Annotated in this window: 120 protein-coding genes, 4 pseudogenes and 1 riboswitch (1 of these 125 cut by a window edge); of the genes and pseudogenes, 11 read left to right on the forward strand and 113 right to left on the reverse strand. The window is 37.9% G+C overall.

Going from position 1 to position 115,343, the window contains the following annotated elements; genetic code table 11:
- The 10 genes from KQI83_RS01190 to KQI83_RS01235 form a co-directional block, all read right to left on the reverse strand.
- A protein-coding gene (locus KQI83_RS01190; RefSeq protein ID WP_216554026.1) for an MFS transporter crosses the window boundary here: on the reverse strand, positions 1–35 show its beginning. The gene continues 1,147 nt to the left of window position 1, outside the view; the window shows 35 of its 1,182 coding nt (coding positions 1–35); it begins with the start codon at positions 33–35; the stop codon falls past the left edge of the window.
- Positions 25–672, reverse strand: a complete 648-nt coding sequence (locus KQI83_RS01195) for a hypothetical protein (RefSeq protein ID WP_216554027.1) — start codon at positions 670–672, stop codon at positions 25–27. The genes KQI83_RS01190 and KQI83_RS01195 overlap by 11 nt, the downstream gene beginning before the upstream one ends.
- Before the next feature lie 61 nt (positions 673–733).
- The gene (locus KQI83_RS01200) at positions 734–2,617 is read right to left on the reverse strand and encodes a heavy metal translocating P-type ATPase (RefSeq protein WP_216554028.1); all 1,884 of its coding nucleotides are present in this window, start codon (positions 2,615–2,617) and stop codon (positions 734–736) included.
- 265 nt (positions 2,618–2,882) lie between these two features.
- A complete protein-coding gene (locus KQI83_RS01205; protein WP_216554029.1) occupies positions 2,883–3,722 on the reverse strand; it encodes a Cof-type HAD-IIB family hydrolase in 840 nt (279 codons plus the stop codon).
- A gap of 25 nt (positions 3,723–3,747) precedes the next feature.
- Positions 3,748–4,950 carry a cation:proton antiporter gene (locus KQI83_RS01210; RefSeq protein ID WP_216554030.1) on the reverse strand — a complete coding sequence of 401 codons (1,203 nt, stop codon included), beginning with the start codon at positions 4,948–4,950 and terminating at the stop codon, positions 3,748–3,750.
- A gap of 47 nt (positions 4,951–4,997) precedes the next feature.
- Positions 4,998–5,069: riboswitch (Fluoride riboswitch) on the reverse strand.
- Positions 5,070–5,097: 28 nt separating this feature from the next.
- A complete protein-coding gene (locus KQI83_RS01215) occupies positions 5,098–5,469 on the reverse strand; it encodes a VOC family protein (RefSeq protein ID WP_216554031.1) in 372 nt (123 codons plus the stop codon).
- Between the two features lie 6 nt (positions 5,470–5,475).
- The gene (locus KQI83_RS01220; protein ID WP_216554032.1) at positions 5,476–5,748 is read right to left on the reverse strand and encodes a hypothetical protein; all 273 of its coding nucleotides are present in this window, start codon (positions 5,746–5,748) and stop codon (positions 5,476–5,478) included.
- Between the two features lie 79 nt (positions 5,749–5,827).
- Positions 5,828–6,553 carry a YczE/YyaS/YitT family protein gene (locus tag KQI83_RS01225; RefSeq protein ID WP_253295449.1) on the reverse strand — a complete coding sequence of 242 codons (726 nt, stop codon included), beginning with the start codon at positions 6,551–6,553 and terminating at the stop codon, positions 5,828–5,830.
- Positions 6,554–6,583: 30 nt separating this feature from the next.
- Positions 6,584–7,072, reverse strand: coding sequence for a prolyl-tRNA synthetase associated domain-containing protein (locus tag KQI83_RS01230; RefSeq protein WP_216554034.1), 489 nt, complete (start codon positions 7,070–7,072; stop codon positions 6,584–6,586).
- 120 nt (positions 7,073–7,192) lie between these two features.
- The gene (locus KQI83_RS01235) at positions 7,193–8,089 is read right to left on the reverse strand and encodes a LysR family transcriptional regulator (RefSeq protein WP_216554035.1); all 897 of its coding nucleotides are present in this window, start codon (positions 8,087–8,089) and stop codon (positions 7,193–7,195) included.
- A gap of 122 nt (positions 8,090–8,211) precedes the next feature.
- Between KQI83_RS01235 and KQI83_RS01240 the strand changes: the two genes are divergently transcribed.
- Genes KQI83_RS01240 through KQI83_RS01265 form a run of 6 tightly spaced genes read left to right on the forward strand, consistent with a single transcriptional unit; the run spans position 8,212 to position 13,794 of the window.
- Positions 8,212–9,513: an adenylosuccinate synthase gene (locus tag KQI83_RS01240; protein ID WP_216554036.1), complete on the forward strand. Its 1,302-nt coding sequence runs from the start codon at positions 8,212–8,214 to the stop codon at positions 9,511–9,513.
- Positions 9,510–10,457, forward strand: a complete 948-nt coding sequence (gene pyrB, locus KQI83_RS01245; RefSeq protein ID WP_216554037.1) for an aspartate carbamoyltransferase — start codon at positions 9,510–9,512, stop codon at positions 10,455–10,457. The genes KQI83_RS01240 and pyrB overlap by 4 nt, the downstream gene beginning before the upstream one ends.
- Positions 10,451–10,876, forward strand: a complete 426-nt coding sequence (locus KQI83_RS01250; protein WP_216554038.1) for an aspartate carbamoyltransferase regulatory subunit — start codon at positions 10,451–10,453, stop codon at positions 10,874–10,876. Before pyrB ends, KQI83_RS01250 begins: the two co-directional genes overlap by 7 nt.
- Before the next feature lie 28 nt (positions 10,877–10,904).
- The gene (locus KQI83_RS01255) at positions 10,905–11,702 is read left to right on the forward strand and encodes a DUF4866 domain-containing protein (protein ID WP_216554039.1); all 798 of its coding nucleotides are present in this window, start codon (positions 10,905–10,907) and stop codon (positions 11,700–11,702) included.
- An 18-nt stretch (positions 11,703–11,720) separates the two neighbouring features.
- Entirely contained in the window at positions 11,721–13,061 is a 1,341-nt protein-coding gene (locus tag KQI83_RS01260; protein ID WP_216554040.1) for a threonine/serine ThrE exporter family protein, read from the forward strand.
- A gap of 43 nt (positions 13,062–13,104) precedes the next feature.
- Entirely contained in the window at positions 13,105–13,794 is a 690-nt protein-coding gene (locus KQI83_RS01265) for a YoaK family protein (protein WP_330622262.1), read from the forward strand.
- A gap of 109 nt (positions 13,795–13,903) precedes the next feature.
- Here KQI83_RS01265 and KQI83_RS01270 read toward each other — a convergent pair whose 3' ends face one another.
- The 48 genes and pseudogenes from KQI83_RS01270 to cbiD form a co-directional block, all read right to left on the reverse strand.
- Complete coding sequence (locus tag KQI83_RS01270; protein WP_216554041.1) at positions 13,904–14,221, reverse strand: type II toxin-antitoxin system RelE/ParE family toxin; 318 nt, start codon at positions 14,219–14,221, stop codon at positions 13,904–13,906.
- Between the two features lie 4 nt (positions 14,222–14,225).
- Positions 14,226–14,504 (reverse strand): type II toxin-antitoxin system Phd/YefM family antitoxin, encoded by a 279-nt coding sequence (locus KQI83_RS01275; RefSeq protein ID WP_216554043.1) that lies wholly within the window; start codon positions 14,502–14,504, stop codon positions 14,226–14,228.
- Positions 14,505–14,666: 162 nt separating this feature from the next.
- Positions 14,667–14,738: pseudogene (locus KQI83_RS01280) on the reverse strand (TfoX/Sxy family protein); the annotation flags it as partial.
- Positions 14,739–14,765: 27 nt separating this feature from the next.
- Positions 14,766–14,999 (reverse strand): annotated as a pseudogene (locus tag KQI83_RS01285) (GNAT family N-acetyltransferase); the annotation flags it as partial.
- Positions 15,000–15,092: 93 nt separating this feature from the next.
- Positions 15,093–15,710, reverse strand: coding sequence for a class I SAM-dependent methyltransferase (locus tag KQI83_RS01290; protein ID WP_216554047.1), 618 nt, complete (start codon positions 15,708–15,710; stop codon positions 15,093–15,095).
- A 71-nt stretch (positions 15,711–15,781) separates the two neighbouring features.
- Positions 15,782–15,943, reverse strand: coding sequence for a hypothetical protein (locus KQI83_RS01295; protein WP_216554049.1), 162 nt, complete (start codon positions 15,941–15,943; stop codon positions 15,782–15,784).
- A 130-nt stretch (positions 15,944–16,073) separates the two neighbouring features.
- Complete coding sequence (locus KQI83_RS01300) at positions 16,074–16,226, reverse strand: hypothetical protein (RefSeq protein WP_216554051.1); 153 nt, start codon at positions 16,224–16,226, stop codon at positions 16,074–16,076.
- A 56-nt stretch (positions 16,227–16,282) separates the two neighbouring features.
- Positions 16,283–16,558 carry a metal-sensing transcriptional repressor gene (locus KQI83_RS01305; RefSeq protein ID WP_216554052.1) on the reverse strand — a complete coding sequence of 92 codons (276 nt, stop codon included), beginning with the start codon at positions 16,556–16,558 and terminating at the stop codon, positions 16,283–16,285.
- A 26-nt stretch (positions 16,559–16,584) separates the two neighbouring features.
- Positions 16,585–16,908 (reverse strand): DUF6054 family protein, encoded by a 324-nt coding sequence (locus tag KQI83_RS01310; protein ID WP_216554054.1) that lies wholly within the window; start codon positions 16,906–16,908, stop codon positions 16,585–16,587.
- A gap of 14 nt (positions 16,909–16,922) precedes the next feature.
- A complete protein-coding gene (gene hemA / locus KQI83_RS01315) occupies positions 16,923–18,143 on the reverse strand; it encodes a glutamyl-tRNA reductase (RefSeq protein ID WP_253295450.1) in 1,221 nt (406 codons plus the stop codon).
- Position 18,144: 1 nt separating this feature from the next.
- A complete protein-coding gene (locus KQI83_RS01320) occupies positions 18,145–18,780 on the reverse strand; it encodes a precorrin-8X methylmutase (RefSeq protein WP_216554058.1) in 636 nt (211 codons plus the stop codon).
- A 17-nt stretch (positions 18,781–18,797) separates the two neighbouring features.
- Positions 18,798–19,331, reverse strand: a complete 534-nt coding sequence (locus KQI83_RS01325; protein WP_216554060.1) for a cob(I)yrinic acid a,c-diamide adenosyltransferase — start codon at positions 19,329–19,331, stop codon at positions 18,798–18,800.
- Entirely contained in the window at positions 19,321–19,626 is a 306-nt protein-coding gene (locus tag KQI83_RS01330) for a Dabb family protein (RefSeq protein WP_216554062.1), read from the reverse strand. The genes KQI83_RS01325 and KQI83_RS01330 overlap by 11 nt, the downstream gene beginning before the upstream one ends.
- A 181-nt stretch (positions 19,627–19,807) precedes the next feature.
- Positions 19,808–20,047 carry a hypothetical protein gene (locus KQI83_RS01335; RefSeq protein WP_216554064.1) on the reverse strand — a complete coding sequence of 80 codons (240 nt, stop codon included), beginning with the start codon at positions 20,045–20,047 and terminating at the stop codon, positions 19,808–19,810.
- 3 nt (positions 20,048–20,050) lie between these two features.
- Positions 20,051–21,550, reverse strand: coding sequence for a cobyric acid synthase (locus KQI83_RS01340; RefSeq protein WP_216554066.1), 1,500 nt, complete (start codon positions 21,548–21,550; stop codon positions 20,051–20,053).
- Positions 21,551–21,598: 48 nt separating this feature from the next.
- Complete coding sequence (locus KQI83_RS01345; protein WP_216554068.1) at positions 21,599–22,216, reverse strand: sugar O-acetyltransferase; 618 nt, start codon at positions 22,214–22,216, stop codon at positions 21,599–21,601.
- Between the two features lie 24 nt (positions 22,217–22,240).
- Complete coding sequence (locus KQI83_RS01350) at positions 22,241–23,272, reverse strand: pyridoxal phosphate-dependent aminotransferase (RefSeq protein WP_216554070.1); 1,032 nt, start codon at positions 23,270–23,272, stop codon at positions 22,241–22,243.
- A 12-nt stretch (positions 23,273–23,284) separates the two neighbouring features.
- Positions 23,285–23,485 (reverse strand): hypothetical protein, encoded by a 201-nt coding sequence (locus KQI83_RS01355; RefSeq protein WP_216554072.1) that lies wholly within the window; start codon positions 23,483–23,485, stop codon positions 23,285–23,287.
- Between the two features lie 21 nt (positions 23,486–23,506).
- A complete protein-coding gene (locus KQI83_RS01360; protein WP_216554074.1) occupies positions 23,507–23,953 on the reverse strand; it encodes a hypothetical protein in 447 nt (148 codons plus the stop codon).
- Positions 23,954–23,962: 9 nt separating this feature from the next.
- Positions 23,963–24,379: a DUF5082 family protein gene (locus tag KQI83_RS01365; protein ID WP_216554076.1), complete on the reverse strand. Its 417-nt coding sequence runs from the start codon at positions 24,377–24,379 to the stop codon at positions 23,963–23,965.
- Entirely contained in the window at positions 24,376–24,903 is a 528-nt protein-coding gene (locus KQI83_RS01370; RefSeq protein ID WP_216554078.1) for a hypothetical protein, read from the reverse strand. Before KQI83_RS01370 ends, KQI83_RS01365 begins: the two co-directional genes overlap by 4 nt.
- A 16-nt stretch (positions 24,904–24,919) precedes the next feature.
- Positions 24,920–26,320 (reverse strand): T7SS effector LXG polymorphic toxin, encoded by a 1,401-nt coding sequence (locus KQI83_RS01375; protein WP_216554080.1) that lies wholly within the window; start codon positions 26,318–26,320, stop codon positions 24,920–24,922.
- 15 nt (positions 26,321–26,335) lie between these two features.
- The gene (locus KQI83_RS01380; RefSeq protein WP_216554082.1) at positions 26,336–26,629 is read right to left on the reverse strand and encodes a TIGR04197 family type VII secretion effector; all 294 of its coding nucleotides are present in this window, start codon (positions 26,627–26,629) and stop codon (positions 26,336–26,338) included.
- Entirely contained in the window at positions 26,598–27,749 is a 1,152-nt protein-coding gene (locus KQI83_RS01385) for a hypothetical protein (RefSeq protein WP_216554084.1), read from the reverse strand. The genes KQI83_RS01380 and KQI83_RS01385 overlap by 32 nt, the downstream gene beginning before the upstream one ends.
- Before the next feature lie 46 nt (positions 27,750–27,795).
- Positions 27,796–28,782: an adenosylcobinamide-phosphate synthase CbiB gene (gene cbiB / locus KQI83_RS01390; protein ID WP_216554086.1), complete on the reverse strand. Its 987-nt coding sequence runs from the start codon at positions 28,780–28,782 to the stop codon at positions 27,796–27,798.
- Between the two features lie 27 nt (positions 28,783–28,809).
- Entirely contained in the window at positions 28,810–30,996 is a 2,187-nt protein-coding gene (locus KQI83_RS01395; protein ID WP_216554088.1) for a poly(ethylene terephthalate) hydrolase family protein, read from the reverse strand.
- 14 nt (positions 30,997–31,010) lie between these two features.
- The gene (locus KQI83_RS01400; RefSeq protein WP_216554090.1) at positions 31,011–31,391 is read right to left on the reverse strand and encodes a bifunctional adenosylcobinamide kinase/adenosylcobinamide-phosphate guanylyltransferase; all 381 of its coding nucleotides are present in this window, start codon (positions 31,389–31,391) and stop codon (positions 31,011–31,013) included.
- Positions 31,392–31,435: 44 nt separating this feature from the next.
- Positions 31,436–32,209 carry an adenosylcobinamide-GDP ribazoletransferase gene (gene cobS / locus KQI83_RS01405; protein ID WP_216554092.1) on the reverse strand — a complete coding sequence of 258 codons (774 nt, stop codon included), beginning with the start codon at positions 32,207–32,209 and terminating at the stop codon, positions 31,436–31,438.
- Positions 32,196–32,744, reverse strand: a pseudogene (locus tag KQI83_RS01410) (bifunctional adenosylcobinamide kinase/adenosylcobinamide-phosphate guanylyltransferase); the annotation flags it as partial. The gene cobS and the pseudogene KQI83_RS01410, both read right to left, overlap by 14 nt.
- Before the next feature lie 27 nt (positions 32,745–32,771).
- A complete protein-coding gene (gene cobT, locus KQI83_RS01415) occupies positions 32,772–33,824 on the reverse strand; it encodes a nicotinate-nucleotide--dimethylbenzimidazole phosphoribosyltransferase (protein ID WP_216554096.1) in 1,053 nt (350 codons plus the stop codon).
- Positions 33,821–35,224 (reverse strand): cobyrinate a,c-diamide synthase, encoded by a 1,404-nt coding sequence (locus KQI83_RS01420; protein ID WP_216554098.1) that lies wholly within the window; start codon positions 35,222–35,224, stop codon positions 33,821–33,823. Before KQI83_RS01420 ends, cobT begins: the two co-directional genes overlap by 4 nt.
- 9 nt (positions 35,225–35,233) lie before the next feature.
- Entirely contained in the window at positions 35,234–35,608 is a 375-nt protein-coding gene (locus tag KQI83_RS01425; RefSeq protein WP_216554100.1) for a DUF6483 family protein, read from the reverse strand.
- A 23-nt stretch (positions 35,609–35,631) separates the two neighbouring features.
- Positions 35,632–36,318 carry a YoaK family protein gene (locus KQI83_RS01430; RefSeq protein ID WP_253295451.1) on the reverse strand — a complete coding sequence of 229 codons (687 nt, stop codon included), beginning with the start codon at positions 36,316–36,318 and terminating at the stop codon, positions 35,632–35,634.
- 14 nt (positions 36,319–36,332) lie between these two features.
- Complete coding sequence (locus tag KQI83_RS01435; RefSeq protein WP_216554102.1) at positions 36,333–36,722, reverse strand: thioesterase family protein; 390 nt, start codon at positions 36,720–36,722, stop codon at positions 36,333–36,335.
- 144 nt (positions 36,723–36,866) lie between these two features.
- A pseudogene (locus KQI83_RS17270) lies at positions 36,867–36,944 on the reverse strand (ATP-binding cassette domain-containing protein); the annotation flags it as partial.
- Positions 36,945–36,962: 18 nt separating this feature from the next.
- The gene (locus KQI83_RS01445; protein ID WP_216554104.1) at positions 36,963–37,571 is read right to left on the reverse strand and encodes an FtsX-like permease family protein; all 609 of its coding nucleotides are present in this window, start codon (positions 37,569–37,571) and stop codon (positions 36,963–36,965) included.
- Between the two features lie 100 nt (positions 37,572–37,671).
- Entirely contained in the window at positions 37,672–38,412 is a 741-nt protein-coding gene (pflA, locus tag KQI83_RS01450; RefSeq protein WP_216554106.1) for a pyruvate formate-lyase-activating protein, read from the reverse strand.
- 27 nt (positions 38,413–38,439) lie between these two features.
- The gene (gene pflB, locus KQI83_RS01455) at positions 38,440–40,692 is read right to left on the reverse strand and encodes a formate C-acetyltransferase (protein WP_216554108.1); all 2,253 of its coding nucleotides are present in this window, start codon (positions 40,690–40,692) and stop codon (positions 38,440–38,442) included.
- A 177-nt stretch (positions 40,693–40,869) separates the two neighbouring features.
- Positions 40,870–41,232: an ArsR/SmtB family transcription factor gene (locus tag KQI83_RS01460; protein ID WP_216554110.1), complete on the reverse strand. Its 363-nt coding sequence runs from the start codon at positions 41,230–41,232 to the stop codon at positions 40,870–40,872.
- 36 nt (positions 41,233–41,268) lie between these two features.
- Complete coding sequence (locus KQI83_RS01465) at positions 41,269–43,137, reverse strand: heavy metal translocating P-type ATPase (RefSeq protein WP_216554112.1); 1,869 nt, start codon at positions 43,135–43,137, stop codon at positions 41,269–41,271.
- Positions 43,138–43,154: 17 nt separating this feature from the next.
- Positions 43,155–43,373: a cation transporter gene (locus KQI83_RS01470; protein ID WP_216554114.1), complete on the reverse strand. Its 219-nt coding sequence runs from the start codon at positions 43,371–43,373 to the stop codon at positions 43,155–43,157.
- Positions 43,374–43,491: 118 nt separating this feature from the next.
- Entirely contained in the window at positions 43,492–45,333 is a 1,842-nt protein-coding gene (gene asnB / locus KQI83_RS01475) for an asparagine synthase (glutamine-hydrolyzing) (protein ID WP_216554116.1), read from the reverse strand.
- Between the two features lie 155 nt (positions 45,334–45,488).
- A complete protein-coding gene (gene cobK / locus KQI83_RS01480; protein ID WP_216554118.1) occupies positions 45,489–47,474 on the reverse strand; it encodes a precorrin-6A reductase in 1,986 nt (661 codons plus the stop codon).
- A 9-nt stretch (positions 47,475–47,483) separates the two neighbouring features.
- Positions 47,484–48,218: a precorrin-3B C(17)-methyltransferase gene (gene cobJ / locus KQI83_RS01485; RefSeq protein ID WP_216554120.1), complete on the reverse strand. Its 735-nt coding sequence runs from the start codon at positions 48,216–48,218 to the stop codon at positions 47,484–47,486.
- Positions 48,211–49,215, reverse strand: a complete 1,005-nt coding sequence (locus tag KQI83_RS01490) for a cobalt-precorrin 5A hydrolase (protein ID WP_216554122.1) — start codon at positions 49,213–49,215, stop codon at positions 48,211–48,213. The genes cobJ and KQI83_RS01490 overlap by 8 nt, the downstream gene beginning before the upstream one ends.
- A complete protein-coding gene (gene cobM / locus KQI83_RS01495) occupies positions 49,206–49,964 on the reverse strand; it encodes a precorrin-4 C(11)-methyltransferase (protein ID WP_216554123.1) in 759 nt (252 codons plus the stop codon). The genes KQI83_RS01490 and cobM overlap by 10 nt, the downstream gene beginning before the upstream one ends.
- Positions 49,961–50,650: a precorrin-2 C(20)-methyltransferase gene (cobI, locus tag KQI83_RS01500; protein ID WP_216554125.1), complete on the reverse strand. Its 690-nt coding sequence runs from the start codon at positions 50,648–50,650 to the stop codon at positions 49,961–49,963. The genes cobM and cobI overlap by 4 nt, the downstream gene beginning before the upstream one ends.
- A 68-nt stretch (positions 50,651–50,718) precedes the next feature.
- Positions 50,719–51,861, reverse strand: a complete 1,143-nt coding sequence (gene cbiD, locus KQI83_RS01505) for a cobalt-precorrin-5B (C(1))-methyltransferase CbiD (RefSeq protein ID WP_216554127.1) — start codon at positions 51,859–51,861, stop codon at positions 50,719–50,721.
- Positions 51,862–51,970: 109 nt separating this feature from the next.
- Between cbiD and KQI83_RS01510 the strand changes: the two genes are divergently transcribed.
- Genes KQI83_RS01510 through KQI83_RS01525 form a run of 4 tightly spaced genes read left to right on the forward strand, consistent with a single transcriptional unit; the run spans position 51,971 to position 56,066 of the window.
- Positions 51,971–52,879, forward strand: coding sequence for an AAA family ATPase (locus KQI83_RS01510; RefSeq protein WP_253295462.1), 909 nt, complete (start codon positions 51,971–51,973; stop codon positions 52,877–52,879).
- A 4-nt stretch (positions 52,880–52,883) separates the two neighbouring features.
- Entirely contained in the window at positions 52,884–54,623 is a 1,740-nt protein-coding gene (locus KQI83_RS01515) for a hypothetical protein (RefSeq protein WP_216554130.1), read from the forward strand.
- 17 nt (positions 54,624–54,640) lie between these two features.
- The gene (locus tag KQI83_RS01520) at positions 54,641–55,372 is read left to right on the forward strand and encodes a radical SAM protein (protein WP_216554133.1); all 732 of its coding nucleotides are present in this window, start codon (positions 54,641–54,643) and stop codon (positions 55,370–55,372) included.
- A complete protein-coding gene (locus tag KQI83_RS01525) occupies positions 55,365–56,066 on the forward strand; it encodes a queuosine precursor transporter (protein WP_216554135.1) in 702 nt (233 codons plus the stop codon). Before KQI83_RS01520 ends, KQI83_RS01525 begins: the two co-directional genes overlap by 8 nt.
- An 86-nt stretch (positions 56,067–56,152) precedes the next feature.
- Here the strand turns inward: KQI83_RS01525 and KQI83_RS01530 are convergent, their stop codons facing one another.
- The 35 genes from KQI83_RS01530 to KQI83_RS01700 all read right to left on the reverse strand — a co-directional run bounded on the left by KQI83_RS01530 (position 56,153) and on the right by KQI83_RS01700 (position 88,846).
- The gene (locus tag KQI83_RS01530) at positions 56,153–56,698 is read right to left on the reverse strand and encodes a DUF3877 family protein (protein WP_216554137.1); all 546 of its coding nucleotides are present in this window, start codon (positions 56,696–56,698) and stop codon (positions 56,153–56,155) included.
- Positions 56,670–57,809 carry a pyridoxal-phosphate-dependent aminotransferase family protein gene (locus KQI83_RS01535; RefSeq protein ID WP_216554138.1) on the reverse strand — a complete coding sequence of 380 codons (1,140 nt, stop codon included), beginning with the start codon at positions 57,807–57,809 and terminating at the stop codon, positions 56,670–56,672. The genes KQI83_RS01530 and KQI83_RS01535 overlap by 29 nt, the downstream gene beginning before the upstream one ends.
- 11 nt (positions 57,810–57,820) lie before the next feature.
- Positions 57,821–58,363 carry an ECF transporter S component gene (locus tag KQI83_RS01540; RefSeq protein ID WP_216554141.1) on the reverse strand — a complete coding sequence of 181 codons (543 nt, stop codon included), beginning with the start codon at positions 58,361–58,363 and terminating at the stop codon, positions 57,821–57,823.
- 98 nt (positions 58,364–58,461) lie between these two features.
- Positions 58,462–59,073 carry an ABC transporter ATP-binding protein gene (locus KQI83_RS01545; protein ID WP_216554143.1) on the reverse strand — a complete coding sequence of 204 codons (612 nt, stop codon included), beginning with the start codon at positions 59,071–59,073 and terminating at the stop codon, positions 58,462–58,464.
- Positions 59,063–59,992, reverse strand: coding sequence for an ABC transporter ATP-binding protein (locus tag KQI83_RS01550; protein ID WP_216554145.1), 930 nt, complete (start codon positions 59,990–59,992; stop codon positions 59,063–59,065). Before KQI83_RS01550 ends, KQI83_RS01545 begins: the two co-directional genes overlap by 11 nt.
- 11 nt (positions 59,993–60,003) lie before the next feature.
- Positions 60,004–60,846: an ABC transporter permease gene (locus KQI83_RS01555; protein WP_216554147.1), complete on the reverse strand. Its 843-nt coding sequence runs from the start codon at positions 60,844–60,846 to the stop codon at positions 60,004–60,006.
- A complete protein-coding gene (locus KQI83_RS01560) occupies positions 60,839–61,828 on the reverse strand; it encodes an ABC transporter permease (RefSeq protein ID WP_330622269.1) in 990 nt (329 codons plus the stop codon). Before KQI83_RS01560 ends, KQI83_RS01555 begins: the two co-directional genes overlap by 8 nt.
- Positions 61,825–63,423, reverse strand: coding sequence for an ABC transporter substrate-binding protein (locus KQI83_RS01565; RefSeq protein ID WP_216554149.1), 1,599 nt, complete (start codon positions 63,421–63,423; stop codon positions 61,825–61,827). The genes KQI83_RS01560 and KQI83_RS01565 overlap by 4 nt, the downstream gene beginning before the upstream one ends.
- A gap of 99 nt (positions 63,424–63,522) precedes the next feature.
- Positions 63,523–64,668 carry a carboxynorspermidine decarboxylase gene (gene nspC, locus KQI83_RS01570; RefSeq protein WP_216554151.1) on the reverse strand — a complete coding sequence of 382 codons (1,146 nt, stop codon included), beginning with the start codon at positions 64,666–64,668 and terminating at the stop codon, positions 63,523–63,525.
- Positions 64,669–64,680: 12 nt separating this feature from the next.
- Positions 64,681–65,883 (reverse strand): saccharopine dehydrogenase family protein, encoded by a 1,203-nt coding sequence (locus tag KQI83_RS01575; protein WP_216554153.1) that lies wholly within the window; start codon positions 65,881–65,883, stop codon positions 64,681–64,683.
- 52 nt (positions 65,884–65,935) lie between these two features.
- Positions 65,936–66,802 (reverse strand): agmatinase, encoded by an 867-nt coding sequence (gene speB, locus KQI83_RS01580; RefSeq protein ID WP_216554155.1) that lies wholly within the window; start codon positions 66,800–66,802, stop codon positions 65,936–65,938.
- A 2-nt stretch (positions 66,803–66,804) separates the two neighbouring features.
- Positions 66,805–67,662: a polyamine aminopropyltransferase gene (speE, locus tag KQI83_RS01585; RefSeq protein ID WP_216554157.1), complete on the reverse strand. Its 858-nt coding sequence runs from the start codon at positions 67,660–67,662 to the stop codon at positions 66,805–66,807.
- Between the two features lie 2 nt (positions 67,663–67,664).
- Complete coding sequence (locus KQI83_RS01590) at positions 67,665–69,119, reverse strand: aminotransferase class I/II-fold pyridoxal phosphate-dependent enzyme (RefSeq protein WP_216554159.1); 1,455 nt, start codon at positions 69,117–69,119, stop codon at positions 67,665–67,667.
- A 509-nt stretch (positions 69,120–69,628) separates the two neighbouring features.
- Positions 69,629–69,913 (reverse strand): DUF2325 domain-containing protein, encoded by a 285-nt coding sequence (locus KQI83_RS01595; RefSeq protein ID WP_075718302.1) that lies wholly within the window; start codon positions 69,911–69,913, stop codon positions 69,629–69,631.
- 89 nt (positions 69,914–70,002) lie between these two features.
- The gene (locus KQI83_RS01600) at positions 70,003–70,434 is read right to left on the reverse strand and encodes a flavodoxin (protein ID WP_216554161.1); all 432 of its coding nucleotides are present in this window, start codon (positions 70,432–70,434) and stop codon (positions 70,003–70,005) included.
- A 14-nt stretch (positions 70,435–70,448) separates the two neighbouring features.
- Positions 70,449–71,072: a DUF3793 family protein gene (locus tag KQI83_RS01605; protein ID WP_216554163.1), complete on the reverse strand. Its 624-nt coding sequence runs from the start codon at positions 71,070–71,072 to the stop codon at positions 70,449–70,451.
- A 319-nt stretch (positions 71,073–71,391) separates the two neighbouring features.
- On the reverse strand, positions 71,392–74,226 hold the full coding sequence (locus KQI83_RS01610; protein WP_216554166.1) for a hypothetical protein: 2,835 nt from the start codon (positions 74,224–74,226) through the stop codon (positions 71,392–71,394).
- Positions 74,227–74,541: 315 nt separating this feature from the next.
- A complete protein-coding gene (locus KQI83_RS01615; protein ID WP_216554168.1) occupies positions 74,542–75,207 on the reverse strand; it encodes a hypothetical protein in 666 nt (221 codons plus the stop codon).
- 46 nt (positions 75,208–75,253) lie between these two features.
- Positions 75,254–76,294 carry a phosphotransferase gene (locus KQI83_RS01620; protein WP_216554170.1) on the reverse strand — a complete coding sequence of 347 codons (1,041 nt, stop codon included), beginning with the start codon at positions 76,292–76,294 and terminating at the stop codon, positions 75,254–75,256.
- Positions 76,295–76,465: 171 nt separating this feature from the next.
- Positions 76,466–77,038, reverse strand: coding sequence for a hypothetical protein (locus tag KQI83_RS01625; RefSeq protein ID WP_216554172.1), 573 nt, complete (start codon positions 77,036–77,038; stop codon positions 76,466–76,468).
- A complete protein-coding gene (locus KQI83_RS01630) occupies positions 77,038–77,715 on the reverse strand; it encodes a hypothetical protein (RefSeq protein WP_216554174.1) in 678 nt (225 codons plus the stop codon). Before KQI83_RS01630 ends, KQI83_RS01625 begins: the two co-directional genes overlap by 1 nt.
- Before the next feature lie 16 nt (positions 77,716–77,731).
- Entirely contained in the window at positions 77,732–78,397 is a 666-nt protein-coding gene (locus KQI83_RS01635) for a hypothetical protein (RefSeq protein WP_216554176.1), read from the reverse strand.
- Between the two features lie 16 nt (positions 78,398–78,413).
- Entirely contained in the window at positions 78,414–79,079 is a 666-nt protein-coding gene (locus tag KQI83_RS01640) for a hypothetical protein (protein ID WP_216554178.1), read from the reverse strand.
- Positions 79,069–79,914 (reverse strand): hypothetical protein, encoded by an 846-nt coding sequence (locus KQI83_RS01645; protein WP_216554180.1) that lies wholly within the window; start codon positions 79,912–79,914, stop codon positions 79,069–79,071. The genes KQI83_RS01640 and KQI83_RS01645 overlap by 11 nt, the downstream gene beginning before the upstream one ends.
- 67 nt (positions 79,915–79,981) lie before the next feature.
- Entirely contained in the window at positions 79,982–80,374 is a 393-nt protein-coding gene (locus tag KQI83_RS01650; RefSeq protein WP_216554182.1) for a hypothetical protein, read from the reverse strand.
- Positions 80,371–80,763 (reverse strand): hypothetical protein, encoded by a 393-nt coding sequence (locus KQI83_RS01655; RefSeq protein ID WP_216554184.1) that lies wholly within the window; start codon positions 80,761–80,763, stop codon positions 80,371–80,373. The genes KQI83_RS01650 and KQI83_RS01655 overlap by 4 nt, the downstream gene beginning before the upstream one ends.
- Before the next feature lie 18 nt (positions 80,764–80,781).
- Positions 80,782–81,075 carry a TIGR04197 family type VII secretion effector gene (locus KQI83_RS01660; RefSeq protein ID WP_216554186.1) on the reverse strand — a complete coding sequence of 98 codons (294 nt, stop codon included), beginning with the start codon at positions 81,073–81,075 and terminating at the stop codon, positions 80,782–80,784.
- A 95-nt stretch (positions 81,076–81,170) separates the two neighbouring features.
- Complete coding sequence (locus KQI83_RS01665; protein WP_253295452.1) at positions 81,171–81,953, reverse strand: ZIP family metal transporter; 783 nt, start codon at positions 81,951–81,953, stop codon at positions 81,171–81,173.
- Between the two features lie 181 nt (positions 81,954–82,134).
- A complete protein-coding gene (locus KQI83_RS01670) occupies positions 82,135–83,244 on the reverse strand; it encodes a glycoside hydrolase family 53 protein (protein ID WP_216554188.1) in 1,110 nt (369 codons plus the stop codon).
- A gap of 60 nt (positions 83,245–83,304) precedes the next feature.
- On the reverse strand, positions 83,305–83,523 hold the full coding sequence (locus KQI83_RS01675; RefSeq protein WP_216554189.1) for a hypothetical protein: 219 nt from the start codon (positions 83,521–83,523) through the stop codon (positions 83,305–83,307).
- Positions 83,496–85,328, reverse strand: a complete 1,833-nt coding sequence (locus tag KQI83_RS01680; RefSeq protein ID WP_216554192.1) for a hypothetical protein — start codon at positions 85,326–85,328, stop codon at positions 83,496–83,498. Before KQI83_RS01680 ends, KQI83_RS01675 begins: the two co-directional genes overlap by 28 nt.
- Positions 85,329–85,720: 392 nt before the next feature.
- Positions 85,721–86,152, reverse strand: coding sequence for a transcriptional repressor (locus KQI83_RS01685; protein ID WP_216554194.1), 432 nt, complete (start codon positions 86,150–86,152; stop codon positions 85,721–85,723).
- 1 nt (position 86,153) lies between these two features.
- The gene (gene feoB / locus KQI83_RS01690) at positions 86,154–88,301 is read right to left on the reverse strand and encodes a ferrous iron transport protein B (RefSeq protein ID WP_216554196.1); all 2,148 of its coding nucleotides are present in this window, start codon (positions 88,299–88,301) and stop codon (positions 86,154–86,156) included.
- 98 nt (positions 88,302–88,399) lie between these two features.
- Positions 88,400–88,618 carry a FeoA family protein gene (locus KQI83_RS01695; protein WP_216554198.1) on the reverse strand — a complete coding sequence of 73 codons (219 nt, stop codon included), beginning with the start codon at positions 88,616–88,618 and terminating at the stop codon, positions 88,400–88,402.
- Between the two features lie 15 nt (positions 88,619–88,633).
- Complete coding sequence (locus tag KQI83_RS01700; protein ID WP_216554200.1) at positions 88,634–88,846, reverse strand: FeoA family protein; 213 nt, start codon at positions 88,844–88,846, stop codon at positions 88,634–88,636.
- A gap of 189 nt (positions 88,847–89,035) precedes the next feature.
- On the opposite strand from KQI83_RS01700, the gene KQI83_RS01705 reads away from it, so the two are divergent.
- Entirely contained in the window at positions 89,036–89,407 is a 372-nt protein-coding gene (locus KQI83_RS01705; RefSeq protein ID WP_216554202.1) for a metal-dependent transcriptional regulator, read from the forward strand.
- 102 nt (positions 89,408–89,509) lie between these two features.
- Here KQI83_RS01705 and KQI83_RS01710 read toward each other — a convergent pair whose 3' ends face one another.
- The 20 genes from KQI83_RS01710 to KQI83_RS01805 form a co-directional block, all read right to left on the reverse strand.
- A complete protein-coding gene (locus KQI83_RS01710; protein ID WP_216554204.1) occupies positions 89,510–91,660 on the reverse strand; it encodes a YhgE/Pip domain-containing protein in 2,151 nt (716 codons plus the stop codon).
- On the reverse strand, positions 91,644–92,039 hold the full coding sequence (locus tag KQI83_RS01715) for a hypothetical protein (protein WP_216554206.1): 396 nt from the start codon (positions 92,037–92,039) through the stop codon (positions 91,644–91,646). Before KQI83_RS01715 ends, KQI83_RS01710 begins: the two co-directional genes overlap by 17 nt.
- A 13-nt stretch (positions 92,040–92,052) precedes the next feature.
- Positions 92,053–94,278: a YhgE/Pip domain-containing protein gene (locus KQI83_RS01720; RefSeq protein WP_216554208.1), complete on the reverse strand. Its 2,226-nt coding sequence runs from the start codon at positions 94,276–94,278 to the stop codon at positions 92,053–92,055.
- A gap of 277 nt (positions 94,279–94,555) precedes the next feature.
- Positions 94,556–97,177, reverse strand: a complete 2,622-nt coding sequence (locus tag KQI83_RS01725) for a translation factor GTPase family protein (RefSeq protein ID WP_216554210.1) — start codon at positions 97,175–97,177, stop codon at positions 94,556–94,558.
- A 99-nt stretch (positions 97,178–97,276) separates the two neighbouring features.
- Positions 97,277–98,899, reverse strand: a complete 1,623-nt coding sequence (ptsP, locus tag KQI83_RS01730; RefSeq protein WP_216554212.1) for a phosphoenolpyruvate--protein phosphotransferase — start codon at positions 98,897–98,899, stop codon at positions 97,277–97,279.
- Between the two features lie 14 nt (positions 98,900–98,913).
- On the reverse strand, positions 98,914–99,171 hold the full coding sequence (locus KQI83_RS01735; RefSeq protein WP_216554214.1) for an HPr family phosphocarrier protein: 258 nt from the start codon (positions 99,169–99,171) through the stop codon (positions 98,914–98,916).
- A gap of 25 nt (positions 99,172–99,196) precedes the next feature.
- Entirely contained in the window at positions 99,197–100,033 is an 837-nt protein-coding gene (locus KQI83_RS01740; protein WP_216554216.1) for a PRD domain-containing protein, read from the reverse strand.
- A 21-nt stretch (positions 100,034–100,054) separates the two neighbouring features.
- The gene (locus tag KQI83_RS01745; protein WP_216554218.1) at positions 100,055–102,181 is read right to left on the reverse strand and encodes a PTS transporter subunit IIABC; all 2,127 of its coding nucleotides are present in this window, start codon (positions 102,179–102,181) and stop codon (positions 100,055–100,057) included.
- A gap of 255 nt (positions 102,182–102,436) precedes the next feature.
- Positions 102,437–102,694, reverse strand: a complete 258-nt coding sequence (locus KQI83_RS01750; protein ID WP_216554219.1) for an HPr family phosphocarrier protein — start codon at positions 102,692–102,694, stop codon at positions 102,437–102,439.
- A 1-nt stretch (position 102,695) separates the two neighbouring features.
- Positions 102,696–104,333, reverse strand: a complete 1,638-nt coding sequence (locus tag KQI83_RS17030) for a GGDEF domain-containing protein (RefSeq protein WP_216554221.1) — start codon at positions 104,331–104,333, stop codon at positions 102,696–102,698.
- A gap of 97 nt (positions 104,334–104,430) precedes the next feature.
- On the reverse strand, positions 104,431–106,140 hold the full coding sequence (locus KQI83_RS01760) for a S8 family peptidase (protein WP_216554222.1): 1,710 nt from the start codon (positions 106,138–106,140) through the stop codon (positions 104,431–104,433).
- Between the two features lie 78 nt (positions 106,141–106,218).
- Positions 106,219–106,965, reverse strand: a complete 747-nt coding sequence (locus KQI83_RS01765) for an urease accessory protein UreD (protein ID WP_216554224.1) — start codon at positions 106,963–106,965, stop codon at positions 106,219–106,221.
- A 15-nt stretch (positions 106,966–106,980) separates the two neighbouring features.
- A complete protein-coding gene (gene ureG / locus KQI83_RS01770) occupies positions 106,981–107,589 on the reverse strand; it encodes an urease accessory protein UreG (protein ID WP_216554226.1) in 609 nt (202 codons plus the stop codon).
- 28 nt (positions 107,590–107,617) lie between these two features.
- Positions 107,618–108,304 carry an urease accessory protein UreF gene (locus tag KQI83_RS01775; protein ID WP_216554228.1) on the reverse strand — a complete coding sequence of 229 codons (687 nt, stop codon included), beginning with the start codon at positions 108,302–108,304 and terminating at the stop codon, positions 107,618–107,620.
- Between the two features lie 6 nt (positions 108,305–108,310).
- Positions 108,311–108,799 carry an urease accessory protein UreE gene (locus KQI83_RS01780; RefSeq protein WP_216554230.1) on the reverse strand — a complete coding sequence of 163 codons (489 nt, stop codon included), beginning with the start codon at positions 108,797–108,799 and terminating at the stop codon, positions 108,311–108,313.
- Between the two features lie 21 nt (positions 108,800–108,820).
- Positions 108,821–110,533: an urease subunit alpha gene (ureC, locus tag KQI83_RS01785; RefSeq protein WP_216554232.1), complete on the reverse strand. Its 1,713-nt coding sequence runs from the start codon at positions 110,531–110,533 to the stop codon at positions 108,821–108,823.
- On the reverse strand, positions 110,526–111,218 hold the full coding sequence (ureA, locus tag KQI83_RS01790; protein WP_216554234.1) for an urease subunit gamma: 693 nt from the start codon (positions 111,216–111,218) through the stop codon (positions 110,526–110,528). The genes ureC and ureA overlap by 8 nt, the downstream gene beginning before the upstream one ends.
- A gap of 101 nt (positions 111,219–111,319) precedes the next feature.
- The gene (locus KQI83_RS01795; RefSeq protein WP_216554236.1) at positions 111,320–112,801 is read right to left on the reverse strand and encodes an aldehyde dehydrogenase family protein; all 1,482 of its coding nucleotides are present in this window, start codon (positions 112,799–112,801) and stop codon (positions 111,320–111,322) included.
- Positions 112,802–112,813: 12 nt separating this feature from the next.
- Positions 112,814–113,944 carry an iron-containing alcohol dehydrogenase gene (locus KQI83_RS01800; RefSeq protein WP_216554238.1) on the reverse strand — a complete coding sequence of 377 codons (1,131 nt, stop codon included), beginning with the start codon at positions 113,942–113,944 and terminating at the stop codon, positions 112,814–112,816.
- Positions 113,945–113,961: 17 nt separating this feature from the next.
- Positions 113,962–115,329 carry an aspartate aminotransferase family protein gene (locus tag KQI83_RS01805; protein ID WP_216554239.1) on the reverse strand — a complete coding sequence of 456 codons (1,368 nt, stop codon included), beginning with the start codon at positions 115,327–115,329 and terminating at the stop codon, positions 113,962–113,964.
- Positions 115,330–115,343: the final 14 nt, after the last annotated feature.

The raw sequence follows: 115,343 nt of genomic DNA on the forward strand, positions 1-115,343 counted from the left end.
CAGGCATATATTGTTTTTTGATATTTATTTTTCATGCATTTTTCCCCTAATCCGTGTACTTACTATTCTTTCTACCAAATGTGCTATCATTGTAAATATAATAAACTCTGTTTTTATCAAGATATATCCTGCACCAACAGAAAAGAAAAACGATGAAAAAATTTCTCTAACCGTACTTTTTTCAAACTTTATTTTAAATATTATATTTTGAATGATAATACTGCTACACCATATCATGGCATTGATAAATATGCTAAACACTATCGCATTATCTATTTTAAATTGTTTTAGTATACACCATACAAATGATTGCATCATAAGGCGTTGAGGAATTTCCATAAATATGCCATCTATGCCATACCAAAGTAATTCTTTTCCACTAGGTAATGTTTCCACTTCATTTTTTGAAACAATAAATGCTGTTATAATTGCAACACCAAGGATTTCTATCCAAGCCTTCCAGTCACTTACACTTTTTACATTAAAAAAGTAATGATTATTTAATTTTAATATTATGTAGGTGGGAATAACTGCTGCTATTACACTTTTAACTCTGGAAATGCTGTAAAGCTTGCACTTATCTGAAATCCTTTCTAATGCAATAACCAGACCGAACCATATTCCGGATAATAACATACCTAATGCAAATGAAACAATAATACCGATAACCATTTATGCAACTCCTTTTCGCCTTACAATTATACAAGACCTACTAAGGGGTTTCAACCTTAAATCATGCTTTTTTCCTCCATTTTAATAATAATGCTGAATTTACAATTACAAGGACTGAACCTGCGTTATGTACCAACGCGCCTACCACCGGATTTAAAATACCTGTGATTGCAAGAATGATGGCAAGAAAGTTTAACCCTAATGAAAACGACAGATTACACTTTATCGTTATCATCATACGTTTTGACAAAGCCAGCAAATGTGGAAGTTCTTTTACTTCATCATCCACCAGTGCAATATCTGCTGCATCTACTGCTATATCACTTCCTACACTTCCCATAGCAATTCCAACTTCCGCCTTTTTTAGCGCAGGTGCATCATTGATTCCATCCCCTATCATGCAAACAGCCTCTTTTTCCTGCTGGTATTTTGCAATCCAGTTTAACTTATCTTCCGGAAGGCATTTTGCCTTTACTTCATCAATATGAACCATTTTAGCGATTGTAATTGCTGCATTTTCATTATCACCGGTTAACAATATAGGCTGTACTTTCAGTTTTTTCAGCTCTTGAATCATATTTGCACTTTCACTTCGCAAAGCATCATTCAATACAACATATCCTGCCAATTCTTTTTCTACTGCTACAAAAATAACGGTACTTCCTTGCTGTACATAGCTTTCTATCTCGTCTTGTGTCTCTTTGTGCACTTCTATCGAACGTTCTGATAACATTTCTCTATTTCCTGCCAACACCGAACTTTTATCTACCATTGCTGATACTCCTCGTCCTGGTATCATCTGAAATTCTTCTGTTTGCAATAAGTTATCCTTATTTTTTTGCTTATAACAACGTACAATCGCCTTTCCTAACGGATGTTCGGAATATTGTTCTGCGGAAGCTGCCAACGCAAAAATCTGTTCTTCTATATATTTTTTATTTACACATTTCACTGCACTTACTTCCGGTGTTCCATAAGTCAAAGTTCCTGTCTTATCAAAGGCTACTTTCTTTACTTTCGCCAGTCTCTCTAAAGCATCCCCTTCTCGCACTAAAAATCCATGTTTCGTAGCATTTCCGATTGCCGCCATAATTGCAGTTGGGGTTGCAAGCACTAACGCACATGGACAAAATACAACTAAAATTGTTACTGCACGAATAATTTCGCCTGAAATTAACCATGTAAGAAATGCTGCTGTTAAAGCAATTACCACAATCCAGGTTGCCCATCTATCAGCAATTCCAACAATTTGGGCTTTTCCTGCATCCGCAGATTGCACCAGTTTAATCATTCTTTGAATAGAACTATCTTCTCCCACTTTCGTAACTTGCATTTCAAATGCTCCAAATTGGTTTACCGTTCCACTGGATACCTCATCCCCAATTCCTTTATCCACCGGCAATGACTCTCCTGTCATAACTGCTTGATTGATGGAAGTCTGTCCCTTGGTGATTATACCGTCTACCGGAATGGTTTCTCCCGGAAGAACTCTTAAAATATCACCGATTTTTACTTGTTCTGCTTGAACTAATTTTTCTGCTCCATCTGTGATAATTCTTGCCGTCTGCGGGGTAAGATGAACCAGTTTTTCAATTCCAGCTCTTGCTTTTGCCACAGTAAGTTCCTCTAACAGCCCACCGATTTGCATAATAAATGCAACTTCACCGGCAGCAAAATCTTCACCGATACATACGGAAGCAATCAACGCTAAGGACACCAACACATCAGCCTTGATATCAAATTCTGTAATCAAACCAATAATTGCTTCTAGAATAATTGGAATCCCACATAAAATAATTGCTATCCATGCCGCATCAAATGGTAACATATGTGGCAAAAAAATACTTACCAACAACGCTATGCCAGAAATAACAAAAAAAGCAATGTCCTTCTCAGTTCCTCCTAACTCCAGAAAATCTTCTACCCTTTTTATTACTTTAGACATAATATCTCCTTCCTATACCCATGGGGGTATAGGCTTATTATACCTATAGGGGTATATGCTGTCAAGGGTTGCTATTTTTTATTTTTCTCACTACTTGCGTAAGCAAAGGGCATCCAAGACCAATCTTATCGTGTATTACACACCGTACCTACGAATTAGTCCTGGATGCCATATATTCACTCATCCGGTGATGAATGCTGACATTTTATATCGTATTATTGCGTTTCTATTATAGAAATAGAAAAAGAAATCTTCTATGTCAACTTTACCGTTCTATATCCTTTGCAAAAATATATTTTTCAATCACTTCTCTACATCCGTCATGGTCATTATCTGCAACCATAACATCTGCAAGCTCTTTTATCCGTTCATTTGCATTTCCCATTGCTACTGCCAGTCCGGCTTTTTTCATTGCACCTATATCGTTATCTGCATCACCTACTACAATCGTTTGTGACAATGAAATATTCAGATATTGGCATAACTTTTCCAGACCAATCCCCTTGTCTATCCCCTTTGCAGATATTTCCAGAGAAGTAGTTTCCGCGTTTACCATTTCCACCCCCAGTTGTAACTCCTCAATTCTCTGTCTCGTATAATTTCTTGCTTCTTCGGAAGTATGATAAATGTTTAGTTTTGCCACCGGAAATGGTTTTTCCAAATATTGACCGCAAATATCTTCCCACTTCACAGTTACTCTTTCAAACATATCACGGTAAACTTCCATACGGTACTGCTCCATTTTTTCTATTTTATCACGCTGTACGATGGATTCTCTGGTAAGAAAATCTATCATAACGTTCTTGGAAGATACTATATCTAAAATTGCCTTTACTGTATCCACATCCAATGCACTACTATAAATATCTTTATTTGACTTTCTGTCATAAACCAACGCTCCGCTTGTAGAATTAATATATTGAATATTTTTCAGCACCTCCATATATTCTTCTAATTCTGCCACACAACGTCCCGTATTAAGGATTACAATAATCCCTGCATCTATCGCCTTTTGTATTGCTTCACATGCCTTATCTGTAATTTTCTTCTGACTGTTCAACAATGTTCCATCCATATCAAATGCAATTAATTTATATTGTTCCATGCATCATAACCTCCTGTTTTTCCATTTATTTTTCCTCTTTCACCAACAGTTTTTTATAAGTATTATCTATTCCAAAAGCACCGATAGGCGCTGTGATAATAATAGCTAATACTGCTACGGATAATATCATTTTTCCGCATAGTAATCCTGCTGCAAGAGGAACTGAACCAATGGCAGCCTGAACGGTTGCTTTTGGCAAATATGCAATCACACAAAATAATCGTTCCTGCCAGGTCAGCTCTGTCTTAATGGTACAAATCATAACTCCGCAGGCTCTGAAAATTAGCGCAGTAAAAATCATAAGCACTGCTGCAATCCCTGCACTTAATGTATAACGTATATCCACTGCTGCACCAACTAAAACAAATAATATCACTTCAGCCGCAAGCCACAATTTTCCGAATTTTTCTGATAGTCTCTTGGATACAAAGGATGTACTTTTCATTTTTATTACACATGCCATACTAACTACTGCCAATAGCCCTGACACGGATACCTTTCCTTCCAGCCATCCTTCAATGGCAACTAATAAAAATGAAACACCCAGTACAATGATTACTTTCATGCTATTTCTTACACAATGCTTATGGGCATAGGATGTTTCAAAGAAAAGATATAATATATATCCTACGATTGCACCTAAGATAATGCCTAAAATAATAGAAATCGGTATATTGACAAAATCCATAATATTCGCACTGTTCCCCTGCGCCATACCTAAAAATGTGGTAAATAACACAATCACAAAAATATCATCACAGGAAGCTCCTGCCATAATCATTTGTGGAATTGCTTTTTCTGTGCCATATTTTTTCTCCATCAGACTTACTATTCTTGGTACTACTACTGCCGGCGAAACTGCTGCAAGAACGGCTCCCATAACTGCCGCTTCGATTCTTCCAATTTTCAATATTAGCGGTGCAAACAGCACATATCCAATGATTTCACAGGTCGCCGGGACAAATGATAAAAGAATTGCTGAACGTCCCACTTTCTTTAAATCCTTAAGGTCTAGCGATAATCCTGCCTTCAATAAAATAATGATAAGTGCCATTTTACGAAGTTCCGCAGAAATCGAGAGAATAGATGGGTCTAAGAAATCCAGCGCATATGGTCCTAAAACGATTCCGGTAACCAGCATTCCGATAATTCGTGGAAGCCTTAGACGTTGACAAATGGCTCCCATAGCCAATCCCACAAGAAAAATGAGTGATAATGATGTTAACATATAATTTCCTCCTTTGGACGCAAAAAACTGATGCTTTCTGCGACATAATAATCGTAGAAGTCATCAGCTATAAAAGCAGTTTAGGTTTCCCAAGGGAGAACTTCATTCCCTATTTGTTTTTCATTCTACTCTTTATGCCTTCATATGTCAACCTTGCATTATCGGTGTTCCAACTTCAATAAGATTTCCATCCAAATCATAAAAACGAACTACCTTTTGTCCCCAAGAATGTGTCATTAATGGATTCACATATTGTATATTGGGATAATTTCGTTCTAACTTTTCTACAAACTTCTCAATATCTGCTTCTTCAAAATATAATTCACAAGAATTACTTTGAGAAATAATATCTTTTTCTATAAAATTTTCCCAGATAGACTTATCCTGAAGCACTAAACCTTCTGTCAAAATCACATTTCCATCATTATCCAGAATCGTTTCAAGACCAAATAAATCCTTATAGAATTTTTTTGACCTTTCAATATCGTTTACAACAATCAGTATATTTTTCAGTTTCATCTTTTCCTACAACCCTTCCCTATAAATTTGATTGATGGTTGCCTGGGCATGTTCTAATTCTTTCTTTTGAATGATTGCATTTCGATCGCTTAGAATTGCTAACATTTCATCCACCACATCTTCCATACGAGGATTCGTATAACGATATAGATACCCCAACATTCTTGTAGTAGTATATTCCGTATTTAACTGTCTATAAGCAATTTCTTTGCAAAATTCTTCCGGGTATCCCTTTTTTAGTAATTCTTTGTACAATTCATCGCTCTTTGTACTTGACATACGTTTCTCCTTTTCTTTTCGCTTAATGTTCCAAATTTAATTGCATCACTTTCTGCTTCATACAATTACCTCGTTCTTTCTACTCCACTCCTGCTGCTGCAATCATCTTGTCCATAAACATGTGATTGAATAATGCAATTACTCGTCCAACACCAAGCACTGCAATGACGGTTCCTATACCCACACCAATCAACCTGTGTGCAAATATAAGTCCAACACCTATTGTTATACATATATTAAACAAATCAAAACAATTCTTGGTAAATCCAACCGGTTTACCGATACAATCTGCAATTGCCTGCACGATTCCATCACCAGGATTAGGGATAATTCGCATATTCAATGACATTGCCGCGCCTATGCCTGTAAAAATAATTCCGCCTAACAGACATGCAAATTGTGCTATTACATTTTCAGAAGGTGCCGGAATCCATGCGGAAAACAGATTCATAAACCTTGTAAACACAAGACTTAACGGAAGTTGGAGTATATCCATGAGAATCACTAAATATATCGATTTATGTATCGCGGGCTCCAGTGCTTCATTGTCCTGCTTAGACATTTTCTTAGGCATTCGCACATATTTTATGATATGCAAAATTACTTCCAGCACAACAAATATTCCATAGAGTACAAATGTCATATTTCCGAAATTAATATTTAAAATCGTAGAAATACTATAAGATACCGATATGATTGGTGATACTCCAAGCCCAGACTTAGTATTAAGAATTATTCCAAGTGCCAGAACAAGTAAACCTGCCACATAGAAAATCACTCGCATAATTGTTTTATTTTTTGTCATTCTCATTCACCTTTGCCTTCATCTATATCATTAAATTTCCACAATATTAATTTCATTTCCATGTTCTTTTATAATATTAATTAAATCCTCCACCTTAAGCCATACTGTTGCGGTATTATCATTTGGGTGTACTCCAATAATATGTGAATTCTTCATAAACTCCTTATCCAAATAAAACTGTACTTTTAACTCTTTATCATTCAATAATCCAAATGGCGTTACCGCACCTGGTATTAAATCCATAATATCTCGCAATTCACTTTCAGAAGCAAAACTTAACGGACGGGTATTATGCTTTGCCCTAAATTTTTTTAAATCAACTCGCCTATTTCCTTTTACTGTTATCAAATAATAATTTTTCTTTTTATCATCACGAATAAACAGATTCTTTCCATCACCTTCTGGATATGGTATATCGATTTCTGATATCTCTTCCATATTATAAACAGCTTTGTGTTCTGTAATCTCATACCATATATTTCTTTCTTTTAAATAGTCATATATTTCTTGTTTGTTCATCGTGTATTTGCCTTCCTACTTTTTCATTATCTTCACCATTCTAAAAACAACACAGGTATTATTTAAAAAGTATAACACATTCTAAACTAACTGTGTGAACCAATGAACTTGTTAATGAAATCACATAGCTACCTGTTCTAATAATATTTTTTTCAACTTCTGTGCTGCTACACTCATTGGTCGCTTTGAATCATACACCATACATACATAACGCTTAGGAATTTCTTCTTTTAACATCATCTTAGTAATTTCATGTTTCCTAATTGCTTCTTTTGCCATTGCTTCCGGTAAAAATGCCAACCCAAGTTCACTCTTTACCAATGGCAGCACCTGATCTGTCGTAGCTGCTTCTGTATCAGGTACAAGTTCAACTCCATGGGCTAGAAACAGTTGATAATAAAAATGATATGTCGCTGTTTCTGTTCCCAGAGAAATAAAAGGATATTCTTTTAAATCCTTAAAAGACAACTCCTGACTGGCAAGTGCAGTGAAAGTTTTTCCTCCTACCAGGATTTCCTGAAATGGCTTAAGTCTTATCTCCTTCAATGGTGCATCTAATTTCGTGGGTGTTGTAACTACTGCAAAATCAATTTCCCCACTTCGTACAGAGCGAATGGCTTGCGGTGTGGAATGATTACAGATTTTTAACCGTACGCCCGGATAAGTCATATGAAATTTTTTTAGCCTGTCCAGCAAGTAAATATTCAAAGCTGTTTCACTGGCACCAATAGAAATACTACCATGTTCCAATCCCACACTATCCGATAATTCTTCTTCCGCAAGCTGAAGCTGTATCATAGCTGCCGAAATTCTTGTATAAAGTCTTTCACCTTCCGGTGTCAAATGAACACCACGATTTGTCCGAATAAACAGTGTACAATTAGCCTCATGTTCTAAACAATTCATTGCGCGTGTGATATTCGGCTGGCTATTATTTAACACTCGAGCTGCTTTGGTAAAATTACTATATTTTGCTACATAATAAAAAATTCTATAATATTCAAAATTTACATTCATTCCTTTTCCCCCTGACATATCAGATAATTATTATTACCATATCAATGATACCTTTTACTTATTTCTAACATTAAATTATAATCACTTTAGTACAAAAAAACAACCTATATGGAGGATAAAATATGTTAACTGCTGTTACTGGAATTAATTGGGGAGATGAGGGAAAAGGACGTGTGATTGATTTTCTGGCTGAGAAAGCAGATATTGTTGTTCGATACCAGGGAGGAAATAATGCAGGACACACGGTTGTCACAAAAAAAGGAAAATATGTTCTAAATTTGCTACCTTCCGGAATCCTACATCCGAATGTAGTTTGTATTCTTGGTGATGGCATGGTTGTGGATTTGGAACACCTTTCCAAGGAAATTACCCAGCTCCAAAATAACGGTATTTCTATATCACCGGACAATCTAAAATTGTCTTCACATGCTACTATTTCCATGCCTTGGCATCATGTACAAGACGAACTTGAAGAAGATCGTCTTGCAAAATCAAACTCAGCATTTGGTTCTACCAGACGTGGAATTGCTTATGCATACAGTGACAAATACCGCAAGAAAACAATTCGTCTCGGAGACCTTCTACATCTCGAAGAAACAAGTATACAGGCACGTTTAAAAATTATGTTAGAATCCAAAAATTTGGAACTTGCCGGTTGCTATCATCAGGAACCCATGTCTTATCCTGCTCTACTTTCCTGGTGTCAAAAACAGGCAACACTCTACGCACCATACATCTGTGATACAGGCAGTTATTTGGAAAGTGCACTTAAGGATGGAAAAAATGTAGTCCTAGAGGCACAGCTTGGTGCAATGAGAGATATTGATTATGGTATTTTCCCATACACCTCCAGTTCTTCTACTATTTCCGCCTACGGTCCCATTGGAGCCGGAATTCCGGGCGAACGTATGGACCATATCGTTGGTGTCTTAAAGGCATACTCTACATGTGTCGGTGCCGGTCCCTTTGTGGCTGAAACTGCAATGCCAGAATCATGGATGGAGTCACTTAGAAAGTCTGGAGGAGAATATGGAGCAGCTACCGGTCGTCCACGACGAGTAGGTCCGTTTGATGCCGTTGCCAGTCGATATGGACTAAAATGTCAAAATGCAGATAAAATTGCTCTGACCAAACTGGATGTACTAAGTAATATGGATAAAATACCAATAATTATCGGCTATCGCAAAGATGGCGTAATAATGGAACAATTTAATCCATTAGAAAATTTAGATTCTTATGAACCGGTTGTAGAATATCTGCCCGGATGGCAAAAAGATATTTCCAACTGCCGAGACTGGAAACAGCTTCCAGATAATGCAAAATCTTATATAACCCATATAGAAAAACTACTAAACCATGAAATTCAGTTTATTTCTGTAGGAGCAGAACGTAATCAATATTTATTAAAAGGAGAATGGCTATGAGACATTTAATTGACCCACTAAACTTTACGATGGAAGAAACCCTTCGGGTTTTAAATCTGGCTGACCGCATCTCAGCAAAACCATCGGATTACTCCCATGTGGCTGAAGGTAAAAAACTTGCTACACTTTTTTATGAACCAAGTACCAGAACACGTCTTTCTTTTGAATCAGCCATGCTAAGCCTTGGTGGGCAAACTTTGGGATTCTCTGGTGCGGAGCAATCCAGTGCCACCAAAGGTGAAACTGTTGCTGATACTGCCCGTGTAGTCAGCTGTTATGCAGATATTATCGCTATGCGACATCCAAAAGAAGGAGCACCGCTTCGTGCTTCCATGTATTCCAAAGTACCCGTTATAAATGCAGGTGACGGCGGTCATAACCATCCAACACAAACTTTAATCGATATGATGACTATTCGTCAAAGAAAGGGACGATTAGATCATCTTACGGTAGGTTTTTGCGGAGACTTAAAATTTGGTCGTACTGTTCATTCACTTGTAAATAGCCTTGTTCGATATCCAGATAATCAGTTTTATTTTATCTCTCCGGAGGAATTGCGTGTACCAGACTATATGATTGAAGATACACTAAAACCTGCAAATGTAACATACCATGAAGTAACCAGTTTGGAGGATACATTACCAAAACTAGATGTCTTATATATGACCCGTGTACAAAAAGAACGCTTTTTTAATGAAGAAGAATATATACGATTGAAGGGAATCTATATGTTGACCAAAAACAAGCTTCAACTTGCTCCACCAGATATGCCGGTTCTCCATCCACTCCCAAGAGTAGACGAAATATCCCTTGATGTAGATGAAGATAAACGAGCTGCTTACTTCGACCAAGTTCAAAATGGGGTCTATATCCGAATGGCTCTCATTATGGCTCTGCTTGGTATTCCTGACCCAAAAACCGGAGAGGAGGTGCTATCATGCTAAATGTAGAATCTATCCAAAATGGAATTGTAATCGATCATATCACTGCCGGAAGAGGTATGGAAATATACCAACTTCTTCATCTGGAAAACATTAAACAATCTATCGCTCTCCTACAATATGTAAAAAGTCAGAAATATGGAAAAAAAGACTTAATTAAAATTGAAGGAACAGCTACGCTACCTCAGTTGGATATTCTAGGATATCTGGATGATAAAATTACACTCATCTATATCAAAGACGGTAAGGTCGTGCAAAAAGTTCAGCCTATTCCACCAAATGAACTTAAAAATGTAATCCGATGTCAAAATCCACGTTGTATTACTAATATAGAAGAAAACTGTGACCACATATTTAAAATGTCAGCTTCAAAAAAGTACAGATGTATTTATTGTAATCAGGAAATACGCGTGAAAGAATAATACAAAAAATATACAAGGAGATGATTTTATGTCATTAGTACTACCAAGAGAAGAAGAAGTTGAAAATATATTTTCAAGAATTCTTTCTTCTGATAAATCCTGTGAAAGACTCATTGAAACATTTTATGACCATCTTTGTGATGATAATAGATATATGGATCCTGATCCCCATCATTTTGCCGAAGTTCTGCTGAATGCATATAAAAACGGCGATGTAAGTGCTTTTTTACTTGAAATATGCAACCGTAGCATGTTTGACCTTCTTAAAGAAGCCTATCTGATTCCAAAGCGCTTCCATGGAAAATCCGGCGAAAACCCTGTTCTTCTAACAGATGCAGACGGAAATCTGCTAGAAGATAAAAAGGAACTGGTTACAAAACACGAATATAAAAAATTTTGTGAAATCTATAAATCACACCATGCTGCCCCACGTTCCAAACTATATCTGGCAGATGGATATGATCTTGTCAGATATTATACATCCGACATGAATATTTGTGAAAAACAAGAGAACCGAGAACGGGGAATTCTTATATTATATGCTCTTCCGGACACCAAAAAACTGAATTTAACAGAAGCACAAGCATATGATGTTATCTGGTCTACTTTTCACGAAATACAAAAAGAAGCATTTTCTGCTATCGTATACTATGGTCAGGAAACCGGAAACAAATCCGGAAAATCCTTTGATGAACTTGGTGTTCTTTTGCCTATTCATCAATTTGAATCTAAAATGCTTCAACATCTTGGTGTAATAGACGGACTGGTTCTTTCATGCCGTGAAAAAATGATAAAATCAGCCGGAAGTAACAGTCTTGATCTATAGGCAAACGAGGTAGTCGATATGAAAACTGCAAATACTCTGAGAAATATTAAAAAAAATCATATGGATGTTCTTTGGCACGAATATGCTGATAAAACAGATTCAACCCCAATTACACAAGCAAGTCTACCCGCAAAGGCATCTGTAGTAGGAAGAGTAGGAATCATGATGCTTTCCTGTGGCACAGGAGCCTGGCGTGTTCGCAGCTCTATGAATGAATTATCTGAGCTTATGAATATGACTTGTACTGTTGATATCGGACTCATGTCTATCAATTATACCTGCTTCGATGGAAATGACAGCTTTAGCCAATCTCTATGCCTGACTAATACCGGAGTCAATACTTCACAACTTAATCGTCTTGAAAAACTTGTATCTAATTTTTCAACAAATGAACTTACACAAAGTTGTGAAAAAATTCATTCTATATTGGACCAAATCGAAAAAATTCACGGATTGTATTCTCCTGCTACATTAGCTATCGCTGCGGCATTAGCATGTGGTGCTTTTACATTTCTTCTGGGAGGCGGTATTGTTGAGATGCTATGTGCCTTTGCCGGTGCAGGAATAGGAAACTACATAAGATGCAAACTTTCAAAACATCACTTTACTTTATTCTTGTGTATTATTTCCTCTGTATCTGCCGCTTGTCTCACCTATACCGTCTTATTAAAACTACTAGAAATTATATTTGCAGTAAATTTACAACATGAAGCCGGATACATTTGTTCAATGCTATTCATTATCCCCGGATTTCCATTTATCACCAGCGGAATTGACCTTGCCAAGTTGGATATGCGTTCGGGAATAGAAAGATTTATGTATTCTATGATTATCATAACCGTTGCAACTATGACTGCCTGGATACTTGCTATGTTGCTTGGACTTAAACCAATTCCATTTCTTCCTTTAAACCTTGTATTGTGGCAGTGGATTTTGCTACGTTTACTAACCAGCTTTTGCGGAGTCTTTGGATTTTCTATTATGTTTAACAGTCCCATCCGACTTGCCACTGCTGCCGGTATCATAGGCGCTGCATCCAATACAATCCGATTAGAACTGATAGAACTTTTTACTTTACCTCCGGCTGCTGCCGCCTTTATCGGTGCATTTATTGCAGGAATTCTTGCTTCTACACTTAAAGGAGTAGCCGGATATCCTAGAATATCAATCACAGTTCCATCCATTGTAATCATGGTTCCCGGATTATATTTGTATAAGGGATTTTATAATCTTGGAATTATGAATCTCACTGCTGCTGCCTCATGGCTTGCATCTGCACTGCTTATCATCCTGGCATTACCTTTGGGACTTATATTTGCACGAATTATTACGGACAAAACCTTCCGATACTGTACCTAATTATTTACTGTTATAAAAATCAACAATCATTTTTGGAGGCAACATGAAATTTTCAATTTTCCATTATCACCCAACCAAACAAATGTCCGAATCACTTTTTACTGCTACTCTTTTGTCAATGTCAGGTGGTTTGCAAGACATTTATACTTACATTTCAAGAGGACATGTTTTTGCAAATGCACAAACGGGAAATATTGTCCTTCTTAGTCAAAACATATTTGATCGCAATTGGAAGAATGCTATCCACTACTTTGTACCTATTTTGTTCTTTTCACTTGGAGTTGCTGCTGCAACACGAATCCGACAATCATTTCAAAATCTTCAGCGTCTCCATTGGCGGCAAATTGTTCTGATAATTGAAATGCTATTGCTTTTTATTGTTGGGTTTATCCCAGAAAAACTAAATCTTATTGCAAACGCACTAGTTTCATTTTCCTGTGCTATGCAAGTTCAATCATTCCGAAAGGTTGACAGTTACGCATTTGCCAGTACAATGTGTATAGGAAATATCCGAAGCGGAATGGAAGCTTTGTGTTCTTATCAGCAATCTCATAACAAACAGACTCTTTACAAATCCTTTCATTACTTCGGAATTATCTTTCTGTTTGCATTAGGAGCCGGCTTAGGAAGTGCCTTTATTTCGCCTCTCGGAATGCACACAATATGGATTTCCTGTCTACTTTTATTTATTAGTTTCTCTGTAATGTTTATACAGGAAGAAAGTCAGACTTAATACCTTCCATTTTCCCCCTCCCTTAGGGGAAACAACTATTCATAAGTAAGTATAAGGAAAGCTAAACTTCACCATGTAATCATATATTTCTTGTAGATATAGTTATATTCTATAAGCCTCTAATAATATCCAAATAATCCTGTCTTTTGTCTACAACAGCATAAACTACAACTTCTTTATTTTCCTCATTAATCTTGTAAAACACCAAATTTTTCTCAAGTATCAATACTTTATATCCTTGCCTTTTCAGCACCAGATAGCGAGGTTCTACTCCCTTTGATGGATGAATGCCTGAATCCAGAATACTTTGTTCTAAACCCTTTAACTTCTCCAATGCAACTTCACTGCCAAAATTTTCAGCTATATGTAAAATAATTTTTCTAATCTGAACATCTGCTGTTTCAGTACGAATGACCTTATATTTCAAAATCCTATCCCTCCTGTAGCATTTGTCTCAAATCATCAAATGTTTCATTTATTGGTGCAACTCTTCCACTTTTTACATCATCTTCTGCTTCCGTAAGAATTTCCAAAAGTTCAATTCTGGACTTCATTCTCTTATATTCCTCATATGAAAGAGATACCGTATCACCACGTCCGTTAACTGTAATAATAACTGCTTCATTTTCTTCTCTGCATTGTTTAGAAATCTCACTATAATGATTTCTCAAATCTGCCGATGGTCGAATTGATTCTTGTAATGTATACATAAAAAATACCTCCATTTTTATTATAGTCAAATTATATCTTAATTTGTCTATATTATCAAGAATTCTGCCAAAATTTCACCACGAGAAGTGCATCATAACAGTAGACCAAAATTGAAAACGGTCTCTGAGATGTCTCAAAGACCGTTTTCGTTAGCATTCTATCTATTTCTTCTTTTTTGGTTTTGGTGCCGGTAATTCATCATACATGACATTAAATAAGCCAGTCAAAAACTCTTATATGCAACATACTCATGCTCAAATTCATACCCAAGCTTTTCTGCCAGATGAACAGCTTTCAGATTCAATGGCAGCCCATTGTCCATTCTGAGGTACCAAAATTACAAATCCCTCTGGTTTATTGATTACTAACTCCACATTAGGTTCTCCGGCATAGAATCCAAAACAACCAACAAACGCAAATGCCGATTTCGGTTGTTCTAAATCTGTAACATATATCTTTCCCATAACGTTTTGCAAACACGAAAATATTAATGTTTCCTGCCACCCTCAAACAATTCTTTTACTTTTGAAGTATCTTTTATTTCATATAACACTATATCACCTCTTAATAAAAAATATCTTTCCAATTTACCGCTTTATCACCAGTACCCCTGCACAATACGATACCTGCGTAAATTCCATTTTAGGAAATGCCTTCTTTAACTCGTCAATCACAAAATAAATTTCATCCTCATCCCATTCATCCATGACTTCCCGCTGACATTTCTCTAAGTCTGCTCTTGTTTGAAATGCTACATCCCCAATAAAAATACTACCATTTTCTTTTAACAGTTTTTTCAATAATTGAATAAATTGAATTTTCGCATCATCTGATAGATGGTGTAAGGAATACGTTGCAATGATAAAATCATATGTATGTTGTAAAAGTGGTTTTACAAGTCCCTTGGAAAAATCTCCCTGATATAAATGGGCATTTGGCATTTTCTTCTGAGCCAGCTCTATCATTCTTTCAGAAAAATCCTGTCCATATATTTCACACCCTTTTTCATATAATTTTGTGGTGAGTGTTCCTGTCCCAAATCCTATGTCAAGAATCGTCGGTTTTTCTCTTTCAAGAACTTTCTTATAAATCATTCCAAGTATTTCTTTATAACCTGCAAATGGATAACTATTTTCTTCATCAGAAATTCCAACAGTTTTATCATATCCATCTGCCCACAAATCAAATCCTTTATTGTCTAACATATACTTTTTCTCCTGTTCATCCATCTAATACACTTATAAAGTGGAAGTTGTAAAATCACTCTAATAATTTTCTACTTTGTTGAACGTCCATTTTCATCTATTTCGCCTTCAAGCCAAGCTAATATTCCGAATCCACAAAAAGGACAAATAATAGAGTCTCTAATAACCTCCTTTTCACAACGAGGACATACAACCTCTTCCGTTTCTTCCTTTTTTAATAATTCCTTTTTCATAGCTAATTACCTCCGTAAATTCCGATTCATGGTACTAATTATATCACGACATAATATAAATACCACCTTTTTCATAAATTTGCTTATATATACGCTACTTCCTCTAAAATAATCTGAGCAAGCTCTTCCATCATAATTTGTAACTTTTACATTGTGTTGCATAAGTTCCGGTCCCCATTCCAAGAATCAGAACCTCCATACTTCTGTTATTTTCTTGCGGAACCATAAGTGGTGCTGCCATAGCATAGTCATAATACATTCCTGTTAATCCGTCTTCTTTCATATAAACAGACTGAACACCAAACAATACCTGCTTTTCAAATTATTTCCACAAAATATTTAACCCATATTGGAAAATCGTTCTACTGCTTTTGTAAAATTCTCAATTGTTTTATCTGCGTCACCATGCTCGATACCGTCTTTCACACAATGCTTAATGTGTCCTTCCAACACAACCTGCCCGCACTTATGAAGTGCAGATTTGGCAGCATTCAGCTGTGATAAAATATCTTCACATGGAACATCCTCATCTATCATTCTGTCAATTGCCTGAACCTGTCCAATAATTTTTTTCAATCTGCGATGCAGATTTTCGGAATCCATACATTGTTTCATTTTATTATCTCCATTCTTCCGTCTATTTATAATAATTCTCGCAATTTATCTAAAAATGCCTCTTCTCCAAAGGTATTCATTTTCCAAAATACAGCCTGACTTCCACCAGAAGCAATTGCTGATACATGAATATCGTCATCGCCCTGGAAAAGCGTTACTGCCAAACTCACACGGTTTCCACCGGACCAGCTATAGCGTTCAAAAACTCTGACACTACACCTGGCACCATCACTATAAAAGTCACTGTAATCTTCTAAAGAGGCTGAAATACTTCCATTTAATATTCCATCTTCAATTCTTTTTAATATTTCATCAAAATCCCCATATACACTGGTTTCTAATTTTGCCATAACTTATTCCTCCTCTATTTTTCCTCATACACCTGTTCCATAATCTCAATACATTGCCTTAACATATCGGTATCTACTTGATCTCGCAAAGTAAACAGTAGCTTATCCACTACCTTCCCGGTTGCCTGCCTGATTTGTCCACGCAACCTGTCTTTTTCTTCTTCCGACAGTGCAAGTTCTTTCAGTTCTTTCTCCATTCTCCAACAAGCATCCTGCCCGGAAGCAAGTCCTATTTCTTGAATTCTCGGCACCAAATCCCGACTTTCCTGCCAGTCATAAAATGCCTGAATATGTTTTTTTAAAATTTCTTCTGCCTGATGATATTGTGCTTTCATGCGTTGGGACTTTTCTTCTACATGAAAAGAATCCATATCATACATTTGAACATTGGTAAGATCTTCTATACTTTCTTCCATATCACGCGGTACTGCCAAATCCACATATATCTGCTGTTTCTCTGGTAAACAATTTTCCAAACGTTCTTTGGTTATCGTAAAATTCGGACTTGCAGTAGCTGAAAAAATAACATCACATTCCGGTATGTACTGATAACGTTCTCCGTAATTCATTCGTTTGGCTCCTTGTGGAATATTTACTACACCGCTTCGATATTGACGAACAGTTACCGTAACATCTGCTCCCTCTTCCATCAACGCCTGAGCGGTAATCTTTCCCATTTCACCGTTTCCAATTACCAATGCTTTTTTTCCTGCCAGTCCAATCCCATGTTCTTTTAGGAAATGAATTGCCTGATGTGCCGCAGAAAAATTAGCCTTATCCATGGGCACTTCCGTTTTTACCTGCTTTCCCGCCGTTACTGCCATACGAAACAACACTTCTAACACATGATCCATACATTCCTGTTCTCTGGAAAAGGCTGCTGCCTCTTTTACCTGTGTTAATATCTGGTCTTCTCCTACAATCTGTGATTTCATTCCGGCACTTAGAAAAAAGAGGTGTCGTACCGCCTCTTTTCCTTCACGAACCTTTAAATATTTGCCATATGCTGCGGAATCCATTCTCTTAATATCACAAATATACCTTAGCAAATCTATATCTGCTCCGTCTTTTAGGCTTAGCCAAATTTCCATACGGTTGCAGGTAGATAATATAACGCACCCTTTAACTTCCGGATTTTCCTTTATTTTTTCTAACGCCTCGGCAATTGCCTTTTTAGTAAAAGCAAAACATTGTCGAATATTTATTTCTGCCGCAGTATAATCAATCCCTGCCATTTTAACGTTCATAAATCATATATAACAAGGCATTTACAATGGCTGCTGCCACGTTGCTGCCTCCCTTTCTTCCTCTTGCAATAATATACGGTACCGATAACTCCATAATCATTTCTTTGGACTGTACCACATTGACAAACCCTACCGGTGTTCCAATCACCAATTCCGGCTGTAGCTTTCCTTCTTGTACCAATTCATAAATTCTTACTAACGCTGTTGGTGCATTTCCAATAACAAATATTACCGGCTTTTGTAACATTGCTGCCTTATCGATACAAGCAACTGAACGAGTGGTTCCATTTTCTTTTGCTAATCTTGCTACATCTTCGTCTGCAATAAAATTATAAATTTCCACTCCCAGCTTTGCCAATGCTTTTTTATTAATTCCTGCCTTTGCCATTTGAGTATCTGTTACAATACAAGCCCCACTTTTCAGTGCATTCAACGCTTTTTCCAATACTCCCTGTGAAAATACCAGATTATCCACATATTCAAAATCTGCTGTGGTATGAATGACACGTTTTATAATAGGCGCATATTTTTCATCTAATTTTCGGTCTCCAAGTTCTTCTGTAATAATCTCAAAACTTCGTTTTTCAATTTCTGCCGGAAGTACCTGTTCTAATTCTGTCTTCATGTTCTTTTCCTCAATATTTATAATTCAACTCCACGTCTTGCTGTAATCCCTTTGTCATAGGGATGCTTTCTTTTTTCCATAAAAGTCACATAGTCCGCCAACACTAACAATTTTTCTGACGGATTGCGTCCTGTTAAAACTACCTCCAGTCCTTCCGGCTTTTCCTTTAAAAACTGTAAAAGCATCTGGTGGTCTATCATATTGCTATTATAAGCATCTAATACTTCATCCAATACCAAAAGTCCCTGAGAAAGCTCTCCGGCTTTTTCTAGTACCTTTTTCAAATGCGCATTATAATATTCTGCTGCTTCTTTCTTCTGCTCTTCCGTCATCCGAAAGGTAAATCCAAAATTCTTCGAGCAACGTATCAGGCAAATATTTTCTATTTGTTCCAGTATCTTCAGTTCACCGGAATCATTTCTTTTCAGGAATTGCGTATAGACTACTTGCCCCCCATTTCCTGCATAACGAATACTCAATCCTACTGCCGCAGTTGTTTTTCCTTTGCCATCCCCCTCATAAATATGAATCAGTCCCTTATTAATACTCATAATCAATACATGCCCGGTTTTCTCTTACTGGCGTAATATATGCTCCAAAGTTCTTGTGTACCGGATGCACCTGATACTCATTCAGCCCCTGGATATCATTAAAATCACATACCAGCGCAAGTTCGTAATTGCTTTCCGGTGCTTCCGGGTGATTGGTTTTTGCTTCAAAATGTACTAAGGATGGAATTTCCTCTTGAAAATTCTTCAAAAGTTCCAATGCACCTGCTAAGTTCTCCTTAGCACTTTTTCCATTTGCCTCTTCTTTTAATTTAAACATTACAATATGCTTTATCATGTCTCTTCCTCCAAACGATTCTGATTTTCATTTCATATTTTTAATTTTAACACATCCCTATTCTTCCTACAATATTGTATCTGCATTCCCTCAAGGAAAAAGCTATATACATTGAAGAATCACCTCAATATATATAGCTTTTTTTGTCTATTACTTATTTTCTAACACAATGCCGCTTACGTTAATCTAATAATACAATAACTACTGCCATACCTAAGAAAATAGTTCCTGCCATTGGGGTATTATCCCCGGTCTTTGCAGTTGCTCCTGCTTGCTGTGGGGCCTCATTTTGTGTAATTGTTGCTGTCACTTCTGCATATCCATCGGTAAAATTAATCCGAATGATATGATTTCCCGCAGTAAGCGTCTTTAAGTAATCACTCTTTTCATAATTCGTCAACATGGTTGGCATTACCATCATACTTTACTGTAATATTTCATATATCTTATCCATATCCAAATACTTTCGCAAAGTATCTGCCAGCAAATCATACTGTGTTTCCTTATAGGTATGTCGGTCTATCTGCTGAGACTCTTCCATTGGAATTCCTTTTTTATCCGCAAATGCTCGCACTAACTCTGTGGCTATGCCATCTCCGTCAAAAATACCATGCACATATGTTCCATATACATTTTCTGTACATGCACCATCTTCTTTTGCTGCTTTTTTCTCTTCTGCAATTTCAGAGAACCGTACTACTTTCTGCGCATCTACGGAAGTTTTTCCCATATGAATCTCATATCCTTCCAGTTTTTTCCTTGAGATTTTCTGCAAAACACCGGTAATCTTTCCGATAGTTCCCATTACTCTGGTTCGAGTTTTTTCTGTGGTAAATGTAGTTTTAGTTGGCAATAATCCCATTCCCCGCAATATTCCCCCTTCTTCTACTCCTTCCGGGTCTTCTAACACTTCTCCTAACATCTGGTAACCACCGCAAATTCCGAAAATCACGGTTCCTCTTTGCTTTGCTTTTAGTATTGCAGCCTCTAATCCGTTTTCACGCATCCACTTCAAATCTGCCATGGTATTTTTTGTTCCCGGAAGTAAAATCATGTCCGGATTTCCCAGTTGTTCTATCTTGTTTACATAATATAGATTTACTTCTTCCATGCCTTCTAACACCGCTACGTCCGTAAAGTTAGAAATTCGAGGGAAACGTATTACTGCGATATCCACAATCCCCTGACTGTTTTTATGGGAAAATCGTTCGCTTAAACTATCTTCATCTTCAATATCCACATTCATATAAGGAGTTACTCCCACTACCGGAATCTTTGTCATTTCCTCCAACATATCAATTCCGGGGTCCAATATGGTTTTATCCCCTCGAAACTTATTGATAATAGTCCCTTTTATTCGTGCTTTTTCTTCCTCATCTAAGAGCATTATTGTTCCTACTAACTGAGCAAAAACACCTCCACGGTCAATATCTCCCACTAAAAGTACCGGTGCATTTGCCATCTTTGCCATTCCCATATTTACGATATCATCCTGCTTCAGATTGATTTCTGCCGGAGAACCTGCCCCCTCAATGACAATAATATCGTACTCCTGATTTAATTTTTCATATGCCTTTAAAATATCCGGTATTAACTGTTTTTTGTATGCAAAATACTCTCTGGCACTCATATTTTTCACTACTTCACCGTTTACAATTACCTGAGAGCCCACATCATTGGTAGGCTTTAGCAGAATGGGGTTCATATAAACCGATGGCTCTACTCCTGCTGCTTCTGCCTGTGTTACCTGTGCCCGTCCCATCTCCAGTCCTTCTTTGGTAATGTAGGAATTCAATGCCATATTTTGTGATTTAAAAGGTGCTACCTTATAACCATCTTGTTTAAATATACGACATAATCCCGCTGCAATCAGACTTTTCCCTGCATTCGACATCGTACCTTGTATCATAATTGATTTTGCCATTGCTTTTATGCTCCATTCTTATCCTATATAATATAAGGAGTAGATAACCTACTCCTCAAAAAATTCTTTTCCGATTTTCTTATCTTTAAAATAATATTCCCTATCGTGTTCGCTTACTTCCCGCAAGACTTTGCATGGATTTCCCACTGCAACCACATTGGATGGAATATCCTTTGTTACCACACTTCCTGCTCCGATAATTACGTTATCACCAATGGTAATTCCCGGAAGCACAAGCACTCCGGAACCTAACCAACAGTTCTTTCCAATATGAATCGGGGCATTGTACTGATACCCCTTTTGACGAAGTTCTGCATTAATAGGATGTCCTGCGGTTGCAAGTACCACGTTTGGCCCGAACATGGTATAATCTCCTACATAAATATGCGTATCATCTACTGTGGTAAAATTAAAATTGGCATATATATGACTGCCGAAATGCACATGTTTTCCACCAAAGTTTGCGTGAAATGGAGGCTCGATATAACAGCTTTCTCCAATCTCTGCAAACATTTCTTTTAGCAGTTCCTGTCTTTTCTTTTCCTCTGTTGGGCGCGTCATATTGAAATCATAAAGTCTGTCCAGACACTTTGTCTGCTCTTTTACTAATTCTGCATCTCCCGGATTATACAACTGGGTGCTGTGCATTTTTTCTTTAATATCCATTTTCTTCCTCCCAATACCAGTATTTTATACTTCAAATACTTTCTTTAGTGCCTGAATCAATAATTGATTGTCCTGTCTGTTTCGTACTGCGATACGATACCAGCCTTCTTCCAATCCTTGAAAATTAGAACAATTCCGAATCAGGATTCCATGCTGTTCTAACTTTTTATCCAGATTTTCTTCTCCGCGAAAACAAATGAAGTTTGCTGCATGTCCATATAATTCTACCGGCAATTTTCCTAATTCTTGTAGCAAATATTCTTTTTCTATTTCAATTGCCTGCCTTGTTTTTTCTATAAAATCTGTCTCTTTGGTAGCGACAACTCCTACTTGCTGTGCAATTACTGAGACATTCCAGGGCTGTGTCACTGTCTGCATTTTTAAAAGCAATTTTTCATCCGATAACATTCCGTAACCAAGGCGTATTCCGGGAATTGCAAACATTTTGGTAAATGCTTTTATAATGAACAGATTCGGAAACTGCACTAAATATGGCTTCATTGTAATTGTATCTTCTCGGGAAACAAAATCAAGGAAACACTCATCCACTACCAGGCGTGTTCCCGTCTTTGCGCACTTTTGCAATAACTTCTCTAATCCCTCTCTAGGGTACACCACACCGGTAGGATTGTTGGGATTGCAGAAAAACACCATGTCTATGTCTTCTGTTATTTTTCCTGCAAAAGATTCCCATGAAAAATCTTCTGCTAATAACGCTATACGTTCTATCTTACAATCCACACTCTGCAATGCCTGTTCATATTCCTGAAAAGTCGGTGCGGGAAGTAATGCCTTTTGGGGTTTTTCTGCCAAGACTAAAGAGAATATCACATCTGCCGCTCCATTTCCGCATATTATTTGTGTAGCATCTACCCCTTCCATTTGAGCAATTGCTTCACAAAGTCTTATACTTCCCGGCTGCGGATAATGTATGACCTCATTCAAGGCATCTCTTGCGGCTTCCATCAAAGTTTCCGGAACACCTAAGAAATTAATATTCGCTGAAAAATCTATCAAATTAGGATGACTGTAAATGTCTCCACCATGTTTATGCATGATTGTACCTCTCTAGAAAAAATCAAGTAAATCTACCAAATACTTTCGCAATGTTTTTGACGTTGCACAGGTTCCGATTACTCCAATTATGAATATCGGGATTCCTAACCATACCAGAATCTTCTTGTCACTATAAAAATAAATACATGCTGATATCATCATTGCTCCAATTACAGCAATTGCAAAAAATATTTTTCCTAATCTTTCCTTCACAAGATGCCTCCTAGTCCCTGTTTATCCATTTACAGCTAAAACTTCCACATCTTCCAATGTGCACTGAAAACTACTGCTCTTTATTACTGCATCTTCCTTTAAGCCTCGTACCGGAACTTGGAAATGCACCGGTAATCCTTCTGCATAATCCAGACTTCCCAAAAATTCCGGTGGAAACTCAAACTGAATCTTTGCAACTTCTGCATCATATCCCACCAATTGAGTCCGCAGCGTCCCCTTTATTCCCTGAACACTTTTTTTCATAGTAGATATCATAACTCCGGCAAAGAGCATCGTTCTCTTTATTTGCATGTAATTTCCCTGTAATGGAATAAAATATATACTTTCTTCTTCTAAATCCGGAATATGATTATCTATGTATTCTTGAATGGATGCAAGCTCCCTTTTTACTGCTTCGTTTTCCTTCTGCTGTTCATGAGCCAATGCTGTCTTTACTTTTATCTGCATATTTTTCTCCTAATTCACACAATTTTCAATCTGTGCTAATAAGCTGTTGATGGTGCTTGCCAAACGTCCGATTATTCCATAACAATCATTTGCAAGATTCTCATACCTTGTTTTTTCCAAATTCAGATTGTCCATATTGGTATCGATTTCCTGAATAACGGTATCATAAGAAGCTACAACCTTTTCACCGCTACCCTTATATTCCTGCTTCCATAAGTTGCCCTTCCAAGCATCATACTTTGTATCCTTAAAGTCCTCTACATTGCTCTTTAAGGTTCGCATACTTTTTTTCTTTTCTTTTAATTCTTCATACACCGTACCAATTTCCTGTGCCTTTGCCCGATACGCCTCTGCCTGTCTCTTTTTTGCCTCTAATTCTGCTCTTGCACTGGCAAGACTGGATTGTAATGAATCCAAAACACTCATTTTACTTCCCCCTTTATCTTCTTTTTATAATACTCGCAATGTCTCCAAAAAGCAATTCCCATACAAACATTAAAAACTGCTGTTACGATACTTAATGGAATTCCCACTGCCTGATACTGTTCCTTTGAAATAATGTGCAGCGGACTCATGCTGTAATAATATCCTCTCTTCACATTCATAAGTCCTGCCATAGCAACACCTATATCTACTATCACTTGCAATAAAATACTAAATACTGCCAAAACCTTACCACCTGTACAGATTGCTGCCACAGAACGAGAAAGATTTTTTACCTGTAAATCATGTATCTGTTCAGAACCTTTGATATTTTTTCCAACCTGATATAACTTTTCCGGATTTTGGTAATACTGTAAACGCTGGTGCATGTTAATTTGCCACATTTTCATAATAAACATTGTTATTACACTTACGATTACACCTAATAATCCAAGTAATGGATTTATAAGAGCAACTATTGCGCCCACAATTCCAAACATCCACCATAATTTTGCAAACCAGTTCATTTCTGCTCCTTTCAACCTAGTCAAATGTAAAATATGGCATGGTAACATCTGCCGTTATACCAAGTCCTAATTTTCCACCCAGCTTCACATGAACGGTATGCACGTCTATACTGTCCGTATCGATTACTTTCTTTCCTTCTACTAAGAAATCCGCACCTGTACCATAAGTTGCTTCCGGCGTAATGGATGCACCAAATAAAGACTCTTTTTTACCGGTAACAGAATCCTTTGCAGATACTCCAAGAAAACTAAGCCCCAATGCAGCTTTTGCAGATGCTCCTGTTACATTGCCACCTAAACCGACCGCAAAAGAACCATTATCTTCAAACTCGCATTTTGCATAACCGGAAGCTCCAAACAAAGTTGCATCCCCGGTAATATATCCATTAAAATTCTCTGTCCCTAATGTTACCTTTCCATTGGCATTTAACAGTGATGCCTTTCCGGATGCTGAAGCTCCTACGTATTTGTCAGAAAATCCGGCATTTACTTTTCCCTCGCCATGCACAGCACTTGCTGTTCCATTAAACTTTGCATAATCGGTAAACTGACCGCCAACATCCCCCTGGAAAAAGGAACCACTGGCATTTCCGCTATATTTTCCGTTATTGTATTTTGATGCATATTCTCCCGTCCATGCACTTACTCCTGCATACGCATATACATCCTGATAAAATCCCTGTGCCCACTGCTGTTCCCAACCGCTGCCGCCATTTGCATAGTATGAAAACGGGTCATCCTTTTTTATCTTTTCTAAGTTACTGTCATCCTCCTGATAATAGGAACCACTAACAACTAAATCGCTTACCTTTTCATAATCAATATGTTTTTCGGTGTCGATAATCTGCCCTACTCCATCTATCATGCTTTCTAACGATTTCATATGTCCCAACAGCACGTCTAACTTATCCTTGGCTGTTGTGTCTGCTGCAAGCAAATCATCATTAATCTTTGTCACTTTATCTTCCCAGGAAGAATAAGCATCTGTCACAACATCTTGCGATATTTTAGTTACCGAAATATATTTTGCCGCTTCTTGCAATACTCCATCTACTTCACTCATGAGACTGGTAAAAGCATTTTTATAATTTCCTGTAATTTCATCATCCACAGAGAAAAGTGTACCGGTATTTACAATACCATCTTCTTCTGATTCATATCCTAAGAATGTGGTTTTTACCTCGGATAATGTATCTGTCATCTCCTGTATTACATTAAGAAATCCATTGATGATATTAATTGTCACCTTGGTAATATAATTCTTACAAGCAGTGGCAGATGCACCTCTGTAGTTATTACTTAATGATAACATATAGGCGTTCTTATACTGCCCATAAATAATATCCTGTAATTCTTCTCCTACCTTGGAAATTTCTTCTACGTTTTCAATAATTGTTGCGTTTTCTAATCGCTTCATTCCACTATTACCCCCTTATTTTCCAAACAAAGTCTCTCCGAATGTTTTTTCTCCAATTTCCTCATCTAACTTCATCCATGCACTCTTAATATTTTGCATGTTTTTCACATCATCCTGCCCCAAAGAATTCATCTTTTTAACAATGCGATTAAATGTATCTACACATTCCTGAATCTTATCAAAGCTATCCAGTGCCACATTTTCCGGCTTTGCCTCAAACTTCACATTTTCCAGCTTTGCATTCTGTGTCTTATATGTATCAATTTCCTTTTGAAATTCACTTGGTTTTAATACCAGTTGTTCTGCCATTTTTAATTCCTCCCTTATTTATAATTGCTCCGTTTCCTATTTTTACATTGGCATTTTTATATGCACGATATATAACTTCAAAGTCACATATCTGTATATAACGTATCAATTGCGAAATGTCTACTCCCGAAAAAAGCAGCTCTCCTTCATATACTCCGAATTTTATAGGATCTTTTATTAAATTATCAAAACTCTGCAATAACCTTCTTCGTGCAGCCAGTACATTTTCTTCTGTCCAGATATTTTCTATTTCTACCCGATACTCTCTGATTGGTGCTCTATAGTATACAATACTTGCATCAAATGCATCCACCGATACAATTCCGTGTTCCCGGAACAACATCTCGTTGATATATAATAATAGAAATATTTTTTCCGTAGGGGTTGCATTGGCATCTGGAAATACAAAATACAATGCTCCTAAAGAATCACAGTCCATATTGCCCTTTAAATGGCAATCCAAGATACCATTCTCATCTAATGCATATCCATAGTCTATATATTCCGTTCCGCTTTTTTGAACCTTTCTTAAAACAGCACAAATACTGGTAACCTCCCATTCTTCCATTTCACCGTTTGCAATCACAACGCTATTCTTGGGATTTACCAGTTCTTCTATATATTTATGAAATTCGTCATATTGTATTGTTTCTAACGCTCTTGCCCATTCATTATAAGTATATCGTTTACCAATATCCGTAAATTCAAACATATAATACCAGCTTCGCGTCATTTCGTGTCTGAAATTCTGTTTCAGACTGTTAATTGTTTGCTGTTTTGCCGCAAGAAATTCTTCTTCTGTAATCTGTGATTCATATATTAATTGAACCATCTGTCCCAGACTTTCTTCTACCTTCCATTTCTCGGTGATTAAGGAAAAATAGATTCCGTTTCTACCGATTTTACACTTCCAGTCTGTGACTCCCTGACTTTTTCTTTTTTCATTTAATGCATGTAAAAAAATACTTCCTGCTGCCGGATTTATCTTGACTATTTCTTCTTGATTTCGATATAAGCTCTTTACGATACCGCCTTTTACTGCTATAGTAATTCCTATTTCATTATTCTTTTCACCTTGATAGCACCAAAAGTCTGTATAGAATCCATTGACTTGTTCCATATTACTTATTCAACTCCTTGTCCTCACTTATCTTTCTAATTATACTTCAAAATGAAACATTTGTAAATATCAAGTATAAATGTATTACCAATATAGTTATTACTGTCAACACAGTTGTCATATACATCAAGCGATTACTTCTTTGAATATCCCTAAGTTCTACCGGGCGTTTTGCATCTCCGATCGTAGGTTTTTCATGTTTTACACCGAAATACCAGGCATCTCCCGCCAGTTGTACACCCAATGCTCCTGCCATTACTGATTCTGTCTGGGCAGAATTGGGACTTGCATGGTTATAACGATCTCTTTTAAATATACGAAAAGCCCCTTTACCATCCATTCCACATAAAAAAGCTGATACAACCATAATGATTGCGCTGATTCTTGCGGGAATAAAATTTACAATATCGTCTAACTTGGCTGCCACAGTTCCAAAATACTGATATTTTTCATTTTTATATCCAATCATAGAATCCATGGTATTAATAGATTTGTAGAAAAAACCTCCTACTGCACCGAATATTCCCATAAAAATCAATGGCGCTATTACTCCATCTGAAGTGTTTTCCGCAACTGTCTCAACTGCCGCTTTGATAACTCCGGTTTCATCCAAACGCTGTGTATCACGTCCCACTATCATGGAAACTGCCTTTCTTCCTGCCTCTAATCCTTCCTGCTCCAGTGCATTGGCTACTTTCATACTTTCTACCTTTAGTGATTTTGCTGCTAACATGGTATAGCACATGATTGCTTCTAGGAGCATCCCTGCTACCCAGTGCAAATGATACGCAATATACAAAAGTATTGCCGGAATTGCCACCGATACCACAATTACTACAACGGCAAGTACCCCTCCACCAATCCTTTCTCCTCTTTTGGTCTTTGGAAAAATACTTCTTACGATATGTTCTGTCTTTGTAATTATTTTTCCAATTCCAATCACCGGATGCCACCATCCATGTGGATCTCCCAATATAAAATCAAGAATCACTCCAAGGAATAACGCAATCGTTGTACAACTAAATAACTCCATGTATTTTCAGCCTTTCTATTGTCTTTCTCATTGAGATAACTTTACATTATCAATGGCTATTTTCCCATTTTTCTCCGGAAAACGTAAGATAATCTCTGTAATATTTGTCGTATCTATGCCTTCAAACTTTGTTAACGGAACGGAAACTGTTTGAAACTGGTGCTTATACTCTGCTGTTCCCAATAGATATTGCAACTTATTTAATCGAACCGGAAATGCCGGATAAATGGTAGTGTCATTTGATACTTTTACACAGGCTTCCTTTCCTTCTGCATCTTTTACAACCACTTCTACCTCTAATGCCTGCGCCTTTTCTTCCTCATTTTCTTCCATATTCATAATATCAAAACGAATACTTTTACTTTCTTCCTTCCACTCGGGTAAAGAAATTTCTATTTGCGCTTCTTCCTTTGGTTTTTCCCATTTTAATATCATGGCATAATTTTCTCTTAGTTCACCGGAGGAAAATGTCAATTCTTCCTCCCTCCAGCTTGTTACATTTCTCGCTTTTATCTGAACGCCTTTCAAACTTCCTGTTTCTAATCGAACATCTTCTTCAAAATCACATAAGGTAACTGCATCGGAAGTATCATAGGACTGTACATATAATGTTTTCGGCAATATTTCCTGATATTTCTGACAGTTCGTTAAAAGTTCCGTACATCCATCGGTTTTATCTTCTAATGTTTTATCCAAAAATGTCTTTATAAATATTTTTGCAATGTTCTCCTGTTCTTGCTGGGGCAGGAAATTTTCCACATTTAACATACGATTCACCGGTTCATCCAAATCATATTTCCCCCACAAAGAATTAAACTGGCCATGATTTAATCCTGCTATGTATACTGCACTTTTGATGCATTCCTTTTCTCCTGTAAAATGAATGTTTTCGTACTGCTCCATTCCCATAAAGGTACTGACATCCTGATCGTTTGCACCGTGAAGCAACAAATAGTTCACATCTTCTAATTCTACCTCACGGTCAGCAGGTTGATATTGTCCGCAAACCGGCGCAATGGCAATTATTGATTTAATAGAAAAGTCCCATGAAAATCTATGATTTCCATTATCCGGGTCATAACTCAGGCTATTAAATAAATATGCCTCCGTTACCGCTTCGCCACCTCTGGAATGCCCTGCCAGTGCAAGATTCTCATAATCCATTTTTTCATACAATGGATTATCCTTTTGCTGATTGAACTTTTTTAACTGCCGCATATTTTCCAATAGCAAAGCTGCTCTGGCATCGTTTTCCCCTGACAATCCGTTACAGGCATTTTCATCTACCGACACAACCACATAACCATGGGATGCAAGATACGTTCCGAGATACTCATATCCCAGATATGAATCTGTCAGCCAATTGTGATTTCCATGAATAATAAAAAGTGTGGGACACTCTGTCTTTTCTTTCGGATACCAGACAATTCCTGCCATAGGTACTTCTTTTAAAGAATATCCCTGATATTTTTCTTTGAAGTATCCCTGAATGCCCTCATTCTCCGCATAATAGCTAATGTCCGTTACATTTGACATAATATCTGCCTGTTCAGACGTTCCATAAGTAATTGTCTCTACCGTATAATCTCCGTTTTTCAGTGCTTTTTGCATATCTGCACTTTCGGATTCCGATAACTGTTTCACGCTTGCCAGTTTTTGATATTCTTCTATATAATTGTCTGAAAATCCTCCTGTACAAAGCAATCCAATCACCGCTAAGGTTGGAATTCCGGTTGCTGTCAACGTAATAAAAATTGCCTTTGTTCGCACTTTTTTTGCACAAACAGCCCAAATACTTTTTAGAAACATTGCAAATATGATGCTAATTCCTACTGCAAATATTGTATTTTCTGTTTCTCCGGCAGCCTCTGAGTCTCCCGTGAAAACCATAATACACAGAAAGCATAATAACAACCAGGTCAAAAACTCTGTAATACCATTTCGTAATGCCAGTTTTACTATCTTTTTTAGGAACCACAGTATCAGCACACTAATAATAAATGTAACAACACTCATTAGTACCATGCCTACACCGATAGGTTTCATAAACTTTCCGGACATTATTCCCACTGAAACACTAAACAGCAGTAACACCACCCAATAAAGAAGCGTTCCGGTATCATCCCAGTTTCTTTCGGTAAAACTACTAAAACATTGTTTCCAATTTCTATACTTTGCTTTCCCCTTGGCAATAATTACCTTCCATTTTCTCATCTGTATACCTCATTTTATTTTAATCTTTTTGCAATTCCACAATTCACCATATAGACTGCTTCTGCCGATTCTGCTATTTTGCAACTGATTCTTCCCACTTGCTCCCGATAGTTTCGGTCAAAAGCATCCATAGGTACCACTCCGCATCCTAACTGGGTGATTTCTAAAATAACTTGAGGATTTTTTCTGCATAATTCCTCCACTTGTTTTTCCGGTTCTATTCCTTTTTCCAATAAACGCCTGATATACAAGTGAAATTGTGCAATAATATCCGCCTGTTCCAACTCTTCCAGACTCGCCTCTTTTCCCTCTGCAATCACTGGATTTTCTTTTTTGCATAGGGATTTTGCAACTGCCAGCTTACCCTGATAAGCTCCTCCGGTAACAATTATCATTTCTCGCCCTCCTCACTATGAGTAACTCTTTTTACGCACACTTTTTATAGTAGTTTTTCCACCACTACCACTGCAACCAATATCATTAATTCACACACTTGCAAAAAACATCCTGCCAAATCTCCCGTGATTCCGCCAAACTTTTCCACAGACATGTGATGATACCACCAGAATGTCAACAATGCTGCCACTACCGCCGCTATTCCCAGTGGAATACTTACCCATATCATAACTGCAATAGCCAGGATTCCCTCCCCTATCAGAACTTTTCCTGCACGTTTTTTATCTGCTCCATTTGCAAAAGTTGCCGCTAATCCACTATCTTTTGCACAAGGAAATGCAGTTACGGAAAATCCACTCAAACATCTGCTTAGAAAAAATCCTATGGCAATTACACCGATTCCTTCTATTCTTTGCATTTCAAACAGCTCGGAAGAAAAGCCGAAATACGCTATAAAATACATACAGCAGGTAATAATCGCAAATGCTCCTGTATGAGAGTCTTTTAAAATTTCCAGTCTGCGTTCCCTGGTCTGCCAGGAACTTAATGCATCTGCCGTATCTAACAATCCATCCAGATGGATTCCACCTGTAATAAAAATGGGAATAAGCGTTAATACTGCTGCATACAGTATACTTCCCACCGAAATGTTTCCTGCAAATCTGCCCCACAGGTAAACACAAGCTCCTATCACAACTCCTACCCAAGGGAAAAAGCACATGGCATACTTCATATTTTCTTTTTCCCAATCTGCCCTTGGCATTGGTATTTTTGAATACATTGCAAATGCTATGATACATGCATTAATATACTTCATGGTGCTCCCCTTTCCAAAAGACCGGTATTCCGCAAATAACTTCAATCATTTCATCCGCTTGTGTAGCTAAGAATTGATGTATCTTTGCCATTCGTTCTAAATAAGTCTTTGTCATCTCATCATACTCGATTCCATCTTCAAACACATTATTTCCCACAATGACAACATTTTTTCCATTCTTTATCAAATGTGTCAAACCCTTTTCAATGGCTGACACCATCTGCTCTTTTCGTCCATTAGAAGAAAACATTTCATTTGCGGTAAGATTGGAAAGACAATCCAGTAAAATCACCTGATTTTTATTTACCGGTAGTTCTTCTAAATGTGTGTAACACTCATAAGTAAAAAATCCTTTTCCCTCTCGCATTTTTCGATGACGCTCAATTCTTTTTTTACTCTCTGCATCCTGCGCTTCCATGGTTGCGATATAGATAAGCTCTGATGCTTTCTCTTTTTCCCTTAATGCTACTGCCCGTTGTTCTGCATATTCTGATTTTCCGCTTCCACTTCCACCAGTAATAAATACTACCATGCACTTCTCCTGTTCTTTTTCATCTTACGCTTATTCTAACGGTACATAATCTGCAATCTCAATCTGAGCAAAGGTACTCATTTTTTCATAGATATGTAAGCCCATGCTTAATAACGGAAATAATACTACTGCACCAGTTCCCTCGCCCAAACACATATCACAGGTAATGCTTGGAGATTTTCCGATTGCTTCTAAAATCATTGCTCCTGCCGGTTCTTTTGACACATGGGAAGCAAGTACATAATCCTGCACCAATGGTTCCATACGAATGGCTGTCAATGCTGCCACACTTGAAATAAATCCATCTGCTACCACCGGAATTCCATAGATAGCTCCACCAAGATATAAGCCCGCAAGACCTGCAATATCAAATCCTCCTACTTTTGCCAGTACATCCACAGGGTCTTTGGGATTTGGTTCATGCATCTTTATCGCCTTTTTAATCACTTCCATCTTACGCTTTAGTCCTGCACTATCCAGTCCTGCACCTCTTCCTGTTACACTTTCTACCGATTGGTTAAGCAAAACACCGGCTACTGCGCTACTGGTGGTAGTATTTCCGATTCCCATCTCTCCGGTGGCAATGATATCATATCCTTCTTTTTTCAATCTTTCTACTATCTGTATTCCTGTTATAATGCCACGCTCTGCTTCTTCTCTTGTCATCGCAGGCTCTTTCGCCATATTTTTAGTTCCATATGCAATCTTATGTTTTTCTACTCGCGGTGTATCCACTGCCATTCCTATATCAATAGGAAAAATATCTGTTCTGGTATCTTCACACATGATGGCTGCACAGGACTTTTCATCTAAAAAATTCTCTGCCACAATAGCAGTTACTTCCTGCCCGGTTTGGGTAACTCCCTCTTCTACTACTCCGTTATCTGCGCACATTACTACTAACGCCTTTTTCTTAAGACAAATGGCGGAAGTTCGCTGTATTCCTGCTATCTGAATAAGATTTGTCTCTATTTTTCCAAGACTTTTTAAGGGTTTGGCAATGGAATCCCATCGTTTTTCAGCTAATTCCATTGCTTTTTTATCCACCGGTTTTATCTGTTCTAAATATTCTTTCAGTTTCATGACTGCTCCGTTTCTACTGTTTCTCGATTTTGTTGCCATTTCCGACAACTTTTCAAAAATCGAAATACAAAATCAGGATTGGAATAATAATATAAATGTGGATAACCTGCTGCATAATTTTCTCCACCGTGGATACAATCCCACTTTCCACTTCCCATGGGCTTTTTTGCATGATAATCCTCTCCATTATCCGTCGTATCAAAATAATGAAATTCATGTGCCTTGATGCACTCATTTTTCCATAACAGTTGATTATCCTTTTCTGTAGATAGCGTAATATAGCCAAATCTTCCTAACTTCTCTGTGGCATATGCCTGTCCATTTTGTACACCTACCATAGGATATTTATTTCCCTTCATATCCTCCATAGTTTCTTGCAAGTACATAAAACCACCACACTCTGCAAGATATGGCATTCCCCTTTGTATTGCCTGTTTGATTTCTTCTTTTATTCCACTGTTCTTGCTCAATTCTTCTGCATACAATTCGGGATAGCCACCATATAGAATCATTCCATCTAACTTACTTGGAAGTGTTTTGTCATGAAGTGGAGAAAACTCTACTATCTCTGCTCCCATTTCCTGTAATAGTTCCAAATTATCCTGATAGCAAAAACAAAAAGCCTCATCTCTTGCCATACCGATGCGAGGTGCTTTTTGTCCTATTGAAAGTTCTATGTTAGGTACTTTTACGTCTTCCCATTCCAGGTTGGCAGCCTGATTTGCTAAGTCAAATATCCCTTCGATATCCAGTGTTTCTTCCAAAAGCTCTGCCAGCTTTTCTATTTTTTCTCGCAAATCTGCTATCTCATTTGGAGTTACTAATCCAAGATGGCGGCTTTCTATGGTAAGTTCCGGACATCTTGGAACATATCCTAAAACCTTAATTTCAAGTTCCTGCTCTATTTGCTTTTTTAATAATGAATAGGTCATCTTCGTGGTTTGGTTAAGAATAACCCCCTTGATATGACTGTCTTTTCGATAGTTTAAAAATCCCTGTATCATGGGAACAACAGAAAGACTCATTCCTTTTGCATTAACCACAAGAATCACCGGTGTATCCGTTACCTTTGCCAGTTCATAGGAAGATGACTGGTCTGTAATTCCGCCTACACCGTCAAAAAATCCCATCACGCCTTCTAATACAGAGATATCTGCCTTCTTTGCTTCCTTACCAAACAAATATCTGGTTACATTGATATCTGTAAAAAAGGTATCTAAATTCTTGGATGGGGTTCCTATCACTCTTCGGTGAAACATGGGGTCGATATAATCCGGGCCACATTTAAAGGCAGCGGGATGTTTTCCACGGTTTAAAAAAAGCTGTAATAGACCGCAGGTAATTAACGTTTTTCCACTTCCACTTGCGGGTGCCGCCAGCATAATTCTCGGTAGTTTCACAATTACCTCCTAAATCAATGTTTCTGCAAGACTATCGTAGCCATACATTTTCATAACATGTTTCATGCCTTCTGCAACCTCTATTCTGGAAAAATCACACTTTTCCAAATATTCGTTGCTCATCTTATTCAAATGTTCATAGAATAATACTGCCATTTTTAAATATTCGATATTTCCTTCTTCTAATTCTTCGTAAAGAATATTTTCTGCCTGGTTAATTTCTCCACGGTCTGCCATGGCACAAAGATTTTCAAAATTTCCCTGTACCTTTTTGTCTTCAAACTGAACATCCTCTTGTTTTTCTTCATCTATCTGAAATACCAGTTTTAAAAAAGTTCGTACCATCTCATGGATAATACGCATGATATAATCCTGTTCTACCATCTTAGTTTCCCTTTCTAATCATTTTATAATTCCTTGTGCTCTACATCCTCACGAATAAACATAATAAGAAAAGCTATCGTTAATAGTCCGCAAGAAATCCAGATTGCTTTTGCTTCTAATACTTTTGCAAGGACACCTCCAAACGCTGCCCCTATAATAAAGATTCCGATAAATCCATAATATAGCAGACTTTTGTCCAACAATCGCTTATCTTTTGTCACATGGTAACTGCAAAGCATGTCTGTTGCAGTTCTTAAATTTCCAATACACATGGTGCTGGCATATGCATTTCCGTTTACTTTACGGAAACTTTGTACCTGCATAGCGCAGACAAAGGAGACCAGCATATTTGCCACAAGATCCATCTTTTGCGGCATCCATCCTACACCGAACAAAAAAAGAATCTCCATAATTACAATAAGCTGTCTCCAATGTATTTTTCTGTAATATTTAAAATGTCTGCGTATACGCTCTGCTACATAAATGCCTGTTGCAAAGGCAAGTACCGGCAGGAGATACCGCATTCCGGTACGGTAATCTCCTGTGGCAAAGCTTGTTCCCATTAAGACCATGTTTCCCGTTTGTGCATTGGCAAATACTTCTCCCCGATAAAAAAAAGTATATGCATCCTGGAATCCGCCGGACAAACATAAAAATGCTGCCACAAACACTGATTCCGACATTTGCTGTTTCTTCATAATCCTAATCATTTCACTTTCTATTACTATTTTTGTTTCTTGCTATCTGCCTTTTTCTGAAACTTTTCTTCTTCTACGATAAAACGGTCATGTCTTCCTTCTCCGATTTTTCCGGATTCATCGTAAGCAGTAATAGAAAATACTAATTTTCTTCCATCCACTTCCTCTAAAATGGACTCACACCATACTTTCATTCCGATAGGAGTTGGTGCTAAATGCTGCATATACATTTTGATTCCAACCGTTCCCATCCCCGGTTCTAACTGTTCTGCAACACTCTTCCATGCAGTCTCTTCCATCAATGCCACCAATACCGGTGTTGCTAATACATCTAATGTTCCGCTTTTATGGACTTTGGCAGTATCTTTTTCAGATACTACAAATTCCTGATATCCTTTCATTCCAATTTCCAACATAATATATCCTCCTTGCATTTGCTTTCCTTATTATATATTCTTTTTCTGCAAAAAGGAACCTTTTTGGAAAAATTTCTGATAAGGTTTTTAGGATAATTTCCATCCCTCTGCTTTTTTGCGGATTTCTACAAAATCATGATAAGCTGTTTTTCCGCTTCCGGATGGTCCTACGATAGCCGTAGATGTTTTTTCCGGAATGGTAAAACTTACATCTTTTAATATTTATCGTTAAATATTTTATTATTCCCTGTTCTTTAACACTTCTGCCGGAACCACTTTTTTAATTTTTCTAACCAAAAGCTGATTAATAACAAAGTACAAAAGAAGTACTCCGACATACAGTCCCAGATACAATTGCCAGGTAAAATGTAAATCCATTCCGCATGAAACATCAGATATCATAGCCGGATATAATACATCCATAACTGTCTTAGATAACGGAATACATATTGCTGCTCCTACTGCTATCATATAAAAGTTCCCATTCAGATAGAGTTTTCTTACCTCCTTCATGCGATATCCAAATATTTTTATCAGTGAAATTCCAAACGTAGATCGTTCTATCATAACCTTCATCATAAGATACATTACTACGCAGAAAATTAGTGTTCCCATTCCAATTAGCATGGAAAACATTGGCATCATCATGGACTTAAATATATCAGAGCTTTTCTCTATGTTTGCTTTTGTAGTAGTAGTAGTATAAAGTCTTCCTGCCGGAACATCCAACTTCTTATCTGCAAATACCACATTATAATAATCATCACTTGCATTGAAAAGTTCCCGCATACTATCTATATCCATAAATGCATAAAATCCAGGTGAATACTGCGTAATTCCTTCTATCACAATACCAACTCTTTTCCACCTTACACTATCCAACCCAAAACATAAGACCACCAAACACTTCCATTGTTACATGGATCTTGTCTGATGGTCTCTCTTAATATTACTTTAATTTTAATATTTCTTCTGCATTGCGTACTCGTTCTGCGGTTGGCGGATCAATTCCCTTTAATGGGTAATCAATTCCCAACTGTTCCCACTTAAATACACCAAGGGTATGATATGGTAATACCTCTACCCTTTCTACATTTTTTAAAGTGTGAATAAAATCTGCTAAACGATGCAGATATTCATCTTTATCATTTCTTTCCGGAACTAAAACATGACGTATCCAAACCGGTTTTCCCATATCAGACAGCTGTCTTGCCATTTCTAATATGTTTTGGTTGGTCTGTCCGGTAAGAATCTTATGCTGTTCTTCATCAATATGTTTGATATCTAATAAAATCAAATCCGTATACTTCATCAGTTCCAACCATTTAGAATAAAATGGCTCCTCTGTAGTGAACGGATTTCCACTGGTGTCAAGTGTTGTGTGAATATTCCTCTCTTTGGCTTCCTTAAACAGCTCCAGTAAAAAATCTATCTGAAGCAGCGGTTCTCCTCCACTTACAGTAATACCGCCCTTACTTTTCCAATAAGAGCGGTATCGACAGGCTTTATCTAATAATTCACCTGCAGTATATGGAGTACCTGTTGTCATGTCCCAAGTGTCCGGGTTGTGACAGAACTGACAGCGCATTGCACAGCCAGTTAAAAATATCACATACCGAACTCCCGGTCCATCCACGGAACCAAAGCTTTCTAAGGAATGTACATATCCTTTTCTTTCTTTGCTTTCCATTGGCATTCCTTTCTTTATCGTTGCAACTTACATTGTTTCGTGGCAAGTTCTGGAGATAACATCCATCTGCTGTTCACGAGTTAAGTCGATGAACTTAACAGCATATCCGGATACACGAATTGTAAAGTTTGCATATTCCTCTTTTTCTGGATGTTCCATAGCATCGATTAATTTCTCTTTTCCAAATACGTTTACGTTTAAGTGATGTGCACCCTGATCGAAGTAACCATCTAATACGTTTACTAAGTTCTGAGTTCTTTCACCGTCATCATGTCCAAGAGCACCTGGATTGATTGTCTGTGTATTTGAAATTCCGTCTAAAGCTTCTTCATATGGTAATTTTGCAACAGAGTTCAAGGATGCAAGTAATCCGTTCTGTTCTGCACCATAAGCTGGGTTAGCTCCTGGAGATAATGGTTCTCCTGCTTTTCTTCCGTCTGGAAGAGCACCTGTTGCTTTACCATAAACTACGTTAGAAGTAATAGTAAGGATAGATGTTGTAGGTTCAGAATTACGATAAGTATGGCAGCTTCTTAAACGATCCATGAAAGTCTTTAATAACCATACAGCGATTTCATCTGCACGTTCATCATCATTTCCGTATCTTGGGAAATCTCCCTCAACTTCATAATCAACAGCCATTCCTTCTTCATCACGAACAACTTTAACCTTAGCGTATTTAATAGCACTTAAGGAGTCTACTACATGAGAGAATCCTGCGATACCAGTTGCAAATGTACGTCTTACATCTGTATCGATTAATGCCATCTGGCTTGCTTCATAGTAATATTTATCATGCATGTAATGAATCATGTTCAATGTTTCTACATAAGTCTGTGCTAACCAAGTCATCATTGTATCATATTTTTCCATTACTTCATCATAATCAAGATATTCGGAAGTAATTGGCTGGTAAGCTGGTCCTACCTGCTGTTTTGTCTTCTCGTCTTTTCCACCATTGATAGCGTATAATAAGCATTTTGCAAGGTTTGCACGAGCTCCGAAGAACTGGATTTCCTTACCTGTTTCTGTTGCAGATACACAGCAGCATACAGAGTAATCATCGCCCCATACCGGACGCATAACATCATCGTTCTCATACTGGATAGAACTTGTAGCAACAGAAATGTGTGCTGCATATTTCTTGAAGTTCTCTGGTAAATGAGAAGAATATAATACTGTTAAGTTAGGCTCTGGAGAAGGTCCCATGTTCTCTAAGGTATGTAAGAAACGATAATCAGATTTTGTTACCTGAGAACGTCCATCCATTCCAAGTCCTGCAACGTCTAATGTTGCCCATACTGGGTCACCAGAGAATAACTGATTGTAAGATTCAATTCTTGCGAACTTAACCATACGGAATTTCAATGTCATATGGTCAACTAATTCCTGAGCCTGTTTCTCAGTAAGTGCACCGCTCTTTAAGTCTCTTTCGATATAGATATCAAGGAATGTAGATACACGACCAACACTCATTGCTGCACCGTTCTGTGTCTTAATAGCTGCAAGATATGCAAAATATAACCACTGGAAAGCTTCTTTTGCATTAGATGCTGGTTCAGAAATATCAAATCCGTAAGACTGAGCCATTACTTTCATGTCTTTCAAGCATTTAATCTGCTCTGCAACTTCTTCACGCAAACGGAACTGTTCACTTCTCATACCTGGGCGAGCGATTTCATCGAAATCTTTCTGTTTCTGCTCGATTAAGTAATCAATACCGTATAATGCAACTCTTCTGTAATCGCCTACGATTCTTCCTCTTCCGTATGTATCTGGAAGTCCGGTAAGAATCTTGTTATGACGCATTTTCTTCATTTCTGGTGTGTAGATATCAAATACAGCCTGGTTATGTGTCTTATGATATTTTGTGAAAATCTCATGAAGTTTTTCACTTGGCTGATATCCGTACATAGTACAGGACTGCTCTGCCATCTTAATTCCACCGTATGGCATAAATGCACGTTTTAATGGCTTATCTGTCTGTAAACCAACTACCTGCTCTAAGTTCTTCAAGTCATCGCTAATATATCCTGGTCCGTATGCAGTAATAGAGGATACTACCTCTGTCTCCATATCAAGGACTCCACCTTTTTTACGTTCTTCTTTCTGAAGTTCCTGAACCTTGCCCCATAACTTATCGGTAGCTTCGGTTGGTCCCTCTAAGAAAGACTCATCTCCTTCATAAGGGGTATAGTTGTTCTGAATAAAGTCACGAACATCTACGCCTTCTTTCCATAATCTTCCTTCGAATCCATCCCATTGTTTAAATTCTTTCATTTTGGCATCCTTTCTTGTTTGTATAACATTATTTTTATTTATGTCGTGTTAATGTTACCTAATTCCTCTGAAAAAATCAAGCCAATTATTGAATTCCTTTTCTCAAAAGTGGCTTTGTATCTAAAGAAATACAAAAAAATGCCAAAAAGATGCCAAATTTGGCATCTTTTTGTACATTTATGCTTCTTCTATATGGTCACAACCTTGCGCAATAATCGTTCGCACATGTTCATCTGCCAGAGAATAAAAAATAGATTTTCCTTCTCTTCGACTTTTTACTAATTTATTCTGCTTCAAAATTCGTAATTGATGTGAAATAGCAGATTGTGTCATATTTAAAACCTGCGCCAAATCACATACACATACTTCTGCTTCAAACAGCACAAACAGAATACGGATTCTGGTAGAATCGCCAAATACCTTAAACAGTTCTGCTAAATCATACAGTTCCGTTTCTGCCGGCATTGTCTCATTTACAATTTTCAAAAGATTTTCATGCACTTCATAAGATTCGCAGCACTCTGTTTCTTTCTCAGCCATTCTTTCACCGCCTTTATTTTATATTTTTATCTCATTCTATAACTTCTTTACAAACAATGCACGAATTGCGTTAAGAACTGCAATTACCATTACACCTACGTCTGCAAAAATAGCAGTCCACATATTTGCAATACCAAGTGCTCCTAAAATCAGACAGATAATCTTAATTCCAATTGCAAAATAAATATTTTCATATACAATACGAATACACTTTCTTGCAATTTTAATTGCCTTTGCAATCTTTAAAGGATCATCATCCATCAGGACTACATCCGCGGCTTCAATCGCTGCATCTGAGCCAAGAGCTCCCATGGCAATTCCAATATCAGCTCTGGATAATACCGGTGCATCGTTGATTCCGTCACCCACAAAAGCGAGTTTTTCTTTTTCGCCTTTTTTCTTTAACAGTTCTTCTACCTTTTCTACCTTACCTGATGGAAGCAATTCACTGTATACATCTTCAATTCCTAATTCTTTTGCAACCTGTTCTGCTACATTCTTAGCGTCTCCGGTAAGCATAACCGTCTTGGAAATGCCCGCCTTTTTCAATGCATGTATTGCTTCTTTGGCATGTGGTTTTAAAATATCAGAAATCAAAATATGTCCTGCATAAGCACCATCTATTGCCATATGAACTACCGTTCCTACATGATGGCACTCCTTATACTCAATGCCAAGTCGCTTCATCAGTTTTGCATTACCTGCCGCAACTGCTATTCCATCTACTTTCGCAATCACACCATTTCCGCTGATTTCTTCCACATCGGTAACTCTGTTTCTGTCAATTGGTTTTCCAAATGCTTTCTGAAGACTTTTACTTATCGGATGACCGGAAGAACTTTCTGCCAGCGCTGCATACTCCAACAGTTTTTCATTTTCTATCTTACTATGGTGAATACCACTTACTTCAAACACACCTTGTGTCATGGTACCGGTTTTGTCAAAAACTACATACTTGGTTTGTGCCAATGTTTCTAAGTAGTTAGAGCCTTTTACCAAAACACCTTGATTGCTTGCTCCTCCGATTCCTGCAAAAAAACTTAACGGAATACTGATTACCAAAGCACACGGACAACTGATAACCAGGAAGGTCAGCGCACGATAAATCCATTCGCCCCATTCCGGTGCAATTCCCATTGCAAGCATTCGTACCAATGGTGGTAAAATTGCCAATGCCAGTGCTCCATAACAGACTGCCGGAGTATAATACTTTGCAAACTTTGAGATAAAGTTCTCAGACTTAGACTTTTTGGAACTGGAATTTTCCACTAAATCCAAAATCTTTGAAACCGTAGACTCACCGAATTCTTTGGTGGTCTGAATCTTAAGTACTCCTGTCATGTTAATGCATCCACTGATTACCTCGTCTCCAACTGCTGTTTGTCTTGGAAGACTTTCTCCGGTCAGTGCACTGGTATTTAATGTACTGTTTCCTTCTGTTACAATACCATCAATTGGTATTTTTTCTCCCGGCTGTACTACAATTACCGTACCGATTTCTACCTCATCCGGGTCTATTTTTTCTAACTTTCCGTCTTTTTCTATATTGGCATAGTCCGGGCGAATATCCATAAGTTCACTGATATTTTTTCTGCTCTTGCCTACTGCATAGCTTTGGAACAGCTCTCCAATCTGATAAAACAGCATTACGGCAGTGCCTTCTTTATAGTCTCCTAAAGCAATTGCACCTATGGTTGCAACTGCCATAAGGAAATTCTCATCAAATACCTGTTTATTCAGGATTCCCTTAAATGCCTTTTTCAAAATGTCATAGCCAATTACCAGATATGGAATCATAAACAATCCAAATTTCACATATCCCTCTATTGGCATTAATGATAAAACAACAATCAAGGCTGCTGCTACAATAATTCGGATAAGAACTTTCTTTTGTTTCTTATTCATAAATATCCCTCCCGTTCTTACAGGAAGATTTCACAATCATCCTCTACTTTTTTACAATTTTTAAGAACTTCCTGCATAACTGTTTTTGGTTCCTGACCATCTTCAAATTCCACAATCATCTTTAACGCCATAAAGTTTACAGTTGCATCCTTAACACCTGCTGTATTCTTAGCTGCTTCCTCCATTTTATTTGCACAGTTTGCACAATCCACATCAATCTTGTAAGTTTTTTTCATAATCTCTACTTCCTTTCTCTTTTATGTTATATGTTTTAACAAATGAACACTTATTCATATGTTTAATTGTATTATAGCATATAGGATGTGATTGTCAATACATTTTTTCTTTTATATTTTATATGTGGTACTGTTTCATCCACTCATTGACTTGAAACAAATATGCCAGCATCTGCGGACCTGCCATCAACTGCCCATACCAAGGTTTTCCATAATCAGAGGATTGCTCCATAAAAGACTGAAGTTTTTGTTTATCTAAGAATCGCAATACCGGTGCCTGTGCATCAGAAAGCATTTCTTGAAACATATTTTTCAAAAGTGTTTCGTATTTCGGGTCATAAGTTTTGGGATAAGGTGACTTTCTGCGAAATAACACTTCGTTCGGAAGTTTTCCTCTTCCTGCCTGCCTTAAAAGATTTTTCACTACATCGTCTTTTGCTTTCATTTCCCAAGGTACATTCCACACATATTGTACAATTTTTACATCTGCAAAGGGAACTCTCGCCTCCAGTCCCCAGTACATACCGGTTCTGTCCATACGATTTAAAAGTGTCTGCATAAACCACTTCATATTCAGGTAGGAAATCTCTCTTCGTCTTGCTTCTTCCGCGGTATCTTCCGGGCATTTCGGCACTTCTGCTATAGATTTGTGATATGCCGCCTTTACATATTCATCCATATTTAAGAAATCTAAAAACTCCTCTGACAACAACTGTTTTCGTGGCGTAAGGTCCATGGTCCATGGGAAGGTTTCAGACTCTAACATTTCTTTTTTATGAAACCATGGATATCCGCCAAATATCTCATCTGCACATTCTCCTGTTAGAGTTACTTTATGATTCTTTGCTACCTTAGAACAAAAATAGAGCATAGAAGAATCCACATCTGCCATTGCCGGTAAATCATGCGCCTTTACAGAATCTGTCAGCATAGCAATCTGCTGTTCGTTATTACATTCTAAGAAATGATGTTCACTTCCAAGATATTCCACCATTTTTTCTACATACGGTCTGTCTTGGGAAGGTTGAAAATCATTCTTTTTAAAATTTTTTGCGTTATCTACAAAATCAAAGGAATAAGTAGTAAGCTGTTTTCCCTGTTTTTTCAACTCTGACGCACAAACAGATGACACCAGACTGCTATCTACGCCTCCTGACAAAAAAGTACAGATTGGCACATCGGATATCATCTGTCTTGCCACTGCTTCATATACCAGTTGTGACACTGTTTCCACTGTTTTCTCATAGCTGTCTGTATGTGGATGACTTTGAAGCTCCCAGTATTTTCCGCTGCGACATCCTTCTCTGGTGCATAAGAGATATTCTCCCGGCAGTACTTCATGTACCCCTTTAAAAATGCCACAGCCGCCACTTCTTGCCGGACCGATTCCGAATATCTCATTCCATCCCTCCCGGTCTACTTCCGGCTTTGGCAAAGGATGTGCAAAAATCCCCTTAAGTTCTGATGCAAAAATCAACTCTTCTCCGCACCAAGTATAAAACAATGGCTTTACTCCCATAGGGTCACGAAACAGATAGAGTTTTTGTTCCTTGGTATCCCATAGGGCAAAGGCAAAGATTCCATTCATTTTTTTCACAAACTCTATGCCTAACTCCATGACTCCTGTAAGAATTACCTCTGTATCACTGGTGGTTGTAAACTGACATCCCATTTTCTGCAACATCTCACGCAGTTCTCTGGTATTATACAGTTCTCCATTATAGACAATGGCACAAGTTCTTCCATTCCTGTTTCGTATCATGGGCTGATGTCCCCCTGCAATGTCAATAATGGACAATCTGCTATGTGCCAGCCCGCAATGCTTGGATAAGTATATTCCCTCGTCATCCGGTCCACGGTGCCACAATGCCTCATGCATGGCAGTCAAAAGGGAACGGTAGTATTCTGACCGTTCCCTGTAATCTTTTTCCTTATGATAAAATCCTGCAATTCCACACATATATATTTCCTCTCTGTTTCTATATTTGTATTATTAGTATATAGAAACAATGGGAAAATTATAACAGCTTTGCAATTTCCTTTATATTTGTGTTTCCTTTTTCTAAAACCTCTTCTTCTATTCCTTCTAATTGTTTACATATACTAAACCGGTTTCTAACGCTGCAATGTTACCACATATACCGGATTCTGTCCCATCATCATCTGGTAACTTCCGATTTCTTTTGCCTTTGCAATATTTACCTGTACAATCTCTTTCTGTGAAAAGTTGTATTTTTTAATAAGGTGTGTTACTTCCGCTATGGTTTCTAAGGAAATGGCATTGATTACAATGCGTACCTCAGGATTCTTTTCCCACAGGCACAATAAGATTTCTTCTAGTTTTCCACTGCTGCCACCGATAAATGCATGGGTAGGAGTTGGTAAATTCTCTAACATCTCCGGTGCCTGTCCTACTATAACCTGAAGGTTTTTCGCTGCCAGTTTCTCACTGTTTCTTTGAATCAGTGCACCTGCTTCCGGTTTCTTCTCGATGGCATACACCATTCCGTCTACTGCCATTCTGGCGCACTCCACCGATATACTTCCGGTTCCTGCTCCGATGTCATAAATGACCGACTCCTTGCTTAATTGTAACTTTGAGATAGAAATACTTCGTACTTCTTCCTTTGTCATGGGTACTTTTTCCCGTAAAAATTCTTCGTCCGGAATGCCATGTGTTACTACGGCTTTCTTTGCTGATTCATTTACCAGTACCAGCACACAAAGCCCCTCTTTTTCATAATTTTGAAACTCCTTAGGACTTCCCTTTTCAATGGTCTGCTCTTCGCCTCCTAATTGTCTTCCGATATATATTTGGGTATCTTCTAATCCATATATTATCAGTTCTCTGCAAAGCTCCCGAATCCCTGCTGCACCTCCGGTTAGGGTAAATACCTTTTCCTGCTGGCTGAGAGCCCCTATAACATTTTGATTTCTTCCATGAAGGCTCATTAACTTCATATCTTCCCAGCTCATACCGATGCAAGAAGCAAAATACACAACGGATGAAATGCCGCATAGTAACTCCATTTGGCATGATGTGTTGTTCTGTATTTTCCACTGTTCCAAGCGTTCCCATAGTTTCTGTGCTCCACTGTAAAATCCTACATCTCCGGAAAAAAGTATTGCTATTTTAGAACACTTTGCATGTTCTGTAATACACTGAAAAATCTCCTCTGTCTGGTAAGAGATAAATTGTTCTTTTCCCTGTCTTAGCGCCTCGGGAATAGAGGCTATCATACGTTTGGCACCAATTAACAATTCTGCCTCTTTTATGCACCGGTATCCTTCTAACGTCAATGTACCTGCATTTCCCATTCCAATTCCTATCAGCGATACTTTCTTTTTTTCTTCCTTATGGATTCCAAGCTTTTCCAAGATTTCTTCCATGGAATATCCCGTTTCCTTCGGTCTTCTTATCACAACTGCTTTAGCTCCTGCCCGCCTTGCTGCCTGAATTTTTTCCGGATATCCGCCTGCTCCTGCTGTTTCTTTTGTTACCAACCAGGCTGCCTGTATTTCCCGCATCATAGCAAGATTCAATTCTTCACTAAAGGGGCCCTGCATACAGATAATCTGTTTTCCCTTCAATCCTAATTGATGACATTTCGCCAGTTCTGCTGTTCCCGGAAGAATCCGTGCATAGATTCTTGAAGTATCTTCGATTCGTTCCATGTAACCGGCAATTTCCTTACTTCCTGTAGTAAGAAAAATATTTCCTTTTGTCTGATTGAGATAAGCAGCCGCTTCTTCTGTGGAGTCTACATAATGAACATGCTCTGCTTTTTGTCCTTCCCCGCGCACCAACCGTAAAATTTCCTTGCCTTGACTTTCGCAGGCTTTTCGTATATTTTCTGTTACTTCTGTGGCATAAGGATGTGTAGCATCTATCACAACCTGCCACGGCTTTTTCTGAAGAAGTGCTTCTATCTCCTGCTGATTCAAACGTCCTACTAAAACTGTAATCTTTTTGGAATCTTCCATCACTTCCTGCCCATATTCGGTTGCCACACACACGGTTACACAGATACCGCAAGAAGCCAGTACCTCTGCTAACTTTCTTCCTTCACTTGTCCCTGAAAACACTAATATTTCCTGCATGTTTTGCTCCTATCTGTTGATGTGATACCCTCTTGGTGTCACCATTTTTCCATTCACAACCTTGGTTGTTTCATTTCCTATAAAAACAGTGGTAAACATATCCACCTGTACTTCTCGAAGTGCTGCTAAGGTATAAATCTGCCTCTGCTCTCCTTCTCTTCCAATCTGAGAAACAATGCCACACACTGTATTTGGATTTTTACTTTCCAGCATAATATCACATGCCTTTTTCAAATAATCTGCTCGTTTCTTACTGGAAGGATTATAAAGACAGATTGCCATATCAGATTCTGCTGCCGCCTGTAACCGCCTTTCAATTTTTTCCCATGGAGTCATCAGGTCGCTTAGGCTGATAACTGCAAAGTCATGCATAAGTGGTGCTCCTAATACTGCTGCACCACTTAAAGCTGCGGTTACTCCCGGAATTATCTCAACGGTTACTTCCGGATATTCTGCACCTATCTCTAATATTAGCCCGCTCATGCCGTATACCCCTGCATCTCCACTGCAAATCATCGCTGTATTTTTTCCTGTTGCCGCCTGTTCAAATGCCATTCTGCAACGTTCTACTTCTTTACGCATAGGTGTGGTTAGAAACTCTTTTTTGGGAAAATGTTCCTTCACCAAATCCACATATACCGTATAGCCTACGATTACATCACAATTTTCTAATGTGTGAACTGCCTTTAAGGTCATATCTTCATATGCCCCCGGGCCAATCCCAACTACATATAACTTACTCAAATCTAACACTCCATTCTTTTTCTGCAATTGCAAGAGTCTTTCCGTTTTGTGCTGTCTTGGGCTGTAAGATATGTGCACGGTTTTGTTTCCATGCACAAATTGCTGCCCGCTCACAGACATTTCCTACTCCAATGGTTTTTTCCACAAATTCTGACTGGGTATATTCCCCGGGAACACGTTCTAATTCTTCGGGAGAAAATGTCTGAAACTCTAATCCATATTTTTCACAAAATGCAAAAATTCCTGCCTCGTTCTTTTTTTTATCTACCGATGCCACACAGGAAATACTCTCCATTGCTATCTGCTGTTTTTCTAACTGCTCTAACACAAAAGTCTCTATTTCTTCTGCTGACTTTCCTTTTCTACATCCAACGCCTACTGTTACTGCCTTTGGAATTAACTGACAGGTATTATGAATTCCTACATTTATCCTGTACTTTTCTGTGACTTTTCCTTGTTCTGCCACAACTTCTTCTGGTATTGTTCCTGTCACCTGTCCTTCGCAAAAAAATCCGATTTTTTCACCGCCTAGAATTGCTGCTGAAATTTCTTTTGCCCAGGCTCTGTCTTTGATAAATAACTGATTTTTCTTTGCAAATACATCCACCGCAAATTTCTGATTGATATCCGTTGCGGTAGTAATAACTGCCTGTGCCTGCAATTTTTCTGCCAGTTGAAGGGCGTAAGCATTCGCTCCACCCACATGACCGGATAAAACAGGAATCACATAGGTTCCCTTTTCATCTACCACCAGAACTGCCGGGTCTTTGAACTTGTCTTGCACAAACGGCGCAATGGCACGAACTGCAATTCCTGCTGCTCCTACAAAAATCAACACCTGTGCTTTTGAAAATGCATTTTCTGTCCACGTCTGTAAGGAAATATTTTTCTCTTTTCCACTTGTGACCTGCACATTTCCATACACCTTCATAATCTCTTTTATTTTTTCCGCCAAGCTGCTTCCCTGACCGGTAAAACTGATAATCTCTATTTGCATGGTTTTCGAAACTCCGTTTCAAATGCAGGATGATATAAATCACTTCTGCGATAGTTACTATGTGTCACTACGTCTCCTACGATAATAAGGGCTGTTTTCGTAATGTTGTGCTCCTTGGCTGTCTGCGCCAGTGTATCTATGGTACAAATATACTTTTCTTCTTCCGGCCAGGTTGCCTTGTATACAATGGCAGCAGGTGTAGATGCTTCATACCCGCCTTCCATTAGACGTACCTGCAATTCTTCTAACATCCCGGTACTTAGAAAAATCACCATTGTTGCATGGTGGGCTGCAAAACTTTCAATCTCTTCTCGTTCCGGTACCGGAGTTCTTCCTGCCATACGGGTAATGATTACACTTTGAGACACATCCGGCAAAGTATATTCTAAGTTCAGTGCTGCTGCTGCACCACAAAAAGAGCTTACACCCGGACAGCTTTCATAAGGGATTCCCGCTTCTTCCAACCTATCCATTTGTTCTCGGATTGCCCCATATATACTAGAATCTCCTGTATGAAGTCGCACCGTTACCTTTTCCTGTTCTTCTGTCTGCTTCATCACCTGAATAACTTCTTCTAAGGTCATTTTTGCACTGTTATAAATTTCACAATCTTCCTTGGTTTCTTCTAGTAATGCCGGATTTACCAAAGAGCCTGCATAAATCACCACATCTGCCTTTTGTAATAGTTTTTGTCCTCTTACCGTAATCAAATCCGGTGCACCACTTCCTGCTCCCACAAAATATATCATTTTTCCTGCTCCTTTACAATAATTAAGGAATAGTACCCTGCTTCTTCCGGTATCTCATCTACATTATGATAAACCCGTTCCTGTTCCATTCCGCAGTTTTCAATCATAGATACCCGAACCTCTTTTTGTTTCAACTGTTCTTTTACCTGTTTCATCTTTTTTCCCGCTTTCATTAAAACACGGGTTCCGGAAAGTTCCATTCCCTGCTCAATGCCATAAGAAGAGGGGATTACATGTAACATCTCGTTACGCTCTACCAATCCTTCATTTAATCTGGCTGATACTGCGCAAAAAGACGGAATACCGCTGACAATTTCTGTGTCATAGCCTGCCTTTACAATTCTTTGATGTATATAAATATAAGTAGAATATACACAAGGGTCTCCCAATGTTAAAAAGGCAATATTTTTTCCGGTATCTAACACTTCTGCCACCTTTTCACAAGCTGTATTATGGCTGATTTCCAGCTTTTCTTTCTCTTTTGTCATGGGCATATCTATTTCTAAACATTCTTTCCTTTCTATCTCCGGTAAGGCTTGTCTTACAATTTGATAAGCAACTGTCTCTTCTTTCTTTTTTCCCGGAACTGCGATGATATCACATTCTTTGATTAACCGTACTGCTTTTAATGTCAAAAGCTCCGGGTCTCCCGGGCCCACTCCGATTCCATATAATTTTCCTGCCATGTTTTTCTCCTTGTATTCTGCTTCTTGTAGTTCTGTCTCTTTTATGCATTTTTTATTAGCAGAAATCATTAATGTAATATCTGCTCTGCCACTTCCGGATAATTTTCCGTTCTTCCCAGCTCGCCTTGCTCATTTGAAAATAACACGACTGCAATTTTACATTTTCCATAACTTCGCTTATCCAGATAAAACTGTATCTTTTTTATTACCAATTTCATAGTTTCTTCCAGTATTCCTGCTTCTTTTAAAAGTCGCAGTCCTTCTTCCGTGGTAACAGCCCCCATAATATTTTGTAACACACCGGTATCTGCCCCTGCTATGGCTGCATTGGCACACAAAATCTCCATTCTTGCATCTGCATTTCTGGAATGAGTATTCATAATCCCCCCTGCGACTTTGATAAACTTTCCGATATGGGCTACAAATAAAATATTTTCCACTCCAAGTTCTACCGCCATATCAATGGTATCTCCCACGAAGTTACTGCACTTTACTGCCCGTTCCAAATCAAAGGGAAAGTTGTCCTTTAAAAATTCTCTTCCGTAATTTCCCGGTGTTATAACAAGACTCTTATGTCCTGTTTCTACTTGTTGTTTCAACTCTACCCGAATACTCGCAACCAATGCTGCTTCACTCATAGGCTCTACAATTCCGGTAGTTCCTAAAATAGAGATTCCTCCTATGATTCCCAGTCTTGGATTAAAGGTCTTTTCTGCGGTCTTTTCCCCCTCGGGTACAGAAATCTCCACCTCAAGTCCCCCGGTGTATCCGCAGTTCTTACATACCTGTTGTAATTCTTCTGTTATCATCTGTCTTGGTACTTTATTGATTGCCGGATTCCCTACCGGTTGTTCTAGTCCCGGTTTTGTCACAATTCCAACACCTTTTCCTCCCAAGATATGGATTTCTGCTTGTTCTATTAGCGATACCTTTGCATATATCCAAAGCTTATTCGTTACATCCGGATCATCCCCTGCATCCTTTTCTATGGCACAAGACACATAGTTTTCTCCCCTTTGTATATCCAACACTTCTAAATGTAACTGGATTCCCTTTGGGGTCAGCAAACTCACATAAGGTACTTCTTCCTTTTTCAACAACATATAAGCGGCTGCCTTTGCTGCGGCTGCGGCGCAACTTCCGGTGGTATATCCCATTCGCAACTTTTTATTGTCCTTTATTACATAATGTTCTTCTAATCCATTTTTCATAATAACAAAATCATAGCATATGCTGTTTTTCCATGCAAGACACCCGCCTTGTATTTATTGACTTTTTCCCTTTGAATGCTATAATAAGGGCAGAAATGGGGTGAATATTTTGCTGGACTTTTTAAGAGAACAAAAGGTAAGTGAAACATTAATTCGGGAGTTAGAACATTTTCGTAACAGATACCCGGTAAATGATAGGCAACGTCTTGCTACACCCAGTTATTTGTATTACGGAAAAGATATTTGGGAGCAGGCTTTGACTGCCCTCCTATGTGGTGAAAATTTATTACTTGCAGGCTCCAAGGCCACCGGTAAAAATGTACTGGCTGAAAACCTTGCAACCGCCTTTGGTCGTCCTCGTTATAATATTTCTTTTCATATCAATATGGATGCTACTTATATGATTGGTACGGATACTTTTCAAAACGGACAGGTTACTTTCCGTCCCGGTCCGGTCTATCAGTGTGCAACGGATGGGGGTTTTTGTATTTTAGATGAAATTAACATGGCACGAAATGAAGCTCTTGCGGTGCTTCACTCTGTCTTGGACTTTCGTCGCATGATTGATGTTCCCGGGTACCAACAAATTTCTTTACATGAGGCTACCAGATTTATTGCTACCATGAATTATGGGTATGCCGGAACCAGAGAATTAAACGAGGCATTAGCTTCGCGTTTCGTAATTATACAAACTCCTGAAATTTCGGAAGAAAACCTGAACAATCTGCTTGTTCGTTCTTTTCCAAAACTTCAGAAAAAATATCGGGAACAATTTGTGGCACTGTTTATTGATATTAATAAAAAATGTGAAAACGGAGAACTTACCATGAAAGCATTAGACCTTCGTGGTCTTTTAGATGCATTAAAGCTCATGGAAGCCGGACTTGCGCCTCGTACTGCCCTGGATATGGGAATCACCAATAAAACCTTTGATTCTTGCGAACAGGAAGTTATCCGAGATATTATTGCCGGAAGAATTTCCGGAAAATTAACGACAGCCACTCTTTTTGGAGCGTGATTATATGGTAAATACACGGAATTATACCCCTCTCCAGCGCAGGGCTTTAAATATGGTATGGACTGCTGCCGGAAGATATGATTTTGAACCAATGTTTTTAGCATTTTTGCCAGACGGTCAACCGGACTTCTATATGAACTCAGTGATTGGCTATGTCTACAAATGGTTAGATGCAACTATCATCACCCAGTTATTTGACTCTTTTTCCGATGCAACGCTGCGAGATGTCTATGATGGACTTTTGTGGGTTGCACTGGAAAACTGTGTCTATGAAAAGGAACTGCCTTACCGACCTGTTTTATCGGAACTACGCATCTCCTGTGCGAAACTGTTTTTTGAGCAGGAACAGATAAAAACAAGAGCTCAATGGCTGATGCAAAGTAGTCTGGTGTATACAATGCAATCTGCCCGTTGGAAAAAAGTTCTTGGAAAAGCTGTTCTGCTCAGTCCCAGAAAAAAGAAATTATTTGCAGAACTTTCTTTCGACGGCTCTATGGATACCAACGCTATTCGTGAACGCATTTTAGATATTTACGGAAGATATTTTCATTTTCGCCTGAAAAAGGAACTTCCTTCTTTCACCTTACGGTTAAACTCCGTGTTTACCAAGTTCCTTCCCTCTCGCTTAGAACGCAATGAGGTTTTTACACTTGGAAGAGATATAAAAGAAGAAAATATTCGAATGTATAAGCCTGTTCACGAAAGAGAATTTTCTCTTCCCGGGGAGGAGGAACGGATTCGTTCCTATATTGAGGATTGTTTTGGAAAACCTCTCTATTCTCCTTCTGAAAGTGCACAGTTAGAACATTTACTTTGTACAGATAATCATTTCTATTGTCATATTTATTTTACTGCCGGAGAAAAAAACGCTACTCTGTCAAAAGAACCGCAAATTGCCAGAGCTATTGAAGAAGCATCTGCGCAAAAGCAACGGAATGAAACTTATTTTTCCGCACATCGTTCTCAATATGAAACTGCGATTAACAAACTAAGCCAGCAGATTCGTAATGCCACTCTTGTTCACGCACAAGCTGCCCAGTTTAAATGTAAACGAGGACAGTTAAATGCTGCCTGGGTATGGCGTTCTGTTTTTCTTGATGACGATGCTGTATTTTTAAATCACATTGAAACGGTAAAACCTGAATTTTCTGTGGATCTCATGCTAGATGCCTCTGCTTCTCGCTTAAGGCAACAGGAAACCATTGCGGCTCAGGGCTATGTAATTGCCAAAAGCCTGCAATTATGTAATATTCCGGTACAGGTTTATTCTTTTTTAAGCCTTAACGGATATACCATTTTAAATCTTCTCTGCGACTATCAGGAGAAACAGAAAACCAACCGTATCTTTCAATACCATGCTGCCGGCTGGAATCGTGACGGACTTGCCTTTCGTGGTGCAGGTGCTTTGATGGAGCACTCCCCTTGTGCCCACCGCATCTTAATCGTTCTTACGGATGCAAGTCCCAATGATGATAAAAAACTTCCTGCTGACAAAGCACAAAATCGTCTGTTAAGCGAAGATTATTCCGGTACTGCTGCGGTAACAGATACTGCTGAAGAAGTTAAAAAATTAAAGCAACAGGGAATTCGTGTCATTGGAATTCTTACCGGCGAACACAAAGATATTGCCGCTGCTAAAAAAATTTACGGAACCGACTGGGTACATATTCAGGATATTTCCCAGTTTTCTAATGCTGTAGGTGCTTTAATGTTAAAACAGATTTTAAACTTATACGAATCGTAAGAAAAGAAAGGAACATCATGTCTGAAAATTTGGAACCAATTCGATATTCTATGATAACAGAAAAAAATCCAAGAGAAATTGTTATGCTTCGCGGCAGCGGTTGTGTTTGGAAACGCTGCCGTTTCTGCGACTATCATCTGGATAAGTCCCCGGATAAAGAAGCAAATTTTCTTCTAAACCGTACGCAGCTTTTACAAGTAACGGGTCTTTATCACAAGTTGGAGGTTATTAATTCCGGAAGTTTTGTTGATTTAGATGAGGACACCATTTCTCTTATTGAAGAAGTTTGCTTAAAAAAAGATATTTCGGAAATTCACTTTGAATGTCACTGGATGCATCGAAAGGAAATTCCTGCCTTTCGTAAGCGTTTTGCTGATAAAGGCATTACTTTAAAACTAAAGATTGGGGTAGAAACTTTTGATTCTTTGTTCCGAGAAAGCTATCTTTCCAAAGGAATCGACACAGACTCTCCCGCAGAAATTGCACAATACTTTGATGAAGTCTGTCTTTTACAGGGCATTCCCGGTCAAACCGTTGAAAGCATGCGGCAAGATATTGAAACCGGATTGCAGTTTTTTGAACGTGTATGTGTGAATATTATGGTCGAAAACCGTATGCCTATCAAGCCTGACCCACAGGTAATTGCTTTGTTTCAAAAATATCTCTATCCGGACTATATTAATAACCCGCGGGTAGACATTTTAATGGAAAACACTGACTTTGGAGTAGGAGGAACTGCAAATGCCTAATGAACTTTTATTAATTTTATCATTAATTTTTACATTTTCAGCTGTAATTGCAGCATTTTATATTTTTCACGAACAAGGATTATTTCTCTGGACTACTATTGCTACTATTGCTGCTAACATTGAAGCTTTGATTGTAGTGGATGCCTTTGGTATGGAAATGACTCTTGGAAATATCTTATTTGCCTCTACTTTTTTGGTAACGGATATTTTAAGCGAACTTTATGGAAAAAAAGCAGCACAAAAGGCTGTATATCTTGGAATTGTCACCTCTGTATTTTTTATTCCCATTAGTTGTTCCTGGCTCCTTTATACACCTAACAAAAATGACTGGGCAATGCCAAGTATTCGTACTATCTTCTCAAATACACCACGTCTTATGCTGGTAGGTATTGTTGTTTATGTTGTAGTTCAATTATTTGATGTATGGATTTACCATAAATGGTGGGAATTCACCACCAAAAAGTTTGGAGACAGCCGGAAATATTTATGGCTTCGCAATAACGGCTCCACTATGTTATCCCAACTTTTGAACACTGTATTATTTACCCTTGGGGCATTTTTCGGTGTTTATTCTTTCCAAACACTTATCTCAATCATGGTTTCCAGTTATATTATTTTTGTAGTAACCAGTTTGGCAGATACGCCATTTGTATATTTGGCACGTTACATTTATAATAAAAGATTTCAATCCTAATATTGTCTCTTGTTTATGATACAAAACAGCGTACACAACCTCTGAAGTGTACGCTGTTTTTATAAAACTTAATTATCTTTTATTTTTCAATTATTCAGCTTTTGATATGCCTCTTTGGTAAAGCGATGATATTCTAATCCAAACTCATCCTCTTCCACATAATATACATAAGAATCAATATCACCTTTTGTAAACCATATGCCCCATTCGCGTTCTTCTACTTTTTCAATGGTAACTTCACCGGAAAAATCATAAAAGACCTGACATACATCCTCAAGTTTCTTTCCCGGTGCTGTAACCACCTGTAAAAATGCTTTTAAAAATGCACTTTCCGGAAGATTCTCATGAACATAAGAAACGCCCTGTGCCGGAATCCGTACACAGTAGCGTCCCTTTTCTTCTGTCTCGTAAATCATCATGTCACCCATTTGCTCCTTTGAGGCAACACAAAATTCTTCTAAAATACCCTTCAAAGAATCCTTATCTGTTTCTAACAATTCCATTAAAGATTCCTCTGGATAATAAAGCTGAATCTCTTCCTTACGATATCCGATTTTAATTTCCCATTCTTTTATCGTATCACAAATATTTTGATACAGGTTTTTATATGCTTCTTTCATATTCTCTTTCAAAAATTTCCCTCATGCTTCCTTTTAATGAAACACCTAACTGCTGCATTGTCTTATCCAATGCATCCAGTGTTGCTATCATATCTTCTTTATTGGCATTGCTTCCCATATGACCGATACGAATTACCTGACCTGCCAATGTATCAAAAGAACCTGCCAACATAATATGATATGTTTTTCTCATGGTATCGAGAATATCCTTTGCAGTTGTTTCTTCTGGTACATCAAATACTGTCACAGTATTGGAAAATCCTGACTCTAAATGCAACTTTAATCCTGCTTCTGTAACTGCCTTACGACATGCATTTCCGATTATAGTATGGCGTTTTAACATGTCCTTATCGGCGGCAATATTATCAAAAGCTGCACGCAGTCCATAGATGTCACTAATCGGCATTGTGTATGGGAACCATTTTGCTTCATAATAGCCTTCAAATACTTTTAAGTTGGCATAAAAAGATGCAATCGGTGTCTTTCGAGCTGCCATTGCCTTTTTAGCTGCCTCACTTACCACTACAAAAGTAAGTCCCGGAGGTGCTGAAACTGCCTTCTGGGAACCTCCGCACAATATGTCAATTTGATAATCATCCACGCGTACTTCTTCTCCAAACATACCGGATACGGAATCTACAACTGTCATTATACCATATTTTTTCAAAATTGGGCAAAGACTTCCGATATCATTGAGCATACCACTTGGTGTATCACAGTGAACCAGTGTGGCATATTTATAATCATGATTTAACTTTAAGTATTCTTCCAGAGCTGATGGATTGATTGGGTTCTTATCATCTACAGTATATAATTCCGGCTTTCCACCATACATGGAAACAAAATCCGCAAATCCTTTTCCGTAAATTCCATTATCCAAAACCAGTACCTTGTCACCCGGTTCTGTTAATGAAGCACATGCTGCTTCCAATCCTAAAATTCCTTCGCCATCCAGAATCAGAGTTTCATTTTTGGTATGCAAAAGACTACTGATTAACTCACATGTTTCCTTGTAAAATTCTACAAATTCTTCATCTAAATCCGGGTTCGTACACTCTTTTGCCCGTGCCAATCGCACATTTTCTTTTACCTGTGTAGGTCCCGGTGTCATAATCTTATACATTTTATCACCTATTATCCTAATACTTTATTTGCTGCCTTTTTTAAAGGTACAATTACGATAGCAGTAATTACAATGGCTGCTCCTACCTGAAGCAGGTTTCCAGGAATCGACATTGCCGGTGCTACCCAGTTTCCGGTAATAACACCTTCTGCAATATAATACCCTACAATCTTAATTGGTAATGCAGCAATCATAGCCAACAGATACCAGCCAAATCCCTTTTTCTTTTCGCTGATAAGACCTACTACAAATCCCATAATTCCTACTACAATAAATGTAAATGGTGCCCATGCAGTCCAACCGGAAGTCAGGTCAAATAATCCCATTCCAATTCCACCTGCAATTGCTCCGGTTTTCTTTCCGAATAAAATTGCAAAAATAAACAGTGGAACATTTCCAAGATGAACTAATCCACCTTCTCCCAGGAATATCTGTACATTAATCAACCAGGTAAATACATATACCAATGCAATTCCCATTGCGGTTGTGGTAATAAACTTTACATGCTCCATTGTGCTTCCTTTTGCTGTTGCCTTTACTGTTGTATCTGACATCTTTCATCACTCCTCGTATAAAAATCTATGAATCATCATATACCCTTTCTGACCTTTTTGATATAGCCAGTTTTAAAGTTTTTGTCATGCCAGATACATTACTTATTCCATTTGGTAATATCGATCATACGGGTACAGACTTTTTCTGCCAGTGCCATATTATGAGTTACTACTAACATTCCCAGATTGCTTTTATCCGATACTTCCAATAATACCTGCCAGATTTGCGCCTGGGTAATCACATCCAGCATAGTTGTTATTTCATCGCAAATTAAAAACTTTGTTTCCGGACTTAATACCCTTGCAATACAAAAACGCTGCAATTCTCCACCGGAAAGCTCATTCGGCCACCGCCCCATCCAATCCTTTTCTATTCCAAAGGCATGCTTAGTATCTTCATCTACTTTCCAACATTCATTTAAGATTTTCTCCATTTTCCAACGTGGATTTACTGACAGCTCCGGATGCTGAAAAATCATCTGCACCGGACAAAATCCCTTTTGTGGCAATGGTTCTCCATCTAGTGTAATTTTTCCTGAGGTTGGCTTATAATACCCTGCCATAATTCTTGATAAAGTACTTTTCCCATATCCGGATGGTCCTATGATTCCCACTCTTTCCCCGGATTCCACGGCAAAGTTAATATCTTTTAGAATCCACGGCATATTTTCTCCATATTGAAAACTAACATTTTCGGCTTTAAGTTGCATGGATACACCTTACCTTTCCCTCCCGTAAATCACGCATTGCTATTTTTCCACTACATGCAATGTCTGCTTTTGGACAACGTGGTGCAAATAAACAACCTTCCGGCAAATCTCCTGCGTAAGGCTGTGTTCCTTTTAACGGTTGAAATTCATTTTGCGGTAATGCGGTAATAAAAGCTTTACTATACGGATGTCGTAGATTTTTTCCTCCTGCAAGAAAATCACCGGTAGGGGAAATCTCAACAATCGTTCCTGCATAAAAAACAGCGATTCGGTCTGCTACCTGAAATGCCAGGTCAATATCGTGGGTAATCATTAAAATAGAAGTACCATTATCTGCAAGTTTTCGAAAATGCCTTAGCGTGTCCATTGCCAGTTCTACATTTAATCCGGGAGTAGGCTCATCGGCAATGATTAACTTTGGTTCTTCTGTAACTGCCGCAGAAATTAAAATTCTTCGTGCCATACCGCCAGACAATTGAAATGGATACATATCCTCTACTTCTTTTTTTAATTGATATTTTTCAAATAGCTGTCGTTGTCTTTCTTTGGAAGAATACACACCAACCACCTGTTTTCCAACCTTCATCAGTGGGTCTAAATAGTCTACTGACTGAGGAATAAATGCAATTTCTCTCCCCAGATATTTTTTTCTTTCTTTTGGGGTAAGCAATTCTCCCTGATATTTTATATTACCGGTCATTGTGGCATTTTTCGGGAGTAATCCCAATACGGCATGTGCCAATACACTTTTTCCGGAACCACTGGAACCTACTACTGCTACAATTTCTCCTTCCTTTACATCCAAAGACAGGGAATGCAGTACTTCTAACTTTTTCTTGCGAAATCCTTTTTGGTACATTTCAAAGGAAACTACTAAATCGTTGATTTCTAATACATTTCTCAGAACTTCTTCTTCCATAATTTCCTCCTTTATTCGTTCCCACTTCCCGGATTCCAAAGCTTTTTCAGGCTTTCTCCTATTCCGTCAAAAAGTAATACCGCCATTAGTAATAAGATTCCCGGGAAAAACGCAAGCCACCATTTTCCTGTTACAATATAATTCATGGATTCTGCCAAAATCACACCAATTGCTGGCATTTCCGCCGGTAAACCAAATCCTAAAAATGTTACCGCTGATTCATGCATAATTGCATGGGGAAATAACAACACCAATCCTATCAGATATGCCGGTAATACATAGGGCAATATATGAGTTACCGCTACTTGTACTTTCGTTTTTCCCATTTTATAGGCTGCCTGCACATATTGGGAATTTCTCACTTGCATTACCTCTGCACGCACAATACGCGTTAAGGACGGCCAATGTGTCAGTGCAACTGCAACGGTAATTCCACGAACCCCTTTTCCCATCATAAAGGAAATTAAAATCAATAATACTAAATGGGGCAGTCCCATACACAAATCTACGCACCAGTTTATGACTTTGTCTATCCATCCTCCCCAGATAGCTGCTACAATTCCAAGAATAAGTGCCACAATGGAACTAATCACGGACGCAATCAAACCTATTCGAATACTGTTAGACAGTCCCTTTATACTCCGATAAAACATATCTCTTCCCATAAAATCCGTTCCGAAAAGATGTTTTATACACGGACTTACTAATTTTTCTGAATAGTTTACACCATATTTAACAGGATTCATAGTAATTCCCCACACAAATATTCCTACCAAATACACAGTCGCCACAATTAGTAAAATAAATACCCGACTTCTTCCATTCCATTTTTTTCTGTTACTTCTTCTAAGCATCTCCTGCCTCCTCTCTTGTACGCGGATCAAATATTCCATACAAGATATTGGCAATCAGATTTCCTGTAAAAACAAATATCGCACTAAACAGTGCAATTCCTAATAAAAGTGGTACATCTGCATTCATTGCCGCTGCCGTGGTTGCTGTACCGATTCCCGGATAAGCAAATACATTTTCTGCCAGTGCCATTCCACCAAACAATTCGCTAAAAGAAGCAAACTGAACGGTAATAGCCGGAAGTGCAATATTGCGAAGAACATGTCGTCTCACAATCTGCCACAGGCTTTCTCCTCGTGCTTTTGCATATAAAATAAAATCCTGATTTATTATTTCTATCATTTTTTGTCTTGTATACAATACCACTTCACTGATATTTACAACTGTTAATGTCAAAACAGGTAAAATCAAATGATAGATACGATCTCCAATTGTTACATCTGCTGCAAGTTTTCCTGCCGGTGCTGCCATTCCAATGGGAAACCACCCTAACTGCACAGAAAAAACAGTCAGCACCAAAATTCCTATCCAGAAAGTAGGTGCCGATTTTAATATAAAACAAATCAGCTTGATGATTCGGTCAAAAATGCCACCTTGGCGTAACCCACAGATAACTCCTAAAACAAAACCCAATACTCCTGACAAAACCCATGCCAGCAACATCAGTATACCGGAATAAAGAAAACGACTTTTTATTACTTCAATTACCGGTTTTTTATAGGTAATGGAAGTTCCGAAATCTCCTTTTAATACATGTCCTGCCCAAGTAAGGAATCGTTGTGGTAAGGGATCATTTAATCCCCAATATTGCGCTATTTCCTGCTTTGCCTCTGTAGACAATGTGGAATTTGTTCCAATATAAGATACCAATGGGTCAATGGGTGCTTTGGTAATTAAAATAAATGCAACAATACTTACTGCCACAAGTAACAATGCCATTCGGATACATTCACTTAAAATTTTCTTACCTTTCTTCATACTCATTTCCACGTCCAATCCTGCATATTACAGATAATCGGACTACCATGTCCATGAGGATGCGGTATCTGTGTTTCCGCAGAAATATCCAAATTATCGTTTACAAAATAACAATGTTGTATATTTACCAGATATAAATATGGTTCATCCTGATTGGCTGTACTTTGAACCTCTTTCCAATAAGAAATTGCATCTTCCTGATTATTTGCTGATAACGCCTGATGTATCAGTTCGTCTACCTGTGGATTGTTATAACCCACCACATTATCATAGCCACCTGTCAGAAACAGTTCTGATTCAAACAAGGAATACAAAACTGTAGGACTGTATTGTCCCCATCCCCACACAACACCGGCAGTATTTTGAAGGGTAAGAATTTCATCCCATGTTGCCGTTTTTACTTCTATTTTTATTCCTAATTCCAGTGCATTTTCTGCCAATGCAACTGCTAAATTATATCTTTCTTCATCACCGCTTGCCGCATATACGTTAAACGTACATTTCTGTCCGTTTTTTTCGCGTATTCCATCTCCGTCAGAATCAACCCATCCGGCATCTTCCAACAGTTTCTTTGCTTCTTCTACTTTACCATCTTCATAAGTGTCTGTACTTGCCCATACAAGATTGTTTGTAAAATGCACTGCCGGAACACCAATTCCGTTCAATGCATGATCAATAATCGTCTGTCGATTAATTCCAATAGAAAGAGCTTCTCGTACCGCCTTATCTGCCGTCACATTATTTCCTACTGTAACTTCTTTTCCCTCACTGTTTTTTCGCGTTTGTTCTTCTAATACCGGTAAACTGATATTTCTTACATCCATCGTTTCAAACTTCTGTAAGGTCATACCATTTACCGTTTCATTTGCGTAATTTGCACCTACCATAACAATATCAAGTTGTCCGGACTGTGCCGCCGCAAATGCTGCATCATTATCCATATACACCAGTGTAATCTTTTTTATTTCAGGCGCACCTGCATAGTAATTCTCATTTGCCTCCAGTATAATCTGCTGATTTGCATCATACTGTACAACTTTCCATGCTCCGGTTCCGATTGGCATGGTATCAAATAATTCACTGTCATAAGCATCACTTGGAACAATCTGAAGCATTGCTACGGTATCAAAAAAAGGAGAATATGGCTCACTAAGGCGAAATTCTACCGTATAATCGTCAAGTGCAGTTACAGAGGCAAGTCTTGTCAGGTCAACATTTTCATTGTTTGCCTGATTATTATGAACTGTCTCATAAGTAAACACCACGTCATCGGCAGTAAAGCCACTCCCATCACTAAACTTCACACCTTTTCTCAGGTGAAATGTATAGGTCAGAGAATCCTCGCTTATCTCCCAATCAGTTGCCAAATCTCCTATATATTCAGAATTAAAATCTACTTTTAATAATGCGTTATTCGTAAACGAATATCCATAACTCATAGCCCCCTTAACCGGGTCCAAACTTCCCTCAAAAATATTGGTTCCTACAAAGGCTGTAACATCTGTTTTGGTATCCGAACTCTGCTTTCGTTCTCCACATCCTATCAATGTGATACATAAAACAAAAATACAAGCCCATAGTCCTGCTTGTTTTCTTTTCATAATATCCTCCGTGGTTATTTTTTGTAAGTGTAGCATAGGAAGAAATGCCCACACAAGCCTCCCCACGGGATATTTTTTAATTATTTTTTACAATGTTTCTTACAATCTCATTTTAAAATCTTCATATCCAAAGGACTTAATTACCTGACACGCTTCTTCACTTTTCCAAACAATATCAGGCAGTTTCATACCATTAAAGGTATTATTCTTTACCATTGAATATATTGCCATATCTTCAAATATCAACCTATCTCCTATCGTCAATTCTTGATTTAATGAATAGTCTCCTATAACATCTCCCGCAAGACAGGTTGGTCCACCCAAACGATAGGTGTATGCTCTTTCTCCCGGTTCCCCACTGTCACGCAGAGGCGGGCGATATGGCATTTCTAATACATCCGGCATATGACAAGCTGCGGAAGTATCTAAAATGGCATTTTTAATTCCACCATTTTCCGTTATGTCTAATACAGTAGTTACCAATAAACCCGCATTTAGTGCAACTGCTTCACCCGGTTCTAAATATACCTCTACGCCATAAGTTTCCTGCATATGACGAATACAGTTAATCAATAACTTCACATCATAATCTTTTCTGGTAATATGATGTCCGCCTCCCATATTGAGCCATTTCATATTTTTTAAGTAAGAACCAAACTTCTCTTCTACTGCATCTAATGTCTTTTTCAAATCATCTGCATTCTGTTCGCACAAGGTATGAAAATGCAAGCCTTCTACCTGCTCTAACAGATTTGCTCCATAGGTTTCTTCTGCTGTTTTTAACTGACTAAGTGTAATTCCCAAACGAGAACCCGGCGCACAGGGGTCATATATTGCATGTCCCTCCTGGGTAGAACACTCCGGATTAATACGAATTCCAATGCTTTTCCCCTTTTCCTTTGCAATTCCTTCAAACTGTTTCAGCTGTCCGATGGAATTAAATACAATATGGTCACAAAGCTCTGCAATTTCTTCAAACTCATCCTCACGGTATGCCGCTGAAAAAACATGGTTTTCCTTTCCCATTTCTTCTGCTCCCAGTTTTGCCTCATATAGTCCACTTGCTGTGGTACCGCTTAAAACGGTACCAAGCAAAGGGTAGCTGTAATACATGGAAAAGGCTTTTTGTGCCAATAAAATGTGGCAACCTGTTTCTTCCATAACATAGCGTAAAATTTCTAAGTTCTTTTTTAATTTTTCTTCTTCTATCACATAACAAGGCGTTTTTAATTCTTCGAATTTCATTTCTATCTCCGTCTACTCTACTAAGTCTGGATTTTCAGAAATCTTCCATGGAAGTCCCCACTGATTCAATGCATCCATAAATGGATCCGGATCAAACTCTTCTATATTATATACACCTGGTTTTTGCCATTTTCCACTCATTACCATCATTGCACCAATCATAGCCGGAACTCCGGTGGTATATGCAACTGCCTGTGAACCAACTTCTTTATAACATTCCTGATGATCACAAGTATTATAGATATAAAGTTTCTTTTCTACACCGTCTTTCTTTCCGATAAAAATACATCCGATATTGGTCTTTCCTTTGGTTCTTGGACCTAAAGAAGATGGGTCTGGTAAAACTGCTTTTAAAAACTGTAACGGAATGATTTCTTTTCCTTCATACATAATCGGCTCAATGCTTGTCATTCCTACATCTTCTAAACACTTCAAATGTGTAAGATAGCTCTGTCCAAAAGTCATAAAGAAACGGATTCTCTTGATTCCCGGAATATTAAGTGCCAGAGATTCGATTTCTTCGTGATGTAACAGATACATGTCCTTTTCGCCGATTTCAGGGAAATTGTATACACGCTTAATTTCCATTGGTTCTGTTTCTACCCAATGTCCATCTTCCCAATAAGAACCTTTCGCAGATACTTCACGAATATTGATTTCCGGATTGAAATTAGTAGCAAATGGATATCCATGATCTCCTGCGTTACAATCCAAAATATCAATATAGTTAATTTCATCAAAATAATGCTTCAATGCATACGCAGAAAATACACTGGTTACTCCCGGGTCAAATCCACTTCCCAATAAAGCTGTAATACCAGCCTTCTCAAAGCGTTCCCGATAATCCCACTGCCACTTATATTCAAACTTTGCTGTATCTTCCGGTTCATAGTTTGCAGTATCAATATAATGTACCTTTGCTTCTAAGCATGCATCCATGATATGTAAATCCTGATAAGGCAATGCCAAGTTCAATACTGCCTGTGGCTGTTCCTTCTTCAATAAAGCTACTAATTCCGGTACATTATCTGCATCTACCTGAGCGGTTGTAATTTTTACAGAAGTTGTTCCTTCTAACTTCTCTTTTAAAGCATCACATTTTGACTTGGTACGGCTGGCAATACAGATTTCATCAAAAAACTCACTATTCTGGCAACATTTATGAATTGCAACACTGGCTACTCCTCCGCAACCGATAATCATTAACTTGTTCATTTTCTTCCTCCATTTTCTGTTGTTTTTACAAAAATTATATTTTAATTTAACTTTATTTTTCTTTTTTCAATAATGCTAACAAGAACTCTCGCACTACCTTACATGCCACTGCTGTGGATGCTCCCGTTGGATCACATGGTGGACACAGTTCATTTACATCACATCCTACAATCTGAAGTGCATAGCAGGATTCATAAATTGCATCTAACAACTCCATAAACCCTACTCCACCTGCTTCCGGAGTTCCTGTTCCCGGAAAAACAGACGGGTCTAACACATCTAAATCAATGGTAAAATACACAGGCTTTCCTTCTAGTTTTTTCAAAACCTCTTCTAATCCATCAAAATTATATTTATGAGTGGTTACATGTCCTTCTTCACTCCAACGAAACTCTGCCCGCTCTCCGGAACGAATGCCAAACTGAAAGATTCTTCCATCACCTAAAATATCATGACATCTACGCAATACACAGGCATGGGATAGTTCTGCTCCCAAGTATTCCTGTCGCAAATCCGTATGCGCATCAAAGTGTATGATATGCAAATCCGGATATTGTTTTGCTACTGCCCGTACTGCTCCTAACGTCACCAGATGTTCTCCACCAATCATAAAAGGCAATTTTTTGTCTTTTAAAATTGTGTTGGTACGCTCTTCAATCTGCTCTAAGGCTATCTTGGCATCTCCGATGCAAAGCTCAATATCACCACTATCAAATACGGAATAATCCTCTAAGTCTTCGTCCTGATAAGGGCTGTATGTTTCTAAACCATAGGATTCCTGTCTTATGGTGCGGCTTGCAAATCTCGTTCCCGGACGGTATGAAGTGGTAGAGTCAAAGGGTGCTCCAAACAATACAATCTTTGATTCTTCATATTCCCCATCACAACCGATAAAGGTTTCGATATTTTTCTGTAACATCCTTAATATTCCTCCACTTCTCTTAACATTTCTTCTACATAGGCAGGCAACGCAAATGCTCCCTGATGAAGCCTTGTTGTATAATATCTGGTATGAATTCCCCGCATATTCCATTTTTCCGGTGCCAAATCATTTAACGGGTGATACCTCTTAGAGGCAAATCCAAACAGCCAATGTCCGGAAGGATAGGTTGGCAAATGTGCCTGATATACCGCACTTTCTTCAAAAATATCACATACCCGTTTATGAATTCGTTGACACCACGCCGCCTCTTCCATATAAAACGGACTTTCATTGTGATGAATCATAATTCCATCTTCCTTCAGTGCCTTGTAGCAATTTCCGTAAAACTCTTTGGTGAAAAGAATTTCTCCCGGTCCAAAAGGGTCTGTGGAATCTACAATAATCAAATCGTATTCATTTTCCTTAGACCGCACAAAACGCAGTGCATCTGTGCAATAAAGATGCAATCGTTTCTCATCCATACGGCAGGAAGTATTTGGCAAATACTTTTTACATACCTCTACCAGCAATGGGTCCAGCTCTACCAAATCAATACTTTCTATTTCAGGATAATGAGACAACTCTCTTACTACGCCACCATCACCACCACCAATAATCAGCACTTTTCGTACATTTGGATGTACTGCCATTGGCACATGTACCAACATCTCATGAAAAATAAATTCATCTCGTTCTGTCATCATCACATAGCCGTCTAAAGTCAAAACTCTGCCAAATTCCTTAGAATCGAATACATCAATTCTCTGATAATCACTTTGCACACTATAAAGCTGACGGTCTACACGAATGGACAACTTCACATCATCTGTATGATTTTCTGAAAACCATATTTCCATCCTTATACTCCTTTCAGAACATTTAAACGTTCAATCGCAGGGTCTTCTGTACCGGTCATGGAACAGCCCTTTTCCTTGGCATATTGAATATATTGCAAAATATCGGAGGTTATCTCTTCTCCCGGTGCTAAAATCGGAATTCCCGGTGGATAACACATAACAAATTCGCTGCAAATTCTTCCCTTTGTCTCCATCATAGGCAACGACTCTTTTTCTGCATAAAAGGCTTCCTGAGGTGTGACCGCTACCTTCGGTGCCAGATATTCCTGTGTCAGCATTCCTGCCTTATCCTTGCGAAAACGTCTGCGAATCTCAGACAACGCACCTACCAGTCTTTCAATGTTTTTCTGCTGATCTCCGATGGAAATATACGCCAGGATATTTCCAATATCACCAAATTCTATCTGAATATCATATTCATCACGCAATAAGTCATAAACTTCGATTCCTGCTAATCCCACATCCAATGTATACACGGAAAGTTTTGTCTCATCAAAATCAAAAATACTGTCTCCATTGATAAGCTCTTTGGAATATGCATAATAGTCTCCGATTCGATTAATTTCCTCTCTGGCATATCTTGCCTTTCCTACTACCTTAAAAAACTCCTCTTTTCCACGAATGGCAAGATTTCTTCTGGAAATATCAAGACTGGATAATAAAAGATAAGAACCGCTTGTGGTCTGAGTCAGGTTAATAATCTGTCTCACATACCCTGCATTTACCTCCGGCCCGGTCAGTAAAAATGAACTCTGTGTTAAACTTCCACCAGACTTATGCATACTTACTGCTGCCATATCAGCACCTGCTGCCATGGCTGATACCGGAATATTTTCTCCAAAGTAAAAATGTGTTCCATGGGCTTCGTCTGCTAATACCTTCATCCCGTGGGCATGTGCCAGTTTTACAATGGAACGCAAATCGGAACAAATTCCATAATAAGTAGGGTTATTTACCAGAACTGCCTTTGCATCCGGATTTTCTTTCATTGCCTTTTCCAACTGTGACAACTTCATTCCCAAAGGAATTCCAAGTCGCTTATCCACATCCGGATTCACATATACCGGGTGCGCGCCATTTAAAATCATGGCGTTAATGACACTTCTATGTACATTTCGTGGCAGGATAATTTTCTCCCCACGTTTGCAGACACTTAAAATCATACTCTGTACTGCCGAGGTTGTTCCACCCACCATAAAGAATGCATTTGCTGCACCAAAGGCTTCTGCCGCTAATTTTTCTGCGTCACGAATTACCGATACCGGATGACAGAGATTATCCAAAGGTTTCATAGAATTCACATCATTGGATACACACTGTTCTCCTAAAAGCTCTTTTAACTCCGGATTTCCTTTTCCTCGTTTATGTCCCGGTACATCAAAAGGCACTACTCTTTTCTTCTGAAATTGCTTTAATGCATCATAAATGGGTGCATCATTCTGTGTTAATGTTTTCATCCTTTTTCTCCATGTTCAGTCTTATTGTACTGCTGAATCGCACAAAAAACGCAGGTGATATTTCATCACCTGCGTATGATTTCTTACATATTTGTATTATTTTTAGCTTTTAAAAAAATACCATGCTTCTCAATCATAAATAGGGTTTCCAGAGTCTATATAGCAAATACTTACTTTTACTACTCTTATTGACCACTTCACAAGTTGATGTGTATACCACACTGGTTTTAAGTAACCAACTTATAAAATTTGAGCTTCTAACTCAATCAATAATGCGACTATGAAAACAACCCATTTCTGTTTTCGCACATCTAAAATAAAGATTATCATATTGGGATAGAATCTGTCAATAATTTCTTATAATTTCTACCAGATTTATACCTTTATAATAATCCGATATTTTACAATTTCATATTTCATTTGCTTTCCTCCTGTTTTTATCTTTTCAAACATAGTATAGCAAAAGGAACATGACAACTGTCTGTCATGTTCCTTCATTTTATATAGTTTTATGCTCCACACTTTTCAGATAAAATTTCTTCTAATGCTGTTCCACTGCTTGTATGGCATCTTACCACATCTGCATTAGTACGCTCTGCTTCTGTTAATGCGCAACGCACCATTTTATGGGATACAGTATTGGTAAATAATACAATTAAGTCCGGACTTCCAATTTTCTCTTTTAAATTTCCTGACATCTGTGTAAACACTTTTGCTCTACACTGATGTGCCTTACAAATTTTTTTATACTGACAGACCATTCTGTCATGTCCACCGATAATAACTACACTCATGTTTTATTATTCTCCTCAAATGTCTTTTTATAAACCAGGTTGTTGCATTACACAACAACCTGATAGTTAAACTACTGTAAGCACATTTGCTATACAGAGGCCAACTGCTTTCCAAGGCTTTCACACTCTGCTTCACCAGCCTCGTCCGGTGTTTCATGTATAATCAAACCTTCTCCATTTACTAATGTTGCTCCTGCGGATTTCATACGTTCTTCCCAGTCACGCATCCATTCACCGTCACCCCAGCCATATGAACCAAATAGTGCAATTTTCTTGCCTGCTGCGAATCCTTCTACTTCTTCTACGAAAGGTTCCATTTCTCCTTCTTCTAAAACCTCAGCTCCCATTGCCGGGCATCCTAATGCAAAACAATCTGCCTTTTTCAAATCATCCATAGATACATCAGCGATGTGCAAAACTTCTGCTTCCTTTCCCGCTGCTGTAATTCCTCTTCCAATGGCATTTGCCATAGCTTCTGTATTTCCTGACTGTGACCAAAATGCTACAATAATTTTACTCATCTTACAAAATCCTCCTAAACCATACTTTGTTTCCAATTATTTTTCTGAAAAGATCCGATATGTAAAATCTGAAAAATATCTTTCCCTTCCGAAACCATTCGAACTGCTGTTTCTTTCGCTAAATTATAGCGTTCAAAATGTTCTAATGCTTCTGAAAGATTGGTGTACACTTTCCAGTAACCAGAATACAGAAAATTTTCTCCGTCATTTTGAATAAACCCAATTACATCCTCCACCGGATATCCTAAAAGCAATCCCATTTCATGCGGGAAGCTTCCACTATTGGATACATACTCTGTATACTTTTTGGAAAACTCCTCTAATATTTTTTCCAATTCATAATTTTCATATCCAAAAGATTCCATCAATTCTCGAACTTTTCTACATTCCAAATAGGATTCCAAAGCCTCTTCTCGATAAATCAAAAATGCTGACTTTTCTTCTGATACCATGACCAATTTGCAGGATAGTTCTGTTTTGGCAAATAACTGCTTTACTGAATCAATTTTCTCTTTTTCTACAATCAGCAAATTGGAAATCTTATAATTCATCAAAACCGGTGCACATTGAAATGCTAACTGCATATCCAATGCTTTCATATTCACACTAGTAATCAGATATATCATTTCCTTGCTCATTGAATTTCGACACCCTTTCAGTTAGCTATTGCTTTCTTGGGTTAGCTTTATCTAACCTATGAGTATCATACTAGAAAGCTATGGATTTTTCAAGAGTTTTATTGCGTGGTTTTTCTCAACAAGAACGTTTCTTTCTTGTTCATTTGCACTAAATACTTTTATTGCCTACTGATTCTGCCATCCCTTAAGCTATGTCAAACAGCCAGAGAGTTATCGTTTTCTTAAATACATAAGAAAGACAGGTGGTAGACTTGAATTGCTGCCATCTGTCTTTCTATATTATTTCTTCTTATCTTTTCTTTGATTTGCTAATCTCCAGTTAACACTGCTTCTTCTTGCCTGCAACTGCCACACCCATCATTCCAACGGCTGAAAACATCAAAATCCATATCCATCCCACTGGTGTTTCGTCTCCAGTCTTTACATTTTTTGCGGCTTTTTCATCCGTTGCAGCCTTTTGTGCTGCTTCAGCAGCGGCTATTGTACCATTTGCACTTTCTGTGGCTGCTATGGTAGAGCCGCTTCCTGTTGCAATGGCCGGTACTGTATCCGAATTGGTGGTTCCGTTCCCACCTATTGCAGTTCCGCCCGGGTTGGAGCCGCCTCCTATTGAAGGCGCATCCTTTACTGTAATCACTACCTTTGCAGCCGGAGAAGCCAGATAGTTCTCTGTCTCTGCATATCGCACATAGTAGTCACCTGCTGCAAGTCCACTCACTTTTGCATCTGCTGTAACTCTTATCCAATTTACTTCATCCGTACTGTATTCCATTGCGGTAGTCAGATTTTCAATAGCTCCGTCATTTACCCCTGACTTACTTGCATTTACAGCAACCAGTCCTGTAGGTGCTGCCTGACTTGCCTTCTCTATTGTAAACCGTACTTGTGTTGCATCATGATATACTCCCAGCCCCGTAATTGTTACGACTGCACTGCCCGCATTTTTGTTATTTGCATAAGCAACAGTGTAATCTGTATCCTTTATCAAAGTCTGTCCATCATAGGTCACAAGTACCTCCGGCTCCTTTGCAGCTCCATCATAAACATATGTCTCCGAGGTCAGTGTAACATCTACGTCTGCGTCAGTTAGCTTACAATAACGAAGCACTATACTTTTACCTATTTCACCATTTGCGTCAACAATTGTATTTGTATCATATGTATCTGCCGGGTTCCTTTTTATCCGTGCAAGGGAATACCCTTTCGGCAGGAATTCTTGAATCGAACCCAAGCTTTCCTCCAATGTATTATGACCGTAATTTCCGATACCACCGCCCACATTGCGTAACACCAGCTTTGAATCCTCATCCATTGTGAGCTTTTCTAACCAGCATTGCTCGGAGCCGTTATTTCCTGCTATCGTAACTTCACTTTCTTCAAGCTTTACACCACTATCCGTCATCCATTGCAGGTTTCCAAGGGTAGCCTTTGCATTCCGAAAGTTCAATACTTTTGTAAGATTAATACCAGTATTTACAATCTTTCCTTTGTAGTCACCATTTGCAATTGTAAGGTCATTTCCTGCCGATAGCGTACCCAGCATTAAGGTATGTCCGTTCAAATCAAACGTCACAGCTTTTGTGTCATCGATTGCCACAGCTCTTCCGTTTGCACACAAATCCCGGGTAAGTTTTATGGTATCTCCGTCCGCCAAGTATCGCAAATCATTATATGCTCCCCATCCGCCAAGGTCTCCGTTCAGCATTCTCTTTGAGGTTCCATCTGCTCCTATCAACTCTGCATATTCAATATTAGAGGTATTACACACCATACACCGACCCGAATATCCTAATATAATCGGATGTTCGCAATTATCGGCATAATATACCTGACCGGTTGCCAATATCTCTACCCATCTCGTTCCGCCATCTTCATATATTACTACATCATTCTGGGTCTGAAGGGTTCCTCCAAGAATTGGTGGAGTATCAGATGCAGCACTTCCTGTTCTGCTTATTAAAATCTCGTTGCCTGATGTATTCAGTATAATGTTGCTTCCCGCTATGACCGAATATCCCTCCGCTCCGATAAGCTCAATCCCATATTGAGTCTGAAGCTCTGCATCACCTGCAATTGCTGCATTATTTGCACTCTTCATGGCTATTCTTTCTGCATTAATCTTTGCATTTCCTTCAATTACTGCAGCATTTCCATTTACCTGCAGCCGAACCGTTGACAAAGGTGCTTGAATCTCTGTATTTCCAGCCGACACAGCTCCCCCTTCACTGACTACTTTTACACTACCGCCGTCTGTTACATCTATATTAAGATTACCGTTTACTGCTGTATTCTGTGCATTCAACTCCACACCGCTTTTTGCTTCTACCTTAAGATTACCTTCTGCGATTGCTTCACCTATAAACAATATACTCCGATTCGAAGTGGTTCCATTTGATGACAGATAAATATCTTTCGCTTTGAAGAAAGCTTCCGATGCATTAATACTATTTCCGTTAATTAAATCTAAATAATTAAGAGTATCGGTCTTTATCAGGCTGATTTCTCCGTTTTGTGCATCCGTTGCCTCTATCATATGCTTCACCGTTCCGTCCAACAGGAATAAGCCAAAATTGCTTGCCTCAAGCTTAACAGAGCCGGCAGATATGAATGAATCACCGACAATTGCATCACTACTAAGTGCTATTTCTCCGGTAGTTTTTAAATCTACCAAAGAAAGCCCCTTTATAAGAGCATTTCCGCCATACCCATTAAGCACAATATTTCCGGTATATTCATCCGTTATAAGGGCAGCATCCGCAGTTCCGCTAACCAATGCTTCCGTATCTCCATTGTTTGCTAAAAAGAACCTGCCAGACCCTTTCAGCGTCAGGGTTCCGTTTTCAATTTTCAGGATTTCTGTTGAACTCCCTCCATTTGAATATATCCTTACATTATTGTATACTTCCATAACGCCGGCATTATAGTATATATATACCGATGAAGAAGTTAAAGAAGTCGGGTCGCACTCACTCATCGTTCCGCTTCCTCTGCTTCCTCCAAATTCATAGTATTTACCATCCTGCAGTTCGGTTCCGTTTATGGATACCTTCAAGTTCTCTGCATGTACCGGCATCACTTCCTGCATTCCGGTAAATACAGTCGTCAGCAACAATACCGCCGCTAATATTCCACATGTTTTCTTTTTCAATTTCATAAACTACCTCCCAAATTGTTTTCTATACTACAATATCTTTCGCCATAAAATTGTATATTGTTTTTTATTTTAACATTCTTTTCAAAGCAGTGTCAACCTAAATTCACCTTGAGTTTCCGTAGTTTCATCCACAATTCCCTATCTTTACAGACATAACGATAAACAACTTTCAAAAATGACAAAAATATATGGTAAATGTATTTCTGCCACACAGCTTCGGAATCGACGAAAAGGGAAAATTAAAACATCTCTTACCTGCAAGGTTAAAAAGAAACTCATGCTCTCAAAGCTGCTATTATACAAAATTCCTATCTCTTATAACTCATTTTCTTCTTTTGTTAATCTCCTCATAAACCACCAAAACAACAGGAAAAATATTATATAAAACCATACATTTCCATCTAAAATCTTTTTTCCAAAGTAATAATCCAAATTAAATCTTTCTTGTTCATTTGCACTAAATACTTTTATTGCCTGCTGATTCTGCCATAAATAGTTTCCAACAAACGCACCATAAGATACTACCCATATAACTAGCAGGCATAATGGTACTTTTACATTTTTTATATTAAAGTGAACTTTTTTCTTTCCAATAATAAAAAGCAAAACACAAGTCAATAAAATAAAAAATATAACTGTTGTTGCTTCATCTAAACATGCAGATATTATAACGCTTTTTAAATAATCTCCTAGTTTTGCTTTTAAAAAATCTATACCACCCTTTAAAAGTGCACTGACTATTCCAAAGAATATTGATAGCAAATATTGTTTTTTCATATTTTGCGATTGCATAACCCATTTTTGTATAACCAAATATAAACACATACTATAAATTGTCCACATTAAGAAAGCCTTTATTCCAATACTACTGAATACCATCAAAGATATGTGTGGAAGTTTTCCCAAAGCACAATATGTATAAATTCCATGTATCAGTGTAATTATTACCAAGCTAATATATTCTTTTTCTCTATTTTCCATATCATATATCTCCACTTCTATAACACTATTAGAATTCATTGACCTCTTAATTCTTGTAATATTCATCTAAATATGCTTCGAACTCATCCATATTATTGTATAGCCATCTGCACATTTTTGTTCTCCAGAATGCAAAATCCAAATTTTTATCAGATTTATTTTTTAAATACTGTTTATATCCAAAGCTACTTCTTATCAAATTAAAGTAATATAAAGATGGCATACGAAGAATATCAATTTTGGGTATTTCATATTCATCTAAATAAGAATCTAAATATTTAGTAAAATTATCAAAATCAATTTTTCCATTGTCTCTACATTCTTTAGATGCATATGAATATGAACGAATTATCTCCCACGTTGGAGGAAGTGTGCAGGCTGAAGCAAAATCAATTATAGCCACTATATCATTATTATCACAAAGAATTTGAAGTAAGCTATAATCCCCATGACTACTGCATTTATATGTTCCCAAAAAACGCTCTGCATAACCATCCATCATTTTTAACCTATTAATTTTAAATTCAAAATCTTCACAAATCTGCTTATATATCGTAGAATTTGTGTCTATTTCTGCACTTCTTTCATCTAGCAACTTCTTGAGTTTTTCAATCTCCTTTTCATTGGACCATTCTTTCAGCCATTTATCTCCAAAATTATATCTATCAATTTTATATCCGCTTAACACTTTATTTATTCTTCCTAACAATCTTGCTGATTTGATCATTAAATCATTAGGCATTTCAAACATGTTGTAGGAATTACCTATGATATGTTTCTGTACATGAATGTATCTATCTCTAAAACTCGATATGTATTTACCCTCACGGTTGCAAATAAACGAAGAAGCCGTTATCCCATTTTCATTAAGATATTTGCAAATCTTTATTTCTTCTTCTAAGTTCTCATAAGTAATCTTTTCCTGGAATTCTTTTAAAAAATATCTTTCGTTTGAGTTCGAATACAAATAATAACAATTTGCACTTCCTAATTCAGTTTTTTCAACTTTATCTATCCCTAAATCATATGCATTATTTATCCAATTTTTCAGTTCATTATTATTGATAAAAATTGATTGTTCTACCATCTCTTTCTCCTTCCATCATGAATACTTCTTTTTTACGTTCTTCATGCAAACCATTAGTCATATGTGACTCAAGTGAAACTATACCTTCATACCCTTGCTTATTGATATAGTCCGCAATTTTTACTTAACCTGGTTCCCTTTAAAATGCCTATACGCATTCTTATTTATACTTTATTCCTTAATCTTTAGCCTCGTTATCAATAATCCACCTGTTATACTGCAAATATTTACAATTCGTAACGTCTCTTTTATTTTAAAATATGAAGTCGTGTAATTACTCATTAATAATATATCCATCATGCTTCCTGTACCATTCATTGCGCTTTCATATACTTGTTCTAACATCTTTATGTTAGAATAAAAATCTAATACAGTTAATATTCCTCCCACTCCAATAGAGGCTATAATAATTCTTTTTACCCATACAGGTAACTCTTTCCATCCATACAGTATTTCTGTTTCATTTGGTATAAATGCCTCGTAAATACCTATCGCAATTAAAACATAGGTAATGTTCACAATCACCCATACTACACCGGCATATATCGCTGTATATGTATCACTCTCATTGGAAACATAATCAAAAAAATATTGCAACATTGGTTCTAATCCCAGCAAAATAATAAAACATTTTACTATCTTCCAATATTTCACTTTATTGTTTTCCCTTTTATACATTAATATCACCGTGAAAACTGTATACAAAATCAATAGTATGATTTCTCTTTTTATAAAATAATTCATTACTTTTTCTCTCCTCTACTCTCCTCTGGGCTTTGGGTTAATCTCCTCATGAACCACCAAAATACAATATAAAATATTACATAAAACCATACGTTTATATCCAAAATTTTTCCACCAACATAATAATTTAAGCGCCACACTTCTTCTTTACTACTATAAATTTGTATTATTTTGTAATATTCACACAAATAACGTCCTGTAACTACCATATAACTGCATAATATGATAATTATAATAATTAGTGGTACTTTAACTTTCTTAATATTAAAACAAATTTTTCTTTGAGCTATAAACTTAAACAATATACTAATTAATAGTATCCCAAAAATAATTGTAGTTATCTGAACAATATAGGCAATTTTAATAACATCTTCTGACTTTGCACTCCATTTTCCCACCCCTAAATCTATACATCCTTTTATGAGGGTGCTTATTCCTCCAAATATAATGGCATAGACCCCATGTTTCCATTTTATTTTCTCTAAAGCCACCCACTTCTGTAGTGCAATATATAATATTGTATTATAAACCAGCCACATTATAAAAGCTTTGATACTCGCTCCTTCAAACACATCCAAAGAAATATATGGCATACTTCCTAAAAATCTATATGTAAAAATTCCATGCATTATAGTCATGATAATTATACAACTATACTCTTTATACTTACTACTCATATTTACTTCCTATCTTTTATAACTCGTTTTCTTCTTTTGTTAACCTCCTCATAAACCACCAAAATACAATATAAAATATTACATAAAACCATACGTTTATATCTAAAATCTTCATGCCAAAATAATGATCTAAACTACAAATTTCTACTTCTGTTCTATTATACTCTTTTGTTTCTATTTGAATTTTGTACAAATAACTGCCTATCACTGCAACATAACCAACCAATATGGCACTAACTGTACAAAATGGTGCTCTAACACTTTTTTTCGAAAAACTAACCCTTCTTTTGGCAACAACCAAAAACAAAAACACTATTAATAGGATTCCAAAAACAAAATTAGTAATCTGATCTGTAACTACTATTTTTATTACACTTGCGGATAAACCTCTGGATTTTTCTACTACTAAATCAAACCCTTCCTTGATAATTGCTACTATTATTCCAAACCCACAAGTTCTTATACAACATCTTACTGTTATATTATTTTGCCTTACCCACTTTTGTGTAATCAGATATAAGGTAATTCCATAAATTACCCACATAAAAAACGCACTAACTGTAACTTTGCTTAATATACCAAAAGCTATATATGGCATCCCGCCTAAAAACTCATATGTAAAAATCCCCTGCAATATAGTCATGATAATTATACAGACATATTCTTTACATTTATTACTCATATTTACTTCCTATCTCTTATAACTCATTTTCTTCTTTTGTTAATCTCCTCATAAACCACCAAAACAACAGGAAAAATATTATATAAAACCATACATTTCCATCTAAAATCTTCCTGCCAAAATGATAATCTAAGTTAAACCTTTCCTGCTCATTTGCACTAAATGCTTTTATTGCCTGCTGATTCTGCCATAAATAGTTTCCAACAAACGCACCATAAGATACTACCCATATAACTAACAAGCATAATGGTACTTTTACATTTTTTATATTAAAGTGAACTTTTTTCTTTCCAATAATAAAAAGCAAAACACAGGTTAATAAAACAAAAAATATAACCGTTGTTGCTTCATCTAAACATGCACCCGCTATAACACTTTGTAAATATTCATACAATTCCCCTATTCCATAATCTATACTTCCCTTTAAAAATGCACTTACCACTCCAAATACAATCGATAATGCACATTGTTTTTTTATATTATCTTTTTCTATAATCCACACTTGAGTAATAAGATACAAACACATGCCATAAATTACCCACAGTAAAAAAGCCCCTACACTAATTTCATCAAATATTCCAAATGATATATATGGCATTTTCCCAAGTGCACAATATGTATAAATTCCATGTATTAGTGTAATTATTACCAAGCTAACATACTCTTTCTCTTTATTTTCCATTATCATATTCCTCCCATGCTTGTTCTAAAATTTTTTTCATCTCATCATCTGCTACCACTGAGTTAGACAACATATCTGTAAATTCAAGTATTTCTTTTGCATTATAACCTGTAAATTTCTGACATGTAGAAATATACGCTGTATCTCCTGCGTATATTAATGGTGTATATAGCAATTCTCCATCTTCTGAATAAGACAAATACCCGTTTATATCTGTTTCTCTATGACGTTCGTCTAATGTCCCTGTAATTGTATAAGTATCATTTTTATCTGGAACATCTTTACCGGTAATCATTTTATACATCCCTATGGCATAGTCAGATGCATACTTGTTTCCAAGCACTCCTTTAGAATCTCTATAGGTATTTACTGGCATACCATAATCTATTTCCTGCATTCTTAAACGTGTTTGAGAATCTCCTACCATAATGGTTGCCTTTCGTTGATTTCCGCTTGATTCAAAAAATACTTTTATCTCCATATGTTCTAATGACGACACAAAAAAACTTTCTATCCCCATGATTATATGCAAAGCTACCGCTGTTGTAACATTTTTATCCTTACCTGATACCTCTGCTCTTTGTAATCTATGTTTACCATTATGATCAAATAATTCTTCTTTAGGTATATCTTCTAAATTTATCCCCAATATTCCTGCTGCCCAATCAAATTCCGTTTTCGTTAATGTCATTTGTCCATCTTTTTTCCAAGTTCCCTGATAGCTCATTTCGTCTTTGGGAACATCTATAATATAGACTTTTCCTTGATACAATAATGCTTTGTAATCTTCTGAAATAAAAACTTTTTCATTTCCCATTGTAGTTTTTAAATTCATGATATCTTTATAACTCTTGATTTATTACTTCCATTGCCATATAATGTGCTACCTTTGTCATATATTGCTAACGAATTAACATAGATTGTTCTTTTTGAGCTTTTTTTCTGTATTTCTCAGCTTTTTCTCCATTTATCTTTCTTTCCGATAAAGCACCCTCCTTTTCCGATAAGATAAAGTTACCATCTATTTCACTTCCGATTGACATCAACTTTAAATATCTAAAATCTGCTATATCCGCTTCGTTCGCCAACTTCATTGCATGTAACACTGCCACATAATCCAACATTTGCTGTTTCGCTGCTTCAAACGCCTTTCCAGCCAGTGTATGTTCCGTAATAAATTCCATTATTTTTTCTTCTATAATACCGTTTGCTCTATTATCTTCTTCCAGATTATTTATAGCTGCATCACACTGTGCACGCATATCTTCTGGATTAAAATAAGAATTCTCATTCATATCCCCTTCTCCTTTGCATAACTATTTTCTTTCCCTTTCTTTTTATTAGATATTTCTTGAAATAATTTTTCTCTATCTGTTTCGAAATCATGTTTTCTTTTTCTAATCTCTTTTCGAAATTCATCGTCAAAACTTATTTTTTCCCTTCGAAACCTGCCTAACCTGTCTTGCTTTTCATAAAGTAACTGCTGAATAGTCGTATTACTTGATGGACATTTTTCTTGCGCCCTTGCAATCTTCATCTGGGCTCGAGTAATTTCTCCATCTTCCTCTTCTTCCTGCTGTAAAACACGTTTGACCTTATACTCAAAGGCTTCTTGCTCCGCTTCCAATTGTTTCATTTTACGTTGCAAATCTTCCATATTTACTTTTGTATTTCGTTCTTCCATCCCTTTACTCCCTACTTTTTATTTATTTTTTCCAAATCGAGTTTCCCACAATTCACTAAGCATTTCATCATACTGTTGAAACATTATTCCAACGCTTCTCAGTTTCGACATTTCTTGTTTGATACTATTTCCAAAGTTCTGTTTCACACTTTGACACCTTGCATATGCCTCTTGTCCCTTAGCATTGGCTGTAATTGTAGTTCTATTATCTGATGGATTTAATGCAACTGGTTCAAAACATTTGGTTGCGCCTGAAATGGCTTTGACATTTGCTTCGACTACTACTTGACTTGTTTTTATCTCTTTCGACATATCTTCTCTCCTTATCATTATTTTCCCATCGCCCAGTATTTTATCAGTTCCACTGTATCATGTCAACCCACAGAAGAATTCCCAAATGGGAATTCTTATCCAAGTGCCACGTCCAATATCATCATTATAAGAAACCCTAAGGCAAATCCTATGGTTCCAATGTTAGAATGTTCCCCTTCTGATGCCTCCGGAAGCAATTCTTCCACCACCACATAAATCATTGCTCCTGCTGCAAAGGATAACAAATACGGTAAAAGTGGCACTACCAATCCGGTAAGTAAAATGGTTATCACTGCACCTATAGGCTCTACTACTCCGGATGCTACTCCGTAAAAAAATGCTTTTGCTTTACTTCCTCCTTCACTTCGCAACGGTAAGGAAATAATGGCTCCTTCCGGAAAGTTCTGAATTGCGATTCCAATTGCTAATGCAAATGCACCTGTTACAGCAATCTGTCCTTCTCCACTTAATAATCCTGCAAATACCACACCTACTGCCATTCCCTCCGGAATATTATGAAGTGTAACAGCTAGTACCAGCATGGTTGTTTTTTTTAGGTTTGTCACCGGACCTTCCGGTTTTTCTGCATTCATATGTAAATGCGGAATAACCCTGTCCATTCCAAGCAAAAAGACAATACCCAGCGCAAATCCTACCGCTGCCGGAACAAATGCCAGTCTTCCCATTTCTTCTGACATATCAATAGCCGGAATCAGTAATGACCATACCGAAGCTGCAACCATTACTCCTGACGCAAATCCTAATAATGATTTTTGTACCAATGGTTTTATTTCATTTTTCAAAAAGAATACACACGCCGCACCTATTGTTGTTCCCAAAAAGGGAATTGCTAATCCAATTACAATATTTATATTCATACTTTTCCACCTGCCTAACTCATTCTATTTTTAATATATGTGCCACAACTAAAGTTTGTGAAACTTTTGACACTATTATATAGTTTATCATATCCTTTCTTAAAGAAAAAGAGAAACAGACCGTTCCACTCAATACCTAATGGTCTATTTCTCTCATTTATTTTATATTCCAATCTTTCTTCTACTCTTTAAAATCCCGAATCACTTCTAAAGCTGGAAGTGCATTGCCTTCATAATCAAATAATGCCTGATTTGCCCATTCATTTCCACAGGGTCCCTTATCTTTCATGTATTCCAAGGACGCTTCCGTTGCCCAGCCGGAACCTTTTACCGGAATCCACGCAGGCTCCCAATAATAAAATCCACAACCTTTGTTCTCCGGTATCTCCTTCAAACGCTTCATAATATCCAACATAAAATCACTTTGTCCCTGCTTCGTCATTGGATATTCTATCTGTTCTACCAAAGAAGGCTTCGTTGCCATCCCTTTTCGTTCTTTTTCCCCTAGTCCTTCATAAGCTGCATAATCTTCCATAGTGTATCCCATAGATACTTCTGCAATTATTAAGTCTTTTCCATAACGTTTTGCAATATCTTTCATATTATTGCTGAGACTGTCTAAACTACCATGCCAGAACGGATAATAAGATAAACCTATCACATCAAAGTCTTCTCCCCGTTTACAATAGTTATCAAACCATCTTCGATACAGTTCATTATTTCCTCCATTATCCAGATGAATCATAATGGGCATTTGTGGTGTTACTGCCTTTACTCCTCGAATTCCACTGCTCACAAAGCGAGCCAGATTATCATAATTCGGTATTTCTCCCTCCGGCCACAACATACCATTAGAAAGCTCATTTCCTACCTGAACCATAGTAGGGATTGCTTCTGCCTGTTCTAATGCCTTCATTACCTCTACTGTATAGTCATATACTGCCTGTTCTAATTCTTCTACCGAATAATTCTTCCATGCTTTGGGCTTTATCTGTTTTCCCGGATCTGCCCAAAAATCACTGTAATGAATATCCAATAAAAAATCCAAACCTTTCTTTCGCACCTTTTGTGCCATTTTTATTGTAGTAGATAGGTCATTGGTTCCTGCACCATAGGGTTCTCCTGTTTCTGAATAAGGATTATGCCAAAGGCGCAATCGTACTGCATTGATACCATAATCCATCAGAATATCCAACACATCCTTTTCCATCCCATGGTCATAGTATTTTGCGCCCAGTCTTTCTAATTCTTCCATTGTGGACAAATCCACACCCTTAATAAATTTATCCATATTTTTTCTCCTTTTTTACCGGAAAAGGGCTGTTTAAAAACAGCCCCTACTCTTTCCTGATTAGTCAAAATCAAATTTATCAAACCGTTTCATCATTGCACCATAACGGAAACGTACCATTTCATTTTTCTCTAAAACATCTTCTTCTGTTCCACGATACTGACACCGAATACAATAATATTCTTTCTTGTCTTTGTCATAAAACATATCAATGTCCAAATCTCTCATAAAACAGGATGGACAACGATAATTTAATTTGCCTTTTCCAGATTGAGCCATGTCGCAAATACCTCCTTATCCGAAACTTTTTTCTTATATCCTAAGGTAAACATTGGGGAGAATGCATATCCTTCCTTAATATATCCCTCTGCATCACTTGATGAAGTAAGAGATACTTTTGTCTGAATTGCCGGAATCACTGCACTTACTGCTTTTGCCCCTTCCAAGCTTTCCTCTCTGCATTTGTATGCATAAGAAATTGTCTTTGTTTCGTTTCCTTCACATGCTAATGTAATTCCTGTCATATCCTCCGGATATTCTGTTGTTCCATAGCATGCCACCATGTATTCGTTTAATTCTACTTCAGCATTTGGATTACTCATTTCAAGAATGGTACGTTCCATTTTAATATTAGATGCACCCTCTTCAAAATAAATCTTTGTCTGAAGTTTTACTGTTAAATCTGCAAATTCAATATCTACCGGATTCAATGTTAAAATACGGGTATTTCCTTCTTGTGAAAAATGTGCCTTGGTACGGCATAAGCATAAGTCTACTTCTTCTCCATTATGTGTAAGTTTTGCACTTCGTACTGTTCCTTCTCCTGCATAATGTGTAAAGTAACCTGCACGATATTTTTCCTGAATCAAAAATGGATAAGATGCATCCTGTACATGAGGAGTTCCTATTCCAACCGGCCATTCCAACTTTGCTGCATAAGGACGAAGGTCTACAATTGCTCCACCCTGATCCATATTTACACATGCTCTCATATATGGGTCTGTATACCAGAATACCTGCTTATCCGAACCGTAAAGAATATCTCTCCAAAGAGCACATTCCGGTTCTTTGTAACTCTTTTTCTGGCGATAATAATCTGCGAACTCAGTCATTGTCATATCTACCAGTTTGCCCTCTTTTTTCAACTTTCCATAATATGCACAACCATCAGAATAAGATTTCTCCAACAGTTCATAAGGAGCCTCCCAGCGTCCCATCTTATTCATCCAGCCCGGTCCTACAAACATCATATTATATGCATATCCATTATTGTATTTTTCCAAGGAGCGATACTGGTCAATTAAATTATATAAGTATGGATATTCCCAGGTCTTGGAATCATAAATCATACCACGAAGTACATTCTGTGGGTGTGTTCCGAAATTGGAACCGTTCCCATCATAACATGCTAACAGGTCACGAGAAAGATGTGGAATAGCTACTATTCCAGAGTCTTCACTTTCGTCTGCTGCCGGCGCATGTGTGTTTTGTTTGGAAGGAATCCACGGAGCCCATGGGCCGCCATCAAACAAAGTATACCAGGAATTGTTACAGGTATGATATGCCTTGGGACCTTCTTCCCAACAAGTTGCAACTGCACATTTTACAGATGGATATTTTTCCTTAATATAATTAGTCAAATCTGCATCCATATAATAGGAACCAGTAGACTCAGGATAGAATCCAAAACGTTCATGGAATTTTTCAAATACATCGTCTACAATGGACTTCTTATCTTCCATAGAAAACATCCAAATACAGAAATCTTTTGTTTTATACTTTTCACGAAATTCTTTGCAAGGCAGTCCTAATAAAGATAATGCAATTTCATCACCATATTTCTCATGGTCTGCTTTTGCTAATTCTACTGCCTCATCATTAAATAAGCTTGCATATGTCATCTGAATGGTAGTTTTTAATCCATTCTGATGTGCCAGTCTCTGCTGTGTCTTAAAAATGTCCAGCGACTCTGTCAATAATGCCTTTCTTCCGATATCTTCTTCCTTTCCATGTCCAGTTACTTTTTCTGCATACTCTGGAACCATTTCCGGACGATGAATAATGTTTACCACAAATTTATCCATGTTTTCTCTCCTTTTTTCTTCGTGTCCCGTTGTTCACCGTTGCGCAATCGGTTGTTCTATGGTTTGAGTATATCAGTTTCATTTTATGTTGTCAACGTGCATTTTTTATATATGTTTTATATATTTTTTGTGTATTTTTCACATACGTTTTTGCTGTTTAGTTGCGCAATCGGTTGCTCTGCATAATAAAGAGTTTGTTTATCGGACTCTTTCGCGCCCGAGCGGTGTCATTTATGACTAATTTCAGCTCCGCGAGGTATGCTTCCTTAGCGGAGCGTTTTTTATGCAATAGGACGCAATTTCCTATTGCATAAAAAAAGTGTAGATACAGAAAGCTTTACGCCTTCCATATCTACACTTTAATTATAACATTATGTGGATTTTTGAAATACTTAACACGTTTTTTCATCACAGTCACAACCGGTGATTGTAACTGATTCGATTCCCTGGTTTTTCAGATATCCGCAAGCACTTAAGCCTCTACGGATTACCTCATTCCATTCTTTTGCAGAAAGATTATAGCTGCTGTCATCATCCAGAACTACAGTGCAGGCATTTTGTAAAAGACAGTTTGGAGAATATGCTACTTTATACATATTCTTTCTATTGATAGCACCAATCTCTTCCAGCATATTTACCATGCGGTATACTGTGGCTGCTCCAATACCTTCGTCTTTCTTTGATGCCTTGTAAAAAATTTCCTTACAGCAGTTACAGTCTTCCTCCAATATGATGTCCAAAATCAAACGCCGCTGTCTGGTAATTCTGCATCCATTCTCTTTTAACTTTTCCAGTATCATTTCTTTCTGCATTTGTGTTTTCATATTATTTTGCTCCCACCATACCTTTTACTTTCAATGTGCTGCTTTCTTTGTAAGGACGGAACAACATGTAGATAAATCCTACAATAAGAACAATTGCTACTACTGTTCCTATTCCAAATACACCTGTTGTAATCCATGTTCCAACCTGATAGATACACATAGAAACAATATATGCTAAAATACACTGATATCCGATTGCAAACCAGAACCATTTTGCATTATTCATTTCTCTCTTAATTGCTCCCATTGCTGCGAAGCAAGGTGCGCATAACAAGTTAAATACTAAGAAGGAGTAAGCAGCTACTGCTGTCATGCTTCCTGCAAGCTGTCCCCAAATTTCTGCTCCGTCTTCTGCAACTTCTCCGAATCCAAAGAGGATACCAAAAGTACCTACTACATTTTCTTTTGCGATCAATCCGGTTACGGCTGCAACTGCCATCTTCCAATCTCCCCAACCAAGTGGTGCGAAAATCGGTGCAATAACATTTCCGATAGATGCTAAAATACTTTCGTTTAACTGATCTTCTTCTAACATTCCGAAGGAACCGTCTACCCAACCGAATCCCTGTAAGAACCAAAGTATAACAGTTGATAATAAAATGATTGTTCCTGCTTTTTTAATAAAGGACCATCCTCGCTCCCACATACTTCTTAATACGTTTCCTACTGTTGGCATATGATATGCCGGAAGTTCCATAACGAATGGTGCTGGGTCTCCAGCAAACATTTTTGTTTTCTTTAAGATAATTCCGGAACAGATAATTGCTGCAATACCTACAAAGTAAGCACTTGGTGCAACCCATGCTGCTCCATCAAATAACGCACCTGCAATCAATGCGATAATTGGTAACTTAGCTCCACATGGAATAAATGTGGTAGTCATGATTGTCATTTTGCGGTCTCTGTCGTTTTCGATTGTACGGCTTGCCATAACTCCCGGAACACCACATCCACTTCCGATTAACATTGGGATGAAGGACTTTCCGGAAAGACCGAACTTACGGAAAATTCTATCCATGATAAATGCGATTCTTGCCATGTATCCACATTCTTCTAATAATGCAAGGAAAATGAACAATACTAACATCTGTGGAACGAATCCAAGTACCGCACCAACACCGGAGATAATACCATCAACAATAAGTCCTGTCAGCCAGTCTGCACATCCGATATTCTCAAAGAAGCTCTGAGCTCCTGGAACAATCCATTCACCAAACAATGTGTCATTTGTCCAGTCTGTAAGTATAGAACCTACAGTTGTTACGGAAACATAATATACAATAAACATTACAACTGCAAAGATTGGTAATGCCAAGAAACGGTTTGTTACAATCTTATCAATCTTATCGGAAATTGTAAGCTTCTCTGTATTCTTTCTTGTATAACAATCTTTAATAATAGAAGAGATGTAAGTATATCTTTCATTTGTGATAATACTTTCTGTATCATCATCCATTTCTTTTTCAATGGTTGAAATCTCTGCTGTTACATCCGGAACATTCTTCATCTGTGTAACAATCTTATCATCTTTTTCTAATAACTTAATTGCAAAGAAACGTTTCTGTTCTTCTGCAACATCTGTTCCAATTTTATCTTCAATAGAAGCTAATACACTTTCTACTTCTGGTGCAAAGCTATGTACAGGTGTTTTTGCTGTCTTATTTTCTGCAAGTTTTACTGCCTTTTCAGCAGCCTCTTTAATACCTGTTCCTTTTAATGCTGAAATTTCTACTACTTCACATCCAAGTTTTTCGCTGAGCTTCTTAATATTAATCTTATCTCCACTCTTTGCAACCAAATCCATCATGTTTACTGCCATGATAACCGGAATTCCCAGTTCCATTAACTGTGTGGATAAATAAAGGTTACGCTCAATATTGGTTCCATCTACGATATTCAAGATGGCATCTGGTCTTTCACCAATGAGGTAGTTTCTTGCCACTACTTCTTCCAAAGTATATGGAGACAAAGAATAAATACCCGGCAAGTCCATGATAACTACATCTTTGTGATTTTTAAGCTTTCCTTCCTTCTTTTCTACCGTAACACCCGGCCAGTTTCCTACAAACTGGTTAGAACCGGTCAGTGCATTAAATAATGTTGTTTTTCCGCAGTTTGGGTTACCTGCTAATGCAATTTTTACTGACATATGAACTCCTATCTGCCTTTTCAGGCTTTTTTCCTTTTGTTTGAATATGTTTGTTTTTTCTTACTACAATTAGCGTATCCTAACCATAGGTCAAAAAATTATTCTACCTCTATCATTTCTGCGTCTGCTTTTCTCAGAGATAATTCATATCCTCTCACAGTAACTTCTACCGGATCTCCCAGAGGTGCTACTTTTCTTACAAACACTTCTACTCCCTTTGTAATCCCCATGTCCATAATCCGGCGTTTTACCGGTCCTTCTCCATTGAGTTTTCTGACTTTCACAGTCTTTCCACATGGAACTTGCTTTAATGTCATGTCTTTTTCCTTCCTTTATATCATTATTTTATTTGCCATATCTTTATTAATGGCAACTCTTGACTCTTTTACATTTACGATCATATTCCCGTCGATTTCAGATACGACAGTGACCAGCCCCCCAATTACAAATCCGAGATTTTCTAAAAATCTTCGTGTCTCCTCTTTTCCGCCAACCTTTTTAATTACATTTGCTTCTCCGGCTTTAGCCATGGTTAAGGGCATCATTCTCATCCTCTTTTCTGTAATTCTTTTTTGATAATGAATCTCATTAACATTTCCGTAAGTTAGTATATTCTAACATTTATTAGTTGTCAATAATTTTATTGATATTTTTTCTCAATTTGCTTTTTTTATTCTTATATGCTATACTATAGTTATTTATAACTAACTTATTATTAGAGAAGGGGCTTTTACATGAAAACAAACGAATCAGCAGAAAATTATTTAGAAACTATTTTAATCTTAAGTCAAAGACTTCCTGTGGTACGTTCCATTGACGTTGCTACCGAACTGGGCTTTAAAAAATCCAGTGTAAGCGTTGCTATGAAACACCTACGCGAAAAGAATCATATCACTGTTTCAGAAGCCGGCTACATTACACTTACGGATGCCGGAAGAGAAATTGCAGAAATGATTTATGAACGTCACAATATCCTTACCAGTATGTTAGTGACTCTTGGTGTAACACCTGAGATTGCTGCGGAAGATGCTTGCCGCATTGAACATGTTATCAGTGCAGAAAGTTTTGCTGCTATCAAGGATCATTTCAACAGCAAAAAGAAATAATTTTAAAATATGTACATATGAAACTATGAAAAAGAAGCAGAGTCATTCACAAAACAACTTATGAATGGCTCTGCCTCTTTTGTTTATACCTACAACAAAGATTTAAATCATTACATCCGATCTTTCTTTGCTATGTTCAATTCTTTCATTCATCTTTCTAAACGGAATAGCAAGCAATAATCCTATCATCAGAGAAATCACCACATAGATTCCCATTACTCCAATATACCGAATATAATCTGCTCCATGCATTCCACCGATACACTCTCGCATTGCATTCATTCCGTATGGGAATGGCAAATACTTATAAGTATATTGATATACCTTTGGAAGTGTCTCAATCGGGAAGGTTCCTCCTGCTCCCGCTACCTGGATTACCATAACTACAACTGCAATCGCCTCTCCCACATTTCCAAATGCTACTGTCAGAGAATAAATAAATATAGTAAATACAAAACTACTTACTGCTGCTGCCAACCAGAACAAAAACGGATGCGGGCACTGTATTTTAATATAGAATATTTCGCCCAACACAGTAATTAACGTCTGTACCTGCCCTACCAAAAAGAAAAAGATATATCTTCCAAAATATTTCTGGTATGGTTTCACATTGGTAATGCCTTCTTCCGGATGTACTTTTACATGTACGATAGCCACCAGAATCAATGCTCCTACCCACAATGCTAATATTGTATAGAATGGTGCCATAGCGGAACCATAATTATCAATCGGGTACATTTGCTCTGTTTGTATGCTTACCGGTGAAGAAATAAAATCTGCTAACTGCTTTGGATCTGTCTTTAACATATCTACCAGTTCCTGATACTGGTCATCATTTTCAAACTCTTTTAGATTGGTGATAATGGTACCTATATTTGCTATCACTTCATCTGTTTTTTCTTTTGATTCCTGTAAGCCTTCTGTTCCTCCCTGTAAAACATTTTCGTATTCTGCCAAAACATCTTCTACTTCACTAAAATCGCCATCCATACTTCCCAATAGAGACTGTACATCTAACAGGGATCCCTGTACCGAATTCATAGTAGAACGAAGTGCCGGTCTTACCGAATACTCAAAACTGTCTTTTAATGCCTTTAATTGATTTTGACAAGATGTTATCTCCTGTATCAGACTATCCTTTAAAGCATCTGTTGTATTGGAGACTTCCTGCTGACTATTGGATAACTGATTTAAATCTGCTTCAATTTTATCTAAACTCTGGTTGATTTCATCTATTTTCGGCTGTGTAGTCTCATCCGCCCATCCGGACACTGCATTGTTAAACAGCTGCCTGATATATGGCAATGCCGTCTGCATTCCTGTAATGGTACTATTCCCAATACTGGTATTTCCGGATATTTGATTACTGATAGCACCCAAATCTGTCTGCACTGTATTTTTCAAATCTTCCAATGCATTATCCACCAATTCAAAGCTATAAGAAACCATATCCAATAAAGACTCTGAACTTCCGGCATTATTGAGTGCTGCATCCTGAATACTGTTAATTGTATTTTTTCCATTGTTTACCATGTCATTCAAGTTTGGCAATACTGCCTGACTTGTTGCCATGATATTCGACGCAGAATTAGTAATGCCAATAAAGGAAGCTAACAGATTGGAATATAATTGCAAATTTCCCTGCAATTCTGTTAACTTGTCTGTAACTGTATTAAAAATTCCACTGTTACCATCTTCCTGTCCGGAAAGTACATTACTTACCTCCATGACTCCTTCTGCCAATGTACTAACAAACGTGCTATTTACCTGTTCTTGCACTGCGGTTTTTGCTTTTCCTGTAATTTTAGGTGCAATTGCATTTTTCTTTTCATTTTCATAGTATGTAATTTCCGGATGCTTAATATCTCCGCCTAAAAAACTTATCATATCCTCTGTAAAGTCTTTTGGTACTACAAGTGCTGCATAATAGTCACCATTGTTAACGCCGTTAACCGCCTCGTCTTCTGTATCCGTAAAAACCCATCCAATGGTATTATTGCTTTTTAAGGCTTCAATTACTGTATCACCTACATTCAATTCCATACCAGAAATGGTGCTGCCTTCATCTAAAGATACTACTGCCACCTTCAAATTGGAAGTGGAATCCGGTCCATATGGGTCCCAGTTGGAAAAAATATTAAACCATGCATATAAGGAAGGAATAATACATAATCCCATAACAATTACAACTGCTACTACATTTTTACTAAGTCTTCTGGCATCTGCAAGAAAAATTTTAATGATGTTCTTCATTTTTTCCCTCCATGCTCTTTTCATCCTCAATCTTTTCTAATACGCCCTGTATCCGATTTTCCAATATCTCATTTCCTATGAGCTGATAATCTTTTATCTCCTGCTCCTGTCCATTTAATTTCGCCATACGCTCCATTAAATTGTAGTCCATATACTCAACGGTAATTAAATATGTAGCCAAAATAAACAATGACACAATCCAAAGAATTAAAAATATTACTTTAGAACTATCTGTCCAAAACAAAAGAGCAAGAAAAATCAATGGGATAATAAGAATGCATTTTAATCCGACCGAAATACGTTTTTGATTTTTCTGATGCATTTGTTCTTCATAATTCATAACCATATCATAGGCTTTTTTATACTTATCATTTTCCATTTTCTTCACTCCTTTACATCATTTTGGTATCTTCCATTCGTTCTTCCACAAAATGATTTAATTTAATAAACGGTTTGCGGATTATCAGACCAATTGCTAAGGATGCTACTGCAAATATCAGCAATTCTCCCATAGATTTCACATAAGTATTTCCATACATTCCTCCAATTGTCTCTCTCATTGCATTTATTGCATATGGGAATGGAAAGAAAATATAAATATTTCGATATACCGCAGGTAATAATTCGATTGGGAATGTTCCGCCGGAACCTGCAATCTGTATTACCATAATCACTACTGCAATTGCTTTTCCAATATCGCCAAAAGAAAGGGTCAGGGCATACACTAATAATGTAAATACAAAACTTGTGACAGATGCAGTTAACCAAAATACACCCTTATCCAATATCTGGCAATGTAATATGTAAATATCTCCAAACACAACGATTGCTGCCTGAATCTGTCCCAATACAAAGAATAGCAAATAGCGTCCAAAGAATAATTGATGCAGTTTTACATTTGGCATATCCTTCGGCTCTGCTTTTACCTTTACAAGGGCTGTCAGAAGCAATGCTCCTACCCACAATGCAAGTACTGTATAAAACGGTGTCATAGCTGAACCATAATTAGCAATTGGGTATACTTCCTTGGTATCAATCTTCACCGGTCCTGAGAAAAACTCTCCGTATGTATCCGGATCTCCCTGCATAAGTTCTATTAATGCTTCTACCCTTTCATCTTCACTTACACTATTTAACTTTTCCGTAATTGCTGTGAGTTTTCCGCTTACTGTCTGTAAAATAGTCTGAATCTGCTCTAAGCTCTGATTCGTTCCGTCTATGGTTGTTACTACGCCATCGAAAATATCACTGGTGCTCTTCAATGTTTCATTGGTACTTTCCAATAACTGTGACACAGTTCCAAGTATTTGTGTTGTACTATCTAAAATTCCATCTACCTGTGGCACCAAACTATTGGTATACATATTTCTCATGTTTGCCACAGAACTTCCACAACTATTCAGTGTTGCTGTAATATCTCCAACCTTTGTACCTACCAGATTTTTCATAATATCACTTCCGGCATCCGGTAAATTACCTACATTAATATCCGGTATGGTTATCTGGTCACCATTAATTCCAAGTTGCTGTAAAATATTTTGAATATCTCCTGCACCATTGGATATAGCTTCTAAAGCATCTAACGCTTCTTGCAGCTGATTCTTTAACTCCTGACTTTCCTGACTGTCATCCGGTAACGTAATATTATTTAAAGTTGCTACCAATTCTGCAATCTGTTTTTGCAATACCAACGTATCCTGGGCGGTTTGTGTCATATCACTTACTACCGCCCCTGTTTTATCTGCCAATTGTGCATTAGTAATATCTGTTGAAATTTTATTTAAAGACGCTTCTATGGTTGTAAGGGATGCATTTACATTCGCACTAAAATCTTTCAAGCTGGTCTTAGTACTGGCAATGTTTCCGTTTACTTTTTGAACTTCACTCATTCCCTTTGTCACTTTATCCTGCAATCCGTCAAGCTTTGACTGAGCTTCTCCTACTGATTCTGTCAATGCCTGGTTTCCATCTAAAATACTGCCAATGGTTGCTTCGTATGCTTTTAAATTTTCATTAATTCCTTCTATTTTTTGAATGAACTCTGTCATCTTATTACTGTTTTCTAATTGACCTGACATTTCATTGGTTTGTTCAAAAACCGTATGGATTACCACTTCGATAAACTTAGAATCAATGCTCTGCTGCAACGTAGATACTGCCGTATCTGTAATTTTCGTTGCAACTGCATTTTTCTTCTGGTTTTCATAATATGTAATACCCGGATTCTCAAATCCTTCTGCAAACATATTATACATTTTATAGGTAAAATCTTTTTCAATGACAACTGCTGCATAGTAATCACCACTTTTTACTCCTTCTATGGCTTCTTCCGCAGTATCAACCATTGTCCATCCTATGGATTTATTACCCTTTAACTCTTTTAACACTTCACTTCCCATATTTTCTTTGGTTCCATCTGAAAGTGTATAGCCTTTATCTTCTGAAAAAGCAGCTATTTTAATGTTTCCCGTATTGGCATATGGGTCCCAATTGGAATAAATATTGAACCAGGCATATAAGGAAGGTAAAAAGCACAATCCAATAATTATAATTAGTGCCAAGAGATTCTTTACCAGTCCCTTTACGTCTGATTTAAAAATAGTTAATATGTTTTTCATGGTTATTACTTTCCTCCTACCATATTACAGTTCCCTATTATATTCTGTGACTATTTTCTCGCAGTGCTCGTTCTCTCATGCGATAATTTAGATAACCTAACTCGCAGTGCACGTTCGAAAAAGCTCCGCTTTTCCTCACTGTACGGCATTCGCCGAACAAAAATCCAGTCTGTCAATTTTGTTTGTAAACAATCAAATTGCCATCCTTAGATTTTTCACTGCTCATTGCTATCGCTCATTATATCATCATATTTCACTGGTTACCACAGACAATCTTCTAGATTTGTAGTCCTTCCAGCAGTTCTTTCATTGGGCGATTTTTTTCTCCCATCTGATTTTCCATATATTGTTGCTTATTTTCTTCTGCTACTCTTTTGATTTCTTCCTTCAATTCTCTAGCCGATATGAGCAAACAATCCTGCCCTCTAATAATAATCTGCTCTAATCCATCTGAGGTTGCCACTGTTACCCGATACTTTCTTCCGTTTTCATGGGCAAACTTTTCAATATATTGATCCGCTGTCTCTGCTTCTGCTGTAAATACTACATGGATATTATGATAATCAGTAACTTCTGCCACATGCCCCTTGACACGGTAAGCGTCAAATACAACGATTAAATTGCACTTACGAATTCCCTGATAATTACATAAAATATCCAAGAGTTTTCCCCTTGCTCCATCTAAATTTTCTTCTGCAAGTTCCGCCAATTCTTCCCAAGCATGAATCACGTTATACCCATCTACCAATAGGTATTCTTCTTCTGACTTCTTTGATTGATATGTTCTGGTTACAGATGCTATTTCTACCGGCATTCGTTTTTTCCCATATCCTGCCTTTCCGGCATTTTTTTCCTTTTTATTTGCTCCATAAGTTCTATCTAAAATAGCATCAATTTCTTCCGTATCAATCCACATATCCTCGGTGTAATCTGTAAATATGGGAACTTCTTGGCTCTGTACTGTTTTTTCCTGTTCCAAGGTATCTTCCAAATGCATATAATTCTTGACTTCATCCCAACTTACCACAAACCCTGCACCATGGGCACAAAATACAGAACCTGTTGGATTTGCCAAATCTGCTTCTGAGTCATATCCCTTTGCTGCAATAACTTCTTCCGCATTATGACAAGGCCCATATCCGAAAATATTACAAAGGATTCTTCCTTCTCCCTTCGTATAAGCAGTCACTTCCTTTTGATAATCCTGAAGTAATGCCACAGGTGCCTTACCGATAAGTACTGCCTGTCCATCCTGAATCTGTGGTGTCTCAAATCTGCCACACATTCGTTCTAAATCAGTCATTGCCCGACCAATACTTCCCTCCGGCACTTCTAACCGAAAGGCATAGTATGGTTCCAGCAATACTGACTGTGCCTGTTTTAAGCCCTGACGAACTGCCCGATAGGTTGCCTGACGAAAATCTCCCCCTTCGGTATGTTTCTGGTGTGCACGCCCTGCTGTCAATGTGATTTTTATATCGGTAATGGGAGCACCTATTAATACTCCCTTATGTTCCTTCTCCTCTAAATGGGTTAAAATCAATCGCTGCCAATTACGACTTAGTAAATCCTCACTACATTCTGTTGCAAACTGTAGCCCACTCCCCGGCTCACCCGGTTCCAGCCTAAGATGCACTTCTGCATAATGCCTTAATGGTTCAAAATGTCCCACACCCTCTACTACGTTTTGTATCGTTTCTTTATATACAATACTTCCTGTTCCAAAAGACACTTCTATTCCAAAACGTTCCTGAATCAGATATTTTAAAATCTCTATCTGAACTTCTCCCATCACCTGTACACGAATTTCTTTCAACTGTTCGTCCCAGACAATGTGAAGCTCCGGTTCCTCCTCTTCTAACAAACGAAGTTTGGGAAGAAATGCCGCCGCATCTATCTCCTCTGGAAGTTCTATCTGATAGGTCAACACTGGTTCTAAAATAGGAGCTGCTTTTTTCGATTCTACTCCGAATCCTTCTCCCGGATGTGTCTGGCTTAATCCTGTAACCGCACAAACAGTTCCCGCCTCTGCCTCTTCTACTGTACTGTATTTTTCCCCGGAATAAATGCGAATCTGATTAATTTTTTCCTGTTGTCCCGGAAGAATGGTTTTTACTTTAAGCGTTCCTCCTGTAATTTTAAGATAGGTCAGACGATTGCCTTGTTCATCCCTTGCAATCTTAAATACACGCGCCCCAAATTCACTATCATATACCGGCTCTTTACTATATGTTTTTATTCCTTCTATAAATTTGTCTATTCCCTGTTCTTTTAACGCAGAACCAAAAAAACACGGAAAAGCCTGCCGTGTCTGTATGAGCTTTTGCATTTCTTCTATTTCAATAGTTCCCTGTTCTAAAAACTGTTCCATTGCCTCTTCACTACACATGGCAAGGCTATCGTAAAAGCTCTCCGATTGTGCTTGAGAAAAGTCTATACAATTTTCTGATAAGCTTTCCTGTAACTCTTTTAACAATAATTGCTTATCGGTTCCTGCCTGATCCATTTTATTGATAAATAAAAAAACTGGTATTTGATATCTTTTTAACAATTGCCACAAAGTTCTGGTATGCCCCTGTACACCATCTGCACCACTCACAACTAAAATAGCATAATCTAACACTTGCAGCGTTCGTTCCATCTCTGCTGAAAAGTCTACATGTCCCGGAGTGTCTAATAAGGTAATCTCCTGCTCTCCAAGTTTTATTTGCGCCTGTTTTGAAAAAATAGTAATTCCTCTTTCACGCTCTAACACATAGTTATCTAAGAAAGCATCCTGATTATCTACTCTTCCCATTTTTCGGATGCTTCCACTATGATAAAGCAATGCTTCTGATAAAGTTGTCTTTCCGGCATCTACATGCGCCATAATCCCAAATACCATTTTTGTATTTTTCATTCTGCTTTTCTTCCTATTTTTCTATGTATTTATCTATATTTTAACATGGAAAGAAGGTCTTTGCCACCCTTCTTGTTGCAAAGACCTTCTTTTTCTCTTCTATTTTCCGCTTTCTGTCTGACGAATAATTTTTCTAATTGGAAGCACAAATCCCGGTGAAACAGATAACTCATCAATTCCCATTTTGATAAATGTTTCTGTGAGTGTGGTATCTGCACCTAACTCTCCGCAAATTCCAACCCAGCAGTTATGAGCATGTCCGTTATCGATTACGGTCTGTATCAGTCTTAAAATTGCCGGATGATGTGCATCATAGAAAGAATCTAATTTTGCATTCTGCCGGTCAATCGCCAAGGTATACTGTGTCAGGTCATTGGTTCCAATGCTGAAAAAGTCTACTTCTTTTGCCAATTCATCACTCATTACTGCTGCCGCAGGAGTTTCAATCATAATTCCCTGCTCTACTTCGTCATATGGAACTCCTTCCTGCTCCAACTCCGCCTTTACTTCTGCCACAATCTCTTTTATTTTCTTTACTTCTGCTACTGAAATAATCATCGGATACATAATGGCAATATTTCCATACTTTGCCGCACGAAGTAATGCTCGCAACTGTGTTTTAAAGATATCCGTCTGTGACAAACAGATACGAATTGCACGATATCCCATTGCCGGATTTTCTTCTTTTTCTAAATGAAAGTAATCTACCTGCTTATCTGCACCAATATCTAAGGTACGAATAATTACTTTCTTACCCGCCATGCGCTCAGCTACTGTTTTATAAGCAAAGAATTGTTCTTCTTCTGTTGGAAAGTGATCCTTTTCTAAATACAAAAATTCACTACGGAACAATCCGATACCTGCTGCATCATTTTTAAGTACCCCTGCCACATCTGATACATTTCCAATGTTTGCATACAACTTAATCTTACGTCCATCCTTCGTAATATCTTCTTTTCCTTTTAGTTCTAACAGCAATTCCCGTTCTTCTAACAATTTCTTCTGTTTTCCCTGCATTTCGTCTAAAACGGCTGGTGTAGGTTCTACATACAAAATACCTGTAAATCCATCTACCACTGCCATTTTGCCATTCCATTCTTTCTGAATCTTGACACCAATCAATGCTGGAATATTCATAGTTCTTGCCAAAATAGCTGTATGAGAATTGGTAGACCCTTGTTCCGTTACAAATGCCAACAATTTTTCCTTATCCATCTGTACCGTTTCACTAGGTGCCAAATCTTCTGCAACCAGAATAATTGGTTCTTCCAAGTCATTGATATCTCCACCATTTCCACAAAGTACAGATACTACCCGGTCTGAAATATCTTTGATATCCGCTGCTCTTGCGCTGAAGTATTCATCCTCCATTTCTGCAAACATGTTAGAAAAATTATCTCCTGTCATGGCTACTGCATATTCTGCATTTACCTGTTGTTGTTCAATCATATTGCGAATAGAATCATTATAATCTTCATCTTCCAACATCATTTCATGCACTTCAAATACTGCTGCATTTACCTCACCAACTTCTTTGCATGCCTTTTCATACAGCTTTCGTAATTGAGCAATTGCAGTTTCTTTCGCCTTTTCATAACGTTCCATTTCCGCTTTCACATCTTCAATCGTGTGGCGTTTTACTTCTGCCTGCTGCTTTTCATAAAACAATATTCTTCCGATTGCAATTCCCTGAAAAATTGATTTGCCACTATATGTTTCCATTGGTTTCCTCCTGCTTATAAATTCTCCTGAAAGAATTTTTCCATCTGTGCAGCCACTTCTTCTTCATTGTCACCTTCTACCGTAACGGTAACTTCGTTTCCACATTTTACTCCTAAACTCATAATTGCCATCAATTTGGTTGCATCTGCACTTTTTCCATTACATGAAATGGTAACTTTTGAATCAAATCCCTTTGCTTCTTTTACTAAAAGTCCTGCTGGTCTTGCATGAATTCCTACTTCGTCTGTAATCTTATATTGAAATGTTTTCATTATTATTTCCTCACTTTCTATTTCACTAACTGTCTATTTCACTGTCACACACTCGCTCTATATGCATGGCTAAATAGCCAATTTCAATTTCCGGTAATTCTATCCGTAAAGCATGAGAAAGATGTCTGCACACAGCATCTGCGATTCGAAAAGAATTTGGAAACTGACTTTCAATATAGTCATTCATATCCAGCTTCAATTCTTCACCTGTCATGCCTCGTGCCGCCATATATTTTATATGATTCATCAAACGATTATAAGAAAGTGTCTGTACGTCAATTTTACTTCCTTTTTCTTCCTCAATCATGGCTATGCACTCACGCACTGCTGCTGCAATCTGCATGGCATTAGACACCTTTTCATCACAAATAGACGAATGCACATGCAATGCAATATATCCTACTTCATCCTTATCAATAGAAACTCCTTCTATCTGCTGTAACAGTGTTTCTGCTAATTCTGCAATCTTGTATTCTTTATAAAATAATACTTGTATATCCTGTGTCAAAGGATTGCTGATTTGCTCTCCTTTTCGTATTCTTTCCACTGCAAAAGCAATGTGATCTGCCATAGGGAAGAGTATGCTCCTGTCAATCTTTCCGAATTCTTCCTCTGCTTTTGTTAAGATTGTATTGGAAATTTCTAAATATACCGGCTCAATATCTCGTACCAGTTCTCTGGCATTTCCACGTTCGGAATCCGACTGAAGAGAATAGATTCTAACATCTTCTCCCGGTTCTATGTGTTCTGCCACTTTTTTCCCAAATCCAATTCCTTTCCCCAAAAGAAGATATTCCTTGGCGCTATTTTCTCTTACTGCTAATAATGCATTATGATTTAATGCCTTGGTAACACGATACATACTCTTTCCTTCCCCTATGATTTATTCATAAATGTCTACAGCAAATAAATCTTCGCCTGCTTTTATTTTTCCTGTTTTTACCATACGAATCTTTTGATTGTCTGATAAATCGGTACACAAAATCGGTGATACTAAGGATGGGGCATGATTCTTGATATATTCTAAATCAATCTTTATCAATGCATCACCCTTTTTTACTTTTGCCCCTTCTTCTACCAGCACTTCAAATCCTTCTCCATTTAACTTTACCGTATCAATTCCAATATGAAGAAGCATTTCCATACCATCTTCTGTTTCTAATCCAATCGCATGTTTTGTCGGGAAAACAAAACTTACTGTAGCATCAACCGGAGCCTTTACTGTATCTTCTGTTGGCTCTACTACTGCTCCGTCTCCCATCATTTTTCCTGCAAATCCTTCATCCGGTGCTGTTTCTAATTCTGCTGCATTTCCATCAAATGGACTGGCAATCATAACAGTCTTTACTACTTTTCCTTCTTTTGCAGAATCCTGACTTTGTTTTTCCTGCTGACCGGAAACAAATGTTTCTATGTTTTCTTCATCCGGTGCTGTTTCTAAATAATCTTCTAAGTCAGACTTAATTACGGTAACCTTTGGCCCATAGATAATCTGTATTCCCTGTCCTTTTCGTATAACACCAGATGCTCCTGTTGATTTGAGCAGTGCTTCGTCTACTTTTGCCGAATCAAATACTGTACAACGTAAACGTGTTGCACAACAATCTACGTCAGAAATATTCTTCTTTCCTCCAAGACCTGCACAAATCATACGAGACAATTGATTTATATTTTCTTTTTCACCGTTTTTCTTAGCTTCTACATCTTTTCTTGTGTAAAGCTTTACATTGTCTCCCTCTTCACGACCAGGTGTTTTGAAGTCAAACTTCTTAATTAAGAAGGAGAACATAAAGTAGTATACTACAAAATAACCAATTCCTACAATCACAATCCATATCCAACTGGTCTTTTTATTGCCCTGTAAAATACCAAACAGGAACATATCAATTAAACCACCGGAGAATGTCATTCCTACTCCTACGTTAAACACATGCATCAACATATATGCAAGACCTGCAAATACACAGTGAATTACATATAATACCGGTGCTACAAATAAAAATGTAAATTCAAGAGGTTCTGTAATACCTGTCAACATAGAAGTCAGGGCTGCCGATAACAGCAAACCTGAAACCGCTTTTCTCTTTTCCGGCTTTGCAGTACGATACATTGCAAGTGCTGCCCCCGGAAGTCCAAATATCATAAGTGGGAACTTACCAGACATAAATCTGGTTGCCTCAACAGAGAAATGTTTTACAGATGGGTCTGCCAACTGTGCAAAGAAAATATTCTGTGCACCTTCTACCATCTGTCCAGCTACCTCCATTGTTCCGCCAACACCGGTCTGCCAGAACGGTAAGTAAAATACATGATGTAATCCAAATGGAATCAATGCACGTTCCATCAATCCATATACCCATGTTCCTGCATAACCGGAAGCTAATACTACATTACCTACACTATAAATACCCTGCTGAATTACCGGCCAGATAAAGAACATACCAATTCCTACAACTACATAAACTAAAGCAGAAATAATAGGAACAAATCTTGTACCGCCAAAGAAGGATAATACCTGTGGCAATTCAATTTTGTAAAAACGATTGTGTAATGCTGCAACACCAAGTCCTACAATAATTCCGCCGAATACACCCATCTGAAGTGAAGTAATACCTACTACATCTGTGGTAGCTCCTTCCAGCATCGCTTCTGCTCCACCATTAATAGTTATCATCGCACTAATAGAAGCATGCATAATAAAGAATGCAATTACCGCTGCTAATGCTGCCACTTCCTTTTCTTTTTTTGCCATACCGATTGCTACTCCCATAGCAAATAAAATCGGCAAGTTCGCAAATATAATATTACCCGCATCACTCATTACGGTAAAAATCATATAAGGAATCGTTCCTGGTCCCATGACTTTTAATAAACCGTACGTTTCCAACATGGTTTCATTGGTAAAAGAGCCACCAACACCAAGTAAAAGTCCTGCCACCGGCAGAATTGCAATCGGAAGCATAAAAGATCTTCCTACTCTTTGAAGAACACCAAAAATCTTGTCTTTCATCTGTTATTCACTCCTTTTTATTTTTGGGGGATACTTTGTATCTTGTCCAGCCTTTCCCTACTTTATAACCTATGAAGAACTTCTTTTCCCTGTTCTGTATTCAATCGGAAGCAATTTATAATTGTATAAAAAAGGCATTAACACACATAAATATCCCATTATTTATGTATAGTTAATGCCTGCCGTTCCAGTAACATACTATGTATATAGAATAGCATTAATCCTCTTACTTGTCTAGCAATTTTTTTCTTATTTCTATAAATTTTCTTCAAAAAATTCTTCCATTTCAGCGACTGCCTTTTCCTCATTTTCTCCTTCGACGCTTACAGTCACTTCATCGAAACATCCTACCCCAAGACTCATAATATCATTTAATTTTGTTGCATCTGCATTTTTCCCACCAAAGGAAACAATTACTTTACAACCACACTCTTTTGCTGCTCTTGTCAATCTTCCTGCAGGTCTTGCATGAATCCCAACTTCTTCTGTAATTTTGTACTGAAATGTTCTCATTTTATTTGCCCTCCTGTTTCATCATAAACTTCTCATGATACATCATACGATCTGCTCTTCGCAATGTATCACCCAAATCATAGTCTATCTTTTTATCATATACTGCATACCCACAAGCAATTTGAATTTCAAATTTTTCTGTACTGTTTCGATTCCATTCCCGTGCCTTTCTCTTCAATTCCTCTATAAACTGCTCACATCTTTTTGTTGAAACTTCTCGCAATAGCACACAAAACTCATCGCCACCTACGCGATAACACTTTCCTACTTTTCCAAATACCTCTTGCAAAATATCAGCACTACTGGAAATATAAATATCCCCTTTTTCATGTCCCCAGGTATCATTACAGTGCTTTAAATTATTTAAATCGCACATCATAACAACACTTCCATTTAATTTAAAACTTGCCTGTCCGGTGTAATCCGCATAAGCTGCACGGTTATACATTCCTGTTAACTGATCATGATATGCCATTTTTTCAAAACGCTCTGCCTGTATCCCTATATCCATCAGGTTCTTTGCTTCCCGCACAGATTGTACTCCTAATACAATAATGTAAACAAGGAATCCCAACATTCCCATTACGTTCACAGATGCTCCATGAGAAATATAGTAAATAAACATATCGGCAACCATACCAAGTAAACATGCTCCTAAACAAAGCATCATCATTTTTAATTTGCTATTCCATCCTACCTGATACAGCTCACGTATTAGCATCACTACCCCAATAACCAAAAGCATTCCCATTACCAAATGATTCATCCACAAGGTCTGACGCAAATCCTTAATGTTATATAATTGCAAAATAATAGATACTACCGTAACCACAACACTTGCAATACACGGTAGATACCATATCTTGCTCTCTTTGACAAATAATTTTTTAATATAAAGAACAAACGGTATTACAACCAATAATAATGCTAAAAACGGTACATTGGATTTTGCGATAGATTGTGGAAATACCAATGAGATTCCATCAATATCCGTCAGCTTCCAAAGTCCTATATTAAACGAAAACATTCCCATCATCATAAGACTTTTGTCTACTTTTGGATTTCGATAATTACATGCCACAAATATAATAAATATAATACCAAAAATAATTGCCAGCAGGCTTAGACAAAATGGTAATAAATTGTCATGCACAATCTGTAACCAGATATTGATTTCTGAGCCAAAATAAAAATCCGGGATTATGTCTACCGAACTTTCATATACCGGAATCAACACTACTTTTATTTCTTTTCCACTATCTTTCCCGTAAATGGGAATAATATTCCATGTATTACCGGGTGTCTTTCCAAATGTATTATTTTCTGCCGGTTTCATTTTGTATACCAGCTCATCATCAATATATACTTCCACATTTTGATGAAGGGTATAAAACATCAGACTTTCGCCACCGTCCGGTATCTCCTGCTGCCGCATCACATACTCCGTTTTTAACCCTAACGGAAGCTCTGTGCTTGCGTTTTCATACACCTTTGTTTTCTTATAGGCAGACAAATACTGACACTCTGACTGTTTTCTTGCACTAAAAACTTCATCCCGAGAATCTACACATACATATACGAAAAAAGAAACTACCATCAATACACATATGGTATATAAAATATAAATTGCCTTCTTCACTAAATTTTCTCCCTAATTTTACATGCTTATTTTCTTTAGAATATAACAAATCCTAAAGAAATGCAATTTATATTTTATATAATATTTTGAAATATTTTTATTCCGGCAAGCTGTCTCTGACACATAACGCCCCCCATCCAATCTGCGGATTGGGATATTCTCTTAAAACAGGCAAATGTCTTGCCCCACGCAGAAAATAAGCCTTTATTTTTTCTCCGTAAAGAAATGCATCATTTCCATTTACAATTCCCCATTGCATCAAAAGTGCTGCACTTCCGGTTACAAAAGGTGTTGCCATAGAGGTTCCACTGCGCACCACATAGCCCCCTCCCGGTGCCGTAGAAAGAATATTTACTCCCGGTGCCGCTAAGTCCGGTTTCACCTCATTGGTCTGTCTGGTAAATCCCCGACCGGAAAAATCCGCCAACTGGTCGTTTCTGGAGTCATATGCTCCCACAGAAATCACCTTGGCTGCTGTAGATGGAATCGTAAGAGTAGTTTCCTCCACCGGATTTAAAAATCCGGTTCCTTCATTTAATACAGACTGCCCCGGCATCCACATATCGTAACTCCCGCGCACAATTTTTCTCGGTACTAATATAATTGTCCAAATTCCTGCATCCATATAGGTCTTAACAGGAATAAAATCAATATAAATCTCCTGATAGGGACTATAAGGACTTGGTTCCCCATAATACACAAGCAGTTCTGTCTGTCCTAACACAAACCGCTGTGGACCTTGTATTTTTTGAATAGGGCCGACTGTCTGCCCGGAAGGACCGGAAACAGAAATATCATATTCATCCACATAGGACTTCCAAATCTGCAAATTCATCACGGTTTCGTAATTACTAATAGCAAATTCTACTTCTCTTTCTATTCCCTGCTGAAGGTAACCGGAAGCGTGCCCTCTTGCAGCTCCTTCATTTCCAGTTCCTATGGATATACTGGTTTTCCAGTAATTAGACATATCATTAATATAACTTTCTAACAGTGCTGTTCCGCTATGGGCTCCATAGCTATTTCCAAAGCTGATATTTACTGCCATTGGCATTTGCAGTTCTAACGCCTTTTTCACTACATAATCAAGTGCTCGCATCAATTGTGTTGTTCTGGGAAATCCATTGGGTTCTGCTGTTCCTAATTTCACAACTAATAACGGGCTTTCATACGCTACTCCTCGATTCACTCCATTGGAGGCTCTTCCATTTCCTGCTGCAATTCCCGCCACATGAGTACCATGCCCGGAAATATCCCGACTGGGTACAATCCGAAAACGTTCCTGTTCTGTTGGAGCTAATAGTGCCTGATTGATTTCTTCTGTGGTATATTCTCTATCTAGCGTTTCATCATAGAGTGCTAAAATCCGTGTACTGCCATCTGCATTTCGAAAATCCGGGTGACTGTAATCAATGCCGGAGTCTAAAATTGCTACTATCACCCCTTTTCCGGTTAGTCCGAATCTTGAGGTCTGTACGGCATTAATGCAGGAAACGCTTTTTCCCTGATTGACTGCAAAAAACAATCGTTTTGGCTTTTCCACAAATTCTACTTCCGGTGCGGCTGCCACAAGGTTCATGGCATCCTCCGGCACATTTAAAATGGCATATTCATTCATCAGCTCGATTACTCGAATTCTTGCGTCCTGTTCTTGCAATCTTTTGATATCTCCGGAGTATTTTACAATAATTTCCCAGCGATTTTTCTCCGGCTCATACCCCACACCAAGCTGAACTGACTTTTCCCGTTCTCTTTCTGTGGCATCCAGAGCAAGATTTAACAAATTTTCAAATTTAGGGCTATTCATATATCATTCCCGTATCTTTTCTTATTATCATATATTCTACAACAAACTAAGATATGCGAATGCTTAATATCCCTTCTATTATATTATCTCTTGTAACCGTTGAAATTCTTCCTCTATATCCTGTGCTGTATGCGCCAGGACTCGAATACACACTCCTGCTGCCGGCTGGGTTTTCGCCAACACAACTTCTCCCTGAGGCTCATAGGAAAGTAACTTTTCCTGTGTTTCTTTCTCGCCATAGTAATAGAACGTTCCCTGATGAGTATACCCATCAAAAAACACCATTTTTTCCACATCCATTTGTTGCGGATTCAAGTAACAATGGTCTAACCAGACCGGCCTTTCCTCTTCCATCACACAGATGCGGTTGCGATAACGGGAAAATGCAAATCGTTCTCCCATTCCCACGCGACCTGCGGCTAAAATGTCTGTGTATACAAATTCACTTTCCCGCTCTAAATGCACCGTCATATCTCCCTGAAAACTACCTTCTGCAAAGGGAATGACCGCCTTAGGGCAATAATAAAGAGATGCATTTTTTTCCAGATATATTTCTATCTGTTTGGATGCATTTCCTTCTCCGGTATTAAATATTTTACTATAAGACTGCTCGGTAATCTCTGTCTTGGTATTCTCTTTACAGGTTATCTCATATTGAAAACAATCTCCCTGCAAAATTCCGGCAGATGCCATCATAAGCACCACTCTTAATCGTTCCTGTCTTGTATTTGGAATTCCCAATTTTAGAGGACTGGTAAAATAACTATGGGTAACTGCGGTTTTTCCATGATTATTTTCAATTTGAAGTTCTAATTTTGTTTCCATAGGTAATATTTCCTTTTATATGCCTTCAAACAACACGTTTTTCTTAATCCATTCTATTACGGTATCGATACTGTTTCCTTCCATCAGGTTGGTAAACAAATAGTCTTTTCCTTTGCGCATTCGGTTAGAATCCTGATCCATTACTTCCAGACTTGCTCCTACCATCGGTGCCAAATCTGTCTTATTAATCACTAAAAGATCAGAACGGGTAACACCCGGGCCTCCCTTTCTTGGAATTTTTTCTCCCTGCGCCACATCAATGACATAAATGGTCGCATCTGCTAAATCCGGACTAAAGGTTGCAGAAAGATTATCTCCTCCACTTTCAATAAAGATAATCTGCACATCCGGGAATTTTTCTACCATTTCTTCCACTGCTTCTAAGTTCATGCTGCAATCTTCACGAATTGCTGTATGCGGACATCCACCTGTCTCCACACCCATAATACGTTCTGATGGAAGTGCAGAATTCTTAATTAAAAACTCTGCGTCTTCCTTGGTATAAATATCATTGGTGATAACACAAATGGAATAATCCTCTGACATTTTTCTGGTCAGTCGCTCAATTAATGCGGTTTTTCCGGAACCCACCGGACCGCCTATTCCTATTTTTACATATGACATAATTTTTGCCCTTCCTGTTTCTTATATTTTAGGACATATACTGTCTCGAATACAAATGTTCATGCTTCATGCAGTGAAGTTCAAATGCTGTTCCCGATACACCAAGTTCCTGTACCTCCACCTGCATTGCCTGTTTTACTGCTTTTTCTAATCCATCCATATTCTGAAACAGTACACGCTGCCCTTCTAATTGGCTTAATGGTACCAGTTTTACTCCATTATTTACAATGGCAGACAACACACTATACCCATACATAGTCAGCACTTCTTCTAACTCCATTCCAATGGATGCACCGTAAAGCCCGATTGCAATGGGATGAAATCCTACCGCTTTTTTGGCTTTTATTTGTTCAAAATACCATTCTAAAGCTCCGTTTAAATCTCCCATTGCTTCCCTTGCTTTCAGGTAACGGCTACACATTTTATTACTTCCAACCCGGACTTCCCTTGCTCCTTTTATTGCATTGGTAAGCGCATCCAATTCCAGCAATTTTTCCGGTTGTTTTTCGTATTGAAAGCCAAGTGCAGCAATTCCCAAATCGTTGTATGGAAATATCTGCAAAAATCCTTCCATATATTCCTGCAACTCTTTTATACTACCGATTCGTTCTTCTGCTACATAATCTTCTAATCCATTGGATAAGGTAAATGCCCCTATTGGGAAAAATGCATCTACTGACTGTAACATATATAATAAGTTCTTTTCACGCTTCATAAGCTGCTACTCTTTCTCGTGGCTATGGGTATGATGGTGTTCTTCTCCATGCTGATGGGTATGTGCATGGGCATGACAAACGGTAAAATGTTGAAACTTTTCTTCTCTTTTTTCCGGATGAAAACCAAGCTTCTCTAAATATTGAAATGTGGGTTCATCGTAAGGCACCATTACCTGATGTTCTTCAATAGAAAGGGATAGGTGTCGATTTCCTAACTCAAAGCAAAGTCGTCCCATTTCCTGCATAGTATTTACCGGGATAACAGTCAGCTCACACGGTAAAATATCTACTGCTACCACTCGATTATCGTCTGCATATAGGATATCGCCTTCATGTAAATGATTTTCTACACGAATCCCTACTTCTTCCCCGGATTCAGTGCTCTTTTTCAATAACTTTTTTTCCAATTCATACCATTCTACCCATACCTTATCCAGCTTTCTCCCATTCAACTCATAGCTTTCCAGGTTTCCAAGTATTTTTTCTACAACCATTTTCTCGTCCTTCCTTTTGCATTAAAACAGATAATACTTCTGTGTCAACGGAAGCTCTTCTGCTGCTTCACAGGTGATTTTTTCTCCATCTACCCGCACTTCGTATGTCTCAGGATTTACCTGTATATCTGCAATCACATCGTTATTTTTCATATCTTTCTTTCCAATATTTCGGCAATTTTCTACCGGAAGTACCTGTCGTTGTAAAGATAATTTTTCTTTGATTCCTGCTTCATAAGCCGCTTTAGAAACAAATGTAATACAAGAAGTCTTTCGTGCAAGTCCATATGCACCAAACATATTGGTATACACTACCGGCTGTGGAGTTGGAATGGAGGCATTGGCATCTCCCATTTTAGAAGCCATGATAAATCCACCTTTGATAATCATTTCCGGTTTCACACCGAACATTGCCGGATTCCACAATACCAAATCTGCCATTTTTCCCACTTCTACTGAACCTACATATTTAGAAACACCATGGGTAATTGCAGGATTAATAGTATATTTTGCAATATATCTGCGTACACGGAAGTTATCGTTACGCTCATTATCTTCCGGTAATGTTCCTCGCTGTTTTTTCATTTTATCAGCAGTCTGCCAGGTTCTTGTGATAACTTCACCTACACGTCCCATTGCCTGTGAATCGGAACTCATCATGGAGAAAATTCCCATGTCATGCAATACATCTTCTGCTGCAATGGTTTCCGGACGGATTCTGGAATCTGCAAATGCAATATCTTCTGGCACTTTCTTGTCCAAATGATGACACACCATTAACATATCCAGGTGTTCATCTAATGTATTTTTCGTAAATGGCATGGTTGGATTGGTGGAAGATGGCAATACATTGGGAAATGCTGCTGCACGAATAATATCCGGTGCATGTCCTCCTCCGGCTCCTTCTGTATGGTAAGTATGAATCGTTCTTCCCTTAAAAGCATTAATGGTATCTTCTACAAAACCAGCTTCGTTCAAAGTATCTGTGTGAATTGCTGCCTGCACATCATATTTATCACAAATGGTAAGACAATGGTCAATGGCAGCCGGAGTGGAACCCCAGTCCTCATGGAGTTTTAAGCCACAAGCTCCTGCCTCTACCTGTTCTGCTAATGTATCTAAATCTGCGGAATTTCCCTTGCCAAGATATCCTAAATTCATTGGTAATTCCTCGGATGCTTCTAACATTTTTTCTATATTAAATCTTCCCGGTGTACAAGTGGTTGCATTGGTTCCATCTGCAGGTCCGGTTCCTCCACCTATCATGGTAGTAATTCCGCTATAAAGTGCCGTTTCTACCTGTGTTGGACTAATAAAGTGAATGTGAGTATCCAACCCACCTGCAGTAACAATTAACCCTTCACCTGCAATCACTTCTGTTCCCGCACCGATGATAAGATTTTTATCTACTCCATCCATCATATCCGGATTACCTGCTTTACCGATTCCACATATTTTTCCGTCTTTGATACCAATGTCTGCCTTAACTATGCCCCAGTAATCTATAATTACTGCACTGGTAATCACGGTATCAGGACAATCTTCATCACGCACTTTACATGATTGTCCCATTCCATCACGCAAAGACTTTCCTCCACCAAACTTGGCTTCTTCTCCGTAAACAGCATAGTCTTTTTCTACTTCTATTATCAGTGAGGTGTCTGCCAGACGAATGCGGTCGCCTGTTGTAGCACCATACATATCTGCATATTTTGCTCTGCTCATTTTATACATTGGCTTCTACCTCCTGAAATCCTTGTTCTTTTGCCTCTTTTAAGGCTGCCTCTTTTACTTTGGCATCGTCAAATTTTCCTTCTACCAGACCATTTAGTCCATGTCCTTCTCGGTTTCCTCCGATTTCTACAAGGTTCACGCGCTTTGTCTCTCCCGGTTCAAAACGCACTGCCGTTCCGGCAGGAATATCCAAACGCATACCATAAGCACGTTCTCTTTGAAATTTTAATGCTTTATTTACTTCAAAGAAATGATAGTGTGATCCCACCTGGATTGGGCGGTCCGCAGTATTGGTCACTTGAATCTGTGCCGTATCTTTTCCTGCATTCAGCTCAATTTCTCCTTCTTCCGGTAATAACTCTCCCGGAGTTACTTTTCCATTTCCAATAATAGGATTATGTACAGTTACCAGCTTTGTTCCATCTGGGAAAGTTGCCTCTAACTGTATTTCATGTATCATTTCCGGAACACCGTCCATAACATCCTCTGCGGAAAGCATCTGTGTTCCCATGCTCATGAGTTCTGTTACGCTGTGTCCATCCCTTGCTAACTCTAACAATTCGGAGCTGATATAAGCAATTGCCTCCGGATAATTCAGTTTCAGCCCCCGCTCTTTTCGTTCTTTTGCCAATGTTCCCGCAAGATGAAGCATCAACTTGTCTGTTTCTCTTGGTGTTAAATGCATGTATCTTCCTCCTTACTTTTTCTTTTTATATTTTTATATAGTTATGAGAACTGTTTATACTATATCTATAAACAGTTCTCAATGTCAATTATCCTTATGGGTTAATTCTCATACCATCCTAAAATTCCCGGAGCCATATTCATGTTAATCTGTTTTACTTCCTGATACTCTTCTAAGCCATGTGTTCCAAGCTCTCGTCCAATACCACTCATTTTATAGCCACCCCATGGAGCCTCTGAAAATGCCGGATTATAGCAGTTAATCCATGTAATTCCTGCGCGAAGTTCACTGATTACACGCTGCGCTCTTGTAGCATCATTGGTAAATACCGCACCTGCAAGACCATAAATAGTATCATTTGCAAGGACAATGGCTTCTTCTTCTGTTTCAAAGGTTTGAATTGTTACTACCGGTCCAAAGATTTCTTCTTGTACAATACGCATCTCACTTGTACATTCGTCAAAAATAGTTGGGCGCACAAAATATCCTTTTGCACATTCTCCTTCTTCATAGCGATAGCCGCCACATACTAGCTTGGCACCTTCTTTTTTTCCTATTTCAATATAATTCAATACATCCTGCATATGCTTTTCAGAAACCAATGGTCCCATGTCCGGATTGTTTAACGGGTTTCCAAGAGTCATACGATTTGCTCTCTGGGAAAAACGTTTTACAAACTCATCCTTTATAGATTTTTCTATAATAATTCTAGAGCCTGCACAACATACTTCTCCCTGATTGAAAAAGATTCCAATCATTGCCCACTCTACTGCTGCATCTAAGTCTGTATCTGCAAAAATCACATTTGGAGATTTTCCGCCTAACTCTAATCCGATTTTCTTCACATTACCTGCTGCCGCACGCATAATACTCTGTCCTACTGCGGTACTTCCGGTAAATGTTACCATATCCACGTCTTTGCTTTCTGCAAGCAGATTTCCAACAGTACTTCCCGGTCCAATTACTAAGTTTACCGTTCCTTTCGGTAGTCCTGCCTTTTCAAAAATCTCAAACATTTTAATCGTAGATAATACCGTTTCTGAACTTGGTTTAAAAATAATGCTGTTTCCTGCTGCAAGTGCCGGAGCCATCTTCCATATTCCCATCAAAAACGGGAAATTCCATGGAGTTATCAATCCACACACACCTACCGGCTCATGTACTGTATAAGAATGCATTGGTCCAAAGTTGCTGTTTACTCCATAAACACCGCCCTGTGGTGTCCGAATCAATCCTGCGTAGTAACGGAAGCAATGGATTGCATCATCCACATCAGCCTCTGCCTCTCGCAATGGCTTTCCGTTGTCCATAGATTCTGTTTTGGCAATCTCTTCTAGCTCTTCTTCTATCATATCTGCAATTTTAAGAAGTACATCACTACGACTTTGGGTATCCATATCACGCCACTCTCGTGTTACATAAAAAGACTTTTTTGCAGACTGAATGGCTTTTTCTACATCTTCTATGCTATTTTCCTGTACCTCAGCAATTACTTCGCCTGTTGCCGGATTGATGGATTGTAATGTTTTTCCTGAAGTTCCGTCTACCCAGCTACCGTCAATAAATGTTTTATTCTTCTTCATAGCGCCTCCTATCTACAGTGCTTTTCGATATAATTCCTCAATCTGTTTCTGTTCAAATACCACCGGATGATTTGCGATTCCTGCGGCAGATACCTTCATACAGTTTTCTGCCATCCACGGAATATCTTCTTCCTTAATTCCAAGTTCACCCAGGGTAACTGTAAGTTGCAATTTTTCCAGAAAATTCTTTATGGTTGCTACACAATCGGTTTCGTCTTTTCCGCCTAAGCATCTGGAAATTACTGCATATTTTTCCGGATTTCCTTCTATGCTTGCCTCCATTACCACCGGTGTAATTGCTGCAAGACCTTTTCCATGCGTAATATCTCTTAGACCGCTTGCCGGATGTTCCATACCATGTGGCAAGGTGACTCCTGCGGTATTAATCACCATTCCACCGATGGTACTGGCAAAGCTTACCGCATCCCAACTCTCCGGTTCACATTCTCCTTCGTAAAGAGGAATCAAATGTTTTCCAATAAGCTCCATTGCTTTTTCACACATCATATCTGTGAGTGGCTGACTGATTCGGCTGACATACGCTTCCATACAATGACACAACGCATCAAATCCAACGCTTGCTAAAATTCCTTTGGGCATCGTCATCATGCACTCCGAATCAATAATCGATGCTTTTGCAACGATTGCATTGCAACGCAGGGACTTCTTATCTCCATTTTCCGGATTCGTTAATACTGCAAATCCATTTCCTTCACTTCCGGTTCCACAGGTTGTTGGAATCAGTATAATCGGAAGTGCTTTCTCACTTTTCAGTCGATTGAAAATATAATCGTTGATGTCTCCTTCATTTACTGCCAGAAAAGCTGCTGCCTTGGCACAGTCCATGATACTTCCTCCACCAACACCGATAACAACATCACACTGTTCTTTCTTTGCCAGCTCTGCTGCCTCCTGTGCGGTAGTAGTAAGTGGATTCTGTCTTACCTGATCAAATACAACACTGTCTACCTCTGCTTTTTTTAAATATTTTATTACCCTGTCTAGTAAACCTGACTTTTTCGTACTGCTTCTTCCTGTTACAATTAGTGCCTTTTTTCCATATTCCACTGCAATTGTGCCGACTTTATCCACACTTCCTCTTCCAAATATCAAGTTTACCGGTAGAAAATAATTAAATTCCATAACAGTTCCCCCTTTTATTATTTTAATGCTTCCTCTGCTTCTTTAATGGATTCTTCAAAAATAGCAAATCCTCTTTCTAACTGCTCATCGGTAATACAAAGTGGTGCAAGGAAACGAATTACATTTCCTGCGGAACCGGCATTTTCAAGCATTAATCCTTTTTGTAATGCAATCTGAATTAACTTAGCTACAAATTCAGGATATGGTTCTTTTCCTTCTTTTGTTTTTACAAATTCTATGCCTATCATTGCACCAAGACCACGCACATCTCCTACTTCTTCATAGGTTTCTTTCATACGATTAAAAGCTGCCATCGTCTTTTTGCCGATTTCCATTGCTTTTCCTGCATAGTCCTCTTTTTTCATAATTTCTAATACTTTAAGGGCAGAAGCACATGCCAAAGGATTTCCACAATAGGTTCCTCCAATAGTTCCTGCCGGTACTGCATCCATAATCTCTGCTCTTGCTGTAATAGCACTGATTGGAACTCCACCGCCCATAGACTTTGCAGTAGAAATAATATCCGGTGCTGCTCCTGCTTCTTTCCAATATTCGGAAGCAAAATATTTTCCACTTCTACAGTTACCACACTGTACTTCATCGGCAATCAAAAGGATACCATTGTCATCACAGATTTTTCTTACTGCTTTTACCCATTCGATTGGTGCCGGGATAAATCCGCCTTCGCCCTGAATTGGCTCTACCAAAATTGCTGCCACGTCAGAAGCCGGTGCTGCTTCATCAAAAAGCTTTGTTAATTTCTGAACATAATACTCAATTGCTTCTTCTTCGGTATATCCCTTTGGTGCACGATATAGGTAAGGAAACTCTGCACGATAAATTCCGGATGGGAATGGTCCCATGCCAAGTGCATATGATTTTTTAGCTGTCAATGCCATAGTTAAGTTTGTTCTTCCATGGAATGCACCGGAAAAACAGATAATGCTATGACGACCGGTATATGCTTTTGCTACTTTAATCGCATTTTCATCTGCTTCTGCACCACTGTTTGCAAAAAAGGTCTTTTTCTTTTCCCCACGACAAGGCATCAATTCATCAAACTGTCTTGCCAACTCAATATATCCTTCGTGTGCTACCACATTGAAAATACAATGGAAATATTTTTCTGCCTGCTCTTTTACTGCTTCTACCACTTCCGGTCTGGAATAACCAATATTTAATACTCCGACACCACCGATAAAGTCTAAGAACTTATTTCCGTCTACATCTTCTAAGATAGCTCCCTCGCCTCGTTTAATACAAATTGGATATGTATAACCACATAATGCTTTTGGTAAGGCTTCATCTCTTTTTTTCAATAATGCCTCTGCCTTTGGTCCCGGTACATGATCTGTAATAATTTCTGGTAATTCTTCTCTTAACATTTTAAAACGCTTCC

Source organism: Roseburia sp. MSJ-14 (assembly GCF_018918225.1).
In the GTDB taxonomy this organism is placed as follows: Bacteria; Bacillota; Clostridia; order Lachnospirales; family Lachnospiraceae; genus Petralouisia.

Bases quoted from the DNA above. Each gene is read 5' to 3' on its own strand.
- KQI83_RS01780 (WP_216554230.1), bottom strand. From the start codon at position 108,799: ATGGTTGTAGAAAAAATACTTGGAAACCTGGAAAGCTATGAGTTGAAT.
- KQI83_RS01615 (WP_216554168.1), bottom strand. From the start codon at position 75,207: ATGGAAAATAGAGAAAAAGAATATATTAGCTTGGTAATAATTACACTG.
- cobK (WP_216554118.1), bottom strand. From the start codon at position 47,474: ATGCAGGAAATATTAGTGTTTTCAGGGACAAGTGAAGGAAGAAAGTTA.
- KQI83_RS01240 (WP_216554036.1), top strand. From the start codon at position 8,212: ATGTTAACTGCTGTTACTGGAATTAATTGGGGAGATGAGGGAAAAGGA.
- KQI83_RS01290 (WP_216554047.1), bottom strand. From the start codon at position 15,710: ATGTTAGACAATAAAGGATTTGATTTGTGGGCAGATGGATATGATAAA.
- KQI83_RS01550 (WP_216554145.1), bottom strand. From the start codon at position 59,992: ATGGAAGAAGAAGTTCTGAGAAATGTATTAGAAATCAACGATTTAGTA.
- hemA (WP_253295450.1), bottom strand. From the start codon at position 18,143: ATGGCAGGGATTGATTATACTGCGGCAGAAATAAATATTCGACAATGT.
- KQI83_RS01640 (WP_216554178.1), bottom strand. From the start codon at position 79,079: ATGGAAAATAAAGAGAAAGAGTATGTTAGCTTGGTAATAATTACACTA.
- KQI83_RS01265 (WP_330622262.1), top strand. From the start codon at position 13,105: ATGAAATTTTCAATTTTCCATTATCACCCAACCAAACAAATGTCCGAA.
- KQI83_RS01520 (WP_216554133.1), top strand. From the start codon at position 54,641: ATGTCTGAAAATTTGGAACCAATTCGATATTCTATGATAACAGAAAAA.
- KQI83_RS01560 (WP_330622269.1), bottom strand. From the start codon at position 61,828: ATGAGTATGAAGAAAGGTAAGAAAATTTTAAGTGAATGTATCCGAATG.
- KQI83_RS01575 (WP_216554153.1), bottom strand. From the start codon at position 65,883: ATGAACAAGTTAATGATTATCGGTTGCGGAGGAGTAGCCAGTGTTGCA.
- KQI83_RS01700 (WP_216554200.1), bottom strand. From the start codon at position 88,846: ATGATGCCCTTAACCATGGCTAAAGCCGGAGAAGCAAATGTAATTAAA.
- KQI83_RS01325 (WP_216554060.1), bottom strand. From the start codon at position 19,331: ATGAGTATTAATAAGGGACTGATTCATATTTATGAGGGGGATGGCAAA.
- KQI83_RS01590 (WP_216554159.1), bottom strand. From the start codon at position 69,119: ATGAAAACATTAACACAGAATGATGCACCCATTTATGATGCATTAAAG.
- KQI83_RS01430 (WP_253295451.1), bottom strand. From the start codon at position 36,318: ATGATTAGGATTATGAAGAAACAGCAAATGTCGGAATCAGTGTTTGTG.
- KQI83_RS01670 (WP_216554188.1), bottom strand. From the start codon at position 83,244: ATGGATAAATTTATTAAGGGTGTGGATTTGTCCACAATGGAAGAATTA.
- pyrB (WP_216554037.1), top strand. From the start codon at position 9,510: ATGAGACATTTAATTGACCCACTAAACTTTACGATGGAAGAAACCCTT.
- KQI83_RS01365 (WP_216554076.1), bottom strand. From the start codon at position 24,379: ATGAGTGTTTTGGATTCATTACAATCCAGTCTTGCCAGTGCAAGAGCA.
- KQI83_RS01600 (WP_216554161.1), bottom strand. From the start codon at position 70,434: ATGAGTAAAATTATTGTAGCATTTTGGTCACAGTCAGGAAATACAGAA.
- ptsP (WP_216554212.1), bottom strand. From the start codon at position 98,899: ATGGAAACATATAGTGGCAAATCAATTTTTCAGGGAATTGCAATCGGA.
- KQI83_RS01305 (WP_216554052.1), bottom strand. From the start codon at position 16,558: ATGAAACAATGTATGGATTCCGAAAATCTGCATCGCAGATTGAAAAAA.
- KQI83_RS01675 (WP_216554189.1), bottom strand. From the start codon at position 83,523: ATGGCTCAATCTGGAAAAGGCAAATTAAATTATCGTTGTCCATCCTGT.
- asnB (WP_216554116.1), bottom strand. From the start codon at position 45,333: ATGTGTGGAATTGCAGGATTTTATCATAAGGAAAAAGATTACAGGGAA.
- KQI83_RS01395 (WP_216554088.1), bottom strand. From the start codon at position 30,996: ATGAGAAAATGGAAGGTAATTATTGCCAAGGGGAAAGCAAAGTATAGA.
- cbiD (WP_216554127.1), bottom strand. From the start codon at position 51,861: ATGAAAAATGGATTAGAAGAACATTATGTAATAAAGGACAATAAAAAG.
- KQI83_RS01465 (WP_216554112.1), bottom strand. From the start codon at position 43,137: ATGAATAAGAAACAAAAGAAAGTTCTTATCCGAATTATTGTAGCAGCA.
- KQI83_RS01385 (WP_216554084.1), bottom strand. From the start codon at position 27,749: ATGGAACAAGTCAATGGATTCTATACAGACTTTTGGTGCTATCAAGGT.
- KQI83_RS01795 (WP_216554236.1), bottom strand. From the start codon at position 112,801: ATGAAGAAGAATAAAACATTTATTGACGGTAGCTGGGTAGACGGAACT.
- KQI83_RS01225 (WP_253295449.1), bottom strand. From the start codon at position 6,553: ATGACAAAAAATAAAACAATTATGCGAGTGATTTTCTATGTGGCAGGT.
- KQI83_RS01760 (WP_216554222.1), bottom strand. From the start codon at position 106,140: ATGAATAGCCCTAAATTTGAAAATTTGTTAAATCTTGCTCTGGATGCC.
- KQI83_RS01740 (WP_216554216.1), bottom strand. From the start codon at position 100,033: ATGTATCGTGTTACCAAGGCATTAAATCATAATGCATTATTAGCAGTA.
- KQI83_RS01295 (WP_216554049.1), bottom strand. From the start codon at position 15,943: ATGAAAAAGGAATTATTAAAAAAGGAAGAAACGGAAGAGGTTGTATGT.
- KQI83_RS01200 (WP_216554028.1), bottom strand. From the start codon at position 2,617: ATGTCTAAAGTAATAAAAAGGGTAGAAGATTTTCTGGAGTTAGGAGGA.
- KQI83_RS01310 (WP_216554054.1), bottom strand. From the start codon at position 16,908: ATGGCAAAATTAGAAACCAGTGTATATGGGGATTTTGATGAAATATTA.
- KQI83_RS01565 (WP_216554149.1), bottom strand. From the start codon at position 63,423: ATGAAAAGAAAACAAGCAGGACTATGGGCTTGTATTTTTGTTTTATGT.
- KQI83_RS01515 (WP_216554130.1), top strand. From the start codon at position 52,884: ATGGTAAATACACGGAATTATACCCCTCTCCAGCGCAGGGCTTTAAAT.
- KQI83_RS01260 (WP_216554040.1), top strand. From the start codon at position 11,721: ATGAAAACTGCAAATACTCTGAGAAATATTAAAAAAAATCATATGGAT.
- KQI83_RS01745 (WP_216554218.1), bottom strand. From the start codon at position 102,181: ATGAAAGACAAGATTTTTGGTGTTCTTCAAAGAGTAGGAAGATCTTTT.
- KQI83_RS01630 (WP_216554174.1), bottom strand. From the start codon at position 77,715: ATGAGTAGTAAGTATAAAGAGTATAGTTGTATAATTATCATGACTATA.
- KQI83_RS01625 (WP_216554172.1), bottom strand. From the start codon at position 77,038: ATGAATTATTTTATAAAAAGAGAAATCATACTATTGATTTTGTATACA.
- KQI83_RS01605 (WP_216554163.1), bottom strand. From the start codon at position 71,072: ATGAGCAAGGAAATGATATATCTGATTACTAGTGTGAATATGAAAGCA.
- pflA (WP_216554106.1), bottom strand. From the start codon at position 38,412: ATGGAAAGCAAAGAAAGAAAAGGATATGTACATTCCTTAGAAAGCTTT.
- KQI83_RS01540 (WP_216554141.1), bottom strand. From the start codon at position 58,363: ATGTCAGATACAACAGTAAAGGCAACAGCAAAAGGAAGCACAATGGAG.
- KQI83_RS01665 (WP_253295452.1), bottom strand. From the start codon at position 81,953: ATGAATATAAATATTGTAATTGGATTAGCAATTCCCTTTTTGGGAACA.
- KQI83_RS01710 (WP_216554204.1), bottom strand. From the start codon at position 91,660: ATGAAGAACATCATTAAAATTTTTCTTGCAGATGCCAGAAGACTTAGT.
- KQI83_RS01720 (WP_216554208.1), bottom strand. From the start codon at position 94,278: ATGAAAAACATATTAACTATTTTTAAATCAGACGTAAAGGGACTGGTA.
- KQI83_RS01460 (WP_216554110.1), bottom strand. From the start codon at position 41,232: ATGGCTGAGAAAGAAACAGAGTGCTGCGAATCTTATGAAGTGCATGAA.
- KQI83_RS01230 (WP_216554034.1), bottom strand. From the start codon at position 7,072: ATGAACAAACAAGAAATATATGACTATTTAAAAGAAAGAAATATATGG.
- KQI83_RS01610 (WP_216554166.1), bottom strand. From the start codon at position 74,226: ATGAAATTGAAAAAGAAAACATGTGGAATATTAGCGGCGGTATTGTTG.
- KQI83_RS01680 (WP_216554192.1), bottom strand. From the start codon at position 85,328: ATGGATAAATTTGTGGTAAACATTATTCATCGTCCGGAAATGGTTCCA.
- KQI83_RS01685 (WP_216554194.1), bottom strand. From the start codon at position 86,152: ATGAAAACACAAATGCAGAAAGAAATGATACTGGAAAAGTTAAAAGAG.
- feoB (WP_216554196.1), bottom strand. From the start codon at position 88,301: ATGTCAGTAAAAATTGCATTAGCAGGTAACCCAAACTGCGGAAAAACA.
- KQI83_RS01765 (WP_216554224.1), bottom strand. From the start codon at position 106,965: ATGGAAACAAAATTAGAACTTCAAATTGAAAATAATCATGGAAAAACC.
- pflB (WP_216554108.1), bottom strand. From the start codon at position 40,692: ATGAAAGAATTTAAACAATGGGATGGATTCGAAGGAAGATTATGGAAA.
- KQI83_RS01695 (WP_216554198.1), bottom strand. From the start codon at position 88,618: ATGACATTAAAGCAAGTTCCATGTGGAAAGACTGTGAAAGTCAGAAAA.
- KQI83_RS01775 (WP_216554228.1), bottom strand. From the start codon at position 108,304: ATGAAGCGTGAAAAGAACTTATTATATATGTTACAGTCAGTAGATGCA.
- KQI83_RS01645 (WP_216554180.1), bottom strand. From the start codon at position 79,914: ATGAATTTAAAAACTACAATGGGAAATGAAAAAGTTTTTATTTCAGAA.
- KQI83_RS01350 (WP_216554070.1), bottom strand. From the start codon at position 23,272: ATGCATAAACATGGTGGAGACATTTACAGTCATCCTAATTTGATAGAT.
- KQI83_RS01235 (WP_216554035.1), bottom strand. From the start codon at position 8,089: ATGAATGTAAATTTTGAATATTATAGAATTTTTTATTATGTAGCAAAA.
- KQI83_RS01750 (WP_216554219.1), bottom strand. From the start codon at position 102,694: ATGAGAACATTTCAGTACAAAATTACAGAAGAAGTTGGGATTCATGCA.
- KQI83_RS01370 (WP_216554078.1), bottom strand. From the start codon at position 24,903: ATGAACTGGTTTGCAAAATTATGGTGGATGTTTGGAATTGTGGGCGCA.
- cbiB (WP_216554086.1), bottom strand. From the start codon at position 28,782: ATGGAGTTATTTAGTTGTACAACGATTGCGTTATTCCTTGGAGTGATT.
- ureA (WP_216554234.1), bottom strand. From the start codon at position 111,218: ATGCATTTAACACCAAGAGAAACAGACAAGTTGATGCTTCATCTTGCG.
- KQI83_RS01345 (WP_216554068.1), bottom strand. From the start codon at position 22,216: ATGGATATTAAAGAAAAAATGCACAGCACCCAGTTGTATAATCCGGGA.
- KQI83_RS01735 (WP_216554214.1), bottom strand. From the start codon at position 99,171: ATGAAAACATTTCAATATAAGATTACAGACGAAGTAGGAATTCATGCA.
- KQI83_RS01800 (WP_216554238.1), bottom strand. From the start codon at position 113,944: ATGGAATTTAATTATTTTCTACCGGTAAACTTGATATTTGGAAGAGGA.
- cobI (WP_216554125.1), bottom strand. From the start codon at position 50,650: ATGGCAGGAAAATTATATGGAATCGGAGTGGGCCCGGGAGACCCGGAG.
- KQI83_RS01470 (WP_216554114.1), bottom strand. From the start codon at position 43,373: ATGAAAAAAACTTACAAGATTGATGTGGATTGTGCAAACTGTGCAAAT.
- KQI83_RS01555 (WP_216554147.1), bottom strand. From the start codon at position 60,846: ATGCTTAGAAGAAGTAACAGAAAAAAATGGAATGGAAGAAGTCGGGTA.
- KQI83_RS01490 (WP_216554122.1), bottom strand. From the start codon at position 49,215: ATGCAAATAGAGATTATCAGTTTTACCGGTCAGGGAAGCAGCTTGGCG.
- KQI83_RS01340 (WP_216554066.1), bottom strand. From the start codon at position 21,550: ATGGCAAAATCAATTATGATACAAGGTACGATGTCGAATGCAGGGAAA.
- ureC (WP_216554232.1), bottom strand. From the start codon at position 110,533: ATGTATAAAATGAGCAGAGCAAAATATGCAGATATGTATGGTGCTACA.
- ureG (WP_216554226.1), bottom strand. From the start codon at position 107,589: ATGTCATATGTAAAAATAGGAATAGGCGGTCCGGTGGGTTCCGGAAAA.
- cobS (WP_216554092.1), bottom strand. From the start codon at position 32,209: ATGAAGTATATTAATGCATGTATCATAGCATTTGCAATGTATTCAAAA.
- KQI83_RS01805 (WP_216554239.1), bottom strand. From the start codon at position 115,329: ATGTTAAGAGAAGAATTACCAGAAATTATTACAGATCATGTACCGGGA.
- cobM (WP_216554123.1), bottom strand. From the start codon at position 49,964: ATGATATATTTTGTGGGAGCAGGAAGTGGTGCACCGGATTTGATTACG.
- KQI83_RS01655 (WP_216554184.1), bottom strand. From the start codon at position 80,763: ATGGAAGAACGAAATACAAAAGTAAATATGGAAGATTTGCAACGTAAA.
- KQI83_RS01205 (WP_216554029.1), bottom strand. From the start codon at position 3,722: ATGGAACAATATAAATTAATTGCATTTGATATGGATGGAACATTGTTG.
- KQI83_RS01650 (WP_216554182.1), bottom strand. From the start codon at position 80,374: ATGAATGAGAATTCTTATTTTAATCCAGAAGATATGCGTGCACAGTGT.
- KQI83_RS01320 (WP_216554058.1), bottom strand. From the start codon at position 18,780: ATGAAGACAGAATTAGAACAGGTACTTCCGGCAGAAATTGAAAAACGA.
- KQI83_RS01660 (WP_216554186.1), bottom strand. From the start codon at position 81,075: ATGTCGAAAGAGATAAAAACAAGTCAAGTAGTAGTCGAAGCAAATGTC.
- speB (WP_216554155.1), bottom strand. From the start codon at position 66,802: ATGTTACAGAAAAATATCGAAACCTTTATCGGTTGTGATGGGGAATAT.
- KQI83_RS01360 (WP_216554074.1), bottom strand. From the start codon at position 23,953: ATGCAGATAAAAGTAAAGACAGCATTGGCTCATGAACAGCAGAAGGAA.
- KQI83_RS01705 (WP_216554202.1), top strand. From the start codon at position 89,036: ATGAAAACAAACGAATCAGCAGAAAATTATTTAGAAACTATTTTAATC.
- KQI83_RS01620 (WP_216554170.1), bottom strand. From the start codon at position 76,294: ATGGTAGAACAATCAATTTTTATCAATAATAATGAACTGAAAAATTGG.
- KQI83_RS01545 (WP_216554143.1), bottom strand. From the start codon at position 59,073: ATGCAACTTAAAGCCGAAAATGTTAGTTTTCAATATGGAGAAAATATG.
- KQI83_RS01715 (WP_216554206.1), bottom strand. From the start codon at position 92,039: ATGGAAAATGATAAGTATAAAAAAGCCTATGATATGGTTATGAATTAT.
- KQI83_RS01220 (WP_216554032.1), bottom strand. From the start codon at position 5,748: ATGTCAAGTACAAAGAGCGATGAATTGTACAAAGAATTACTAAAAAAG.
- KQI83_RS01250 (WP_216554038.1), top strand. From the start codon at position 10,451: ATGCTAAATGTAGAATCTATCCAAAATGGAATTGTAATCGATCATATC.
- speE (WP_216554157.1), bottom strand. From the start codon at position 67,662: ATGGAAATATGGTTTTCAGAAAATCATACAGATGATGTGAAGTTGTCC.
- KQI83_RS01595 (WP_075718302.1), bottom strand. From the start codon at position 69,913: ATGAGTGTAGTTATTATCGGTGGACATGACAGAATGGTCTGTCAGTAT.
- KQI83_RS01255 (WP_216554039.1), top strand. From the start codon at position 10,905: ATGTCATTAGTACTACCAAGAGAAGAAGAAGTTGAAAATATATTTTCA.
- KQI83_RS01215 (WP_216554031.1), bottom strand. From the start codon at position 5,469: ATGAAACTGAAAAATATACTGATTGTTGTAAACGATATTGAAAGGTCA.
- KQI83_RS01300 (WP_216554051.1), bottom strand. From the start codon at position 16,226: ATGAAAGAAGACGGATTAACAGGAATGTATTATGACTATGCTATGGCA.
- KQI83_RS01525 (WP_216554135.1), top strand. From the start codon at position 55,365: ATGCCTAATGAACTTTTATTAATTTTATCATTAATTTTTACATTTTCA.
- KQI83_RS01330 (WP_216554062.1), bottom strand. From the start codon at position 19,626: ATGATAAAGCATATTGTAATGTTTAAATTAAAAGAAGAGGCAAATGGA.
- KQI83_RS01435 (WP_216554102.1), bottom strand. From the start codon at position 36,722: ATGTTGGAAATTGGAATGAAAGGATATCAGGAATTTGTAGTATCTGAA.
- KQI83_RS01400 (WP_216554090.1), bottom strand. From the start codon at position 31,391: ATGATAATTGTTACCGGAGGAGCTTATCAGGGTAAGCTGGCAGTTGCA.
- cobT (WP_216554096.1), bottom strand. From the start codon at position 33,824: ATGAAACTGAAAGAATATTTAGAACAGATAAAACCGGTGGATAAAAAA.
- nspC (WP_216554151.1), bottom strand. From the start codon at position 64,668: ATGAAATTCGAAGAATTAAAAACGCCTTGTTATGTGATAGAAGAAGAA.
- KQI83_RS01375 (WP_216554080.1), bottom strand. From the start codon at position 26,320: ATGAAGCGATTAGAAAACGCAACAATTATTGAAAACGTAGAAGAAATT.
- KQI83_RS01210 (WP_216554030.1), bottom strand. From the start codon at position 4,950: ATGTTAACATCATTATCACTCATTTTTCTTGTGGGATTGGCTATGGGA.
- KQI83_RS01335 (WP_216554064.1), bottom strand. From the start codon at position 20,047: ATGATGGTAATGCCAACCATGTTGACGAATTATGAAAAGAGTGATTAC.
- KQI83_RS01725 (WP_216554210.1), bottom strand. From the start codon at position 97,177: ATGAAAAATACAAAAATGGTATTTGGGATTATGGCGCATGTAGATGCC.
- KQI83_RS01380 (WP_216554082.1), bottom strand. From the start codon at position 26,629: ATGGCAGAACAACTGGTATTAAAACCAAGTGAATTTCAAAAGGAAATT.
- KQI83_RS01425 (WP_216554100.1), bottom strand. From the start codon at position 35,608: ATGGTAGAACAGGATTATATCATGCGTATTATCCATGAGATGGTACGA.
- KQI83_RS01195 (WP_216554027.1), bottom strand. From the start codon at position 672: ATGGTTATCGGTATTATTGTTTCATTTGCATTAGGTATGTTATTATCC.
- KQI83_RS01635 (WP_216554176.1), bottom strand. From the start codon at position 78,397: ATGAGTAATAAATGTAAAGAATATGTCTGTATAATTATCATGACTATA.
- KQI83_RS01275 (WP_216554043.1), bottom strand. From the start codon at position 14,504: ATGTATACATTACAAGAATCAATTCGACCATCGGCAGATTTGAGAAAT.
- KQI83_RS01535 (WP_216554138.1), bottom strand. From the start codon at position 57,809: ATGTATAAGATTATGACACCGGGACCTACACAGGTAAAAGAAAATGTG.